The sequence below is a fragment of the Pseudomonas sp. Fl4BN1 genome (assembly GCF_009908285.1).
Classification (GTDB): domain Bacteria; phylum Pseudomonadota; class Gammaproteobacteria; order Pseudomonadales; family Pseudomonadaceae; genus Aquipseudomonas.
The window spans coordinates 1-98,719 of record NZ_JAAARM010000025.1; the positions used below are offsets into that span (position 1 = coordinate 1).

Genomic DNA, 98,719 nt, shown 5'->3' on the forward strand with positions numbered 1-98,719 from the left:
CACCCAACCCATTTCCCCGCATAAACCCTGCAGCCCGTTGCAGCCCGGGATGAGACCATTGGCACCGACCGATTATTTTTTTCACCGGGCAAAACTTACCCTGCACCCGCCGGGTCTACAGCACCGAAATTTGTGTGTTTTATCTCCAGAGGCTCTAAAAGATGGCAGCAGTACTTGTCGGACAATTCCATGCAAGAGATGCCGAGGGACGGGTGTACTCAGTACACGAATTCCAGGAATCCATGCCCTCGGAGGACAGCGCGACCGGCTCGGAGCCGGTGACCACTTACCGTCTGGCCATTGGCGACCGGGTCAAGAAGCTCGATGACAACCAGTTTTTGCTGGTGCAGTCGGATATAACCATCGTCCGTGAACCCGAGACTTATGTGACCGAGTGATCCTGATACACCCTGTGGTCTGTTTTCACGCCCGCTTCGTTGAAGTGTCGCCCAAGCCGATCGCCGTAACGGCGACAGGCATCGGGTGGCGCTTGAGAGATCATGCCGGGCAACGTTGTGCGCCCGCTGCGATCGAGTGCAACGGTCGCGGTGATCTCACGCTTGCTAAAGCGCCTTCGCAGCCCTGCGGCAGCCGCTACAGATTCCCGGCCTGCACTTGAGGTAGGATCGATGCTTGACTCTTCAACGGCTGGAGATGGACTTCAAGCATGCGTTTACGTCATATCGAGGTGATTCAGGCGCTTCTGCAAACCGCTCACCTGGGAACCGCCGCCGAGTTGCTGCAACTCTCGGTGGCCGAGGTCGAAGCCGTGCTGCGCGATGCTGAAAGCCAGTTGGGATTCATGCTGTTTGCCAGTGTCCGCGGGCGCTTGCAAGCCACTCGCGAAGCCCGTGAGTTGCAACCGGCGATCACCCGAGTGTATGACGCCTTCGACCCCCTGCAACGCCTGGCCGACAGCCTGAGGTTTCACCAGGCGCCACCCTTGCGCATTGTCGGCACTGCGCCTCTGGTCCAGCAACTGCTGCCCCAATGCATTGCCGCCCTGCGTCGGCGTTTCACCGACACCCCCTGCAGCCTCCTCAGCCAAAGCACCCGGGATATGGTCAACAGCCTGCTGCTGCGTGACTGCGATCTGGGCCTGAGCCTGCATGACCCTGAACACCCGGACATCCACTGTCAGCCGCTGGCCCAGGGCAAGCTGTTCCTGCTGGCGCCCCATGGCTGGCTGCAGGCGAAGCAGAAATACGTGGCCCTGCAAGATTTGGCCGGCCAGGCCATGGTCGGCCTGGAAGGCCAAGATCCGCTGAGCGTGATCCTCGCCAGCAAGTTGCAGAATCTGCGCCCCAGCCCAGTGATCCAGACCCGGGTGCAGACCTATCAGATGATGCGCAGCCTGGTGGAGGCCGGTGAAGGGCTGGCCGTCGTCGATCCCTTTACCGCTGTCGGTGCGCGTATCGCAGGGCTCGATGTCTGCCCATTGTCACCGCCCATTGGCGTCACCCTGTATGCCCTGCGACGCAGCGGCGGCGACACCTCGCCCCTGCTCAACACCCTGCTGGAGTTGCTGACCGAACAGGCCGAGGCGCTGCTGGCCGGTTAAAGCGTGGCTTGCTGGGGCTCCTCGGCAAACAGCCGGTACCAGAAGATCGCCACCTCGCCGGTCTGCGGGTCGATGCCGCGATAACGCAGGTGATCCACGCCTCCCACCACATAGCCGCAGCGCTCGTACAGGCGACAGGCCCCCAGATTGTTGTTCTGGGTCTCGAGCATCACGCCCGGCAACTGCTTCTTGCGGCTCCAGAACTGCGCCACCTCAAGCAACGCCTTGGCCACCCCATGGCGCCGCGCCGGCACATGCACCGCCAGTTCGTCGACGTGCCCGTAACCGTTCCAGTTGGTGCTGACCACCAGATGACCCACCGGCTGGTCATCGAGATAGGCCATGAAAATCTCGCTGCCCGGAGCGTTGCGATAGCTGCCGAACTCCTCCGGATCAATGCCATAGCATTTGCGATACGGCACGATCTTGCGCAACGGCCAGTCAGCCACCGCCAGGCCACGCTCGGCCTCGGCATAGGCGCTGACCTCGAAACTGAAATCACTGCCCCATACATAGGCGGCAAACCCCTCGTCAGCGACGCGGATCGCCAGGCCCGGATGCTTTGGATTCACCGCGGGTTGCAGGGCTGGAAAACTCCTCACGCTTTCACACAATCGACGGTGTACTGCCGCCCATCGCCCTGATCGTCATGTTGCAGCCCGTGCACATCGGCGACGAACCCCGGGAAGCTGCGGTCAAATGCCCGGGCAAACGCCAGGTAGTCGATGATCGAGCGAGTCGACTCGGTAAAGCGCTCGCCGGGCATGATCAGCGGAATGCCCGGCGGATACGGCACCAGCATCACCGCGGCAATACGACCCTGCAATTGATCGATGGACACCGCCTCCACCTCGCCACGCACCAGGTGGTCGTAGGCGTCGGCAGGCTTCATCGCCACCTCCGGCAACACCGTGTACATGCGCTTGAGGTGCTTGGCCGTGGCGTTGCTGCGGTAGCAGGCGTGCAACTGGTCGCACAGGTCCTGCAGGCCCATGCCCTGATACCGCACTGGGGCCTGGCCAGCCACGCTGGGCAGGCAGTTGGCGAGGCTGGCATTGGCGTCGTAGTTGCGCTTGAACTCCAGCAATTCGGTGAGCAGCGTGCTCCACTTGCCCTTGGTAATGCCCATGGAGAACAGCACCAGGAACGAATACAGCCCGGTCTTCTCCACCACCAGCCCGCGTTCCCAGAGGAACTTGCTGACCACCGCCGCAGGAGTCCCGTGCTCGCTCAGGGCCCCGCCTGCGGTAAGTCCCGGCATCACCAGGGTGACCTTGATCGGGTCAAGCAATACGTAGTCGTCGGTGACACCGGCAAAGCCGTGCCACTCGCCTTCGGGCTCCAGCAGCCAGTCGCCGGTGCGTACCTGATCGATGCCTTCGACCCGCTCCGGCTGCCAGATCGAGAACCACCAGTCATCCGCCGCAATGTTCTGCCGCAGATTGGCCAGGGCGCGTCGGAAGCTCAGGGCCTCATCGAACATCTCCTGCAACAGCGAGCGCCCCGCCGGCCCTTCCATCATCGCCGAGGCCACATCCAGGGAGGCAATGATGCTGTACTGCGGCGACGTCGAGATATGCATCATGAAGGCTTCGTTGAAGCGATCCCGGTCCAGCTGCCGGGCGCCGCCGTCCTGGACATGGATCATCGACGCCTGGCTGAAGGCCGCCAACAGCTTGTGAGTGGAATGGGTGGTGAACACCAGGGGGCTATCGGCCGAACGCGAAGTGCCCATGCCGTAGCGCCCGGCGAAAAACTCGTGAAAGGCCGCATAGGCATACCAGGCCTCGTCGAAGTGCAGCACCTCGACGCTGTTGCCCAGGCTTTGCTTGATCAGCTCGGCGTTGTAGCACAAGCCGTCGTAGGTCGAGTTGGTGACCACCGCCAACTTGACCTTGGGCGCCCGGCCACGGGTCAGAGGGTTGGCGTCGATCTTGGCCTGGATCGACTCCGGGCTGAACTCGCTCAGGGGAATCGGCCCGATGATCCCCAACTCGTTGCGCTCAGGACACAGGTACAGGGGAACCGCCCCGGTCATGATGATCGAGTGCAGCACCGACTTGTGGCAGTTGCGGTCCACCAGCACCAGGTCATCGCGGCCAACCATCGAGTGCCAGACGATCTTGTTGGCGGTGGAAGTGCCATTGATCACGAAGAAGGTGTGATCGGCGCCAAAGTTGCGCGCTGCCCGGGCCTCGGCCTCGGCCAGGGGGCCGGTGTGATCCAGCAGCGAGCCCAGCTCTGGAACCGACACCGACAGGTCCGAACGCAAGGTGTTTTCGCCGAAGAACTGATGAAATGCCTGCCCCACCGGGCTCTTGCGATACGCCACGCCACCGCCGTGCCCCGGGGTGTGCCAGGAATAGTTGGAGTCGGCAGTGTGCTGCACCAGCGCCTTGAAGAACGGCGGCAGCAGGCCATCGAGGTAATTGCGCGCGGCCCGGGCCACTTGCCGGGCCAGGAATGGCACCGTGTCTTCGAACAGGTAGAGAATGCCCCGCAACTGGTTGAGCTCGCTCATGGCATCGGCGGGGGCGTTTTCCAGGGTCATCTGCTCCCCCAGGGCGAAGATCGGCAACAGTGGCGCACGCACTCGGGCCAGGCGGATCAGCTCCACCATGTTCTGCAGCAGATGGGTATTTTCCCCGGCGCCTTCAGCGGCGATCAGCATGCAGGCCAGGCCGTGATGAGTGGAGGCTACCAACCGTCCTTCGGCGTAGTTCACCGCGGAAAAGATGCTGAATCCGTCCTTCTCCAGCTCCTGGACGATGCCCCGTACCCGATCCCCAGCGACCGTATCGGCCTTGATGTCGCGATGCACGATCAGGATCGGAAACTGCAGGTCTTTATACATGGGGCTGGACGTCCTGAGGCAGCGGGTTGGCCCCGCCAATCAACTCAGGGTAGAAGCTCCGAGCGCTTCGTGTCACCCCGGGCAAGGAGAGGGTGTAAGAAAACGTCGCTCAGGGACAATTGGCGGCTACAGAAGCCGCACATGGTTTACTGCTGGGCTTCAAGCAACTGGGTCCACAACGCCGGGGCGCCGGCAGACTTGGCGATGATCTCCAAGCGAGCCTGGTGCTCGGCCAGCTCCGCTGCGCTGGCCTGGATGATCCGGCCATGTGGGCGATCGGCAGACAAGCGGCGGATCTCCGAAGCCCGGCCCATGCCATCGCCGTCCGAGGCATTGCCCGCCAGGGACAGGCTGGTCTGCCCGCCGGTCATGGTCAGGTAGACGTCGGCCAGGATCTCGGAGTCGAGCAAGGCGCCGTGCAGTTCACGGCCGGAGTTGTCGACGCCGTAGCGTTTGCACAGGGCATCCAGGCTGTTGCGCTGCCCCGGATGGCGCTCACGGGCCATCATCAGGGTGTCGAGGATGCTGCAGTGCTGGGTGATGTCGGCCCGCTCGTGCTGGCCCATCAAGGCGAATTCGTTGTTGATGAAGCCAACGTCGAACGCCGCGTTGTGGATGATCAGCTGCGCGCCCTGGATAAAGTCGAAGAACTCGTCGGCGACTTCGGCGAAACGCGGCTTGCCCACCAGGAATTCGTTGGTGATGCCGTGGACGCCGATGGCGCCCTCATCGCTCTCGCGATCCGGTTGCAGGTAAACGTGAAAGTGCCGCCCGGTCAGGCGCCGACCGAGCAACTCGACGCAGCCGATTTCAATGATCCGGTGACCGTCGGTCACCGGCATACCGGTGGTTTCGGTATCGAGTACAACAGATCTGGTGGCCATCAGTGGTCAGCTCTCAACGGTGGAAGTGTTTCAAAGCGCGGGATTTTAGCACGCTCTGGCGGCATGACGCGCATGGCCGATTCGACCGGCAACAACCTGCGCAGTTTTTAACAATCCTTCGCAAAGCTCATGCAGTTCCTCCCACAGCAAAGCGCTAGGGTGCCCGACGATATTTTCCACGGACCCTGCCCAACCATGCCCCCCAGCAAAACCCGACTGGCCTGTGTGCTCTGTGCCTGCCTGTTCGCCGAGTTCGCCCAGGCCAGCGCCCTGGTGATCAGCACCGACATCAGCATGAGCCTGACCCTGAGTTCAACCCAAGGCAGCTCCAAAGCCAGCAGTTCATTCAAGGACGACAAACTCGTGCTCGCCGCCAGGACCGATGCCGCGGCCTTTGTCGCCAGCGCCGGCGAGATCCGCAGCGCCCGGCTGGAAGCCGCCCTGCAGCACATTCGCCAGGGGCTCGGCGCCGTGCCCCATACCGACCTGCAACTGGCCAGCGCCATGCTCGCGCTCTGAGCCTGCCGCCTCCTGACAGCCAACGGGGCTAATTCGTCTCGCACACCCGGCGTTTCTTTATATGAGCCAGGCCATTGCGCTACCGTACGGCCTCACTCAGGCGCACGGGCGATACCCGGCCTTGCCCTCATGCCCAGGAACCGTCCGCCCATGTTCGTGACTCGACAGATGCTCCCTCTGTTACTGGCCCTGGCCGGCATCAGTGGCTGTTCTTCCCCTCCAACCACCGACAGCAACACCGGACAACGGCCGCTGATCGTCGCCCATCGTGGCGGCGCCGCGGACTTTCCCGAGAACACCCTGCTGGCCATCGACAACGCCTTGCGCAATGGCGCCGACATGCTTTGGCTGACGGTGCAACTAAGCCGCGATGGCGTGCCGGTGCTGTACCGACCCCCGGACCTGAGCGCCAATACCCAGGCCCGCGGCGCGGTCAACGAACACACCCTGGCGCAGTTGCAGGCGCTGAACGCCGGCTGGAACTTCCGGCAGACAGCGGCCAATGGCCAGGTGACATATCCCTACCGCGACCAGCCAGTGAGCCTGCCATCATTGCGTCAGGCGCTGGCGGCGATCCCCGACTCGGTACCGGTGATTCTCGACATGAAGGCCTTGCCGGCCGCTCCCCAGGCCCTGGCCGTCGCCCGGTTGCTGGAGCAGTTGCAGGCCTGGGACCGGGTGCTGATCTATTCCACCGATGCCAGCTACCAGCAGGCTTTCGCGGCCTATCCCCAGGCCCGGCTGTTCGAATCCAGGGACAGCACCCGGGATCGCCTGGCCAGCGTAGCCCTCGCCCACAGCTGCAGCGCGCCGCCCGCTCCAGGCACTTGGGTGGCCTTCGAGTACCGGCGCTCGGTGCAGTTGGTCGAGAGCTTCACCCTGGGCGAAGCCCGCTCCCGGGTCGATGCCCGGCTGTGGACGCCCGTCGCGGTGGATTGCTTTCAATCGAAGGGCCAGGTGCGCATGCTGGCGATCGGCATCAATACCGTCGAGGACTATCAGGCGGCCGCCTGCCTGAAGATCGATGCCGTGCTGGTGGATTCGCCCCGGGCGATGGGGGACATGAAGCAGCGGCTCGAACGGCCGCTGCCTTGCCACTGACTGCCCGCTCAGGGCATCAGGGCTGCTTGTAGCCGCGGACCTCGTCGACGCCGCGGTTGGCCAGCTGGTCGGCCCGCTCGTTGCCGTGATGGCCGGTGTGGCCGCGCACCCATTTCCAGGTGACGTTGTGGCGGTTGACCTGCTCATCCAGTTGCTGCCACAGATCGGCGTTCTTCACCGGCTCCTTGGCGGCGGTCTTCCAGCCGCGCTTCTTCCAGTTGGCCATCCACTCGTTGATGCCCTTCATCACATACTGCGAGTCGGTGACCAGCAACACATCGCACTCACGCTTGAGTTCTTCCAGGCCGCGAATCGCTGCCATCAGCTCCATGCGATTGTTGGTGGTGTTGGCCTCGCCACCCCAGAGTTCTTTCTCGATCCCCTTGCACACCAGCAATGCGCCCCAGCCACCCGGGCCGGGATTACCCTTGCAGGCGCCGTCGGTAAAGATTTCCACGCTATCGCTCATTCACGCCTTCCATCAAAAAATTGCCATGACCCAGCCGAACGGAATCGGCAAGGCCCAAGGCCGAGAGGCTCGGCCGGGTTTATATAAAGAGGGTTTCGACAGGTCATCAGGGTTCGCTGTTACGCCGATTGACCTTGGCCATGGGCAGCGGCACCAGCTTGCCCATCGGTTCGCGCCGCACCTGGCGGACCGGACGCAGGCCCACGGCAATCTTGCGCGCCACCAGCAGATAGAAGCCGCCACCGGACAGTTGCCAGCGTCCAGCCCGGCGCTCCCAGCCCGCCAGTCGCGCCTGCCATGCTGGCGACGCAAGCGGCGGACGATAGCACCCGAAGCGGCGTTTCTCCAGCGCAAAGCCCAGCAGGTTGAGCCAGTCGCCGACCCGCGACGGGGCAATGCAGCGAGCCTGGCGCAAAGCATCATGGGCGAAGACATGGCGCAAGCCCCAGGTGCTCCAGGGGTTGATCCCGATAATCAACAAGTGGCCACCAGGACGCACGCTGCTGGCCGCCTCTCGCAACAGGCCGTGAGGCGACAGGCAGAAGTCCAGGCCGTGCTGCAGCACCACCACGTCGGCAGCGTGCTCGCTCAAGGGCCAGGCCTGTTCCTCGCAGACAATCTCGACCCCGGGCAACGGCGCACCCAGCCGTACATTGCGCTGCACCTGGGGCGCCGACGGCGGGGTTTGCGCCGAAGGCCCGTAGTGCACCAGGTAGCCACCGAAGAAGCGCCCAAGCTCTTCTTCAAGCATGCGCCGCTCTTCATCCAGCAGGAGTTGCCCAATGGGGCCGGACAACCAGTCCCGGGCAGCACTGATCAGGGCCAGCCAGTCGGGATCTGCCTGAGCGAAGGCTTTATCGGTCATTGCATTCTCCAACACGCCAAGAAGCTCTAAGATGCGCCATTGTTTTCCGCTTGGCGAATTCGACGATGATACAGATCAGTGCCCTGCCCGCCTTCACCGATAACTACATCTGGTTGTTACAGGATCACCGCAGCCAACGCTGCGCAGTGGTCGACCCGGGGGATGCGGCACCGGTGCTGACCTGGCTGGAACAGCACCCGGGCTGGGTGCTCAGCGACATTCTGATCACCCACCATCACCACGATCACGTCGGCGGCGTCGAACGCCTGAAGCAACACAGCGGTGCCACGGTGTACGGCCCGGCACGGGAAAAGATCCCCGGCCGCGACGTGGCCCTGGACGACAACGACCGCGCCAGCATCCTCGGCTGGGACTTCGAGGTGTTCGCCGTGCCCGGCCATACCCTGGGGCATATCGCCTATTACCACCACGGGCTGCTGTTCTGCGGCGACACGCTGTTCGCCGCCGGTTGTGGGCGCCTGTTCGAAGGCACGGCGCAACAGATGCATCAGTCCCTCGGCCGCCTCGCCGCGCTGCCGGACGACACCCTGATCTATTGCACCCACGAATACACCCTGAGCAACCTGCGCTTCGCCCAGGCGGTCGAGCCGAGCAATCCGGACATCGCCCAGCGCCTGGAGAAGGTCACCCAGATGCGTGAGCACGGGCAGATGAGCCTGCCGTCGACCCTGGCCCTGGAGAAGCTGACCAACCCTTTTTTACGCACCGGCGAAACATCTGTTAAACAAAAAGCGGACGAACGGACCGGCCAGGATAACCCGTCGCAGAGTGCGGTTTTTGCGGCCCTGAGAGCCTGGAAAGATAAGTTCTAAGCAGGCTATCGATTGGTACAGAAATTCTGAATGGTTGACCGCACCCCGGGTGCTTCCTAGAATCGCCCGACATTTTTGCCCGGAACTTACTTCCAGCCAATGTCGTCATCTATTCGTTATTCCATCAGTTCGGACGCATTGACGCGCTTGGCCCAGGCCATCGCGGTAGCTGTGTCAGCGACTCTTGCGGGCTGCCAAAGCACCGGCCATGCCCCGCAGAGCGACGCGACACACACCCAGAATTTCAACGCCCGCATCAAGCAAAAACCCATCTGGCTGAGCAAAGAACCCAGCCCGCAAGTTTCCCAGGACGTCTGGGAACGCATGCGCCAGGGGTTCCAACTGCAAGACGGCCTGGGCGTCAACCCGCGTATTGAACAACAACGCCTGTGGTTCGCCAGCAACCCTTCCTTCCTGGAAAACGCCGGCGAGCGCGGCAGCTTGTATATCCACTACATCGTCGAGCGCCTCGAAGAGCGCAACATGCCGCTGGAACTGGCCTTGCTGCCAGTGATCGAAAGCGCCTACAACCCGATGGCCTATTCCCGGGCCGATGCAGCGGGCCTGTGGCAATTCGTCCCGGCCACCGGCCGCTACTTCAACCTGCGCCAGACCCGTTTCTACGATGGCCGCCGCGACATCACCGCCTCGACCACCGCGGCCATGGACTACCTGAGCCGCCTGCACGATATGTTCAACGGCGACTGGCTACTGGCACTCGCGGCCTACAACGCCGGCGAAGGCACCGTGAGCCGGGCCATCGAGCGCAACGAGAAGCTCGGCCTGCCCACCGACTACTGGAACCTGCCGCTGCCGGCAGAAACCCAGGCTTACGTGCCCAAGCTGCTGGCCTTGTCCCAGGTGGTACTGACCCCGGAAGCCTACGGCGTCAATCTCAACCCGATTGCCAACGAACCCTACTTCCAGGTGGTGGAAATCAACCAGCGCATGGACCTGTCCAAGGTCGCGGCGGTGGCCAACATTGACGAGGACGAGCTGTTCCAGCTCAACCCGGCGTTCAAGCAGCGCACCACCATCGATGGCCCGCAACACCTCTTGGTACCCACCTCCAAGGCACAGCTGCTGACCACCAGCCTGTCCACGATGAAACCTGAAGAGCTGATCAGCAAGCGCTCCCTCAAGCCGGTGTTCGACCGCGATGACGGACGTGACTCGCTGCGGCCCAAGCGTCTGTATCGGGTCAAGAACGGCGACAATCTGACGCTGATCGCCAAGGCCAACAAGGTCGACGTCCAGGACCTGCAACGCTGGAACAAGCTCAGCGGCAAGAATCTCAAGGTCGGCCAGACCCTGGTCATGCAGGACACCCGCAAGGTCGCCAGCAAGAAAACCAGCGTGGCCAGCAGCGGGAAAAAGAAGTCGACCCAGTACAAGGTCAAGCAAGGCGACTCGCTGTATATGGTGGCCAAGCGTTTCAACGTTGAAATGCAGCACCTCAAGCGCTGGAACCCGCGTGCCGCCCAAGCCCTCAAACCAGGCCAGATGCTCACCGTCTACCTGTCGCATTAAGGTCTTGAGCCTGTAGCCGCTGGCTGGCCGGCGAACCACGAAGCACCCAGGCGGCTGCACCGCTGGTTCGCTGGCAAGCCGGCTCCTGCAAGACCTTTCCAAGCCTTTACCGCCCCCCTCAAGGGAATTGCGCAACGCCTGCGCAAGCGAGCTTTTTCCTGCGGATACAAGCTGTTACTGTACGGAGCACAAAGCCCAAGTCGCCTGGATCGGATCTCTGACTCGATGCGTCCCCTCCTTCTGCTCTTCATCAGTCTGGCCTTGAGCTTTCCTGCAAGCGCAACGATCACTGAAAGTCATGGTTATGCGCAGTTTGGCACGCTCAAGTACCCGACAAAATTCACCCACTTCGACTGGGTCAATCCCGTGGCGCCCAAGGGCGGCACCTTGCGGGTCATGGCCTTTGGCACCTTCGACACCCTCAACCCCTACACCTTCAAGGGCACCAGCCCGATCACCACGCCGAACTTCCTGCAGTACGGGGTCAACGAGCTGAATGAGCCGTTGATGGTCGGCACCGGCCTCTACGCGCCTTCTGGCGACGAACCCACTTCCAGCTACGGCTTGATCGCCCGCTCCGTGGAATACAGCGAGGACCGCAGTTGGGTGGTGTTCAACCTGCGCCCCGAAGCACGCTTCCACGACGGCAAACCGATCACGGCCTACGACGTGGCGTTTTCCTACCGCCTGCTGCTCAAGGAGGGCCATCCGCAATACCGCACCAACCTGCAAGAAGTGCAGCGGGTGGACATCCTCGGCCCGCAACGCATCCGCTTCGTATTCAAGCGCGCCGGCAACCCCCTGCTGATCCTGCGCCTGGGCGAACTGCCTGTGCTGCCCCAGCACTACTGGAAAGACCGCGACTTCAAGGCCACCACCTTCACCCCGCCCCTGGGCAGCGGCCCCTATCGCATCAGCCAGGTGCAGCCCGGGCGCCAACTGCTTTTCGAACGAGTGAAGGACTACTGGGGCAAGGATTTACCGGTCAACCGCGGCTTCAACAATTTCGATCGGGTCGAGGTGGAATTCTACCGCGACAGCGACGTCGCCTTCGAAGCCTTCAAGGCCGGTGAGTTCGACATCTACATCGAGCACCAGGCGAAAAACTGGGCCAACGGCTACAACTTCCCGGCGGTCAATCGTGGCGATGTGATCAAGGCCCAGGTCGCGCACCAGATTCCGACCCAGACCCAGGGCCTGTTCATGAACACCCGGCGCAGCACCTTCGCCGACATGCGGGTGCGCGAAGCGCTGGGCATGATGTTCGACTTCGAGTGGACCAACCGCACCCTGTTCAGCGGCGCCTACCAGCGTGCCCTGAGCTACTACCCCAATAGCGAGTTCTCCGCCACCGGAGTGCCGGTGGGCCACGAATGGCTCCTGCTCTCGCCCTATCGCGAGCAACTGCCGGCCGCCCTCTTCAGCCAGGCCTTCAGCCTGTCCCGCACGGACGGCCGCGGCATCCCCAGGGAGACCCTGCGCCGGGCCCTGGGCCTGCTCGCCGAGGCTGGCTGGAAGCTCAACGGCCAGCGCCTGCAGAACAGCGCCGGACAACCCCTGCGCTTCGAGTTGATGCTGGTCAACCCCAACCTGGAACGGATTCTCCAACCCTATGTGGAGAACCTGGCCAGCATCGGCATCGATGCCCGCCTGCGCACCGTGGACCGGGCGCAGTACAAGCAACGCCTGGATCAGTTCGACTACGACATGATCCTCATGACCCTCAACCAGACCCTGAGCCCGGGACTGGAGCAATGGCAGTACTTCCACTCCAGCCAGGTCGGGGTCAAGGGCAGCAAGAACTACGCTGGCATCAATCACCCGGTGGTCGATCACCTGCTGGAGCAACTGCTGGCGGCCCAGAGTCGCGACGAGCAGCTGGCTGCCGGTCGGGCCCTGGACCGGGTGCTGCTGTGGCAGCACTACATGATTCCTAACTGGTACCTCAATTATCACCGCCTGGCCTACCGTAACCGGTTCGCCTTCGTCACCACGCCGCCCTACAACCTGGGGCTCAATGCCTGGTGGCTGAAGTCTTTGGAGAACACCCAATGATGCCTTTGCGTGCCCTGTTCCTGCGCACCAGCGGCTTGTTGTTCGGCGTCATCGCCTGCTGTGCCCAGGCTGCGCCACAACATGCCCTGACCCTCTACGGCGAGGCGCCGAAGTACCCGGAGAACTTCCAGAACTTCGGCTTCGTCAACCCGGATGCGCCCAAGGGCGGGACCTTCCGCATGGCCGGTTTTGGCAGTTTCGACAGCCTCAACCCGTTCATCAGCAAGGGCGTGCCCGAGCTCAATATCGGCCTGATCTACGACACCCTGATGGCCCAGAGCCTGGATGAGCCGTTCACCGAATACGGACTGGTGGCGGGCAAGATCGAGAAGGCCGCGGACAATAGCTGGGTGCGCTTCTACCTGCGGCCCGAGGCCCGCTTCAACGACGGCCAGCCGCTGCGAGCCGAGGATGTGGTGTTCAGCTTCCAGACCCTGATGAGCGCCGGCTCGCCGCTGTACCGCGGTTACTACGCCGACGTCGACCAGGTGATTGCCGAAGACCCGCTGCGGGTGCTGTTCAAGTTCAAGCACAACAACAACCGCGAGTTGCCGCTGATCCTCGGCCAGTTGACCATCCTGCCCAAGCACTGGTGGGAACACCGGGACTTTGCCAAGAGCAACCTGGAAGTGCCCCTGGGCAGCGGCCCCTACCGGGTGAGCGAGGTCAAGGCCGGGCGCTCGATCCGCTACGAGCGGGTCAAGGACTACTGGGCCAAGGACCTGCCGGTCAATCGCGGCTTCTACAACTTCGACACCATTACCAGCGACTACTACCGCGATAACACGGTGGCCCTGGAAGCCCTCAAGGCCGGCCAGTTCGACTACTGGCTGGAAATGAGTGCGAAGAACTGGGCCAACGCCTACAACACCCCCGCCGTGGCCCAGGGCCGACTGATCAAGGAACAGATCGCCAACGGCAACCCCACCGGCATGCAGGGTTTTGTCTTCAACACCCGGCGCCCGATGTTCCAGGATGTGCGGGTGCGCCATGCCCTGAGCCTGCTGCTGGACTTCGAGTGGAGCAACAAGCAGCTGTTCAACGGGGCCTACACCCGTACCCGCAGCTACTTCGAGAATTCGGAAATGGCCGCCACCGGCCTGCCAGGGCCTGAGGAGCTGGCCATCCTCGAACCGCTGCGAGAGAAGATTCCCCAACAGGTGTTCAACGAGGCATTCTCCCCCTCGGTGTGCGACGGCAGCGGCATGATCCGCGCCCAGCAGCGGCGCGCCTACCAGTTGCTGCAGGAAGCCGGCTGGCACATCGTCGACGACAAGATGGTGGACGCCCAGGGCAAACCGCTAGTGATCGAGTTCCTCCTGGCCCAGACCGAGTTCGAACGCGTGCTGCTGCCGTTCAAGCGCAACCTCAGCGACCTGGGGATCGATCTGGTGATCCGTCGGGTCGACGTGTCCCAATACATCACCCGGGTGCGCTCGCGGGACTTCGACATGATCGTCGGCAGCTTCCCGCAATCCAACTCCCCGGGTAACGAGCAACGAGAGTTCTGGATGTCCTCCAGCGCCGACAAGCCCGGTAGCCGCAACTACATCGGCCTCAAGGACCCGGCCATCGACAGCCTGGTGGAAAGCCTGATCAACGCCGACTCGCGCACGAGCCTGGTAGCCCACGCCCGCGCCCTGGACCGAGTCCTGCAATGGGGCTACTACGTGATCCCCAACTGGCACATCAAGACCTGGCGCGTAGCCTACTGGGACCATATCGGCCACCCGCAAGTCGCGCCCAAATACGACATCGGCATCAACACCTGGTGGATCAAGCCCGGCGCCAAGCCGGCCGTGGATCCGGCTGCGGACAACCAGGCGGCCCCGGCCGAAACGGTGTATTGAGATGCTGGCCTATATCGTTCGCCGCCTGCTGCTGATCATCCCCACCCTGCTGGGCATCCTGCTGATCAACTTCGTGATCATCCAGGCCGCCCCCGGTGGCCCGGTGGAACAGATGATCGCCAAGCTCGAGGGTTTCGAAGGCGCCACCAGCCGCATCGCCGGCGGTGGCGCCGAAGTCTCGGTGGCCGGCTCCAGCTACCGCGGCGCCCAGGGCCTGGACCCGGCCCTGATCAAGGAAATCGAGCACATGTACGGCTTCGACAAGTCGGCGCCGGAACGCCTGTGGATCATGATCAAGAACTACGCCACCCTGGATTTCGGCAACAGTTTCTTCCGTGACGCCAAGGTGGTGGACCTGATCAAGGAAAAATTCCCGGTGTCGATCTCCCTGGGGTTGTGGAGCACCCTGATCATGTACCTGGTGTCGATCCCCCTGGGGATCGCCAAGGCCACCCGCCATGGCAGCCACTTCGACGTCTGGACCAGCTCGGCGATCATTGTCGGTTACGCGATCCCGGCCTTCCTGTTCGCCATCCTGCTGATCGTGGTGTTCGCCGGCGGCAGCTACTTCAACTGGTTCCCCTTGCGCGGCCTGACCTCCAACGACTTCGACCAGCTGAGCTGGGGCCGCAAGATCCTCGATTACTTCTGGCACCTGGCACTGCCGGTCACCGCCCTGGTGATCGGCCACTTCGCCACCATGACCCTGCTGACCAAGAACAGCTTCCTCGACGAGATCAACAAGCAATACGTGGTCACCGCCAAGGCCAAGGGCCTGACCCAGCGCCGGGTGCTCTACGGCCATGTGTTCCGCAACGCCATGCTGCTGGTGATCGCCGGTTTCCCCTCGGCCTTCATCGGTATCTTCTTCACCGGCTCCCTGCTGGTGGAAGTGATCTTCTCCCTCGACGGCCTGGGCCTGATGAGCTTCGAAGCGGCGATCAACCGCGACTACCCGGTGGTGTTCGGCACGCTGTTCATCTTCACCCTGCTGGGGCTGGTGGTGAAGCTGATCGGCGACCTGACCTACACCCTGGTGGACCCACGCATCGACTTCGACAGCCGGGAGCATTGAGATGAACCTGTCCCCCCTCAATCGCCGGCGCTTCGAGCGCTTCAAGGCCAACAAGCGCGGCTGGTGGTCGCTGTGGCTGTTCCTGGTGCTGTTCATCCTGAGCCTGGGCGCCGAGCTGATCGCCAACGACAAGCCGCTGGTGGTGCACTACGAAGGCGGCTGGTACTTCCCGGCGCTCAAGCGCTATCCGGAAACCACCTTCGGCGGCGAGTTCCCCCTGGAAGCCAACTACAAGAGCCCCTACATCCGCGAGTTGCTGGCGCAGAAGGACGCCTGGGTGCTCTGGGCGCCGATTCCCTTCAGCTACCAGAGCATCAACTACGACCTGCGCGTACCAGCGCCGGCACCACCCTCGGCGGACAATCTGCTGGGCACCGACGACCAGGGCCGCGATGTCCTGGCGCGGGTGATCTACGGCTTTCGCGTGTCGGTGCTGTTCGCCCTGACCCTGACCATCCTCAGTTCCATCATCGGCGTCATCGCCGGGGCCCTGCAGGGCTTCTACGGCGGCTGGGTGGACCTGGTGGGCCAGCGTTTCCTGGAGATCTGGTCCGGGCTGCCGGTGCTCTACCTGCTGATCATCCTCGCCAGCTTCGTCCAGCCAAACTTCTGGTGGCTGCTGGGGATCATGCTGCTGTTCTCCTGGATGAGCCTGGTGGACGTGGTGCGCGCCGAGTTCCTGCGTGGGCGCAACCTGGAGTACGTGCGTGCGGCCAGGGCCCTGGGCATGCAGAACGGCGCCATCATGTTTCGCCACATCCTGCCCAACGCCATGGTCTCCACCATGACCTTCATGCCCTTCATCCTCACTGGCGCCATTGGCACCCTGACCGCCCTGGACTTCCTCGGTTTCGGCCTGCCCCCGGGCGCGCCGTCCCTGGGAGAACTGGTGGCCCAGGGCAAATCCAACCTGCAGGCGCCGTGGCTGGGCATGAGCGCGTTTGCCGTGCTGGCGCTGATGCTCAGCCTGCTGGTGTTCATCGGCGAGTCCGCCCGTGATGCCTTCGACCCGAGGAAATGACATGACCCAGGACAACCTGATCGAAGTCCGCGACCTGGCGGTCGAGTTCGTGGCCGGCGAGCACCGCCAGCGGGTGGTGGAAGGCATCAGCTTCGACATCAAACGCGGTGAAACCCTGGCCCTGGTGGGTGAAAGCGGCTCCGGCAAATCGGTGACCGCGCACTCGATCCTGCGCCTGTTGCCCTACCCCCTGGCCCAACATCCGTCCGGCGTCATCAACTACTCCGGACATGACCTGCTGACCCTGAGCGAGAAGAGCCTGCGGCATATTCGCGGCAACCGCATCGCGATGATCTTCCAGGAACCCATGACCTCGCTGAACCCACTGCACTCGATCGAGAAGCAGATCAACGAAGTTCTGGGCATCCACAAGGGTTTGAGCGGCAAGGTCGCCACCCAACGCACCCTGGAACTGCTGGAGCTGGTGGGCATTCCCGAGCCGCACAAGCGCCTCAAGGCCCTGCCCCACGAGCTGTCCGGCGGCCAGCGGCAACGGGTGATGATCGCCATGGCCCTGGCCAACGAGCCAGAGCTGCTGATCGCCGACGAGCCGACCACGGCCCTGGACGTCACCGTGCAGTTGAAGATCCTCGAGCTGCTCAAGGAGCTGCAGGCACGCCTGGGCATGGCGCTGCTGCTGATCAGCCACGACCTGAATCTGGTGCGGCGCATTGCCCACCGGGTCTGCGTCATGCAGAAGGGTTGCATCGTCGAACAGGCGGCCTGTGAAGATCTGTTCCGTGCGCCGCAGCATCCCTATACCCGGGAACTGCTGGCGGCGGAGCCCAGCGGCCTGCCCGCGACCAATGAAATCGGCCCGCCGCTGCTGGAAGTGGACAACCTCAAGGTCTGGTTCCCGATCAAGAAAGGCCTGCTGCGCAGCACCGTGGATCACGTCAAGGCCGTGGACGGCATCCACTTCAGCCTGCCCCAGGGCCAGACCCTGGGCATCGTCGGTGAAAGCGGCTCGGGCAAGTCGACCCTGGGCCTGGCGATCCTGCGGCTGATTGCCAGCCAGGGCGGGATTCGTTTCGAGGGCCAGCAACTGGACGCCCTGTCCCAGCAACAGGTGCGGCCGCTGCGGCGGGAAATGCAGGTGGTATTCCAGGACCCCTATGGCAGCCTCAGCCCGCGCATGAGCGTGAGCCAGATCGTGGGCGAAGGCTTGCGCATCCACAAGATAGGCAGCGAACAGGAGCAGGAACACGCGATCATCGAAGCACTCAAGGAAGTGGGACTGGACCCGGAAACCCGGCACCGCTATCCCCATGAGTTTTCCGGTGGCCAACGCCAGCGCATCGCCATCGCCCGAGCCCTGGTGCTCAAGCCGCGGCTGATCCTGCTGGACGAGCCGACCTCGGCCCTGGATCGCACCGTACAACGCCAGGTGGTGGAACTGCTGCGCAGGCTGCAGAGCAAATACAACCTGACCTACTTGTTCATCAGCCATGACCTGGCGGTGGTCAAGGCCCTGAGCCACCAGTTGATGGTGATCAAGCACGGCCAGGTGGTGGAACAGGGTGACGCGCGCAGTATCTTTGCCGTCCCACAACATCCCTACACACGGCAATTGCTGGAAGCCGCCTTCCTGGCTCCGGCAAGCGCCGAATAATCTGCAACAGGAGTAGCAACCTATGGGTTTTCTCGCTGGGAAGCGTGTGCTGATCGTCGGTGTCGCCAGCAAGCTGTCGATCGCCTCCGGCATTGCCGCCGCCATGCACCGTGAAGGCGCCGAGCTGGCCTTCACTTATCAGAACGACAAACTCAAGGGCCGGGTCGAAGAGTTCGCCACAGGCTGGGGCTCAAGCCCCGAACTGTGCTTCCCTTGCGATGTGGCCAGCGACGAGCAGATCGCCCAGGTCTTCACTGAACTCGGAAAACAATGGGACGGCCTGGACTGCATCGTCCACTCCGTGGGTTTTGCTCCCGGCGACCAGCTCGAAGGCGACTTCACCGACGCCACCACCCGTGAGGGCTTTCGCATTGCCCACGACATCAGCGCCTACAGCTTCGTGGCCCTGGCCAAGGCCGCTCGCGAGCTGATGAAGGGCCGCAACGGCAGCCTGCTGACCCTGTCCTATCTGGGCGCCGAGCGCACCATGCCCAACTACAACGTGATGGGCATGGCCAAGGCCTCCCTGGAAGCCGGCGTACGCTACCTGGCGGGCTCCCTGGGCCCTGAAGGCACCCGGGTCAACGCCGTCTCCGCCGGGCCGATCCGCACCCTGGCCGCCTCGGGAATCAAGAACTTCCGCAAGATGCTGGCAGCCAACGAAGCGCAAACCCCGCTGCGGCGCAACGTCACCATCGAAGAGGTCGGCAACGCCGGCGCCTTCCTCTGCTCGGACCTGGCATCCGGCATCAGCGGCGAGATCATGTACGTTGACGGCGGCTTCAACACCACCGCCATGGGCAACCTCGAAGAGTAACCCTCGCTGGCTGGCCTTGGGCAGTGCTGGCACCGCCCAAGGCCTTGCGGGAGCAAAACCCCGGCCCGGTGCAAGGATGAAGTGCCGCGGCTTTTTTGAGCGCGATGCCCACCGCGTGACGTTCAACCAATCAGGACTTAGCGATGCCTGAAGCAAAGGATTGCCAACCCGCGACCAGCAAGTTCGCTGCCGTGGTACTGCTGATGACCATGGTCATGCTGGGTGTATTCCCGATTGACGTCCTGCTGCCCTCCTTCCCTTCCTTGTCTCGGCACTTCGGCACCACAACGTCGGACATCGCCTTGTCCGTCAGTCTGTTTGCCGTCGGCATTTCCCTCTCGCAATTGCTGATTGGCCCCTTGTCCGATGCTCTCGGCCGCAAGAGCCTGCTGCTGGCCGGCATGCTGGTCTCGACAATCGGCGCATTGGGCTGCGCCTGGGCCACGGACTACTCTTGTTTCCTGCTGTTTAGGCTGGTCCAGGCGCTGGGTTGTGGCTGTTTCGTGCTGTCCCAGGCGCTGGTCCAGGACCTGTTCATCGGCAAGCAGCGCGAGCGCCTGCGAATCCTCATGGTGACGGCCAGTGGGGTGTGCATTTCCGTCTCACCGCTGGCCGGCACACTGTTGCAGGAGTGGCTGGACTGGCCAGGCAGCTTCTATCTGTTCAGTGCCATTGCCGCGCTGGCGTTCTTCAGGGCCCTGGTATCGCTGGACAACCCACCCGTCCCTCTCACCTCGCAGCGCATCCAGATCTTCAAGGCCTACCGACAGCTCTGCAGTCACTTCAGCTTCATGGCCTACTGGCTCATTTGCGCCATCGTGTTTGCCTGCCACTTCTCCTTTATCGTGGTCTCGCCGCTGATATTCATCGAGCAGCTGCAGATGAGCAGCTATGAGTTTTCACTGATGCTGCTGCTCTATGGTGCGGCCTATGTCCTGGGCGGCACCCTCGCGGGGGTGCTGAACAAACGCCTGCAATCCACCACGCAGATCGTCACCGGGCTGTACCTGATTCTCTTCGCCGGGCTGAGCATGGCGTTGCTGTCGAGCCAGTACGGCCTGACCCCGGCAACAGTGCTGGTACCCATGATCATCTGCACCGCAGGCACCACCATCGCGCGCCCGGCGGCCACCTCCAGGGCCATGGAGGTGTTTGCCGACTACGCCGGCACATCGGCCTCGGTGGGCAATACCCTGATCTTTATCAGCGGCGGGCTGATCAGCGCCCTGGTCAACCTCAGCCCTTATGACCTGCAGTTGACCCTGGCCATCAGCTTTGTGCTCCTGAGCAGTGTTGGCTTGCTGATCAACGCAGGCATCAACCGTCGCGCCAAGGTGCCCAGCCTGGCATGAAGCCTGGGCCAGGCCCTGGGCAAGCGACTGTCACATTAGTCGGCAAAGGACTCGCGCCCCAAGCCTAGTGGGCTTTCTTCAGTGCCTGCTTGTGCAGGTACATGGCCTTGTCGGCATCGGCCAGCAGTTCTTCGATACCGGCGTGGCGCTCCGGGTCGTATTCGATCTGCCCCACGCTGAAGCGAATGTCATAGCCACGCTTGAGGGTGGCATTACGCTCATCGAGAATTTCCCCGAGGCGGCTCACGATCCCCGAAGTCTCGAGATGATCGGCGGCAGTCAGCAGCGCCACGAATTCGTCCCCGCCCAGGCGTCCGATCACGTCGCTCTCGCGAAAGGCGATGCGCAGCACGTCGGCAAAGGTCTTGAGTGCCGCATCGCCTTCGGCATGACCGTAGGTGTCGTTGATCTGCTTGAAATCGTTGAGGTCGAAAAACAGCAGGGTCGCCGGTTTCTCCAGCCGCTTGCACACGCCCAGGGCATGCCGGGCCAGGGCCTCGAACCCACGGCGATTGGACAGCAGGGTCAGCTCATCCATGCTGGCCATCTGCACTGCCGCCAGCTCCTGCTCAGCCATGCGGGCCAGGTCCCGCAACAGCGCACGGTCCTCATCATCCAGGTCCCGGGGCTTGAGATCGATCAGGCACAAGGTACCGAGCTTGCTGCCATTGGGCACGGTCAGCGGGCAACCGGCGTAGAAGCGAATCCCCGGTTCACCCACCACCAGCGGGTTGTCATGGAAACGCTCATCCAGCTCGGCGTCGCAGACGGTGAGGATCTGGTCGCCGAGAATCGCGTGGCCGCAGAAGGAAATGTCCCGTGGTGTTTCGCTGGCCTCCAGGCCCGCGCAGGACTTGAACCATTGACGCTCGGCATCCACCAGGCTGACCAGGGCGATGGGTACGTTGAACAGACGCTTGGCCAGCCGGGTCAGGCGGTCGAAGCGCTCCTCAGGCGAGGTATCGAGGACGTTCAGCTCCCGCAGGGTCTGAATCCTCAGGGCCTCATTATTGGGTTTGCTTGGATACAACATCGCTGACTCCATTCGCGGTTGAGAACGCAAGCTTAGTCCAATTTGACCGCTCCCCCCGCAGGTAACGATGTGGTCCGGAGGCCAGCAGACGACTGAAAATTTCAGACCCGCGCCGTCAACAGGATGCGAGCGTAGCCGCCAACGAATACCGCGAATGCCAACGCGCCCAGCAGTGCCGAAAGCCCCAACCCCAGGCTACTGAACGGCACCAGCAGGACCCGACACAAAGCCCCCAGGAACAGCAGCGCAAAACCACCCGCCATGCTCCGCGACACCTGCAGCGGCCGGCCACTGTGACCGAGGCTGACCCGAGCCACCATGCCCAGCACCAACCCGCTCAAGCCGCCCACTGCCAGGGCATGGGTCACCAGGCTCTGCGGCAGCGGCCAGCCCAGGTGCCAGAGCGCCATGCCCAGGGTCGCCAGCGCCAGCCACAGGTACGCCAGGTACAACGACCAGAGCAACGGCAAGCGCCACAGCCCCGGCTGGTGCCAACGCCACAAGCGCCAGCAATGCAGGGCCGCCAGCAAGGCAAACAAAGGCATCAGCCAGGGCCGTGGCGCGTCACCGCCGCCGACGGCCATGGACAACGCCGCCAGCAAGCTGCCGATCAACAGCACTCGGGTTGGCCAGGGCGACGCCGCAGGGGTCGGCGGCAGATTGAGGCCGCGCTGGATGAAAAACGGAATCACCCGCCCGCCGATCACCGTCATCAGGGTCGCCACCAGCCACAGCGCCCCCAACTCTCCACGCCGCTGCCAGATCTCGTGCTGCCCCAACAGCCCCCACATCACCAGCGCCTGAAACACCGCGAGCAATCCCAGCACCAGCACCATGGGGTAGTTTTCACGTTTGCCGGCACGCCACAACTCATGCCCCACCACTGCGGCCAGCAACGGCACGAACGCCAGTTGCAGCACCACAAACAGCGCCGGCGGCATCGGCAGCCACCAGGCCAGCCGTGCCAGCAGCCAAACCAGCCACAACAGAATCAACGGCGTACGGCTGAGGCCCGGGCGCCCGGTCCAGTTGGCCACTGCGGTCAGCAGGAAACCGGCAATGATCGCCACGGCGAAACCGAACAGCATCTCGTGCCGGTGCCATGCCAGCATTCCGGCAACCGGTTCCCAGCGGGTCCAACCGTGCAGCCACAGGCCCCAGCCCGCCAGGGCAATGCAGGCGAACCCGGCGCCAGCGAGGAAAAACGGCCGGAAGCCCAGGCTCCACAGCGGTTGCGCGGCCCATTGCCGCCAACGTTCAGACACAGTCACAAGCAGACTCCCCCAGGACATTGAGCCAAACGCGGCACAGGCAGCGGCCAATTGCAGTAGCGAATCATCGTGAGGGCTCCTTGGCCAGTCAGTGACCCAGTAGAGCAATCACTTTTCATGCCAGGACAATGCCCCCGGAAAACCGGGCACTCGCACAGAAATGAGTCATTACGACTACAAACAGGAAAAGTCATAATGACTCGCAAAAGAGTCAATAGGACTTCAAACGATGAAATTCGGGGTACGCAGCCTGACGGACCTGGCAACCTGCGGCCCCGCCAGGCCCGATTCAGTCTTCGTTGGCGGCCATGGCGTTACGTGCCCGCTGACTGACAAAACCGGGAATCTGCTCCCCCGGCAAGGATTTGCTGAAATACCAGCCCTGGATGATCAGCTCCGAAGTGGACTGCAGAAATTCCAGCTGTTCGCGGGTTTCCACGCCTTCCACGACCACCTTGAGCTTGAGGGTCTCGCAAAAACGCAGCAGGCCATTCAACACCTGGGCGCCCTTGGGTTCGCGTTGCGCCAGGACAAAACTGCGATCGATCTTGATCCCGTCCACCGGGAACTGATGCAGGTAGCTCAAGGCAGAGAAACCGGTACCGAAATCATCGATGTAGACCCGGGCGCCGAGGGCATGCAGCTTGCCGATCCACTGCTGGGTCAGCAACGCGTCGCCGACCAGGGCGTCCTCGGTGATCTCCACCGAGACTTGGCCCCGGGCTCGGGCGAGAATCTCCAGCAGCCGCTGGCCATGCTCCGCCGAGGCCAGGGTGGCGCTGGAGATATTGATGGTGATCGGCAACTCAAAGCCGATCCTGCTCCAGGCCAGGTACTGGCGCACCGCCTGGGAGGCCACCCAGAAATCCACCTCGGGCATCATCCTGGCCTGCCCCAGCCATTGCAGCAGCTCCCAGGGCGACTGCACCTTGCCCTCACGGTCCCTGGCACGGATCAATGCCTCGCAGCCAGTGCACAACCCAATGCCCTTGGCCACCTGGGGCTGGTATTCCAGGTGAAAGTCGTACTCGCTCAATTGCTGGATGCGCGCCAGCTGCAAGGATTGCTGGGCCGCCTGTTTGTAGGAGGCCACCACCGGGTCCAGTTCGAACAACCGGCCGCGCTCCTCCAAGCCGCGGAAGGTGGTGTCGAAGGTCTTCAGGTAGACCTGGTCGGAGCGTTCGCCCTGGCGCTGGATGCTGCGCACATAGGGCATGTAGATCAGCGCACCGATCCCCAGCAGCACCAGTTGCAGGACCACCGCGCCCCAGTCGCCCTGGGTGCTGAGGTAGGCATTGAGCAGTACCGGCGCAGTGAAGGGCACGCTGACCAGCGCCGGGCTTACCCAGCCCAGTTGCACCACCGTCAGCGCCAGGCAGACATTGACCATCGGCACCAGCAGGAATGGCACCAGCAGGCGCGGGTTGAGGATGATCGGCAGCCCGAACAGCAGCAGTTCATTGACGTTGAACAGCGACAACCCCAGGCTCGCCAGGGCCAGCAGACGCATGGAACGACTCTTGGAAAAACCGAGGATCGCCAGCACCAGTGCCAGGGAGCCGCCGGAACCGCCAATAAACGCGAAACAGCCCAGCAGGCCACTGTTGAGGGCAAACCGCAGCGGTTGCCCGGCAGCCTGGTCCGCGGCATTCAGCGCCACCGCCTGATCCATCACATCCATCAACGGTTGCATCGCGTAGGTGCCGTGAATGCCGAAGAACCACAGGAGCGAGTTGGTGGAGGTGAGGAGTATCGCGTTCAGATAGGGATTTTCCAGGCGACTGATTTCCATCGGCCGCTGGATGTAGGCGAAGTCATGGATCTGCAGCAGCAATTGCAGCATGCACACCAGCACCACGGACGTCAGGAGCCCCGGCAACACCATGTTGATGGTGCCCTTGAGGTTGTGCCCGACCAAGCCCTCGTCCACCAGCCGAGTCCAGCGCCGACGGTGCAGCCAGGCCATGGCCGGGACATTGATCAGGGGCGAGGCAATGGCAATGAACAGGACGAAGGTCGCCGAGGCCAACGGGTAATCGCGCATCAGGTAGATGGCGATCACCACATGGGACAGGCAGAGAAAGGCCACCGGCAACTGCGGTAGCCGGTGCTGGACCGCCAGCATGTAGCCGATCGAAGCCGCCACCAGCAAGGGAATGATCGAACTGATCCGGGTATGCAGGCCGGTCAGCAGCTCCACCAGGGTACTGGGGGCGCCCAGGGCCTGGGCACATTGGGCAAAGATCAGGAACACCGCCGAGACCAGCAGGCAAGGCAATAGCCAGAGCAGGCCCTCGCGAATCGAGCGCAATGACTCGGCGCCCGCCAGGAGCGCCAGGCGATGGGTGAAAAACAGCTTGTACCCCAGTTGCCGCATCAGCCTTACCCCTCTGCCACTGCACGCCGATATCTCGCAGACGGTCCCTATCGAATCATGGCAATGGCGTTGCCGCGTCCGGCCATGGCGATGGGATGCAAGCGAAGATACCACTGAAGAAACCCCTGCCAGCAAGCACTGAATACAGTACGCCCCGGTGTTTTATCGTCCCGGGCACTGCAGAGCTGAACGACGTTGCCGAGCGACAGGCTGCTGGCAGCACCCGGCGCAGGCTTGAATCAATATGATTTGCAGGGTCCGCGGACTTCTTGCGTTAACCGCGCCCAGTTCCCATTCACACCCAGGCTCGCCACCCCGCTCCACGGCTCGCTCTACCCATTGAGAACCGACACCATGCAACGCCTCCAGACCCGTTCCTCCGGCACAAACCATCTACCGCGAGCCTTCGACGGTAACAGCTAATACACTCACGTCAGCCCCGCAACGATGGAAACCCAAGGATGAAACCCGCACTGCCCACCGACCAGGCGCCCCGGTTCTGGCGTGACCCGGCCTTGCCGTTCATTGAGGCCCGCTCCATCGCCGACGGGCGCCAGGTCTGCTACAGCCGTCACGCCCATGACCAGTTCTCCATTGGCTGCATCACTGCCGGCCACAGCACCTACCTGAGCGGACAATCGCAGTGGCGGGTCGACGCCGGCACCGTGGTGCTGATGAACCCCGGCGTGGTGCATGCCTGCAACCCCATCGACGACCAGCCCTGGGCCTATCGCATGCTCTATGTCGACACGCCCTGGCTGACCCGTTTGCAGCACGAACTGGGCTTCAGCCCAGAGCAGGAGTTTCGCCCCTTCGACACCACCCACAGCCACGACCCACAGCTGTTCGCCGAACTCGAGCAGCTGTACCAGGTCCTGGTGGACGAACAGGCCGAGATCCTGCACAAACACAGCTGCACGGTGGCGTTCTTCAGTGACCTGCAACAGCGCCTGAACCCCGCGCAGCCCGTGCCGCGGATCAGCAATGACAAACTTCAGCGGGCGGCTCTGTACATCCGCCAGCACTGCACTGCGCCGCTAACGCTGGAGGATATCTGCCAGGCCGCGCAACTCTCGGCGTCGTACCTGATCCGTGCCTTCAAGCAGCAGTTCGGCATGCCGCCCCACGCGTACCTGGTCAATCAACGGGTGCAGTTTGCCCAGGCCCGCCTGCGCAACGGCGCGCCGATCGCCGAGGTGGCGCTGGAGGCCGGCTTCGCCGATCAGGCGCATTTCCAGCGGGCCTTCAAACAACACCTGGCAGCCACGCCAGGGCAATACCGGCGGCAGCCGCGAACGGCAAGCCTCAAGGCAGCAAGCGACAGCTGAAACCTGCCGTTCAAATGAGCAGATAGGCCGCACTGGCAACCAGCAACAGCGCCATGCTGCGGTTGAACAGACGCATGCCTGGCGGGTTGCTCAGGCAGTGCCGCAGAAAACCGCCAGCATAGGCCCAGCTGGCAATCGACAAGTAGCAGATGACGAAGTACACCCCGGCGAACAACCACACCCGATGCACCTCACCGTCACCCGCGAAGGCCCCCATACCGGCCACGCAGGCCAACCAGGCCTTGGGGTTGAGCCATTGCATCAGCGCGCCAGACCAGGCCGACGGCGCCCGCGCCTCGTCATCGGCATCCAAGCGGCCATCGTCACTGGCCAGCTTCCAGGCCATGAACAGCAGGAAGGCCACGCCGAACAGCCCAATGCCCCGGCTCAGGAACGGCCACTGCCGCAACAGTTCATGCAGCCCCAACCCGGTCAGGACCAGCAGCAGGGTGAAACCCAGGGTCGCCCCGCCGACATGTCGCAAGCTGGCCTTGAAACCAAACCGCGCACCGCTGCCCAGGGCCACGATGTTCACCGGTCCCGGGGTAATCGACGCTGCCAGGGCAAAGGCCGCCATGGAAAACACTACGCTCATCATTTGCCTCTCCTGTCTGGGTGGGATCAACCGCAGGACAGGTTAGGCAAGCGTGGGTGGTGCGTATTGCAGAAAACTACCCTCGGCTCGGGCAGAGCCCCGGGTGCTGCAAGTGACTCAGATCGCAATGCTGCTGGCACGCCCTTGCCACTCTCTTGGCGATCTCGCAATGGATGCCGGGGAGCCCGGCCAAGTCTCGAATCGATGCACTTGAGACGAGCTCAACGCCACACACTAGTTCATCGAACATGGGCTGCCGATTCAACTTCGAGCTTTTAAAGAGTTCTGCGAAGCTCAACACATTAATGCAATCAACTGATTTCAGTTAAAACGCAATAACAGTCATTCCAGATGATTCTACACAACCCACCCTGCACGATTACTGACAACTTAAATTGCACACCGCACAGGCGACTTCGACGGGACTGAAAAAGATCAATCAGCTATTGAACAAAAGATGCTTATTGCCATTGGCGATCAACTATTAAACCGCGTGACCAGTGCATTAAGTTCCAGTGCGGTGGACTCAAGATCGCCACCAACCGTAGATGTGTGCACGGCGATTTCCGCGTTCTGATCCGAGACCCGGGCAATGTTGGTGATCTGCTCGGAGATCTCCTCGGCCACATGGGCTTGCTGCTCCGAAGCGGCAGCCATTTGCTGGCTCATCTGGTGAATGCGCTCCACCGCCGAGTTGATGCCCTCCAGGGCTTGCTGGGTGCTGATGACCTGAGCCACCCCGGAACGCGCCTCGACACTGCCCTGGCGCGCCACCGCCACCGCCTGGCTGGCCACTTCCTGCAGGGCGAGGATGATCCGCTGGATGCTCATGGTGGACTCCTGGGTCTTGGAGGCCAGCGCCCGCACTTCATCGGCCACCACCGCAAAACCACGACCCTGCTCGCCGGCGCGGGCGGCCTCGATCGCCGCATTGAGGGCCAGCAGGTTGGTCTGCTCGGCGATCGAGCGGATCATGTTCGCCGCCTGCTGGATCGACTGGGTTTCCTCGGCCAGGCCCTCCACCGACTGGCTGACCGCGTCCACGGTGGCAGCCAGCTTTTCGATCACCGCGCGGGTTTTCCGGGCTTCATCGGAGCCCACCTGGGTCAGGTTGTTGACCTGGTCAGCGGCCGAAGCGGTGTCATGAATATGCACCGAGACCTGGGAAATCGACGCGGCCATCTGGTTCATCGCGGTGGCCGCCATGTCTGCTTCGTCCCGTTGCCGGCCCAGCGCCGACTCCGCCTGGGCGGACAGTTTCTTGCTGGTGGAAGCCAGGCCGGCCGCCTGGTTGGCGTAATCTCCCAGGCGGCTGAGGGCGGTACGGATTTTCGCCGACTCGCTGATCAGGATCATCTGCAACTGCGCCACCGGGCCGTGTTCATCGGTATAGGTGCGGGCAATCAACTCACTGTCAAAACTGCCCAGGGACACCGAACTGATCCGCCTCAGCATCTGCCGTGCGCGATAGACGGCGTAACCCTGCAACGCCGCAACACTTGGAATCACGGCCCCCAGCGCGGCCCAGGGGCCACCCAGCCAATAGCCAACGAGGGTGGCGACCAGGGCCAGCAGCGGCGGCAGGACCCAGCTCCTGGCGGTGGCCAGCCGGCGGCCCCAGGGCAACGCCGGGTTATTGCCGCGCAGGCGCTGATACAGCTCGCCGGCCCGCTCCACCTGTTCACGCTCGGGCTTGACCCGCACCGACTCATAACCGGCGATCACGCCCTGGCTGAATATCGGCGTGACATAAGCGTTGACCCAGTAGTGATCGCCGTTGTTGCAGCGGTTTTTGACAATGCCCATCCAGCTCTTGCCATCCTTGAGGTAGGACCACATGTGGGCGAACACCGCTTCGGGCATGTCCGGATGGCGCACCGTGTTGTGTGGGCTGCCAATCAGCTCTTCACGACTGAAGCCACTGACCGCGACGAACTCATCGTTGCAGTAAGTAATCTTGCCGCGAATGTCGGTCGCGGAGATAAGCCGTTGCTCAATAGGAAACACCCGCTCACGCTGAGTCACCGGGAGATTGTTTTTCATCGGAAAAACCTCGCAGGAAAGTAATGAATTGCCAGTCATTATCAAATAGCAACTTGCGCATCCTGCGATTACCCGAAGACTGCTTCTGCGCACCTACAGAACTTTCCTGGAACTTGCGAGCCCAGACAAACAAGCACTCAGCGTCCAGCCGAATCGAGTCTAGATACGACAATTAATACGGGCATCGAATATTCATTGGTGTTTCGGACCTCAGTGACTCTAGATCAAACTTTAATGACCTGGATCAATACTTAGCCTGATAACCAAAGACAGACCCGGTAGTGATTGAGAAATATTCTTTCTGCCGCCTGGCCTCATCCGGCGCGCCAGCGATGGAAAAGCACCGCGTCATCACCTACCTTCTCTGGGTCGCGCAGGCCGCCTGGCGGCCAATCCGGCATCACCCCAGCAGCGGGTGAAACACCCCCATCCTGCCCCAACGCCTTTGCCAAAGAGCCTTGCCCATGCCTGCTCCCAGCACCCAAACCGCCCGCCTGCTGTTGCGCGCACCGACCCTGGCCGACCTGCCACAAGTCTGCGCCATCCATGGCGATCCGCAGACCAACCGTTTCAACCCTCATGGCCCGGCCAGCGACGCTGCCAGCGCCGACAAGCTGCACACCTGGATCGACCACTGGCAGCGCCACGGCTTCGGCTACTGGGCGATTACCTTGCTGGCCCAGCCGCAACAAATCATTGGTTTCGGCGGCATCATGCAGGCCTATTTCGGCCATGAGCCGGGGCTGAACCTGTACCTGCGCTTCAGCCCCGCTGCCTGGGGCCAAGGCTACGCCGGCGAAATGGCCCAGGCCGCCCTGCGACTGGCCTTCGAAGACTTGCATGCACCACGGATCACCGGCCTGGTGCGCCCCGACAACCTGCCGTCAAGACGCGTCCTGGAACGCCTGGGGCTGACCCTCGACGGCCAATTGGATGATTTTCCGGGCCTGCCCCCCAGCCTGTTGTACCGCCTGAGCGCCGACGATCATGCCGCGGCGCTGGCCTTGGCCGGCGTTGCCCAGGACGCCCGCGGATGAAGCACCTCGAACTGCGCCCGGCGGCTCGCGACGACTGGCCCTGCCTGGACAACCTCATGCAGTTCTATCTCTATGAGCTCAGCCAGTGGCTGGCGCTGAAGCTCGGAGCCCAGGGGCTGTACCCGATCCAGGCCTTGGACGACTACTGGCGCGACCCCGCTACCCGGCCCTGGCTGATCCTGGTGGATGGCGAACTGGCCGGTTTTGCCGTCGTCGACCATCAGCAATGCGACAGCCCGACGCGCTGCAACCTGGGCTACCTGTTCATTGCCCGACGCTTTCGCCGCCAGGGCTTCGGCCGGCGGGTGGCGCAGCAACTTCTCGCCAGCACAAGCGGCCCATGGCAGTTGACCCACTTCGACGCCAACCTGCCTGCAGGCGCGTTCTGGCGCGCCCTGCTCGCCGACGTCAGTCCGACGTCCATCGTCGCCCAGGGCCTTCCCGCAACCCGATATCGCTGGCCCGAGGCGTAAAATCCGGCGGCGGCCAAGCCATCCATCATCTGCCCCCCAGCCCCCCTTGATTCTCATTAGCCGTCACCGCCATGCTGCGGCAGTTTTTCTTCCGCCGAGGCTCTGACTGTGTTGAATTCTGCCAACCTCCCTGCTGAACCCAATCACGACGTGTACAAGACCCTGCTCGAATCGACCAAGGCCATTCCCTGGCGCATCGACTGGAAGACCATGACCTTCAGCTACATCGGTCCGCAGATTGAACACCTGCTGGGCTGGACCCCGGACAGTTGGGCCAGCGTCGACGACTGGGTGAGCCGCATGCACCCGGACGATCGCGAGTACGTGGTGGAGTTCTGCGTCTCGCAGTCCCGGGCCGGGGTCGACCACGAAGCCGACTACCGGGCGCTGACCAAAGACGGCGACTACGTATGGATTCGCGATGTGGTGCACGTGGTGCGCAAGGACGGCGAGGTCGAGGCGCTGGTCGGCTTCATGTTCGACATCAGTGAGCGCAAGCAGACCGAAGAGCACCTGGTGCGCCTGCAGAAGCAACTGGAAGAGTATTCATTCCAGGACGGCCTGACCGCGATTGCCAACCGGCGGATGTTCGACACCATGCTCGAACGCGAATGGAACAGCGCCCAGCGTAGCCAACTGCCCCTGAGCCTGATCATTCTCGATATCGACTATTTCAAGCAGTACAACGACCACTACGGCCACCTCCAGGGCGATGAAGCCTTGCGCCTGGTGGCCCAGACCCTGTCCCTGGCCGCCAACCGCCCCCGGGACTTCATTGCCCGCATTGGCGGCGAAGAGTTTGTCTGGCTGCTGCCGGAGACCGACGCGCTGTCGGCCCGGCTGGTGGCCAACAAATGCCTGCAGTTGATTCGCCAGCAACAAATCGACCACCAACATTCGACGGTGTCCCGCTGGCTGACCCTGAGCCTTGGGGTCGGCACCACCCTGGCCCTTGAGGGCGCCAAGGCCCTGGAGTTTGTCGAGCAGGTCGACAAGCTGCTGTACCGGGCCAAGCACAACGGCAGGATGCGCGCCGAATTCGCGGTGTTCGAGGATTGACAAACATCACGCTGGCTCTTAAAACTGAGCGCCTGATTTCAGAGCTTGTCTTGACCATGCCCCACACCCTTGACTTCGACTTTCGCGCCCTTGGCTTGTCTGCCAAGGCCGAGGCGTGGGTGGCTTGCAGCTCTAAATCGAAGAAACAGTCGCTCATGTGACCGGGGCGCTGTGTCCCGTCAGATGAGCTGACAGGACCTCAGGCGCTACGGACACCCTCCCTTTGCTGATTGCCCTTCTACTCTTCTGACGTGACCCGACGGTCAACCATCAGGAGAACACGCATGTCATCGTTTCAAGGTATCTGGGTCCCCATCGTCACCCCCTTCGCCGACGGCGCCATCGACTTTGCCGCCCTGCGGCGTCTGAGCAGCCACCTGCTGGACAGTGGCGTGGCCGGGCTGGTGGTCTGCGGTACCACCGGTGAAGCCGCCGCCCTGGACAAGGACGAGCAACTGGCAGTACTCGATGCGGTACTGGAAACAGCACCTGCCGGGCGGGTGATCATGGGGCTGGCGGGCAACCACCTGAAGTCATTGCTGAGCCTGCAGCAGCAGATTCTCAAACGCCCGGTGGCGGCCCTGCTGGTGCCTGCGCCCTACTACATCCGGCCTTCGCAGGCAGCCCTGGAAAGCTTCTTCCACAGCGTCGCCGATGCCTCCAGCGTGCCCATCATCGTCTACGACATTCCCTACCGCACCGGGGTCACCCTGCAGCAAAGCACCTTGCTCAACATCGTCCGCCATCCACAGATCAAGGCGGTCAAGGATTGCGGCGGCAACCTGGAGAACACCCTGGCGCTGCTGGCCAGTGGCGACGTGGAAGTACTCTGTGGCGAGGATCTGCAGCTGTTCAGCGCCTTATGCCTGGGGGCTTGCGGAGCCATTGCGGCCTCGGCGCATATTCGCCCTGAGCGGTTCGTGCAACTGCTGCAACAGGTTCAGGCACAACAACTGCACGCGGCCAGGGCGACCTTCCTGCAACTGGTGCCGATGATCCAGGCCCTGTTCGCCGAGCCCAATCCGGCACCGGTGAAAGCGTTGCTGGCCCATCAAGGGCTGATCGAGCCGCAGTTGCGGGCACCGATGCAGGATTGCGGCCAAGCAACCGCCGAGCGCCTGCAGAACCTGCTCGCCAGCCTGTAGACCCTGCTACTGGCGGCGATCGGGCGTGGTCCGGTTTGCCGCCAGCCAACGCCTGCAGTTGCCCTGCGGCAGCAGTCGATTGGCCGGCGAAGACGCCCTCAGCGAATCGGCGGTACGCGAATCTGGCCCGCACGGCACTGGTCCTTCACACCTTTGCCGCAGGCACCGAAGTCCAGGTCCTTGGTCAGGCACACCCGTACTTCGGAAAGCTCGGGGCCGCTGCAGAGAATGGCAATGCCATTTTCGGCAATCCCCGGATTGCTCTGGCGAAACTGCTGGGCAATCGCCGAGGCCTCGAAGTAGCGCACCTGCGTCGATGGCTGCAGCGCCTCGGGAATCTGTACCTTGGCCAGGGACTTGTCCGCCGCATCCAGGTAGCCCATGCCGCCCAGGCCGCTGCAGGTGCCATGCTTGGTCCATTCGTGGTTGAGCAGCTTTTCCGTGGGGAACAGGGTCAGGCCCTTGGCGCGTTCTTCCCGGCTCAGCGGCGTCAGTGGCGGGCACGACTCCGGCCAGCCGCCCTTGGCGTACTGCGGCCACAGGCCGTGCAGGACAAAACCGTAGCCCTTGCCCGTGCACTGCTGGTTCTCCGGGTGCATCAGGCAGAAGGTCGGCGACCAGGACAGGGTCAGTAGGTAATAGTCGAAGGTTCCCGCTACCGAGTCGCGCTGTTGCTTGGGCTGGCGCGCGTCGCTGATGCCCACCATCCCCAGGGTCAGCACCAGGGCCGCCATCAGGGCAAAAAACTGTTTCATCGTGAATTCTCCTTGGGGAATCGAAGCGTCCTGGCCCCGCCATCGGGGTGGAGCGGATTGAACATAGCCTCACCTTCTTGGCAGCGGAGCGTTGCAGGAACATGACAAGGGCGCCATGGCGTCCCCGGAAAACCGGCCAGGTGCCGGGGGGGCGACAAAATACCAGCGAACCGCCTAGAGCGCAGGGTTATCGCTACGCCGATACAGGCCAACCCCCACCGCCAACAGCGCCAGCAGGCCGGCGCAACTGCGATTGATCCAGCCCATGACCCGGGCGGAAAACGTCGCCATGGCGCGCCGCCCACCGACGGCGTAGAGGCTCATCATTACGCAGTCCACCAGGGCACTGACCAGCGCGAGGATCAGGTACTGCTCTGCCACAGGCTGTTGCGGACGCACGAACTGCGGCACGAAGGCCGAGAAAAACAACAAGCCTTTGGGATTCGACAACCCCACCAGCAACGCCCGGCGAAAGGCCGAGCGCCCGGAGCTGCCCGAGGCAGCGTTGAGCGAGCGTGCCAGGGCCTGGGTCGGGGCACGCCACAGGCACCAGGCGAGGTACAGCAGATACACCGCGCCGCAGCTCTTGACCACCACGAACAGCGGCTCCGAGGCCTGCAGCAACGCCCCCAGTCCACACCCCACGGCGCCGATCAGCAGCAGGTCGGACAACGCCGCCCCGGCAATCCCCCAGCCCGCCACTCGCAGGCCGTGGCTCGCGCCGTTGTTCAAGGCCAGCAGCATCGACGGCCCCGGGGTGATCATGACCGCACTCACCGTGACGATGTAGAGAAAAAGGGTTGCCAGATCCATCGCATTGCTCCCGGAAAATCCATCGCGGCCTGGCCCAGGTCGGGCGCTGTGATCTCCGCGCGTCACCACGACCACCCGGCAGAAGGCAAAAGATGACGTTCAACGCGTCACAGATCAAGCGTTGCGATCAACCACCGGGAATCCCGGGGCTAGCCCCACCGACCTCGGGCACCCGGACAAAGATGCTGTACTTGGCGCCCTCCATGGCTTCGAAAGCGATGAGTTTCTGCACCAGGGGTTCATTGAGTACCTTGCCGGCATTGAGCAGCAACATGCCGTTGTCGGCATTCAGATTGCGCGACAGGACCATCCCGTCCTGCAGTTCCCGGGTCCCCAGTACCTTGACCGTCGGGTCGTCGACGCTGACATCGCTGAGATAGGCCGCGCAGCTCCGGACAAAGTCTTCCACCAGCTCAGGGTCATACAACCGGCCGGCGTATTTGCGAATGAACAGCAAAGCCTCGTCGCTGTTCATCCGCCGCTCCAGGATCAACCCGCACTGCAGCTCGATGAAGTCCACCGCCAGCTTGAGCAACCTTGCCCCCCAGGGAATGGCCTCGCCCTTGAGGTGGTCGGGAAAACCACTGCCGTCCCAGCGTTCCTGGTGATGGAGGATCAGGCGCGCGGCGTCCTGCATGGGCTCCAGGGACATCAGCAGCGACTCGCTCTGCTTCGGATAGGCGCGGTAGCGATCACGCTCCAGGTGATGCAACAAGTCCGCCGGGGAGTTGAGCATGGCATCGCTCCAGCTCAGCTTGCCGATGTTGTACAACGCCGCGGCCATGGCCAGGTCGCGGCTGGAGGCTTCGTCCAGGCCATGGCTGATGCAACAGACACGCACCAGGTCGATGACCTTGCGGTTGGTCTGTTTGTCCGTCGGCAGCCGCAGGTTGGCCAGCAGTGAAAACACCTCGGTGGCCGTTACATAACTGTGTTTGAGCTCGTCGTAGGCCAGGTCCAGCATATCTGCGGTCTGCTGCAACTCTGCGGTGCGCGAAGTCACGCGCTGCTCCAGGCCGACATTGCTCGCCTTGAGCTGGCGATTCTGCTCCAGGACCAGCTGCTGCAAGCGCTTGAGCTCACGCTCCGCCTGCTGGTGCTCCAGCACCTGGCGCAGGATCAGCAGCAGCTCCTCGTCATTCCAGGGCTTGCTCAGGTACTGGTGGATCTGCCCTTCGTTGACCGCCTTGACGATGGTCTCCAGGTCGGCATACCCGGTGAGCAGAATCCGCCGGGTGGTCGGGTAGCCCTCACGCACGCGGGCGAGCAAGGTGGCGCCATCCATGCTGGGCATGCGTGCATCACTCATGACCAGGTCCACGGGACGCTCGGCGAGAATCTCCAGGGCCCTGGCGCCGCTATTGGCCAGCAGCACCTCATAGGGCTGGCTGCGCAACAGGCGCTTCAGGCTGCTGAGAATCGACTCTTCGTCATCCACCAGCAACAGGCTGGCGCGTGGGCCGGACTCGGGCAGTGGCGAATCTTCCATGCAGCTTCTCCCTGGGCGACACAGCGTTTCCTCGACGGATCTCACAGGCCGCTCGGCAACTGCGGGATTTCCCAGACAATCCTAGATGGATTTTTTATTTTCACCCGGCCACCTGCACTGAAAAAAAACGCCTCTGGGGAGCTCTAGCAATGACTATGCTGACAGCGTTGAACGCAAGCTCAGAGCACTAGGGAAGGTCTATGGACGCTGGCTGCGACGCACAGAAAAGATCGCAAGAGGCCTCTGGCTCGCTGTCTGAGCGGGTCAACCGACGGGTGCTGATCGTCGACGACAGCCCCTCGATCCATGACGACTTCCAAAAGATTCTCGCGCCCCGCCAGGACTTGGCCCTGGGTCTCGCCGAACAGCAGCTGTTCGGCAGTGCCCCGCCCCAGGCCGCCCAAACCTTTAGCCTGGACTCGGCGTTTCAGGGCCGCGAAGCCCTGGCCAAGGTCGAATCGGCCCTGGCCCATGGCCTGCCCTACGCCATGGCATTCATCGACCTGCGCATGCCTCCCGGCTGGGACGGCCTGGAAACCATCGAACGCCTGTGGCAGGCCGACCCGGACCTGCAGATCGCCCTGTGCACCGCCTACTCCGACTATTCCTGGGAGGACATGGCCGAGCGCCTGGTGTTTGGCGACCAGTTGCTGATCCTGAAAAAGCCTTTCGACAGCCTGGAAATCCGCCAGATGGCCAACGCCCTGACCTGGAAATGGCAGATGGCCCAGGACGCCCGGCAGAAGCTCAACGAGCTGCAGCAGACCATCGAGGATCGAGTCGCTGAGCTGCTCAAGGTCTCCCACCTGTTGCACTACGACCTGTTGACCGGGCTGCCGTCGAGCACCCTGCTGGGCGACCGCCTGGACCAGGCCATGGCCCAGGCCCGACGCCATGACAAGCAAGTGGCGGTGATGTTCATCGGCCTGGACCGCTTCAAGCGGATCAACAATGCCCTGGGTTACCCGGCGGGCGATGAGCTGCTCAAGGCAATTGCCCAGCGCCTGCAGCACAGCATGCGTGAATCCGACTCGGTGTTCCGCTACGGCTCCGACGAGTTCGTGGTGCTGGTGCATGACCTGCACCCACCGCCCCAGATACGGGTCGTCGCGCAAAAACTCCTGGTGAAGCTGGGCCAGCCCCATGACATCGCCGGGCACGACCTGCGGGTCACCGCCAGCCTGGGCATCAGCCTGTACCCCGAGGATGGCCAGGATGCTCTGTCGCTGATCAAGAAGGCCGAGATGGCCATGCGCAACAGCAAGGACCAGGCGCCGGGCAGCTACGGTTTCTTCACCGAAGACATGAGCCACCAGGCCCGGGAACAGCAACACCTGGAATCGGGCATTCGCCAGGCCCTGGAACGCCAGGAGTTTTGCCTGCACTACCAGCCGAAAATCCACCTGGCCTCGGGCCAGGTGGTGGGCGCCGAAGCGTTGATTCGCTGGCACAACCCGCAGCAGGGTTGGATCAGCCCCGCGCAGTTCATTCCCGTGGCCGAAGACAGCGGCCTGATCACCGCCATCAGCCAGTGGGTGCTGGGTGAGGCCACTCGCCAGTCCCGGGCCTGGCAAGACGCCGGCCTGACACCCATTCGCCTGTCGGTGAATCTCTCGGCCAGCGACTTCAGACAGCCACAATTGCTCCAGCAACTGCAGGCAACGCTCCGTGACAGCGCCCTGGACCCCGCCTTACTGGAGCTGGAAATCACCGAAGGCGTGCTGATGCAGAACGTCGAAGCCACCCTCGCCATCTTGCAGGCCATCAAGACCCTGGGAGTACGCCTGGCCATCGACGATTTTGGCACCGGTTATTCAAGCCTGAGCTATCTGCGCAAGTTTCCCGTGGACGTACTGAAGATCGACCAGTCCTTTGTCCAGGGAGTGAGCCATGACCACAAGGACGCGGCGCTGGTCAGCGCCATCATCAACCTGGGTCGCAGCCTGCACCTGAGTATCATCGCCGAAGGGGTGGAAACCCCGGAACAACTGACATTCCTGCAGCATCAGGGCTGTGAGGAAGGCCAGGGTTACTACTTCAGCAAGGCCCTGCCCGCCGAGGAATTCGCCCGGCTGCTCAGTGCACAGACCGCCTCCCCGTCCGGTGCACGGCCATGAGCGCCACCCGTGAGTATCGCAAGCACCTGCTGCGCGCACTGAACTGCCTGCTGCTCAGTACCTTGCTGGGTACTGGCCTGCACGCCCACGGTGAGGCACTGGATGAACCGCTCAAGCCCTTGCCCGCGCCGCCCACCCTCGATCCCAAAAAGGTCGAGCTGGGCCGGCGGCTGTTCAATGAGCCGCGCTTGTCGTTGAACAGCAGCCTGTCCTGCGCCAGTTGTCATCAACTGGACAAGGGCGGCGCCGATGGCCGCGCAACTTCGCCGGGGTTCCTCGGGCAGCCGACCCGGGTCAATGCGCCCAGTGTGTTCAACGCCGCGCTGAACTTTCGCCAGTTCTGGGACGGCCGCGCCGAAACGCTTGAGGCGCAGATCGATAGCGTGGTGCAGAGCCCCATCGAGATGGGCAACAACTGGCCCAACCTGCTCCGCACCCTGAGTGACGACACCACCTACCGCCAGTCCTTCGGCGAGCTGTACCCGGATGGCGTCACTACAACCAATGTGCAGAACGCCCTGGCCTCCTACGAAAAGACCCTGCTGAGCAGCAATTCGCGGTTCGACCAATACCTGCAAGGCAACACCGAGGTCCTCAGCCTGGATGAAAAACACGGCTACCAGCGGTTCAAGGACTACGGCTGCATCGCCTGCCACCAGGGGGTCAACATCGGCGGCAACATGTTCCAGAAGTTCGGAGTGATGGGCGATTACTTCACGGCCCGGGGCAACCCCACCGAGGCCGACCTCGGGCGTTTCCTGATCACTGGCGACGAGCAGGACCGCAATGTCTTCAAGGTCCCCAGCCTGCGCAACGTTGCGCTCACCGCCCCGTACTTCCACGACGGCTCGGCGCAGACCCTGGAGCAGGCAGTGGAGGTGATGTTCAAGTATCAACTGGGACGTCTGCCCAACCCCCTGGATACCAGCCTGATCGTCAAGTTTCTCAAGACCCTCACGGGCGAACAGCAGGACCCACGCCTATGAAGCTGCCGCGCCGCTTGCCCGCAACGCTGCTGACCCTGGGCCTGGTGATGGCGCTGGCGTTTGTGTATTTGAAGACGATGATCGGCCAGACCTCGAACTACGCCCTGTCACGGGACCTGATCGGCCACATCAAGCAACTCAACGCCCAGTGGGAAACCGAGGTGCTCAAGGCACGTATCGCCATCACCCACAACTACGATCCGCTGGTGATCCCGGTGCAGCAGATCAATGAGCTCTGGAGCCGCTTCGATCGGGCCTCGAAACAGGACCACAGCGATCCGGCGGCCTGGCAGGCGAGCCATCAGGCATTCCTCGAGGCGCTGCAGGAAAAGGCCGGGCTGGTGGAGCGCTTCAAGTCCCACAACTCCATACTGCGCAACTCCCTGGCGTTCCTGCCCACCGCCGAAGACGACATCCAACTGCGGTTGGCCAGCCTCGACGATGAACAGCGACTGGCGCAGCAGAACATCGCCATCGATACCTACGACCTGCTGCTCAGCAGCCTGGAGTTCGCCCAGGTTTCCACCGACGACAAGGCCGCGGACATCCTGCTGGGGCTGAACAAGCTCGCGATCAACAAGGAGCGTCTGCCCGAACCGCTGCACCAGCCGGTGGAGATTCTCAGCAACCATGTCTCGGTGATTCTGCGCGAACAGCCGGTGGTCAATGACCTGCTGGAGCGGATCACCTCGATCCCGATCGCCGGGCGCCTGGACGCCATCACCCAGTTGCTCAACCAGGACCAGCTCCAGACCGACCTGCAAGACCAGAAGGCGCACCAGTACCTGCTGCTGTTCTCGGTGTTGCTGGTGCTGCTGATCCTCTACCTGGTGGTCAGGCTGGTGCGCAGTTATGCGGTCATCCAGCGAGTCAACACCGCCCTGCAAAGCGCCAATGAACACCTGGAGCAGCGGGTTGAGGAGCGCACCCGGGAACTCAAGGAGGTGCAGAGCGAACTGCTGGACGCGGCGCGTCAGGCCGGGATGGCGGAAATCGCCACCAACGTGCTGCACAACGTTGGCAACGTGCTCAACAGCGTCAACATTTCCAGCGAGCTGCTGAGCCGCACACTGCGTACCAGCAAAGCCCTGGGCCTGGGCAAGGCGATGCAACTGGTCAACCAGCACGGCAGCGACCTGGGGCGTTTCTTCAGCGAGGACGAAAAGGGCAAGCTGCTTCCCGGTTACTTCAACCAGCTGGTGCAGGCCATCGCCAGCGAGCAGCAAGGCATGAGCGAAGAGCTGGCCCAACTGAGCCGCAGCGTCGACCACATCAAGGAGATCGTCGCCACCCAGCAGTCCTATGCCGGGGCGTCGCGCCTGGTCGAACCGCTGAAGGTCGCCGAGTTGATCGACGATGCCCTGCGGATGAATTCCGGGGCCCTGACCCGGCATCAAGTCACCGTGGTCCGGGACTACGCCGCAGTGCCTGCAGTCATGGGCGACAAGCACCGCATGCTGCTGATCCTGATCAACCTGATCAGCAACGCCAAATACGCCATGTCCGGGCTCGATGATCACCCACGGACCCTGACCCTGAGCGCCCGGGTAGTGGACGGCGAGACCCTACGCATCAGCGTCAAGGACGAAGGCGAAGGCATTGCCGCAGAAAACCTGACGCGAATCTTTGCCCACGGTTTCACCACCCGCAAGGACGGGCACGGCTTCGGCCTGCACAGTTGCGCCCTGGCCGCCATGGAAATGGACGGACAGCTGAGCGTGCACAGTGACGGACCGGGCCTGGGCGCCACCTTTACCCTGGACATTCCGCTGATCAGCGCCGAGGGCCAATGATGGAAGAGCTGAGCAACCGCCGCATTCTGTTGATCGACGACACCCCGTCGATTCACGAGGACTTCCGCAAAATCCTCACCCCGCCGCCCCAGGATGACAGCACCCTGGACGACCTCGAGGCGCAGCTGTTCGGCGCCTCGACCAAGCCCCAGCAGCCGGCCTTCGAACTGGACTCGGCCTACGGTGGCGAGGAAGGCTTGGGCCTGGTCTGCCAGGCCCTGGAACAGCAGCGACCCTATGCCCTGGCCTTCGTCGACATGCGCATGCCCCTGGGCTGGGACGGGGCCCAGACCATCGAGCGGCTATGGCAAGCGGACCCGCGTCTGCAGGTAGTGGTTTGCACCGCCTATTCCGACTACTCCTGGGAGGATCTGCTGGAACGCCTGCAGGGCCACAACCGGCTGTTGATCCTGAAAAAACCCTTCGACAACATCGAAGTCCAGCAGATGGCCAGCACCCTCACCAGCAAGTGGGAAATGACTGCCCGCGCGCTGTTGCAGATGCATCACCTGGAGCAGTTGGTGGAACAGCGCACCGAAGACCTGAAACAGACCGGGGCAGCCCTGCAGCAGGAGATCGACGAACGCAAACAACTGGAAAACCAGCTGGTGCAATCCGAGAAGCTGGCCTCCCTGGGCCAGCTGGCAGCCGGGGTCGCCCACGAAATCAACAACCCCATCGGCTTTGTCTCCTCCAACCTCGGCAGCCTGGCCGGCTACCTGCAACAGCTCAACCAGATGCTCAGCGCCTATCGCCAGGCCGAAGAGGCGATCGCCGCACCGGAGCTGCGCAAGCGCTTGCAAAGCCTGCGGGAAAGCATCGACCTGGACTTTCTCCAGGAAGACATTCCGCTGCTGATCAAAGAGTCCAAGGACGGCATCGGCCGGGTCGAACAGATCGTCAAGGACCTGAAGAACTTCTCCCGGGTCGACAGCGACCAGCAGTGGCAAATGGCCAACCTGCAACAGGGCATCGACTCGACCCTGAACATCGTCGCCAACGAACTCAAGTACAAGGCCGACCTGATCAAGGACTACCACACGTTGCCGGACATCGAGTGCCTGCCCTCGCAGCTCAACCAGGTGGTCATGAACCTGGTGGTCAACGCCGCCCAGGCCATCGGCCCGGAACGCGGCACCATCACCCTCAGCAACGGCGCAGACGCAGACCGGGTCTGGCTGGAAGTGAGCGACAGCGGTTGCGGCATCGATGAGCAGCACCTGGCGAAGATCTTCGACCCCTTCTTCACCACCAAACCCGTGGGCCAGGGCACTGGCCTGGGGCTGTCGTTGTCCTATGGAATAGTCAAGAAACACGGGGGGCAGATCAGCGTGCGCAGCCAGCTCGGCGTCGGCAGCACCTTTCGCGTGGAGCTGCCGATCCGCCAGGAGGCCCGTGACGCGGCAGCGTCCGATGCCTGAACCCTGCGCCCGGGCAAACGCCGGCAACAATACCTCGCCCTCCCACAGGTGCCAGCCATGAACCGCCCCAGCGACCCGCTCAAGCAAGGCAAGCAAGCCCGCAAGCACTGTCCCCGCAGTTCCCATGCGGCTCCCGGGCAGGTCAAGCGCGACCCCTTGCCGCTGATCGAAGCCTCGAGCCAGGGGCGGGTCCAGTCCCTGGTGGCGTTGCGCTACGGACGCATGCTGGTGTCGCCCTTCACCTTCTACCGCGGCAACGCCCTGCTCCAGGCCCACGACCTGGCGACTACACCAGACATGGGCCTGCGCTCGACCATCTGCGGCGATTGCCACTTGATGAACTTCGGCGGCTTCGCCACCCCGGAACGCAACCTGTTGTTTAGCGTCAACGATTTCGACGAGGTTCACCCGGGGCCCTGGGAATGGGACCTGAAGCGCCTGGTGGCGAGTTTCCTGATCGCCGCCCGGCACCTTCGCCACGGCGCCCGAGTCGAGGAACGGGTCTGCCGCGAACTGGTGGGCGCCTACCAGCGCAGCATGGCCACCTGCGCCGGACAGAACGCCCTGGACATCTGGTACGACGCCCTGACCCAGGACGACCTGCTGCAACAGGCGCAGGCCAACGGCAATGTCCTCGGGCATCTGCAACGGGCCATAGACAAGGCAGCGCGACGCACCCACGCCGGCCTGTTGCCGAAGATCAGCGAACGCGACAGCCGCGGACAGTTGCGGATTCGTGACGACTTGCCGGAGATTTTCCACCTGCACAAAGAGACATCGTTGCTTGATAACGATGACGACTGGATGCGCCTGGAAGACTGGCGGCCACTGTACGACACCTTCATGCGCGACTATCGCGGCACCCTGCAGGCCGACCGGCGTGACCTGCTGGCCCGATTCAGCGCCCGTGACCTGGTGTTCAAGGTGGTGGGCGTGGGCAGCGTCGGCACCCGCTGCCTGGTCGCGCTGCTCACCGATAACCAGCAGCAGCCGCTGTTCCTGCAGTTCAAGGAGGCCCGACGCTCGGTGCTCGCCGACTACGTGAATACTCGCTCACGGCCGCGCCACAACGGCCAGCGAGTGGTGGAAGGGCAACGCCTGATGCAGTCCGCCAGCGACCTGTTCCTGGGCTGGACCACCGGCCCCAATGGTCGCCACTTCTATGTGCGCCAACTGCGGGACATGAAGGTCTCGGCGGAACTGGAAACCTTCGATGAAGAAACCTTTGCTGCCTATGCCCGGGTCTGTGGCCGGGCGTTGGCCCGGGCCCATGCCAAGGCTTCGGGCAAAGCGGCGCTGATCAGCGGCTATATCGGCAGCAGCGAGACCCTGGCCGAAGCCCTGTGGCACTACGCCCAGGCCTATGCCACGCAAAACGAACGGGACTTCGAGCGCTTCCAGCAGGCCTGCCGCAAGGGCCGCCTGCAGGCCCGCTCGGAGGCGGACTTCGCCGCCGATCACCTGCCCTGAACGCACCTCGCTCAGGTGCTCGAACCTGCGGCCTGGGCCGCCTCGGCGCAGAGTGCCAATAACCCTGCAGTCTCCAGCGGCGGCCCCAGGTGGCTGCCTTGGACCTCGTCGCACTGGATGGCATGCAGCAGCTTGAGCTGCTCCGTTGTTTCCACACCTTCGGCAACCACCCGCAACGACAGGGCGTGCGCCAGGTCGACGATCGCCTGGACAATCGAACGCCCGGTGTCATTGCCGTGCATCCTGGCCACCAGGCTGTGGTCAATCTTCAAGCCATCCAGAGGAAAACTCTGCAGGAACTGCAACGCCGAGTAGCCGGTACCGAAGTCATCCATCAACAGACGCACACCCAAAGCCTTGAGCCCCTGCATGCTGGTCAGCACCTGACGACTGTCGTCGAACAGCATCTTGTCGGTCACTTCCAGTTCCAGCCGTGAGGGCTCCAGCCCGCTCCGAATCAGCGCACCGTTGATTCGGGCCACCAGTTGCCCGCGCTGAAACTCGCTGGACGACAGCTTTACCGCCAGCAGCAGGTGCCCGGGCCAGCTGCGGGCGGCGCGGCAGGCCGCGTGCAGCACCCAGTCGCTCAACGGCAGGATCAGGCCGCTGTCCTCGGCGATCGGTACAAACACCTCCGGCTCCAGTAGCCCGCGTTGCGGATGCTGCCAGCGCACCAGCGCCTCGGCGCCCACCAGGCGTCGGTCGGCCAGCCGGTAACGAGGCTGGAACTGCAGGATCAGTTGATCCTGTTCAATCGCATGGCGCAGGTCGCGCTCCAGGCTGCGCCGCTCGATGATCCGCACCTTCATGTCAGCGGCATAGAAACGCCAGGTGCTGCGTCCTGCCGCCTTGGCCTCGTAGAGGGCAATGTCAGCGAAGCGCAGCAACTCCTCGGCTTGGCGGGCGTCGGCCGGGGCCCGGGCAATGCCGATGCTGGCACTGATGAAGACTTCATGCCCGCCAATGTAGAACGGCGCTTCGATCCGCTCGATCAAGCGCCGGCACAGGCCTTCGATCTCGGCCTCGGTCACTTGCCCCGGCACCACCAGGACAAACTCGTCGCCGCCGACCCTGGCCACCAGGTCTTCACTGCGCAGGCACTGGCTCAGGCGCTGGGAGACCTCATGCAGCACCTGGTCGCCGGCCGCATGCCCCAACAGGTCATTCACCGGCTTGAAGCGATCGAGGTCGATGCTGAGCATCAACAAGGGCTCCTGCAAGAGCGGCAAGGCCTGGAGCTTGCCTTCGAGAAACTCCTGCATGCGCGTGCGGTTGGCCAGCCCGGTCAGGGCATCGTGCTGGGACAAGTACTCGATCCGCCGCCGGGCCGCGACTTCCTCGGTGATGTCGCTGGCGGTGCCACGGTAACCACCAGCAGCCATGGCCCGCACCGAAAGACGGCAGATCCGCGGCTGCCGCTCACCATCCAGGTAAGTGCACTGCAAGACCGCCTGCGGGTGCCGGTCCGGGAGCGCCAGCCAGCTTTGCAGCGAATCCTGATCGGTGCTCAGCAGCTCGTCCATCGCCAGTCCCAGGGTTGCCTCCCGAGCCAGCCCCGTGACCACCTCGAAGCGCTCGGAGAGATAGGTGAAACGCAGTTGCGGATCGACTTCCCAGATCCAGTCGGAGGCAGCTTCGGCGACGTCGCGAAAACGCTCCTCGCTGGCCGCCAGGGCCCAGCGACTGACGCGCAAGGCCTGCACTTGCTGATCCATCAGCCGCGCCGCAGCAGCGGCTCGGCGCAACAGGAACCCAGCCATCAGCCCTACTAGCAGGCCCGCCAACAGCAACAGCGGCATCACCAGCAGCAACAACCGGTGCCCCGGACGCGCGGGTTGCCACTGCAGGGTTCCGGCGCCTTCGGGCAAGGCCAGGGTGGGCAGCCCGTCCGCCGCTCCGGCAGCGGCCAGTTGCAGTTGCTCGATGCCCATTCCCTGCCCCAGGGCTAGCAACCGCGTCGGATCCAAGCGAGCCACAAAGATCAGCACCGATTGCGGTCCGGCATCGCCCCGCACCTGCGGATCGTTGCCCGGGCTCAGCACATCGGCCACCACCAGCGCCGGAACGCCGGCGATCGACAGGTAGCGGCTGCTGGCGTTGCCGCCGGCCGCCGCCAGACGCGCGTGATCCACCAGAGGTTGCAGGGCTTCCCCCAGCCAGTCCCGGGCATCCATCGACACCAGGCGTCCGGCCACCAGCGCGTAGACGGTCCGCCCCTGCGGGTCGATCACAAACACCCCGTCGAAGCCCAGGTCCTGGTACAGGGTCGGGCCGAAGTTCTGACGGGTGAAAGCCCACTCCAGATCGACGCTCAGGTGCAAGTGCTGGTAGGCATCACCCCACAGCGCGTAGTCCTTGAGGGTGGTGCGGGCATTGCTGTCGAAGGCCTGCAGTGCCTTGTCGAGATCCAGGCGGCTGTGCTGCTCGGCGGCGAGGTTCTGATCGAGGGCGATGTACACCAGCAACACCGCGGTGAACAGAAACAGCGCCAGCAACAGCCCCAAGCATCCCAGCAAGGTGGTCCGGGTCAGCGCCTGATTGGAGGGGCTGCTTCCTGGTGACGGATCAAGACCGAGGTTTTCCATAGGGCTCCATGCGCCATAGCGACAAAGCGACCGGCGTGACTCACGCCGACATATGGTCTTTGACGAAGCTCCCGCTTGCCTATTGAAGATAGACAGTATTTTTCCGCCAGGCTCGAAGAAAAGCCCGGGGCCGGGGTGGCACTGGAGAGACGTTGGAGCAGGCCGGGACTGCCGGCGGCGAATGAGGCCGCCAACAGTCCGCTCAGCAGCGCGGGTTGATCAGGCGCGGAGCGCGACCGGAGTCAGCACAGGCAGTTGCTCCACCTGATGATAGATACCCAGGCCCAGCCCCTGGGCGATGCGCACCATGGCATCGGAGCCTGCCGAGGCCCCACCGATGCGCAGCACCGCGTCACAGCGCTCCAGCAGGCGTTCGGCATAGGCGTGAAACTGCGCGTTGTACACCGCGTCACCCACGGCCCGGGAGCCCGCCAGGCGGGTCATCGGCAACGCCACCCACTCCCCCAGCACCGGGAAATGCCCGGCCGCCAGGACCTGCGCGGCACACTGCTCCATGGCTTCGACATTGCGTGCCAGCAACGCCGGATCGTCATCCGTACCGGAACGATAAGGCCCGGCCACCAGCACCATCAGGCTGCGAGGCTTGAGCACATGCAGCTGCAGGTATTGCAGGAGCATGATGGTCTTGCCATCGGCGATCTCCCCGCTCTTGATCATGCCCAGGGCCTGGTCGATGTCCAGTTCCAGGACCTCGATGTCCTCGCCCTCATGCTCCAGGCCGCCGCCGTCGCTGATGCGGTCCCCGGCCTGGTAGCGGCCAATGAAGAAATGCACCCGCTCGGTCACCGAGCCCGGGCTCATGAAGGCGTCGAAGACCTTCTGCACCTCCCCTACCCGATAACCTGTCTCCTCCTCCGCCTCCTGGCGAATGCGGACTTCCGGACTGGCGTTGTCCAGCAGGCCGGCGGCGGTTTCGATCAGGTAGCCGCTGTGGCCATTGACGAAGGCCGGCATGCGGAACTGCCGGGTCAGCAGTACCGTGCGCAGCTCGAGGTTGTACAACAGGATCGTCGCGCCATTGCCCCGGTCGTAGACCTCACGGGCCTGGGCCTGCCAGCTACCGTCGCGACGACGCAACTCGAAGCTGTACTTCTTCAGCACATACCAGTTGTCAGACAGGGTTTGTTCGCCAGTGATACGGACCGACTCGTGGCTCATGGGTGCTCCTGGGGCTGAGGCTGTTCTTCGCGCAACGCGGCCAACTGCTTGAGCAACTGGCCGCGATAGTCTTCGCTCAAGACCAGGCCGCCAGCGCTCTGGCGTATCTGCCCGGCGCCCAGCCGATCGCGGAACCAGTCCTCGATGAAGCGCGGCGCGTAGCCGCCGGTACCGAAGCCGTTGCCGAAGGCAATCATGTGCTGGTAGGCCAGCAGGTACTGTGATTTATCCGCCACCGGGTGGCGATTCTGATACAGCCAGAACTGCAGATCGTACAACAGCTGCGACAACGGGTCGGCGTGCAGGGCGAAGTAGCGCTTGTCCTCGACAATCCGCAAGGCAATCTCGCGGATCAGTGCAGCGATGTCAGGGACCTGCTGGAAGTGCTCGATCAGCTCGCCCAGCAACGGCGAAAACCCAGCGTTGACGACCTTGTCCAGGTCGTCGAGGTAATCCTGCTCCGCGTTGTCATACACCTCCCACGACACCAAGCCGCGGACAAACGCCTCGAAACTCGAGGCCAGGAAAGTCACCTCATAGTCGCTCTCCTGGTCCACATGCACCACCTGCGGCTCACCCTCGGGGCCGCATTCGCGGTAGTCCAGGGCAATCATGTCGTGCCCGGCGGACGGGCAATCGCAGATGTACACCCCAAGGTCCGGATAGCCCCATTCCTCGATCATGAAACGACTGCCGAGCCCACCCCCCAGGGAGTAGTGCGAGTCGCTGCCAATGCACAGGAAACTGTCGATCGCACAATGGTCTTGCGCCCAGGAAGTGCCCTGGTCCACCGGGAAGCAGGTCAGCCGCGGACGGCCGCCGTTGTAGCGGCGCATGAAGGCCACATAGGACGCCGGCAAGCGGTAGCCCAACTGCTGTTGCAGTTCGGCGATCAGTTGATCGCTGGGCGGCGGCTGGTTGATCTTTCTGCTGGAGCCCTGGTCCCAGAATGCATCCAGGTCAATATCGTGGGGAAAGTCGCTCATCCAAAGCATCCATTGCAGTTGAAAAAAAGGCCTCAGCCTAAGGCGGCACAGGCTACCTCAATCGCCCCTCACAGCCACCAGCGCAGAAGGAAAAAGAAACCCATGCTCAGCAACATGCTGACCAGGGTATTGCGCGTGTAGATCACCAGCGCAATCGCCACCAGGGAGCTCAACAGGTAGGGATTGTCCCACCCCAGGTTCAACTGATGCTCGGGCATGAACACGATGGGCCCGCAGATTGCCGTGAGCATTCCCGGCACCGCGAAACCGAGGAACTGCCGCGCATTGCTGCTCAGGCGCAGTGGCAGGCGCGGCTCGAGAAAGACATAGCGATTGAGAAACACCAACAGGCCCATGCCGAAGATAACTGCCCAGACCATCATGTGCGCCCCCGATACAACTTGTTGCAGACAAAGCCCGCAGTCATGCCCGCCAGGCCGGCCAATACCAGGGCCGAGCCCCAGTGCCAATAACTGAACAGCACCGAACAGAACAGCGACACCGCGACACAGACCACCGTCGGCACATTGCGTACCAGCGGCGTAATCAGGGCGATGAAGGTGGCGGCAATGGAGAAGTCCAACCCCAGGTGCTCCAACCCTGGAATGCTCTTGCCCAGGACGATGCCCAGCAGGGTGAAGAGGTTCCACGCCACATAGAAGGTCAGGCCCACGCCTAGGGCGTACCAGCGGTTGAACTGCTGCTGGTCATGGGCACTGGTCAGGGCAAACAGCTCATCGGTGAGCAGAAAGCCCAGGCCCACCCGCCAGCGGCCGGGCAACGGCGAAATCACCGAGCGCAGGCTCATGCCGTAGAGCAAGTGCTGGGAGGTCAGCAGCAAGGTGGTCAGCAGGATCGAGAAGACCCCCGCCCCGCCCTTGAGCATGCCGATGGCCACCAGTTGCGCGGCACCGGCGAAGACAATGCTCGACAGCCCCTGGCCTTGCAGCGGGGTGAGATTGGCCTCAATGGCCATGGAGCCTGCCAGCAGCCCCCAGGGCGCGGTGGCCAGGGACAACGGCACGATGGCAATGGCGCCACGAACAAAGGCGGCACGGGGTAAGAGAACGCTGGACATAGAACCCTGCACACAAATAACGGACGCTGACTGTGCCATCTGCCGGCGCCCCTGGCTTGAACGATCTTGCGCAATTGCCCGCGCCTGCAGGAATCGCTCGCGTAGGCGCTGGCTTGTGTAGGAGCTGGCTCGCCAGCGAAGGCGGCTCCAAGACCAGCACAAGACGTGCAGCCCCCTTCGCCGGCAAGCCGGCTCCTACAGGGAATATGTGGGCGCAAACGACAGCGCCCCTCACGAGGAGGGGCGCTGGCTGATGCTACACGCAGCTTACAGCTGGATCAGGTTGCTGATCTTCACGTCCGGATCGACGTCGGCTTCGTAGTCGACGCCCGGGATCTCGAAACCGAACAAGCGCAGGAACTCTTGCTTGTAACCGACGAAATCGGTCATTTCGTAGAGGTTCTCGCTGGTGACCTGGTCCCACAGGGCTTTCACCCGGTCCTGGACCTGCGGTTCCAGCTCTTTGTAGTCGGCGCGCAGGCGGCCTTCCTGGTCGATCACTGGCGTCTCGGCGTACAGGCTGTTCTTGTACAAGCCGTAGACCTGTTCGATGCAACCTTCGTGGCTGCCCTGCTCTTTCATCACCTTGAACAGCAGCGACAGGTACAGCGGCATGATCGGGATTGCCGAGCTGGCCTGGGTCACCACGGCCTTGAGTACCGACACCCTAGCGTCGCCACCCAGGTCGGCCAGTTGCTGGCGCATGCCGATGACTTTGTGGTCCAGGTCTTTCTTGGCTTCGCCAATCGAACCGTTCCAGTAGATGTCGTGGGTCAGCTTCTCGCCCAGGTAGGTAAAGGCGGTGGTTTTCGCGCCTTCAGCCAGAACCCCGGCTTCGTGCAGCGCGTCGATCCACATCTGCCAGTCTTCGCCGCCCATCACCGCCACGGTGCCGTCGATCTCTTCCTGGGTCGCCGGCTGCAGGGTGGTTTCCTTGACGATTTCCTTGTCGGTGTCGACACCGCGCAGGGTCACGGACTTGCCCAGGGGCTTGAGGGTCGAGCTCAGCACTTCACCGGTCTTGGGGTGGGTGCGGCGCGGGGCGGCCAGGCTGTAGACCACCAGGTCGATCTTGCCCAGGTCGCGCTTGATGGTCTCGATGGTCTCGGCCTTGACCGCGTCGGAGAAGGCGTCGCCATTGATGCTCTTGGCGTACAGGCCTTTTTCTTCGGCGAACTTGTGGAACGCCGCGGTGTTGTACCAGCCGGCGGTGCCCAGCTTGCCGTCAGCGCTGCCGCGCTCGAAGAACACCCCGAGGGTGTTGGCGCCGCAACCGAAGGCGGCGGTGATGCGTGCCGCCAGGCCGTAGCCGGTGGATGCGCCGAGGACCAGTACGTTCTTCGGCCCTGCGTCGATGGCGCCCTGCTGGGTGACGTAATCGATCTGCTGCTTGACGTTGGCTTCGCAACCCACCGGGTGGGTCGTCACACAGATAAAGCCGCGAACGCGGGGTTTGATGACCATACAAATTCTCCCAATTTCAATGTGCCAGGCGCCGATAACGGCGGCGGCAGTGTCACTTGCTAAGTCGTAGACGCTCGCCATGGCTTCGCGTCACCAACCCGACGAATTTGCCCGGCAAGGCTCGCGTCTGCCAGCGCCCGAAGTGTCGCCCCTGGCGCAAAAGTCGGCGTCGCGCATTGCCAGGGGCGAGACTCTAGCAGTTGCACCCGCGCTGTTGCGCGTCAGTACAGCGAAATTTTGGTGATTTCGCCCGTGCCATTGGCCGCGCCGAGAATTCAAGATCAAGCCTCAAGGCATCATGTCCAGCGCCAGGCGCTTGCCCTTGGTGCGTTCCTCGTACCAGTTCTGCACCGCATCCGGCAGGCTTTCCTTCCACTCCGGGACCGTGGTGTAGTAGCGCACCCGCACCTCATCCGCCGGCCCCACCGGCTTCAGCAGCGCCACCCACAGCTGCCCCTGGGCACCGCGGACTACCACCGCTGCATTGGTGGTGGCCAGCCCTCGTAGCCACATTTCGGTGACCTCGGCGCCCGGCAGCTCGGCAGAGCTTTGCGCCATGAACACCGAGCCGCTGTCGAGCAAGGTCTGGTAGTCCTCCTTAAGCAGTTGCCGGGCTTGCCGGTCTTCCTCTTCGCTGTGGACCAGGGCCAGGGTCAGCAGCGAGTACTCCGACTTCAGTGGCTGCCTGGAAGCGACGTAGGTGCCGTCGTAACGGACCCCGCTGCCGGCGCCACAGGCGAAGGATTCGCCATCCTGCATGACCTCCAGCAGGCCGTTGCGCGCACTGAAGCGCAGGCTGCAACCTTCGACCGCGTACATTGCCTCGCCCCCCTTGATTCGCGCCTTGCCCTGCAGCACACCGGAGTTGGCGCCGCCCATGGCGGATAGATCGAAGGCCAGGCGATCCGCCCCCACGTGCCGGATCACCAGTTCACCGGCATAAAACGGACTGTTGGACACCCGCTGCCAAGTGCCCTGCCAATTGAACGGCACATTCATGTAGCGCAGCTCGGTCAAACGGCTCAGGTAGGTGCCCCGCAGACAGGCCAGCTCGGCCGCGCACTGGTCGCGCCGCTTGAGCCACTGCCGCTGATCGAAGCGCAGCGCCTTGGGGTCTGTCGCCTTGGCCAGGGTCGTCGCCCAGGCTGCACCCAGGCGGCTGTCCAAACCGGCGGTGTAAGAGTCGGCACAGATCGCCTTCTCACTGGTGCTGGCGGCTTTTTTGCAGTCGAAACTGCTGGCCTGGAGCCCCTGGGAACAGGCCAGGGCAACGAACAACAGCCCGCAGGCCGGCCATGAGCGGATGAGGGGTAAAAACATGGGTCGATTCCATTCTGAAAAGGCCGCGCAAGAATACCCGCAGGCCTTTCTCGGTTCACAGCATTGATGAAAAAAACTGCCTGCAACAGCAGGCCCTTTCTCTCGTCTGGTGATACCGGTAATTTTTCCGCGACGGCTCTGGCACTGCCGTACTAAGCTCTGCTCCTTTGTATTTTCAAGGTGCGCGATGAACTGGGTTCTGGGTGGAATGTTGGCCCTGTTGAGCCTCGCGGCCAACGCGGCGGAACTGCGCATGTTGACCGATAACCATCCGCCGCTGCACTTCCAGCAGGGTGAGCGAATGGTGGGTTTCGGCGTCGATGTGGTCGAGGCGTTGGCACAACGCAGCGGCGATCAGATCCGGGTGCAGCAACGACCAATGTTGCGCGCCCTGCGCGATGCCAGCGAAGCCGCCGACACGGCGGTGTTTACCATACTGCGCACCGCCGAGCGCGAGTCCAGTTATCAGTGGGTAGGCCCGCTGATGCAGACCGAGACCGCGCTCTACGCCCGCAGCAGCGACAGTGCAACGGTGACTGATGTGCGCCAGACCCGGGGGCAGATCGCCGTGCCGCGCAAATGGCTGGTCTACAGCTACCTCAAGCAACAGGGGCTGGACAACCTGTGGGGCGTCGACAGCCCGGAAATCATGATGCGCCTGCTGCAGGTCGGCCGCGTGCAATACGTGGTGGCCGACACCATGAGCGTGGGCACCTTCGCCGCCGAACAGGGCCTGCACGTCGACCAGTTGCGTTACCAGATACCGCTGATGCACCAGGATGCCTATATCGCCTTCTCGCCCAAGGTCGACGCTGCCCGGGTGGCCCGCTGGCAACAGGCCCTGGATGCAATGAAACGCGATGGCAGCCTGCTGCAAATCAAGCAGCGCTGGCATATCGACCAGGCCAAGATCCACCCCATACAGGAGTAACCCCGATGGATGCCAAGACGCTGGTGGCCAGTTGGATTGCGGAAAAACAGCATTACCTGAACAGCCTGCAGGAGTCCCCCTCCTCCAGCGCCGCTGCTCGCCTGCACGCCCTGGCGCTGCCTGCCGACCAGCAGGCCCAGGTCGTAGAGTTACTCGACTGCGCCTTGACCGACCAGCTCTACACTTTGTTGCTGGGCCTGGATGGCGCGGCGAGCATCGGCGGCCAGCAACATGACTTTGCTCTCTATAACGAAGCAGGCCAGGCGCTCACTGGCAGCGGTGAGCTGGAGGCCGAGGCCTACGCGCAATTGCATGAGCGGCAAACCTGAGCGTCCCCCCTGTGCTGGGCCTGCTCACAGACCGCGCGGGCAGCTAAACCGGTGTTGCTTGCAGTGCCGCATCCAGGGCCACTTCCACGTCCGCCGGCGCAAGCGGATGCGAACCGAGCCACAGGCTGAAATCCGCCGCCTTGATGCGCAAGGTCAAGGCGCCCTGATCGCCCGGGTAGCGCCGCAACGACAGGTCCAATGCGTCGGCCGACTCGTGGCTCGACAGCAGGTCCCACAGGCTACCGTGCAGATCCAGCAGCACCCTGCCGCTGCCGCACTCCACCAGCCTGGGGCTAGCGATCCAATGGCTCATGCGCATTTCTCGCCAGGCAGTATTGAGGGTGAGACGGCCCTGGAAAAACCCTTCGTCGTCGCTCATCGCGGATAGAACCTTTACTCAATGTGGATCTGCGGATGGCCAGGGTAACCCCCTGGGCCAACCAGCAGCTATCGAACCTGCGCCCCAAAGGCATTCCAGTCTCCTCTACACTGCACGGATTCGCTACTATATGCCGCTCTTTTCCCTCATCTGCAGCCCTGCTTCGGAGCTTCAATGCCTACTCCCAAGGACCTTGCCAGCGACAGCGGCGCGCCGATGATTCCCGAGCAGCGCCGCGAGCAGATCCTGCGCCAGTTGCGCAAGCATCAGGTGCTCAGCGTGCATCAGTTGATGGAGATGTTCGACTGCTCGCACATGACCGTGCGCCGCGATATCGCCCTGTTGGAACAGGAAGGCCGGGCCTATTCGGTCACAGGCGGCGTGCGCATCGTCAGCCAGTTGCACAGCGAGCCCAGCCATCAGTCCAAGGCGGTGGTGGAACTGCCGCAGAAGCAGGCCATGGCCAAGCTCGCGGCGAGCCTGCTGCATGCGGACATGACGGTGTACCTGGATGCCGGCACCAGCACCCTGGAGATCGTGCCCTACATCAAGGCGCTCTCGGGAATGACCGTGGTGACCAACGATTTCGGCGTGGCCCAGGCCTTGATGGATGCGCCCCAGGTGACGGTGATCCATACCGGCGGGCAGTTGGACCACTCCAACCACTCCTGTGTCGGCGGGCTGGCGGTGGCCACCCTGCGCCAGGTGGTGACCGACGTGGCCTTTATCTCCACCAGCTCCTGGGACCTGCGCCGGGGCATCACCACGCCGTCGGCGTTGAAGGTCGAAGTCAAGCAGGTGGCGATGCAGTCGGCGACCCAGGTGGTGCTGGTGGCCAGCAGCTCCAAGTACGGCACCTTCAGCATGTACAAGATCGCTGAACTGGAGCAGTTCGACATCATCATCAGCGACGCGGCCCTCGCCCCCGCAGCGGCGGACGGGATCCGCAAGCACGGGGTGGAATTGCTCCTGCCAGCACAGCCCTGAGTCAGCACTGGCCCCCACCCTCGCCCCCCAGAGTGCGCCGCATGAGCCCTTAGCGGGGCTGTTCGGTTTCGGCCATGAACTGCCCCAGCTCACGAGCGTAGAACCGGGCCATGCCGGTGGTGCCATGGCCACGGGTTTCGGCACTGGCGGGAATCAGCAGCAGGCGGGCATTTTTCACCTGTTTCAGCGCCGCTTGCAGGGTTCCAGTTTCCGGTGGGTTGCGCTCATCGTCCGCGGCATTGATCACCAGCACCGGCGCCTGGATCTTGCTCAACCCTGGCGCGGCGTTGTAGTCCGCCGAAGACTGCCACTGGTAGATGAAGTCATTGGCATCGGCGCTCTGACTGGCCTTGAGGCGCTCCTCCACCAGTTGATCGGCCTGGGCCCGGGTCGGTGCCAGGGCCTGATAGGCCAGGGTGCCGCCACTGGTGCCGGTGGCGAACAGCGCGTTGGCCAGGCGCAGGGACGGCGGCTGTTGCCGGTAGTTGCCCTGGTCCCAGGCCGGGTCCTGCTTGATCGACTCAACCAGCAGGCGGCGCATCATCCAGTTGCGCGAGGACATCTCCCCGGGCTGGGAGGCCATCGGCACCAGGGCGTCCATCATCTGCGGCCATTTCTGGCCCCAGAGCCAGGTCTGCATGCCACCCATGGAATTGCCGATGATCAGCCGCAAGTGCTTGACCCCCAGGCCTTCGGTCACCAGCCGATACTGGGCCTGGACCATGTCGTCGTAGTTGTACTGGGGAAACCGCGCGCGCAAGCCGTCCGAGGGCTTGCTCGACTGGCCGACGCCGATGCCGTCGGTGGCAATGATGTAGTACTTGCTCGCGTCCAGGGCTTGCCCCGGGCCAAACAACTCACCGCCAAAATCTTTGCTCAGCAAGTCGCTGGCCGGCCGATAGGTGCCGTGCAGGTAGAGGACCGCCGGGTTCTTCGGGTCCCCCAGGGTGATGTAGTGCAGTTTCAGGTTGGCCAGCTGTTCACCGTTGTGGAAGGTGAACTGCGGGGCGATCCAAGCGCCTTGGATGGCCGTCGGCAGGCTGGCCGCCGTGGCCAGGGAAACACCGCCCAGGGACAAAATCAGGCCGAGCGCGGCCCGGCAGACAAAACGCTGCATGGGGAAACTCCTGTGCTTGTTGTTATCGCAGAGGCCCCTTGGCGCGCCGTGCGCCAGGGGGCAGCGAGCGCCTAGCGCGCCTGCCAGTCCCGCAGCCATTGCAGGCCGGCGGAGGTGTCGCCACGAGGGCGGTATTCGCAGCCGACCCAGCCGTCATAGCCGAGCTCGTCCAGCAGCTGGAACAGGTAGGGATAATTCAGCTCGCCGAGGTCCGGCTCGTGACGATCCGGCACCCCGGCGATCTGGACATGACCGATCCCGGCCAGGTCGCGGCGCAGTTTCACCGCCAGGTCGCCTTCGACGATCTGGCAGTGATAGCAGTCGAACTGCACCTTGAGGTTGGCCGCGCCGACTTCCTTGCAGATGGCCTGGGCCTGGTCCTGGCGATTGAGGAAGAATCCCGGCATGTCCCGGGTGTTGATCGGCTCCAGCAGTACGGTGATACCCGCCTTGGCCGCCTGGGCCGTGGCATGGGCCAGGTTCTCCAGGTACACCCCGTGATGGCGGGCACGGTCGCTTTCCGAGGGCAGCAGGCCGGCCATCACGTGAATCCGCGAGTTGCCCAGCACTGCGGCGTATTCCAGGGCCTTGTCGAACCCCTGGCGGAACTCCTGCTCGCGTCCGGGCAGGGAGACGATGCCCCGCTCCCCCGCCGCCCAGTCACCAGGTGGCGCGTTGAACAGCGCCTGCTGCAGGCCGTGATCATCCAGGCGCTGCTTCAGTTCCTGAGGGCTGTAGTCGTAGGGAAACAGGTACTCCACCGCAGTGAAACCGTCGGCCGCGGCAGCAGCGAAACGATCGAGAAAGGCATGTTCCGGGTAGAGCATGCTGAGGTTGGCAGCAAAACGAGGCATGTTAACTCCTAAGGACCAAGGGTCAGACAAATGGCCAGATCAGCAGGGTAATACAGAACCCCAAGGTGCCAAGCAAAGTGGTGATGACGGTCCAGGTGCGCAGGCCATCCGCCACATTGAGCCCGGCCAGCTTGGTGAAAATCCAGTACCCGGCATCGTTGATATGCGACATGGCCAGCCCGCCACCGCCCATGGCCAGGCACAGCAGGGCCATGTGGTTGGGGCTCAGGTTCAGGGTGGCGATCAGCGGGGCGATGATCCCCGCCGTGGTTACCAGGGCCACAGTGGTGGAGCCCTGCACCGCACGCAGCAACAGGGTCAGCAAAAAGCCCAGGGCCAGCACCGGCAGGCCGGTGGTGCGCAGCATGTCGGACACCACGGCACCGATCCCGGTGTCCACCAGCACCTTGCCGAACACCCCGCCGGCCCCGGCGATCAGGATCACCATGGCCACCCCGGGCAACGCCGAGCCGATCACCTCGGACACCTGGCTGCGGCTCCAGCCCCGACGTGTGCCCAGCAGCCAGGCACAGAGCAAGGTGTCCAGCAGCAGTGCCACCAGCGGCGCGCCGAGCACCGTCAGCACCCCGCGCAAGGTGGACTCCAGTGGTAGCAGGGAGGTGGCCAGGGTGCCCAGCAGGATCAGCACAATGGGCAGCAGGATCAGGCTGACGATCAGGCCGAAACCCGGTGGCGGCGCCGGCGGCAGTTTCGCCACGAGGCTGCCGGTGGACTCTTCCAGGCCCATGTGGGCGACGGCGGCAACGGCTTGCGCGCTGGGCAGTTCGGTCCCTTTGTTCCAGGCTGCCAGATCCTCATTGGTGACGTGCGGGCCATAGACTTCGGCACGGATATCGTCAGTCATCGGGTAGTCGCGCCGCGTCATGCGGGCCGCCACGCGATAGCCGACGTAACACAGGAATGCGGTGAGCGGCAGGCCGAACATCAGCACTCGCCCCAGGTCCGCCCCCAACTGACTGGACGCTGCCACGGCCCCCGGATGGGGCGGCAGGAAGGCGTGCACCGTGAGCAGCGCGGCGCACATCGGCAAGGCGAACACCAGCAGCGGCTTGCGCGCACTGCGGGCCACGCCGTAGGCCAGGGGCATGAGGATGATGACCCCAACCTCGAAGAACACCGGTACGCCGATGATGAAGCCGGCGACGGTCAGGGCCAGGGGCGTGCGGCGGTTGCCGAAGCGCTCGATCAGGGTCTTGGCCAAAGCCTCGGCACCGCCGGAGAGCTCGATGATGCGGCCGATCATCGCCCCCAGGGCGATGATGATGGCGATGTGGCCAAGGGTCTTGCCCATGCCGCCTTCGATGGTGGCCACCAGGTCAGCCGGTTTCACCCCGGCCACCAGGGCCACCAGGATGCTCACCAGCATCAGGGCGACAAAGGGCTGGAACTTGTACTTGAGCACCAGGAACAGCAACAGGGCGATGCCGGCCCCGGCAGTGACCATCAACATCAGCGGGCTCATGGCGCCACCCCTCCACAACGGTGAAGGGGGGAATGGCAGGGAGTACTGGAACCCGTAAAACGCGTGCAATCATTCATCTCGGGAAGTCCTGTTGTTATTGTTTTCCAGCAGCAAGCCGCTCCCCACGAGCGGCCATTGGCAGCTCCCGAGGGCAGGCTTGGGTGAAGCGTTGTCAGGGACCGGGCGCTACCAGGCAGCGCCGAACGTATCTCGCAGTTCGTCCAGGGCACGTTGTTCCAGGGGGGCCGGACGCGGCTGGCTCAGCAGCCACAGGCGTGCCGTTTCCTCCAGCTCTTCCAGGGCGTAGCTGGCCTTGGACACGCTGCTCTCCCAGATCACCGGCCCCAGGCGTTCGAGCATCACCCCGCGCACCTGGTTGGCCAGTTGCGCGACCTGCTCGGCGACCTTGGGCGAACCCGGGCGCTGGTAGCCGATCAGCGGGATGTGCCCGACCTTCATCACCTGGTACGGAGTCAGCGGGGGCAGGATGTCGTCATTGCTCCAGACCCCAGCCAGGGTCAGTGCCACCAGATGAGTGGAATGGGTATGCACCACCCCGCCCACCTGCGGATTGCGGTCATACACCTGGCGATGCAGGGCCAGAGTCTTGGACGGCTTGTCGCCGCTGACCCACTCCCCGGCCAGATTGACCTTGGCGATGGTCGCCGGGTCCAGGCGCCCGAGGCAGACGTCGGTGGGAGTGATCAGCCAGCCATCGTCGAGCCGGGCGCTGATATTGCCGGCACTGCCCACGGTGTAGCCGCGTTGATAGAGGCTGCGGCCGACGTCACAGATTTCCTCGCGCAGTGCATTTTCCTTGCTCATGACTGACCTCCGGCCAGTTGGCCCAATGCCTTGCTGAAGAACTCGCGGCCGCCAAAGTTGCCGGACTTCAACGCCAGGGCCAGGGGCTCGCCGCCACTGCTGACCGTCGCCGGAACCCCTGGGTCGATTTGCGCACCGATCTGCAACAACTGCACCCCCAGGGCCTTGACCACCGCACCGGAAGTTTCGCCGCCAGCCACCACAAAGCGCCGCACACCGCTGTCGCGCAGGCCCTGGGCGATCTCGCCCAAGGCCGTCTCCACCAGGGCACCGGCACGCTCGACACCGAGCTGGCGCTGTACCGCCTTGACCTCTTCCGCGGTGCTGGTGGCGTAGATCAGTACCGTGTCCTGCTGGTTACGGGCAAACGCCAGGGCTTGATCCACCACCGGCTCACCGGCGGCCAAAGCCAGAGGGTCGATGCGCCAGGCCGGGCGCTCGGCCTCCAGCCAGGCATCGACCTGGGCGTTGGTGGCCAATGAGGCGCTACCGGCCAGCACCACTTCGCCACCCGGCACTGCTGGCAGGCTCGCGGCATCCAGGTCACGCAGCTTGCCGGCGCGACGAAAGTTCTCCGGCAGGCCCAGGGCCAGTCCGGAACCGCCGGTCAGCAGCGGCAGGTCGGCGCAGGCCGCGCCGAGGGTATAGAGGTCGGCGTCAGACAGCGCATCGGCAATCGCCATACCGATCCCCTGCCCGCGCAGTTCGGCGATCTTCGTCCGCACCGCGTCCACCCCCTGGGCAATCACGTCGTAGCGCAACAGGCCCACTGGCAGCCTGGTCTGCGCCTGCAGCACCCGCAGCAGGTTGGCGTCGGTCATGGGCGTCAGCGGGTGATGCTGCATGCCCGACTCATTGAGCAACTGGTCCTGGACAAACAGGTGGCCACGGAAAATCGTCCGGCCGTTCTCCGGAAACGCCGGGCACGCCAGGGTAAAGTCGCTGCCCAGGGCCTTGAGCAGTGCTTCGCTGACCTGGCCGATGTTGCCCGCCGCAGTGGAATCGAAGGTCGAGCAGTATTTGAAGAAGATCTGTTCGCAACCCTGCTCGCGCAGCCACTGCAGTGCCGCCAGGGATTCGCCAATCGCCTCGGCAACCGGCGTGGTCCGCGACTTGAGGGCGATCACCACGGCGTCGGCGTCCAGGCCGGCCGCCACTTCGGCGCTGGGAATACCGATGCTCTGCACCGTGCGCATGCCGCCGCGCACCAGCATGTTGGCAAGATCTGTGGCGCCGGTGAAATCATCGGCGATGCAGCCCAGCAAGGGCCGCGAGTTGGCAGTAGTCATCGCAAGTTCCTCAAACGGCATCAGGCTTGGCCACAGGCAACTCGATGCCTGGGAAGATCTTGATCACCGCCGAATCGTCCTCGCGACCGAAACCGGCACTGGAAGCCTGCATGAACATCTGGTGCGCGGTGGCCGACAGCGGCAGGGGGAATTTGCTGGCCCGGGCGGTATCCAGTACCAGACCCAGGTCCTTGACGAAGATGTCCACGGCGGACAGCGGCGTGTAATCCGCTTTGAGGATATGCGGCACGCGGTTCTCGAACATCCAGGAGTTGCCTGCGCTGTGGGTGATCACCTCGTACAGGGCGTCGGCGTCCACGCCTTCACGCAAACCCAGGGCCATGGCTTCGGCGGACGCGGCAATGTGCACCCCGGCCAGCAGTTGATTGATGATCTTGACCTTGGAGCCCAGGCCATGGGCGTCCCCCAGGCGATAGACCTTGCCGGCCATGCCATTGAGGATGGTCTCGGCCTTGGCATAAGCGGCCACCGGGCCCGAGGTCATCATGGTCATCTCGCCGGCCGCAGCCTTGGCCGCGCCACCGGAAATCGGCGCATCCAGGTACAGCAAGCCCAACTCGCCCAGGCGCTGACCCAACTCCACGGCGTAGGTCGGCGCCACGGTGGCGCAACCAATCACCAGGCTACCGGGGCGCAGCGCCGACACGGCCCCGCCCTCGCCGAACAACACACTTTCAGTCTGCTCGGCGTTGACCACCACGGTGATGATCACCTCGCATTCGGCAGCCAGTTGCACGGCCGAGGCACAAGCCACCCCGCCTTCGCTGGCGAACTGCTCGGTGACCGCGCTACGAACGTCGCAAGCATGCACCTTGAAGCCACTGCGCAGCAGCGACCGGGCGATGCCCAGGCCCATGGCGCCAAGACCGATGACACCGACATTGTTGTTATTCATGGGGGACTCCAGTGATAGATCCCGGCTCACCCAGGCCCGACAGGCCGTGGGCTGAAACCGGACAGGACAGGAAAACCCGGACCACAGGCCCGGCAAAGGAAAACGGACTGACGACAGCAGGCACTGCGCCGGGCAGCGAAGCCTCAAGGCGGATGGCACCTGGAGCGGGCGTAGTGGGTGGCAAGAGCGAATCGATCATCGTGGCCATCCTGCTGCTGTTGTTATCAGGTTGAGCGTGGACTGTGAAAGATCATCCACCAATGATCAGATTATGTGAAGCTGTTTTTCAATCTAACATTTATTAACATCAAGGCCGCAGCGAATCCCACCCTCCGCTTCTGGTAAATCAGCGCAATAACCGATTCTGAGCTAGACATCAATTTGATATCGCGAAGTGGTTTATCCCCCGCCTTGCAAGGACTTTGGCCTCGACTAGCGTCTAGCTCTCACCCGCCGCCGGTCCGGCTACGGTCTTGCAAGTGACAGAACAAGGAGCGTTAACATGGCCAGACTCGCGCAGTTCTCACCTCCCGCCCACATCCAGGACTTCAGCGACAATCGCGCCCAACAAGAGCGCATGAACGCCGCCTGGAGCGACAACATCAATCGCTGGGCCAATGCAGCCATGGTGGGTGACATATGGAGCCGGACCAACAACGGACCGCGCCCGGCCTTCTACAACCCGCTGCTGACCGACACCCCGGACACCAGCGCCAACGCCGCTATCACCTGGAACGCCTTCCCCGGCCGCCTGCAGGCACTGTTCCCGACTCAAGCCCAGTCCTGGCAGCAATGGGCCGACCAGGGCGTACCCCTGCCCGTCACCACCAACTTGTGCAGCGGTAGCAGCGTCCCCCCTGCGCCCTATTCACCCACCGGTCCACGGGGCTGGCAGGACGAATACTGCGAATGGAGCGTGACCCGCAACAGCGCCGGCAAGATCACCAGCGTGATGTTCACCTGTGAAAACCCGGAATACTGGATGACCCTGTGGCAGGTTGACCCAGGCAAAGTGCTGCAGATCTACCAGCAAACCATCCACCCTGCGGTGCAACTCTCGGACCTCTGCCTGAGGGACGCTCTGGGCCAGGTGCTGCTGGACCCGTTGACGGGCGCCCCGTGCTACAACCCGCTGAACAAGTGGAACTGCGGCACCCGCAGCCTGCCGGACAGCGGCGGCGCCATGCACCTGACCAGTTCCCCCAACACTTTGGGTGCGGAGTACGACCTGGCCGCTTCGGCCACCCTGCCTCGGGAGGACAATCACGAGCCGGTCACCTCGGCCTCGCGCCTGGTGTGCTTTGCTCGCTACGGCCGGATCGGCCGTCACAGCGATCCGACCATCGGCCAGAACGTCAATCAGTTTGTCAACTACACACCAAGCCTGCCCCTCCCGCAGGCCACCCTGACTGACCCTCCGGGCCTGTACATGCAGACGCCGAACTTCAGCGGTTACCAGAGCCCTGACAACACCCCGGCAGAAAACTTCTGGACCGTGGTCCGCGGCGACCTGAAAGATCCGAAGGTGCCTGGCGACATCGACCGCATCCTGCATGCAACCTTCAGCGTGCCTCCCGAGAAGAACTACACCGTCGGCGATATCAAGATCAACGACCAGCCGATCGACTTCGGCTCACAGATCGCCGCGACCATCACCATGGCGCTGATGGCCACGGTGTTCCCCAACAGCGGGGTCACTCAGACCGCGGTGGGCCGGAGCCTGGACAAAGAGCTCCCGAACCCGGCAGTCAGCGCGCTGCAGCCACTCTCGGTGTTCAACGCCTACCGGGCTCAGGAGCAGGCCTGCAACGAAGATACGATGTCGATTCCAGTCCTGGCACTGGCCCTCCAACCGGGCCAGCAGGTCAGCAACATTGCCCTGCTGCTTGACGGCACGGTTCCTGACGGCGCGGTATTCACGGTGCCGGAGGGCGGGGTCAGCATTCGTATCGATGGCACCCAGCAGCAGCCCACGGGGGTGTACTTGGTCACGCTCAGCGTCGAGGCCGATGCAGCCATCGGCGACCGCACCATCCTGGCGAGCGTCCCGAGCCTGCCGGCGACACAGCAGGCAGCCATCGGGCTGTTGACGGTGGGCGGTCCGACACTGGCGACGCGCCAGAGCGCTCCGGTCAAGGCGCCTATACGTCGCGGTCGCGACTGAGCAAGGCTCTGCCGCGTGGTGCTGTCCGCCTTGGGCGGCGTGCAGCACAGCGCGGCACCGTCAGTGACGCCAAGGAGGAATCATGCGCACTCTTTTCGCCCTTGCACTTTGCCTGCTGCTGGGCCCGCTCGCGGCCCAGGCGGGCAGCGCCAATCCCTGTGGCAGTCCGTTCAACCCGGTGCCGGTGATCCAGCCCGTACAGGCCAGCCCGCAACTGGCCGCCCAGGATCCGGCCATCGACTGCTTCATGTGGCAGACCATGGTGTACCTGAACTGGCCGGCACAGCCGGGGCAGCGCGGTGTCCCCAACCCACAGGCCAAGCTCGGCGATCCGGGGCCGACGGTCTGGCAGACCTACAAGGACTACAACGAAGTCTATCTGCCCGGCGGCCAGCAACCGGCGCCCTGGAACGATAACTTCCTGACCATGCAACGCCTGGAACTGCGCGGAATGGCAGCGCCACGGCCCTCGATCCGGCTGCTCAACAGCACCAGCAAGGTGTTTGGCGCCGCCAACAGCCACGATGGGCCCATGCTGGATGAAATCGAGCAGGCTCAAGGCGGTGTGCTCTATGACCAGAACAACCAGCCGGTGTACTACGAGATGCTGGTGAACGAGGTCAACTTTCAATACATCTACACCAACCAGCTCTACAACTCGGCGCAACAGAACCGCTATGCACAAGCCAAGGGCATCGTCCTGCCCAGCGGTTCGATTGAACTCAAGGCGGCCTGGAAAGTACTGACTCCCGAGGAAGCCTCCCCGCCCCTGCGGTTTCTCACCGCCCGGGCCCTGCTGCCCGGCAGCCAGGTACCCGTGACCATGGGCCTGGTGGGCCTGCACGTGTTCCAGATGCCCTCCAGCGACTTCAACCAGGGGTTCTGGGCAACCTTCTCCCAAGTGGACAACGCCCCCACCCTGAACGGCAGCGGGCAGCCCCATTACTCCTTCAACAACCCCCAGTGCCGCCAATGTGCGGTCAACGACAAGACCAGCAAGCCCACTCAGGTGGTGCAGGTCTTCGCCAACAACCCCGATGCGCAAACGGTCAATGCCTTCATGCAGGACCTGATCCAGCAACAAGCCCCCAACTCGGCCCTGCAGTACTACCAACTGATCGACGTGCAGTGGCCCAACTCGCCCAAGGCCATCGGCCAGCCCGGCGCCGAGACGCCCGCGCCCAACGGCACCCCCAACACCTCGACCTTGATCAACCCGGTACTGGAAACTTTTCTGCAGAAAAACGCTGAAAGTTGCCTAGGCTGTCATGTCTATGCGGGCGTCGCGGCATCGGCCGGCAGCTCGAAAAAGCACTATCAAGCGAGCTTCAGTTTCCTTTTCCGTCACGCCCAGGCCCCTTCCCTGCAAAGCAACCTGAAAAGCCTGGCGCAGCAAGTGGAAGAAGCCTCGGCGAAGCTTCAGCAAGGAGGGGCTGAGACGCGGCAATGACTGATCTGGATCAGCACGATCCGCAAGCGCTGCGCCGATGCTGAAGTGGCGTGGCATGGGCACCCGAGAGACTGACTGGCGGTAGTGCCCTTCATCGCAACCCCGTTGACGCCCCCCATGACGAGGGGCTCAATGGCCTGTCTGGTTATGCTTGGATAAGGATGATTCAACATGGCAAAGATCGAAGTTTTATCAGGTGATTTCCTGCAAGGCGCCGGTGAATACCGGCACGGTACCTTCAGGCTCAAGACAGTGCTCAACTCTTCCGGTGTCGAAGTCAAGGCATCGGCGTTCAAGTCGCTGGAGATTGCCAGCGAAAGCCCCATCACCAACAAGGATGCCTTTGGCTATGGTGTTGCCGGCGCCATGCTGCTGGGTCCGGTGGGTGCAATCGCCGGCTATCTGATGGCCGGGACGGAAAACGAAGTGACCTTCATCGGCACCTTCAAGGATGGCCGGCAATTGATGGCGGCCACTGACAGCGCGACTTACAAGGATATATCCCAGCACTTGCTGAATTGATAATCCGCCAAGTTTTATATATCGGCGCCCATGACACCCCCAATGCCATGGGCACTTTTTATTTATATCCCATATATATTCCAACCCTTGAGCCCGCGAACTCTTTGCGCCTAGCTGAACCTCAGCTGAAAGTGCCGCACTGATTAGTCATTCAAAGGCAATTTAACCTTGACTCCTGGGACCCTCCTGAGTAAATTGCGCGGGCCGGCAAATACGGCCTTTTTTTCAACTCACTAAAGAAGCCAATGGACACAGTATCTAGACGCTGTCTGGTCACTGCCGCTGCGCAGAGCCAGGCACTTAACCCTGAAAATGACGGGACTCGACTCCGCGGTCGGGTAAGCTGCGCTAGGGCTTGACGCTCCAACGTAACTTGCCTCCCCGGCGCCAGTCCGGTCGCGAGGCACAAGTTATGCACTTCACTTCCTCTGTAATGCCCGGTGTACGCGCGTTTGCCGCGACCATGCGGGTCAAGCTGTGCCGTGAGCCCAAGGCTTTGGCGCGCTCGCCGTTCTCCTCTTCGTCCCCTTCTGCCGCGACCGCCCTGCGGGCCAATTGGCGCGTCTGCCCGATGACCGGCCAGCTGCAACAGCGCTGGAGCTTCGATGACAGCCAGGACCCACAGAGTCGGGGCGCTGCCCTGCTCTTGCAGCAGGCCGGACTGATCTTCGGCCTGTACCTCGGGGCGCGCTCCTACCCATAAATCAACGGTCCTTCACCGTTGTTTGCAAACGACTTTCTTATACGGAAAGTCGACGGCGGCTTATTGTCTTCAAGTTAATGAAACTTGCCGGAGAAAGTTATGGAAGAGGCCAGTAGTAGGTTCGCTGCTTATTCAATTTCATTGTTTGAGCAGCGAACGTTAAAACCTGAAAAACGCCAAGATCCGAATCGATCGCCAACCTGTGGCTCGACATACTTTCGCTCGCCTTTAATTAGTTGAGTGGTCGCTGTGTCGTGCCGTACTCAGGCGGCAGGAGCACAGACTATGACTGTAAAAAACGCAACTCCTCGGAACACCAGCGCCACCAGCGACAACAACAAGCTGTCGATGCGTGCCGCTCGCGAAGCCCAGAACGGCCTGGCCGTGACCCTGGCCAACGTCAACTCCAGCACCGCCGGCCTCACCGAACTCGACGCCGAAGGCCGCCTGCAACGGGATGGCCACAACGAAGTCGCCCACGACCGTCCGCCCCACGCCCTGGTGCAATTGCTGCACGCCTTCAACAACCCCTTCATCTATGTGCTGATGACCCTGACCGGTATCAGTTTCTTCACCGACTTCTGGCTGCCGCTGCAGGCCGGCGAAGAAACCGATCTCACTGGGGTGATCATCGTCACCGTGATGGTACTGGCCAGTGGCCTGATGCGCTTCTGGCAGGAGCACCGCTCGGCCAAGGCCGCCGAGGCCCTCAAGGCCATGGTGCGCACCACCGCGGCGGTATTGCGTCGCGAACAGATGGGCATGCAGGCCCGGGTCCGCGAAGTGCCAATGCGCGATCTGGTGGTGGGCGACATCATCCAGCTGTCCGCCGGTGACATGATCCCCGCAGACATCCGCCTGATCGAATCCCGCGACCTGTTCATCAGCCAGGCGGTGCTCACCGGTGAAGCTCTGCCGGTGGAGAAGTACGACACCCTGGGCGCGGTACAGGAAAAATCCGCCAAGGCCCAGGCGGCCGATCAGCAGGACCTGCTGGACCTGCCGAACATCTGCTTCATGGGCACCAACGTGGTCAGCGGCACCGCCACGGCCGTAGTGGTGGCCACAGGCGGGCGCACCTACTTCGGCTCCCTGGCCCGCTCCATCGTCGGCTCCCGTACGCAGACCGCCTTCGACCGCGGGGTCAACAGCGTCAGCTGGCTGCTGATCCGCTTCATGCTGGTGATGGTGCCCATCGTCCTGCTGATCAACGGTTTCACCAAGGGCGACTGGGCCGAGGCCTTCATGTTCGCCCTGGCGGTGGCCGTCGGCCTGACCCCTGAAATGCTGCCGATGATCGTCAGCGCCAACCTGGCCAAGGGCGCCGCGGCCATGGCCAAGCGCAAAGTGGTGGTCAAGCGCCTCAACGCGATCCAGAACTTCGGCGCCATGGACGTGCTCTGCACCGACAAGACCGGCACCCTGACCCAGGACCGGATCATCCTCGAACACCACGTCGACATCAGCGGCAGCCGCTGCGATGAAGTGCTGCAACTGGCCTGGCTCAACAGCTACCACCAGAGCGGCATGAAGAACCTGATGGACCGTGCGGTGGTCAGCTTCGCCGAGGAAAACCAGCACTTCACCCCGCCCGCCGCCTGGCGCAAGGTCGATGAACTGCCGTTCGACTTCGTTCGTCGACGCCTGTCGGTGATCCTCGCCGATGCCCGCGGCCATCACCTGCTGGTGTGCAAGGGCGCGGTGGAAGAGATGCTGGAAACCGCCACCTGGGTTCGCCACGACGGGGTCGCCGTCGAGCTTAACGCCGAGCGCCGCGCAGCCTTGCTGCAACTCGCCGAAGACTACAACCGCGACGGCTTCCGCGTGCTGCTGGTGGGCACCCGCGATATCGCCCGGGACCAGATCCAGAGCCAGTACGGTGCCCGTGACGAGCGTGAGCTGGTCATCGAAGGCTTGCTGACCTTCCTCGATCCACCCAAGGAAACCGCTGGCCCAGCCATTGCCGCCCTGCGCGACAACGGCGTGACGGTAAAAGTGCTGACCGGCGACAACCCTATCGTCACCGCGAAGATCTGCCGCGAAGTCGGCCTGGAAGCTGGCGAGCCACTGCTCGGCCGGGACATCGAGCACATGGATGACCAGGTGCTCGGGCGCCTGGTGGAAGAACGCACCGTGTTCGCCAAGCTCACCCCGCTGCAGAAATCCCGGGTGCTCAAGGCCTTGCAGGCTAACGGCCACACCGTCGGTTTCCTCGGCGACGGGATCAACGACGCCCCCGCCCTGCGCGATGCCGACGTTGGCATCTCGGTGGACAGCGGCACCGACATCGCCAAGGAGTCGGCGGACATCATCCTCTTGGAAAAGAGCCTGATGGTGCTGGAAGAAGGCGTGATCAAAGGCCGCGAGACCTTCGGCAACATCATGAAGTACCTGAACATGACCGCCAGTTCCAACTTCGGCAACGTGTTCTCGGTGCTGGTGGCCAGTGCCTTCATTCCCTTCCTGCCGATGCTGGCGATCCACTTGCTGCTGCAGAACCTGATGTACGACTTCTCCCAGCTGGCGCTGCCGTGGGACAAGATGGACAAGGAATACCTGGCCAAGCCACGCAAGTGGGACGCCAAGAACATCGGGCGCTTCATGCTGTGGATCGGGCCGACCTCGTCGATCTTCGACATCACCACCTTCGCCCTGATGTGGTACGTGTTCGCCGCCAACAGCGTGGAAATGGCGGCCCTGTTCCAGTCCGGCTGGTTCATCGAAGGCCTGCTCTCGCAGACCCTGGTGGTGCACATGCTGCGGACCCGCAAGATCCCGTTCATCCAGAGCACCGCAGCCTTGCCGGTGATGCTGGCGACCGGGCTGGTGATGGCGCTGGGGATCTACGTGCCCTTCTCGCCTCTGGGCAGCATGGTCGGCCTGGTGCCGCTGCCGTGGGAATACTTCCCATGGCTGGTAGGCACCCTGCTCGCCTACTGCGTGGTCGCCCAGACCATGAAGACCCTGTACATCCGCCGCTTCAAGCAGTGGTTCTAAGGGCCTGAGCCCTGGCGCATCCGCCCCGAGCGGCTGCGCCAGACACTCGATACACGATGCCACCGTCGGCGCGACCCGTGCCTCGCCGACGGCGACGCTGTTCGCCTGCAAGGAGCATCGCCATGTACTTCAAGCCTTTTTCGTCGTTGCAGCGCGCCCTGCGCGCAGTACTGGTCATCGGCCTCAGCACCTGCGCCCGCCTGCTCACCCGCATGAGCATCCGGCTTTATGTGCGAGGCCTGCTAAGCGCAGTTGAAGTTCGTTTCCTGCTGGAATTCAGCGCCGTCATCACCCGCACGTCTCTGCGGCTGGCGATTGCCTGAACCGGTAACAGTCCCGGGAGAATACTCATGTCGGGCACCACTCTTCTGATCAACCTCGCCGGCGCCATCGCGCTCTTGCTGTGGGGCTCGCAGATGATCTCCGGATCACTCCTGCGGGGCTTCGGCAGCCCGCTGCGGCACTGGCTCGGCCAACACCTGAACAACCGCTGGCTGGCGCTGCTGTGTGGCGTCGGCATTACCGGCGTGCTGCAAAGCAGTACCGCCGTGAGCCTGATGGCCAGCTCCTTTACTGCCGCCGGCACCCTGGGCCTGGCCCCGGCCCTGGCGGTCATGCTCGGCGCCAACATCGGCTCGACCCTGGTGGTCCAACTGCTCAGTCTCGACCTGTCACTGGTGACCCCGGTGGTACTGCTGGCGGGCTTCCTGAGCTTTCGCCTGCAGGGCGACTCGCGCTTTGAAAGCATCGGCTGCGCGCTGATCGGCCTGGGGCTGATGCTGCTGGCCCTGGGAATGCTCGGCGCAACCCTGGGGGCGGTGGAAAGCACCCCAGTGTTCCAGCTAGTGATGAGCAGCCTCGACGGCGACCTGCTGCTGGCGATGCTGGTGGCGGTACTTCTGACCTGGATGTGCCACTCCAGTGTCGCGGTGGTGCTGCTGATCGCGTCACTGGCCGGCACCGGCCTGCTGTCGCCGGCCACCAGCATGGCTCTGGTGCTGGGCGTCAACCTCGGCGGCACCTTGCCGTCACTGCTCAGTGCCAGCGGCAACGTCGCCCGGCGCCTGCCCTTGGGCAACCTGCTGGTGCGCCTGCTGGGGGTGGTTGTGCTACTGCCCTGGATCGGCACCCTGGCGCAGTTGCCGGCCGTCGAACAGCTGCCGCCTGCATTGCTGGTGGTGTACCTGCACAGCACCTTCAGCCTGGTGCTGGCCCTGCTGTTCATCGGTTTCACCGAGCCATTGGGCAAACTGCTGACCCGGCTGCTGCCGGCGCCTGCTCCGGTGACCGATCCGGGCATGCCGCTGTACCTGGATGAAGCCGGGCTCGAAGTGGCCAATATCGGCCTGTCGAATGCTGCCCGGGAAGCCCTGCGCATGGCCGACATGCTCTCGGGCATGCTCGACCGGGTACTGCAGCTGTTTCGTACCTCCAGCCTGGACAATGCCGATCAGCTGCGGCAGATCGATCAGTCCCTGGATCTGCTCAGCGCGGCGATCCGCGCCTACCTGGCGGACATCGGCAAGGAAGGCATCAGCGACCAGGACGCCGACCGCTCCCAGGAGATCCTGCTGCTGGTGATCAACCTGGAACACGCCGGCGACATCCTCTCCACCAGCCTCGCGCAACTGGCGGTACGCCGCCTGCGTCGTGGCGAACCGTTCTCCGAGTTCGAGCTGGGCACCCTGTACCCGCTGCACCAGGAACTGCTGGACAGCCTGAGCCTGGCCATCACCGTGTTCCTGCGCGAGGACCTACCCACCGCGCACCAGTTGCTGGCACGCAAGGAAACCGTCCGGCGCCTGGAAGCCGCGGCCGGTCGCGAGCACTTTCGCAAACTGCGCGAAGACCGCAGCGCCTGGGCCGAATCCGGCGACATCTTCCAGCGTCTGCTGCGGGACTACCGACGGGTGCACCACCACATCGCCGCACTGGCCTACCCGGCCCTGGAGCGCGCCGGTGAGCGCGACATCGAGCACACCGACCTCCATGAGCCGTTGCCCGAAGCGCTGCCCGGCGAGCCTGGGGTTGCCGAGTCCAAGGAGAACAGCCGATGCGCGTCCTGATCTGTGCCGGCCGCTACTACGCCGACAGCCGCCTGTGCCGCCAGGTCCTGGAGGCCTTCCAGCGCCTGCACGAAGTCCGGGTGGTGATTCATGGCGGCAGCCAGTTCCTCGGTGCGCACATCGAGGACTGGGCCCGGGAAACCGGGGCCGACATCGTCCGTTACCCGCCCAACTGGCAACTGCACGGCAAACACGCCGAGCGCCTGCGCAACAGCTTCATGCTGGCTGACAGCCGCCCGGACATCGTCCTCGCCCTGCCCGGCGGAGAGGACACCGAAGAGTTGCTGGCCCAGGCCCGTGACCGTGGTGTCCAGACCCTGTCGGTGGACGAGCAGTAGACCCACCCCCATGCAGCACCCACCCGCGCCGGCCCATAACCCACCGAGCCGGCGCCCCACACAGAACGAGATCCGCCATGTCCAAGCACACGCCACATCGCTCCTCACGTTCCACCTCCTGGGGCCACTCCCTGCCTGCTGCGAAAAGCCGCATGCTCAAACGCAACCTGCTGTTCCTCGCCCTCACCGCCGGTGCTACCGCGACCCTGGCGCTGTGCTCCAAGGCCCAGGCCGCCGGCGGCGCCTACGTGGTGGATGACGGTGCGATCAATGCCCCTGGAGAATGCAATGTCGATGTCTGGTACCAGAGCACCCGGCACCAGCGTTCGAATCACAACAGCGTGATTGCTCCGGCCTGTACCTTCAGCCAGTTGCCCTGGGTCCAGCTGGGGGCCGCCGTACAGCGCCAGCAGGCCGATGGCCAGGGCGAAACGCAACTCAGCCCGCAGATCAAACTCGCCTTGCTGGACCGCGAAGACCTCGGCCTGCAACTGGCCCTGGCCGGCTCCGCGCACTGGGCGCTGAACCGCAACCACAGTTTTGACGGCGGCGACCTGAGCCTGCCCCTGACCTTCAGTCCCAGCCAGAGCCTGCGGCTGAACGTCAATGCCGGCTGGGCCCATGCCTACGACGACGGTGAACAGAACCACCGCTGGACCTGGGGCACGGGCGTCGAATATGACCTGGCACAGAGCCTGACCCTGATTGCCGAACGCTACGGCCAGCGGGGTGGCGAACAGGCCTGGCAGGCCGGCCCCCGTCTTCACGTAGGCCAGCACCTGGACCTGGACCTGATTGTCGGCCAGCATCTGACCGAGGCACGTGATCGCTGGCTGACCACCGGCGTCACCTTGAGATTCTAAGGCGCTACCCCCAGCTGATTTTTTGTAGGAGCTGGCTTGCCGACGCAGGCACCGGCGAGCGCAGTACCAGGCTTGAGGCGCCTTTCGCCGGCAAGCCAGCTCCTATAGACATCAGCGTGGGGCTTGCTGATGAAAGCACTTCCAAGACCCGCCAGACTCATCCGTGCAGCTCAAGCAGGCCGTGGATACAACGCCTCATCGAACTGTTCCAGGCGCGGGAACACCAGCGGTTGATCATCCGCCAGGTGCTGCAGGCGCCGCTGATAACTGCGCAAGAATTCCTCCCGGGCCTCCTGGCTGATATAGGGCACATGCCAGGCCACGAACGGCTCCAGCACCTCACACCCGACATACGCCAGCGTCCCCCGCAGCAACGGCCGCAGCAGGTCCTCCAGCGGCCCATGAATCGCCCCTTCACCGAACATGTGTTCACGCCCGCCGAGGGTCAGGGTCACCAGGGCCTTTTTACCCGCCAGGCCGCCCTGGTCATAGAAGCGCTTGCCGCCGTAACACACCCCGGACACCAGCACCCGGTCGATCCAGCCCTTGAGCATGGCGGGCACCGAGAACCAGAACACCGGGAAATTCAGGATCAGCAGGTCGGCCCACAACAGCTTGTCCAGCTCGCCCTGGATGTCCGCGGCGATGCTGCCGTTCTTCACCCCCAGGCGTTGCTCCAGGGCATACACCAGGTAGTCAGGGTTATCCCGGGCAGCAAAGTCCTCGGCGCTGGCCACCGGGTTCCAGTTCATCGCGTACAAGTCACTGACCTGTACCTGATGCCCCTGGGCTTCGAGGGTGGTAACGGCCTGGTCGCGCAAGGCGGCAGTGAAGGATTGCGGCTCGGGGTGGGCGTGGACGATCAACACGTTCATGAACATTCCTCAAACAGATTGCAAGGGGCAAGGTGCGCCGCGACGGGCCAGCAACTGGTCGAGCCAGTCGGGGTCCATTTGCGGCTCGGACGAAAACAGTAATCCGGTGTAGTCCTGGTAAGGCGGGGTGAAGATCCGGCTGCGGCTGCCCTGGTCGACCACGCGACCGCGCTGCATCACCAGCACCTGATCGGCAATGGCGCGTACGGTAGCCACGTCGTGGGTGATGAACAGATAAGCCACCCCCAGTTGCCGCTGGATACGGTCCAGGAGCTTGAGCACGCCCTCGGCCACCAGTTGGTCGAGAGCTGACGTCACCTCATCGCAGATGATCAGTTGCGGCTCAGCAGCCAGGGCCCGGGCGATGCAGATGCGCTGCTTCTGCCCACCGGACAGCTCGCGGGGCTGACGCTCCATGTACGTCGCCGGGTCCAGTTCCATCATCTCCAGCAATTCGCCGACCCTGGCGCGCAGCGCCGCGCCCTTGAGCCCGAGGTAGAAGCTCAGCGGCCGACCGAGGATATCGACGATGCGCTGGCGCGGATTGAGCGCGGTGTCGGGGATCTGGTAGATCATCTGGATCCGCCGCAATTGCTCCTTGCTGCGCTGCCGGTAGTCCAGGGGCAAGGCCTGACCGTCGTACAGCAACTGCCCGGAACCGGGCGGCAACAAGCCGCTGATGACCCGCGCGGTGGTGCTTTTGCCACTGCCGGATTCGCCGATCACGGCCAAGGTCTGGCCAGCATGCAGGCTCAGTGAAACGTCCTCCAGCACCGGTTGCCGCCCATAGGCCGCGCAGACGTTGCGCAACTCCAGCAGCGGGCGTGCCCGGGCCGGTTCCGGCTTGGCTTCGGTGCGGAAGCTGCGCACCGCCCACAACGACTGGGTGTAGGCCTGCTGCGGGTCGCTGAGCATGCGCCGGGTCGGCGCCTGCTCCACCAACTGGCCGTGGCGCAGGACCATGATCCGATCGGCCATCTGGGCCACCACTGCCAGGTCATGGCTGATGTACAGCGCGGCGCTGCCATAGATCTTGACCGCGTCGCGGATCGCCGCCAGCACTTCGATCTGGGTGGTGACGTCGAGGGCGGTGGTGGGCTCATCGAAGATGATCAGGTCCGGATGGCAGGCCATGGCCATGGCGGTCATCACCCGTTGCAACTGCCCACCGGACACCTGGTGCGGATAACGCTGGCCGATCTGCTCCGGGTCCGGCAGGCGCAGCACCCGGTACAGTTCCACCGCCTCGGCTTCGGCCTGGGCCCGGCTGATACCACCGTTGATCACCGCGCTTTCCACATGCTGGTCGATCAACCGATGAGCCGGGTTGAACGACGCCGCCGCGCTTTGTGCGACATAGGCGATGCGCAAGCCCCGCAGCCGGCGCAAGGCCTCCGGCGTGGCCTGCAGCAGTTCGATGCCATCAAAGCGCACCGAGCCACCGCTGAAGCGACAGCCATCGCGCACATACCCCATGGCAGCCAGGCCCAGGGTCGACTTGCCGGCCCCCGACTCGCCGATCAGCCCAAGCACTTCGCCGCGCTGCAAGCTCAGGTCGAGGCCCTTGATCAGTGGATGCCAGGCGTCCTGGTAATGGCCTTCGATGCGCAGGTCGCGGATCTCCAGCAATGGTGTTGCCTGAGTCTCGAGCATGTTCAGCACTCCTTGAGTCCGCTGGACTGATGCAGTACCCAGTCGACGACGAAATTCACACTGACGGTGATCAGCGCCACTGCCAGGGCCGGCAGCAACGGACTAAAGTCGCCGAACGTGATCAGCACCGCGTTGTCGCGCACCATGCTGCCCCAGTCGGCGGTGGGCGGCTGGATGCCCAGGCCGAGGAACGACAAGGCACTGATGAACAGAAAGACAAAACAGAAGCGCAGGCCGAACTCGGCGATCAGCGGCGCCGCGGCATTGGGCAGCACCTCGCGCGTCACCAGCCACCACAGCCCTTCCCCACGCAGGCGCGCGGCCTCGACAAAGTCCAGGACCACGATGTTCATCGCCACCGCCCGGGCCAGGCGAAATACCCGGGTGGCATCCAGCAGCGCAATCACCAGCACCAGGGAGGTGGCGTTGGTGCCCACCACACTGAGAATCAACAGGGCGAAAATCAGCTGCGGGATAGCCATCAGGATGTCCACCAACCGCGACAGGCCCTGGTCGATCCAGCCACCGCGCAACGCCGCAACCAGGCCACCGAGGCCGCCCAGTACAAAGGCCAGCAGCGTGGTCAGGAACGCGATGCCCAAGGTGTTGCGGGCACCATAGACCAGGCGGCTGAACAGGTCGCGCCCGAGGTTGTCGGTGCCCAGCAGGAACTGGCTGCTCCAGGGCGCAAAACCCTCGCCCACCACCTGGGTTTCACCGTAAGGCGCCAGCACCGGTGCGAACAGCGCGACCAGGATGTACAGCAGGATCACCAACAGGCCGAAGCGCGCACTCAATGGCGCCCGCAGCAAGGACTTGAACAGACTCATGGACTACCCCTTGGGATGCATCAGGCGCGGGTTGCTGGCAATCGACAGCACATCGGCACTGGTGTTGAGCAGGATGTAAGTGGCGGCAAAGATCAGGCTGCAGGCCTGGACCACCGGGATGTCGCGCTTGGCCACCGAGTCCACCAGCAGTTGGCCGAGCCCGGGGTAGACGAACACCACTTCGACCACCACCACGCCCACCACCAGGTAAGCCAGGTTCAGCGCCACCACGTTGACGATGGGCGCCAGGGCATTGGGCAAGGCATGGCGCAGGATGATCCGCGACGGACGCAGGCCCTTGAGCCGGGCCATCTCGATGTAGGGGCTGGCCAGCAGGTTGATCAGCGCGGCGCGGGTCATGCGCATCATCTGCGCAATCACCACCAGGCTCAGGGTTGCCACCGGCAGCACCGAGCGCTCCAGCACCGTGCCCAGGGACGCCTCCGGCGGCAGGTTGGACAGGCTCGGCAGCCAGCCGAGCTTGACCGAGAACACCAGGATCAGGATGTAGGCGACAAAGAACTCCGGAAACGATACCGCGCTCAGGGCTGCGGTATTCAACAGCCGATCGAAACGGCTGTTGCGGTACAGCGCCGCCAGCATGCCCAGCCCCAAGGCAATGGGCACCGAGACCAGGGCCGCCAGCGCCGCCAGGCTGAAGGTGTTGCCCAGGCGCGCCGCCACCAGTTCGGCGATGGGCCGCTGGTTGGCCAGGGACAGCCCCAGGTCACCGTGCAGCAGTTGCCAGAGCCAGTGGCCGAAGCGCACCAGCGGCGCCTGGTCCAGCCCCAGTTGCGTGCGAAAGGCGGCCACGGTTTGCGGGGTCGCCGACTGGCCAAGCATGGCTTGGGCGATGTCCCCGGGCAGCAGACTGACCGCGAGAAAAATGATCACGGATACCGCAAACAGCGAAAACAGGCCCAGGGCCAACCGCTGCAGCAGCAGATTGCGCAGACTCTTCACCGACTCACTCCTTCAATGCAGATGGTGTGGCGGGCAGCCCCGCCACCGCGAACCCGGTCAGCCCGGCCCTCAGGCCTGCCACCAGCGCTCGATCAAGCGCAAGCCGTCGAGTTCGCCGTAGGGCGCGGTGACGCCGCCATGGGTCACCCGCTTCGAACGGGCCGCCACCGAGCTGGCAAACAGCGGCACGATGGCGCCACCGTCATCGCGACACAGGCCCTGCATTTCGTTGTACATCTCGCGCCGCAGCGGATCGTTCATCTCGCCCCGGGCCGCATTGAGCAGCTGGTTGAAGCGTGGGTTGTCCCAGTGGGTTTCATTCCACGCCGCGCCCTTGGCGTAGCCGATGCTGAACATGCGGTCGGCGGTCAGGCTGCTGTACCAGAAGGAGGTGGTGAAGGGTTGTTTCATCCACACGTTGGAGAAGAAGCCGTCGGCCGGCTCGCGCACCACGTCGATGTCGATCCCGGCCTGGCGCGCCTGTTCCTTGAACAGCACCGAAGCGTCCACCGCGCCACTGTAGGCCGCGTCCGACGCCTGCAGGCGCACCTTGAGCGATTCGACCCCGGCCTGGCGCAGGTGGAAACGCGCCTTGTCCGGATCGTAGCTGCGTTGCTCCAGAGCGCTATTGATAAAGCGACTGCCGGGCTGGATCGGGTGGTCATTGCCCACCAGGCCGTAGCCATGCAGCACCGAGGCCAGCAGCGCATTGCGGTCGATGGCGTACTTCAGCGCCAGGCGAATGTCGTTGTTCTGGAACGGCTGGCTGTCGCAGAGCATCGCAAAGGTGTAGTGCTGGGCGCCCTTGGTTTCCTCGATCACCAGGTTCGGGTTGCGCTTGAGCAGGCCCACGGTCTTCAGGTCGACCTTGTTGATCACGTCCACCTGCCCGGTGACCAGGGCGTTGATCCGGGCTGTGCCGTCACTGATGGCCAGCAGCTCGGCCGAGGCAAAATGCGCACGTCCGGCTTTCCAGTAGTCCGCACTGCGCTCCAGTTGCATGCGCACCCCGGGGTCGAATGAGGTCAGGCGGTAACCACCGGTGCCGACACCGGAGCTCCAGTCGGCGAGGCCATCCTTGGCAGGCATGATCACCAGGTGATAGTCGGCCACTACATAGGCGAAATCGGCGTTGCCCGAATGCAGTTCGAACACCACGCTGTCGCTGCCCTCGGCGCGCACCTTGGCAACGTCGCCGAGCACGGTCTTGGCGGCTGAGGTCGACTGCTCGCCAAGGTGGTGCTGGATCGAGACCACCACATCCTCGGCGGTCAGCGACTTGCCGTTATGGAAGGTCACCCCGGGGCGCAGCTTGAAGGTCCAGATCCGTGCATCGGGACTCGACTCCCAGTGCTCCGCCAGCTCGGGAATCGCCGTACCGTCCACGGCGATCTCGCTCAGGGTGTTGTACACCGCCGAGAAGCCGACAAAGGTGAAGGTGTCGCTCCAGGAACCGGGGTCCAGGGAATCGGTGGTGCTGCCTCCCGCCAAGCCCATGCGCAGCACGCCACCGGCCTTGGGGATGGGCTCGGCGGCCAGGGCGCCCAGTGGCAAGCCCAGGCTGAAGGCCCCTGCCACCGCTGCCGCGGTTGCACTGTATTTGAGGAAGTCCCGACGCGGGAGTAAGACATCGTGCATCGCTTGAGGAATCTTGTTGTTGTTATCGCTCATGGCATTGCCCCTGATGAAAAGCAGAGAAAATGTTGCGGCTGGGTGCAGTTGTTTTTATTTGCAATTGTCACCGTAACAAATACATTAAGCCTCGTACAACCGAAAAATTGCAGCCCCTGAACAGGCAGATCCAGGGCTGTCATACTCCACTTTTCAAAGGGACTTACAGACACTCATGAGCCAGTCGACCCGCCTGATCACCGCGTCCTACATCCTCTCCTTCGTCGCCGCCAATGCGCCGCAGAAACTGCGCACCGAGACCATCGCCAAGTGGGTCAAGACTCACCCGACCCGGGTACGCAACCTGGTGTCGCAGATGGTCAAGGCCAACATCCTGACCTCTTGGCGCGGCCCCAAGGGCGGCCTGACCCTGGCCCGCCCGGCCTCGCAGATCACCCTGCGGGATGTCTATGACGCGGTACAGGAAAGCTCGCTGATCGCCGAGAAAATCGACAACCCGTTTTCCGGCATGGAAGACCACTGCAAGGTGTTCGAGGTCTTCACCCGCCTCTTCAGCCTGCTGGAGAGCAACATGCGCCTGGACCTGGCCAGCATCACCGCCGACCAGTTGTTCGTAGCCTTCGACCCGCCCCTGGAAAGTGCCCAGGAGCGATAGGCACCTTCCTCTGTCACTGCTGCCACAGGCGGCAACAGCTCCACGGACCGCCAGTGTCGCTGGAGCGGCGCAAGCTGGCGTCCGCCCAGGCTTGCGCGGTGACGACTACCCCAGCAAGTCACCGGCACAGCGGGCAATTCGCTGGCAGGCTTCGCGCAGTGCCAGGGGTTCCAGCACCAGGCCCAGGCGGATATGCCCGGCGGCACTGGGGCCAAAGGCCTCTCCGGCCAACACCGAAACCCCATGGTGCTCCAGCAGGTGTTCAGCGAAGGCCTGGGCACTGAGCCCGGTGGCACGAATATCCACCATCACGAACATCCCGCCATCGGGTTTCAACGGCTTCGCCCCCGGACAATCGGCCAGGCAGTCGCACACCAGATCCCGGCGCTGGCGGTAGGCAGCGGCCATTTCCCGCAGCTGTGGCAACGGTTGCTCCAGGGCGACGATGGCGGCGTCCTGAATGAATTCCGGCGAACCGTAGAGCATGCACAACGCCAGGTTTTCCAGGTGCGCTGCCAGGGCCATTGGCGCCACCACCCAGCCCAGGCGCCAGCCGGTCATGGCGTGGGACTTGGACAGGCTATTCAGGGTTGCGGTGCGCTCGGCCATGCCCGGCAAGCTGGCCGGGCTGACATGTTCACCCTCGTAGAGCAGCTCGCTGTAGACCTCATCGCAGATCAGCCACAGGTCATGCTCGATGCACAGCGCCGCCAGGGCCTCCCACGTGGCCCGGGGGATGCTCGCGCCGGTGGGATTGTGCGGACTGTTGAGCACCAGCGCCCGGGTCTTGCCGGTGATACGCGCGGCCACCGCTTCGGGCTGCACCCGAAAGCCATCTTCGGCGCGCACCGGCAGCGGCACCACCTGGGCATTGCAAGCACCGAACACCGCTTCATAGGTGACGTACATCGGCTCGGCCACGATCACCTCGTCACCCGGGTCCAACAGGCACTGGGCAACGCTGTACAAGGCGCACTGGGCCCCGGCCAGCACCACCACCTGCTCGCCACTCACGACTTGGCCGCTGCGCTGTTGATGACGCCGGGCGATGGCCTCGCGCAAGGCCCGTTTGCCGCGCACGTCGGCATAGTGGGTGTGGCCGGCCCGCAGGCTGTCGATGGCGGCCTGGACCACCGGCTGCGGGGTGTCGAAATCCGGATCGCCCACCGACAGCAACCAGACCTCTTCACCCCGTTCACGCTTGGCCAGGGCGCGGTAATGAATGTCCCAGGCAGCGGCGCCATCACCGGCAATACGTTGGGTCAGCTGAGAAAAGCGCATGGTGAGACTCCTGGCAAAAGGTTGAAACGCATCAGCGCGCGCATGCGTGCTTGAGTTCGATCAGGCTCACGCCGTTACGGGCAAAACCGCTGCGCAGCGCCTGTTGCAACTCATCCAGGCTGGATGGCTGGCTGACCGGGCAGCCGAAGGCCTGGGCCAGGGCGATAAAATCCGGGTTGCGCGGCAGCACGCCGATAGGCTCGATATTCAGCTCGAGCATGTCGTCGCGAATCTGCCCCAGGGCATCGTTGTTCCACAGCAGGACCACCAGCGGGCTGTCCAGCTCCTCCACCGCCGTGGCCAGCTCCTGCACCGTGTAGAGAAAGCCGCCATCGCCCACCAGCACCAGCCCGGGACGCTGGGGCGCGCCGAGCTTGGCACCGATGGCCGCCGGCAGTCCGTAGCCGAGGGTGCCGTAGCCGGTGGGGTGCAGCCAGCTGCGGGGCGCACCGCTCGGGTACAGGTAATTGCCGCTGTAAGCCAGCTGGGTCATATCGCTGCTGATGAAGCCGTGTTCCGGCAACTCCGCCGCCACCCGCTGCAGGATCTGCTGATGGATCTGCTGCAAGGGCCCCTGCCCACCCTGCACCGTCCTGCGCAGTTCGGCTACCGCATGAATCGCCGCCGCGGCCTCCCTCGGTTGAGACGGCAAGGCTTGCAGCAAGGCATCAAGGGTCGCTCGGGCGTCGCCCTGCAAGGCCACCGCGCAAGGGTAGAAGTCATTGAACTTGCGCGGGTCGATGTCCAGGCGCAGCAGCTCGCCGTTGAGCGGCAGGCGCTCGCGCCAATAGTCGGTGTCGGCCATCTCGGTGCCCACCGCCAGCACCACATCGGCCTGGCTGATCAGTTGCCAGCCGGGCTCTACACACAGGGTTGCCCCGGCATTCAAGGGGACTTCATCCGGCAGCAGGCCCTTGCCGGCGACGCTGCTGAAGAACACCGCACCCAGGCGGGTGCTCAGGGCCCGCAACTGCTGCGCTGCGTGCAAGGCGCCACCGCCGGCGATGATCATCGGTCGTTTGGCTGCCTGCAGCTTGCTCACCGCCTGCTGGATATCCGTCGCCGCCGCCGGACCACGGGCTGGGCGCCGCAGCACCTGCGTCGTCCAGTCCCAGGCCACTGGCGCCGCCAGGACATCCAGCGGCACCGAGATATGCACCGGCCGCGGGCGCTCGCTGTCGAACACCGCAAAGGCCCGGGCGACCAGCTCGGGCAGGTCCTCCGGGCTCAGGGCCAGGGCCGAGAACGCAGTGATTGGCGCGGTGATCGCGCGCTGGTCCTGGGTCTCGTGCAGCGAGCCCCACCCCTTGCCCAGGCTGGCGCTGTGGTTGACGCTGGAAATCACCAGCAGCGGGATCGAGTCGGCATAGGCCTGGCCGATGGGCGTGGCGACATTGGTCACTCCCGGGCCGCTGATGACGAAGCACACCCCGGGCTTGCCGCTGACCCGGGCATAACCGTCGGCCATGAACCCGGCGCCCTGTTCATGCCGGGTCAACACATGGCGGATGCCGCTGCCGGGCAGACCGCGGTACAGCTCCAAGGTGTGCACCCCGGGAATGCCGAATACGGTGTCGACGCCGTAGCCGGCCAGCAGGCGCACCAGGGCCTGGCCACCGGTCAAGGTTTGATCATGCATGTCGTTCTCCTTCAGCCCGGCCGAGGCGAATCAACGCATCGACCGCGACGGTGCCGCTGGCACCGACCAACAATGGGTTCACATCCAGTTCCAGCAGTTGCCCGACATTTTCGCAGGCGTAATCCGCTACCGCGCCGATGGCCGCCACCAGGGCTTGTATATCCGCCGACGGACGCCCGCGAAAACCTTGCAGCAAGGGGGCGCTGCGCAGGCTGAGCAACGCCTGGCGAATTGCCCCCTCGGTGGTTGGCAATAGCAGGCTGCGACTGTCCTTGAGCAACTCCACCAGCACCCCGCCCGCACCGATCACCAGCGCCAGGCCGAAATCGTTTTCGCGCTTGATACCGACAATCAGCTCCGCCAGCGGCGCTGCCGCCATGGGTTCCAGCAGCACCTGCTCGAAAGCCAGCGTGGGGGCGTGCTCGGCGATCCGCGCCCGCATCAGGCGCAGGGCCGCGCTCAAGGCTGGCGGGTCCTGGAGATTCAGGGCCACGGCCCCGGCCTCGGTCTTGTGCGGCAGTTGTGCACTGACCGCCTTGAGCACCAACGGGTAGCCCACGCTGGCCGCCGCGCTCAAAGCCTCTGCGGGCGTGCTCAACACCCCGTCCGGGGTGTTCAGGCCGAAGCCGCGCAAGGCCTGCTTGGACTGCCACTCGTCGAGCCATTGCCCCGCCTCCAGCGGCCGTGGACACAGCGGCACCAGGGCCGACTCGCCCAGGGCCAGCAGCGTTTGACGCTGCGCCTGATACGCGCAGATCCGGCCCCAGGCCGCCAGCCCGTCCTCGACCCCTTGCAACGCCGGAATCCCGTGGGCGTGCAGGCGTTCACGGGCGCTGGCGGGCAGCAGCTCGGGAAACGCCGAAGTGACAAAACCGCGCTTGCCGTGCCGTTGCAGCGCTGCGCAGAACAGCTCCAGCAACAGGTCGCACTCCTTGCGCTCGCCGGTAAATGGCGCCGGGTAATCCAGCACCAGCATCGCTGCATCGGCATCGCTGCGCAGGGCCGTGTCGAGCATGCGTTGCAGGGCCTGGGCATCACCCCAGATGGCAGTGGTGAAATCCAGCGGGTTGACCAGGTTGGCGTACCCCGGCAACACCTCGGCCAACTCGGCACATTGTCCGCCGTCGAGCTTGGGCAGGCTCAGGCGGTTGCCTTCGGCGTAGTCGGCGATCAACCCGGCATCGCCACCGGAACAGGCCAGGGCGATCAGTCGCGGGCCGCTTGGCAACTGCCCGCATGAAGCGGCTTTCAAGGTCTCGACGAAACTTACCGGGCCACTCACCCGGATCACTCCCAGGCGCTGGAACAGCGCGTCGTACAAGGCATCGGAACCGGACAGCGAACTGGTGTGACTCAAGGCCAGCTCGGCGCCGATCTGCGACACCCCGGTTTTCAGAGCGATGATCGGAATGCCCTTTTCCAGGGCCTTGTGCGCCGCCCGGGCAAACCCCGGCACGTTCTTCAGGCCCTCCAGGTGCAGGCCGATCGCCGTCACTCGTGGCTCATCCAGCAGCACGTCCATCAGTTCGGCGATGCCCAACTGCGCCTGATTGCCCACCGAAGCCATGTAGGCCACCGGCAGCGATCGATCGCTCATGGACAGGTTGTAGGCAAAGTTGCCGCTCTGGGTCAGCACCGCCACGCCGCGCGCCACCGACTGCCCGCCATGGGCCACCGGCCACAGCGCGGCGCCGTGCAGATAGTCCAGCAGGCCGTAGCAGTTGGGACCCAGCAAGGCCATGTCACCCGCGGCCTTGAGCAGCTGTTGTTGCAGGGCCTGGCCCTCGGCGCCGGTCTCGGCGAAACCCGAGGCGTAGCAGATCGCCCCGCCCGCCCCCTTGGCCGCCAACTCGGCAACACAGGTCAGTGTCAGCTCGCGATTGGTGGCGACGAACACTGCATCCGGGGCGCAGGGCAACTGCTCGATACTGGCCACGCACGGTACGCCATCGAGCTCCGGGTACTGCGGGTTGACCAGCCACATCGGCCCCGCAAAACCGCCCTCGGCACAGCGCTTGAGGGCCCGGGCCATGCTGCGGCCACCGACAAAAGCCAGGTGCCGGGGGGCGAGCAGACGCTTGAGGTTGTCACGAAGATTCTGGGACATCACACAGGTTCTCCAGGCGGCTCAGCGCATCAACGGGCGCAGCAGTTCACGGGAAATGATGTGCCGCTGGATCTCCGAAGTGCCTTCCCAGATCCGCTCGATCCGCGCGTTGCGCCAGATGCGTTCCACCGGCCCCTCATCCATCAGGCCCATGCCGCCGTAGATCTGCACCGCCTCGTCGGCCACCTTGCCCAACACCTCGCTGGCGAACAGCTTGGCCATGCCGGCCTCGCCATCGGTCATGCTGCCCTGGTCCATCTTCCACGCTGTGTGCAAGGTCATCAGCTCGGCGGCGCGGATCTGCGTGGCCATGTCCGCCAACTTGAACGACACCCCCTGGTAGCTGCCGATGGCCTGGCCGAACTGCTTGCGGTCCGCTGCCCATTGCAGGGATGCATCCAGGGCGCGTTGCGCCTGGCCCACGCAGTTGGCCGCGACCATCACCCGCCCGGCGGTGAGCCAGGCGTTGGCCACTTCCCAGCCCTTGCCCACCTCCCCCAGCACCTTGGACGCCGGCACCCGGCAGTCGTCAAAGAACATCTCGAAGGTGTGGTAGCCGCGGTTGCTCACACACTTGGGCCCGCGGCGAATGGTCAGGCCCGGGGTGTTGCGGTCCACCAGGAACGAGGTCACCTCGTTACGCTGGCGGCCGTTGTGCTCATAGGTGCCGGTGACCGCAAAGACGATGGCGAAGTCCGCATGCCCGGCGTGGCTGATGAAGTGCTTGCTGCCGTTGAGCACGAAGTCGCTGCCATTGCGCACCGCGCGGGTCTTGATCGCGTTGGCATCGGAGCCGGCACCGGGTTCGGTGAGGGCAAAGCAGTCAGTCTTCTTGCCCTGCACGCAGGGCAACAGGTAGTCGCCGATCTGCGAGCCGGTGCAGGCCATGAGGATCTTCGACGGCCGGGCAACGAACACGTGCAAGGCCCAGGAACACTTGGCCAGCTCACGTTCGATCAACGCCTGGGACAGGTAGTCGAGGCCACCGCCACCGACCTCCTCGGGCATGTTGAAGGCATAGAAGCCGGCGGCGATGGCCTTGCTGCGGATTTCCCCAGCGAGGTCGGCACTGACCTCATCGGCACGATCCACCGCCTCCTCGTGGGGCAGCAACTCCTTGCTGACGAAACTGCGAACCGCGTCCACCAGCATTTCTTGTTCTTGGCTGAGTTGGAAATTCATGGCGCTACCTGTGAGTGAATGACGGTGCAAAAAACGGCTGATCTGGTACGACTCCCTGCCCACAACCCCTTCCCGTAGGAGGCCGCTTGCTGGCGAAGAGGCCCTTGAATGAGGCGCTGTTCTTGAGCGCGCCTTCGCCGGCAAGCCGGCTCCTACAAAATGGGCGCATGGCCCAAGGGCCCTTTCGCCGGCAAGCGGAACGCCGCCCGGCCGCTCCTACAGTCCGGTGAATTTTGGCGGGCGTTTTTCGGTGGCGGCGCGCAGGGCTTCGGCCCCGTCGGCGCTGCGCCCGCACAGCAGGCCTGCGGCCAGTTCCGCGGCCAGCTGCTGCGCCAGGCTGCGGTCGGCGCCCTGGCGTATCAGCTTCTTGGTCTGGGCAAAGGCGAAGGTCGGGCCCGTGGCCAGGCGCGCAGCCAGTTCGCTGACATTGCCGATCAACTGCTCATCGGCGCACACCTCGCCGACCAAACCGGCGGCCAGGGCCCGTTCGGCGCCCCACAACTCATCGAGAAACAGCAGGCGCTTGGCCTGTTCGCTGCCGATCAAGCGCGGCAAGTGCCAGCTGGCACCGGCATCCGGCGAGTAGGCCATGCTGGTGTAGCCGGCCTTGAAGCGCGCCGACTGCGCCGCCACCCGCAGGTCGCAGCACAGGGTCAGGTCCATGCCGGCGCCCACCGCGGTGCCGTTGATGGCGGCGATGGTGGGTTTTTCCAGGCTGTGCAGGCGGGTCATCAGAGCGTGGGCGGTTTCGGTCCAACCGTAGCTTTCCAGGGCCCCGCGGGCGTCGGCCGCGGCCCATTCCGCCAGGTCGGCCCCGGCGCAGAAACTGCGGCCAGTGCCGGTCAGCACCAGCACCCGCACCGCCGGATCGCTGTTGCAGCGTTCCAGCAGAGCGTACAGCTCCTTGAGGGTGGGAATGTCCAGAGCATTGCGCTGCTCCGGGCGATTGAGAGTGATCCAGGCTACGCCGGCTTCGACCCGGCTGAGCAGCGACGATGAAGGAGTCATGTGCGTCCTCGAATTATTCTGGTTGGCGTGAGGGGGTGACTTGAGGGCCATACTAAACGAGTGTTCAACAAGGCGGCAATTGCTTGCCTGAGTACCTGGGCGCAGCCGAAAAACCAACCTATCTCATTGTTTTTGTTTGGAAAAAAATAGCGCCACGGGGATTGCGGCGAAGTTGCTGTTACAACTTCGAACAACCCTCGACAAAGCCATACGGCGGTGAGCCTTGGCGAGGGAGCCTGCTTCTGTTCGTGTATTGCCTGGCGGCCGGCCTGATTCCTGTGTGGTACGCGCGCCCTGTCGGAACTGGCTTGCCAGCGAAGGCGCCCGCCCAGGCGATGCAAGGCTTACGGGCCCCTTCGCCGGCAAGCCGGCTCCTACAGGGAACTTCACGGTGTATCTGACTGCTGTAGGAGCTGGCTTGCCAGCGAAGGCGTCCGCCCAGGCGATGCAAGGCTTAAGGGCCTCTTCGCCGGCAAGCCGGCTCCTACGGGGAACTTCACGGTGTATCTAACTGCTGTAGGAGCTGGCTTGCCAGCGAAGGCGTCCGCCCAGGCGATGCAGGGCTTAAGGGCCTCTTCGCCGGCAAGCCGGCTTCTACAGGGAACTTCACGGTGTATCTGACTGCTGTAGGAGCTGGCTTGCCAGCGAAGGCGTCGGCCCAGGCGATGCAAGGCTTAAGGGCCTCTTCGCCGGCAAGCCGGCTCCTACACGGAACTGCAGGGTGTACCTGACGGCTGTAGGAGCTGGCTTGCCAGCGAAGGCGTCGGCCCAGGCGATGCAAGGCTTAAGGGCCTCTTCGCCGGCAAGCCGGCTCCTACAGGGAACTGCACGGTCTGTCTGACTGCTGTAGGAGCTGGCTTGCCAGCGAAGGCGTCGGCCCAGGCGATGCAGGGCTTAAGGGCCTCTTCGCCGGCAAGCCGGCTCCTACGGGGAACTGCAGGGTGTATCTGACTGCTGTAGGAGCTGGCTTGCCAGCGAAGGCGTCCGCCCAGGCGATGCAAGGCTTAAGGGCCTCTTCGCCAGCAAGCCGGCTCCTACAGGGAACTTCACGGTGTATCTGACTGCTGTAGGAGCTGGCTTGCCAGCGAAGGCGTCGGCCCAGGCGATGCAAGGCTTAAGGGCCTCTTCGCCGGCAAGCCGGCTCCTACAGGGCTGCGGCGGGTTGCAGTTGGCGCTTGCGCTGCATCAGGTAGTAGGCGCCATAGCACAGGGCGATGAAGCCGGAACCCCAGTACAGGGACGGGCGCTGAGTTTCGTCGAGGGCCAGGAACACGAACAACGAGCTGCACAGGACGATGCACAGCAGCGGCACCAGGGGGAACCAGGGCGCGCGGTATTTGAGCTGGTGCAGTTGTCCGCCTTCGCGCAGGAATTGGCGGCGGAAGCGGTACTGGGCCAGGGCGATGACGATCCAGGTCACGGTGCCGGCCATGCCGCTCACCGCCATCAGCACCATGAACAGGGTATCGGCGGCGACCACACTGGTCAGCAGCGAGACCAGGGCAAAGCACAGAGTGATGGCCAGGGCTCGCAGTGGTACGCCCTGTTTGCTCAGGGGCGACAGGGCCTTGGGCGCCATGCCGGATTTGGACATGGCCCAGAGGATGCGCGTGGAGGCATACAGCCCGGAGTTGCCCACCGAGAGGATCGCCGTGAGGATCACGAAGTTCATCAGGTCCGCCGCATAGGGAATGCCGACCATGTCGAACACCTGGACAAACGGGCTTTCCACCAGCCCGGCCTGCTGCCACGGAATGATCGCCGCCAGCACCATCACCGCCAGCACGTAGAAAATCAGCACCCGGAACACCACGTTGCGTACCGCTCGGGGGATGCTTTTTTCCGGCTGGTCGGTCTCTCCCGCCGCCACCCCCATGATCTCGCAGCCCTGGAAGGCATAGACCACGGTCATCATCACCGCGAACACCGCCGACAGGCCGTTGGGAAACAGTGAATCACCGGTCAAGTTGCTGAACATCGGCGCCGGGGCGCCTCCGGGCAGGTCGATCACGCCGAAAATCACCAGCACGCCAACGATGATGAAGCCCAGGATCGCCGCCACCTTGATCCCGGCGAACCAGTACTCGGCCTCGCCAAAGGCGCGCGTGGCCATGGCGTTGATACCGAACAGCAGGGCCACGAAAAATGCCGACCAGTACCAGATCGGCACTCCGGGGAACCAGCGCTGCATGAGCATGCCGGCTGCCGTGAACTCCAGGCCCACGGTGGTGGCCCAGCTCATCCAGTAGACCCAGCCGATCATGAAGCCGGTGGCCGGGCCGATGTATTTCGTCGCGTGGGCCTGGAACGAACCCGATACCGGCATCTGTACCGACAGCTCGCCGAGGCAGACCATCACCAGGTACATCAGGAACCCGGCCACCAGGTAGGAGAGGATTGCGCCCCAGGGTCCGCCCTGGTTGATGGTGACCCCGGAGCCCATGAACAGCCCGGTGCCGATCACACCGCCCAGGGACAACATGAAGATGTGCCGGCTCTTCAAGGACCGGGTCAGTTGAATGCCTTTACGTTCGGTCGTGGTGGTCATGTGGGCACCTCAGCAGTCGGTGAGGCGCAAGGCGCGGGTCGATGGGGTAACGCGGGCGGGAAAAGCAGCTTGCAGGCAGTTCATTATTATTATCTCCAATAAGCTTCGAAGACCGCGACGGGCGCGGCTCCAGGGATTATTGGAAAGCCATGTAAGTTCGGGTTGAAGCAAAAGATCGAAGATGTAAAAAGTCGTAAGGATTTTGTACGTCAGGCGTTCAGCAATTGCGCCAACAGCGCCCGAGACTGTTGCCAGAAGGGTTGCAGACGCTGCGCCAGGGGCGCCAGCAAGGTCCGGTCAGCTGCCAGGGCCGCGTTTTCCAACTCCCGCAGGGCCCGTGCCAGGCCGCAAAAACCCAGGGAATCGGTGCTGCCGGCCAGACGATGGGACAAGTGCAGGACTTCCGTGCAGTCCTCGGCCGCCAGGGCCTCGGCCAACAGCGGTTGTTGTTGGTCCAGGGCATCTGCCAGGACCCTGAGCAGACCCTGCAACTTCTGCTCGCCCAACAAGCTGCGGTGGGTGTCCAGCAACGACTGGTCGATGAGCCCTTGCGACCCAGCGATGGATTGCGCCAGTGGCTGCCCGCCAAGTACCTCGCGCAGGCCGTCCAATTGCAACGGCTTGCCCAAGATGCCCTGCATCCCGGCCTGCAGATAACTGCGCACCAGGGACGGCTGCACGCTGGCGGTCAGGGCAAAGATCCGCGCCTGGCGATTAGGCCCGGGATGGCGACGAATCTCCTGGCACAGTTCGATCCCGCTGATGCCGGGCAGGTGCACATCCAACAGCAACAGGTCGAACGCCTGTTGCTGAATCAAGGCCAGGGCGGTTTCGCCATCTTCCGCCAGCCAGACCTGATGGCCGTCGCGCTCCAGCAGGCCGCAAGCCACCTCGCGGTTCAGCGCCACGTCTTCCACTACCAGGACCTTCAGCCCTCGGATCGGCCCGACGATCGGCGCCGCCGGCAGCGGCGCACGGCCGATGCCCAGGGACAACTCGAACCAGAAACAACTGCCCTGCCCCAGCTCGCTGTCGACGCCGATGGCACCATCCAGTTGCTGCACCAGGTGCTTGCAGATGGCCAGGCCCAGGCCGGTGCCGCCGTAACGCCGGGTCACTTCGTCACTGGCCTGGACGAAACGCTCGAAGATCTTTTCCCGCATGGACGCGGCAATGCCGATGCCGTTGTCGCGCACGCAGCAGCGCAGATGCTGCACATCCACCTCAGCGCGCAGCACTCGGACCTCGACCTGCACCCAGCCGCCTTCGGTAAAACGAATGGCATTGGCCAGCAGGTTGCTCAGGACCTGGCGCAGGTACTGCTCGGCGCCTTGCTGGCGGGGCGCCAGCTGCGGGTCGATCTGCAGTTCAAGACGCGTGCCGTGGTTCTCGGCACGGGGTCCAAGCAGGGTGCTGACTTCCTCGAGCAACTGGCGCAGGGAAAAATCCCGGACTTCCGGGCGGCTCGCGCCCTCCTCCAGGCGCGCGAAGGACAGCACCTCGTTGAGAATCGCCAGCAAGCCTTCCCCCGCCTGGTGCAAGGCCTGCAAGCGCTGCCGGTCCTGGGTGTCCAGAGGGGCTGTGCGCAGCAGTTCGGCCATGCCCAGAATACCGTTCAGGGGGGTCCGCAACTCATGACTCATGGTGGCCAGAAAGCGCGACTTGGCGAGGTTGGCAGCTTCGGCGTCGTTCTTGGCCTGCATCAGACTGGCAGTGCGCCGCTGGACCATCTTCTGCAGCTCGTCGCGCTTGTCCTGCAAGGCCAGGCGGTCGACTTCCCGACGCTGGATATCGTCGAGGATCGAGCGCCGCATCTCATCCAGGGCCCGGGACACGGTGTCGATCTCATCGCCTCCCGGTCGCTGGCGCTTGTCCAGGCGCAAGGGCTCGTGCCAGTCGCCGCCCGCCACCCGCAGGGCAAAGTCGGCCATCACCTGCAGGTGCCGGGTCACCAGCCGATAGAACAGCCCGGACAACGCCACCGCCAGCCCGCAGAGAAACACGCTCATCCACAGCAAGCTGACCAGCCCGGTGGCGTACAGGCGCCGGTACACCGCCCCCAGGTCGGTACTGACCTGCAACTCTCCCAGCTGCCGCAAGGGCCCGGAGGGTGGTTGATAGCTCAGTGGGAAACGCTCTACCCGCAACGGCCCGATCAGCTCGGCACGGCCCTGCTGCAAGTCGAAATCGGCGCTGAGCAAATGCACCTGTGCCACATCGGAAAAATCCACCAGCCCCTGCAGTTGCACGGTCAACTGCTCCTGGTTGAGGTCCCACAGGTTGCGCTCCAGGCTGCCCAGGTAGCCGGCACGGATCAGCTCCATGCGGCTGTCGATGTCGCGCATTTCCCGACGGTACTCGAAATACAGTTGCACCGCGCTGGCGAGCACGGTGAAGCACAGGCTGAACAGCAAGATGAACAGCAGCAGGCGCCGCAACAGACCACCGGGGCGGGCGCGGATCATGGTCTGTCGGCCTGTTGCGCTTTGAGCATGGCGCGATAGCCGGCCTGGCTTTCCTCCAGCCAGCGCTGGATCGCCCCGCTGTCCACCTGACGCTGCAACTGCACGTCGATCTCGGCCATGCGCGCGGCCAGGGGCGATTGCCGTGACACCGCCAGGCGCAGGTAATCGACGCTGACCGCCTGGGGCAAGGCGACGATGTCCTCAGCACCCGGCAGTTGCTCGATGAACAGTTGCCCGGTACGGCGCTCATAGGGAATGAAGTCGATGCGCTGACGGATCAGCTTGCCGAAGTTCTGCTGGCTGCTGGACACCCACTCGATGTTGCCGTGCTGCACCACCTGACGGTCGAAATCCTGGCCATAGCTTTCGCCGAACAGCAAGCCGCCGCGATAGGCTCGCAGGTCCTGCAACTGCCGGAAGTGCGGCGGATTGCGCCGATTGACGAACAGCGCGACTTCTTCACGCAACACCGGCACCCGGGAAAACAGCAGATCTTGCTGACGCTGGCCCGTGCTGTAGGCCAGCACCACATCGACCCGGCCTTCGGCGGCGTCCAGCAGGCAGCGCTTCCAGTTACCCAGCACCACCACTTGCACCTGATAACCCAGGTCCTCCAGCACCTGGCGCACCAGGCTCGGCGCCAGGCCGCGCACCTGCAGGCCGTCGCTCCAGGAGATCGGCGGGTACACCGGGTAGTCGCAGTAACGCAGCAGCGGCTGCGCCGACAGCGAGCCGGCGAGCAAGATCAAGCACAGCCCCCAGGCGTGCCGCAACAATTCAGGCGGCCACGCTGGCGGTGAACAGGTAACCGGCGCCGTGGATGGTGATGATCAGCTCCGGCTCGGCCGGATCATCGTGCAGCTTGCGCCGCAGCCGGCCCACCAAGACGTCGATGGAGCGGTCGCTGGGTACCCATTCGCGGTTGCGGATCTGGTCCATCAACTGGTCGCGACTCAGGGTGTGACCGCTGTTGCGCAGGAACACGCTGAGCAACTGGTACTCACCGTGGGTCAGCAGGGTTTCGCCGCCACGGCGGTCGATCAAGCGGCGGCGATCGGTGTCCAGCGCCCAGTCGGCGAACTGCTTGACCGGGCTCGGGCTGGTGGCCATGGGTTGCAACTGCCGCGCATGACGGACCCGCCGCACCAGGTTCTTGGCCCGGGACACCAGCTCGCGGGGGTTGAGGGGTTTGATCACATAGTCATCGGCGCCGCATTCCAGGCCGACGATGCGGTCGATGTCGTCGTTGCGCCCGGTGATCAGGATGATCCCCACTTCCGAGCGCACCCGCAGTTCACGGGTCAGGGTCAAGCCGTCCTTGCCCGGCAGGCGGATGTCCAGCATCAGCAGGTCGACGGTGTGCTGGCCGAGAAAGGTTTCCGCCTGCTCCGCCGTAGCGGCGCAGTGCACCTCGTACCCTTCCTGGGAGAGATAAGCGTGGAGCAGTTCGCGAATCAGCGGATCGTCATCGACGATCAATACCCGAGGAGTCATCGCCAGTTGTCCTGATGGTTTCTTATTAGAGTTATAGGTCTTGCGTGTTGCAGACTAGCCATTACTGAACAACCGATCAACAGCCCTCTGTCCGGGCCGTGAAGCCCTTGCCTTCACTGGCCTGCAGCCCCTCGACCCAGGCCTCGCAGATCTGCACACCTTGCTGTGGGCTGAACGTCCCGGGGTTGAGCCCGGACTCCAGCCACAAGCCATCGAGCAACGCGCTGAGGCTGATGGCCGCGAGATCGGCGTCGAAGCCTTCCCAGCCACGTTCCCGCGCCAGACTGGTCAGCATGCTCCCCAGCTCATTGCGGTACTCGGCGTAAGAATGTTCGTGAGCCTGGTTGATCGCTTCGGCAGTCTTCACCGCGCCCCAGAATGCCAGCCAGGCATCCAGCAGTTTGGGGTCCAGCAACTCGGCGCAAAACGACGCCCGAAAGAACGCCGACAGCCGCTCGCGGGGAGTCGGAGCGGCCTGGTCCAGGGCCTCACGTAGCAGCGCCATGACCCGCCCGGTGATGGCGCGGTAGGCCTCGGCCACCAGTTCATCCTTGCCGGAATAGTGATGGCTGATCAGCCCGACCGAGACCCCTGCCTCAGCGGAAATCTTGCGGATCGAAGCGCCCTGGAAACCGTGGCGCTTGAGGCAGACCAGCGTCGCCTCGATTAGCTCGGCCTTGCGCAGCCCGGGTTCCAGACGAGAAAAGCGCGCTTCCTGGCTCATGGGGCAAACTCCTGGGGCAATGACGAAAGAGCAAACTGAACGACTGTACAATAAGCTTGCCAGCCCATCCAGCCCGCGGCTCATTGCTACAGGCGTGTAGTCAGGCGCGGTAGTCGGGGGCGATCCGCTCCAGCAGCCGCAGCAATGCAGCCCATGCCAGTTGCATGGCATCCGGATCGTTCAGCTCGCCTTCCTGCAACGGCCGACCGGGGTCATTGAACTGACGTTCGGTGTGGGCGCACACCTCTGCCGGGGGCAACACTACTTCCCCCGCTGCCTGGGCGGCCAGCTGGATCTCGCAGGCCTTTTCCAGGTAATACATACGCAAGAAAGCCTGGCTCACGGTTTCGCCCACGGTGAGCAAGCCATGGTTGCGCAGCATCAGCACCGACTTGTCGCCCAGGTCTGCGACCAACCGTTGCTGCTCGCCAAGGTCCAGGGCCACGCCTTCATAGTCGTGGTAGGCCACGCGACCATAGAACTCCATGGAAATCTGGTTCACCGGCAGCAGCCCGCACTTGAGCGCCGCTACCGCACAACCGGCCTTGGTGTGGGTGTGCAGGACGCATTGGGCGTCCTCACGGGCACCGTGAATGGCGCTGTGGATCACGAAGCCTGCCGGATTCACCGGGTATGGCGATGGTTCTACGGCACGTCCGTCGAGGTCGATCTTCACCAGGTTGGACGCACTGATCTCGTCGAACATCAGCCCGTAAGGGTTGATCAGGAAGTGGTGCTCGGGGCCAGGGAGGCGCACCGAGATATGGGTGAAGATCAAGTCGCTCATACGAAAGTGCGCGATCAGTCGGTAACAGGCGGCCAGCTCTTCTCGCAGGCGCTGTTCGGTGGCGCTGCGTTCAGGCGTGGCACGAGTACTGTGGGTCGGGCTGGAGGCGATATTATTCATTGTTGGGGTCCTCAGGGCTGTTGGGCTGGCAAACAATAGGGCTGCACGTCCAGCGACGTCCAGCCCGTTCGGGCTACTTGCTGGCCCAGGCGTTGAAACGCTCCTCCAGCTCCTCGCCATGGTCGACCCAGAACTCGACGTTCATCGCCAGGGCGCCCGCCAGGTTCTGCGCCGAGGTCGGCACCCATTGCGCCAGGGCCGAATCAAGCTGCGCTGCGGCCAAGGTGTTGGTAGGCCCATAAGGGATCTGCTGCACATACTTGACCTGAGCCTCGGGGCTATTGGCAAAAGCGATGAAGCGCTTGGCCTGGTCCACGTGTTTCGAGCCCTTGATGATCGCCCAGTAATCCATGCCGTACAGGCTGCCGGGCCAGACCAGCGCCAGCGGCGCGCCGCCTTGCGCAGCTGCGGCGATCCGGCCGCTGTAGGTCGAAGTCATCACCACGTCGCCAGCAGCCAGCCATTGCGCCGGTTGTGCCCCGGCTTCCCACCATTGGATGTATGGCTTGAGCTCGCCGAGCTTGGCGAAGGCCCGGTCCACGCCCTCCGGAGTGGCCAGGACCTTATACACATCCTCGACCTTGACCCCGTCGGCCAGCAGCGCGAATTCCAGGTTGTACACCGCGCGCTTGCGCAATCCGCGCTTGCCAGGGAATTGCTTGACGTCCCAGAAGTCGGCCCAGGACGCGGGCGCCTTGGCCAGCTTGTTGCGGTCATAGGCGATCGCCACGCTCCACACCAGCGCCGCTGAGCCACAGGCCTGGGCGGCGTCGGGAATCAATTCCGCAGCACGCCCCAGGACCTTCCAGTCAAGGCGCTCGTACATGCCTTCGTCGCAACCGCGCATCAGGTCCGGGCCCTCGATCTGCACCACGTCCCAGTCGACGTTGCCGGTGTCGACCATGACCTTGATCCGCGCCATCTCGCCGTTGTATTCGCTCTGGATCAGTTTGCTGCCGTCGGCCTTGCTGAAGGGTTGGAAGAGCGCCACATCCTGGGCTTTTTGTCCGGCTCCGCCGTATGCCACGACAACCATGTCGGGGGCTGCCTGGGCACTGTCCAGGCCCAACATCAGGCTTAGCGCCAGGCTCAGTGTCAGGGAAGAAAAACCGTGCGTAAGGGAGAGCGCTTTCATCTGTAATTCCTCGTGCCGGTGCCAGACCGGCGCGCACCGGCATGACCCTTTTTTATTGTTGTGAGGTGTGTCCCGAAGCGGGCGCAAATCGAAGCTACTGCATCGGCAAGTAAAAAAACAAGTTGATTTTTTACTACAGGTAAATTTTTATAGAGACATAATAACAACGCCGAGGCCCTGCGCCCTGCCCTCGGCCTGCCTGGAGTAACCGCAGCATGTCGACCGCCGCTCCTGCTTTCCCGCACCTCTTCGAGCCGTTGCAGATTCGTGGCAAACGCCTGAAGAACCGCATCATGTCCAGTGGGCATGACACCTCGATGCCCACCGACAATCTGGTCAACGAACAGTTGATTGCTTACCACCGGGCGCGGGCCGAAGGCGGTGTCGGCCTGATTGTGCTGCAGGTGGCAGGGGTCCACGACAGTGCGCGCTACACCAGCCATGTACTGATGGCCACCGACGATGCCTGCATCGACGGCTATCGTCGCCTGGCCGAGACCTGCCACGCCTATGGCACTGTGGTGCTGTCGCAGATTTTCCACCCGGGGCGGGAAATCATGGAGTCGAGCGACGGCCTGCTGGCAGTGGCCTATGCGCCCTCTGCGGTACCCAACGAACGCTTCCGGGTAATGCCCCGAGCCCTGGACCAGGCCATGATCGACGAGATCATCCAGGGCTATGCCGATGCCGCAAGACGCCTGCACCAGGCTGGGCTAGACGGCGTGGAACTGGTGGCCAGCCATGGCTACCTGCCGGCGCAGTTCATCAATCCTCGGGTCAACCGGCGCACGGATGGCTACAACGGCGAACTGCAACAGCGCCTGCGCTTCATCCAGGAAATCCTCGACGCCATGCGTGCCAGCACCGACGAGGCGTTCATCATCGGCCTGCGCATCAGCGCCGATGAGCGCGACCCCGAAGGCCTGACCGAAGACGAATCCCTGGCCGCGGTGCAGATGCTGCAAGGGCAACTGGACTACGTGCACATCGTCGCCGGTTCCTCGGCGTCCTTGAGCGGCGCAGTGCATATCGTACCGCCGATGGCGGTGGAAGCGGCGTATCTGTCCCGGGAGGCAGGGACCTTCAAGGCCGGGCTATCGATCCCGCTGTTTGTCACCGGGCGCATCAATCAGCCCCAGGAAGCCGAGGCGATCATCGCCAGGGGACAGGCCGACGTCTGCGGCATGACCCGTGCACTGATCTGCGACCCTGAGATGCCCAACAAAAGCGACAGCGGCCACGTCGAGGATGTTCGCGCCTGTATCGCCTGCAACCAGGCGTGCATCGGCCACTTCCACAAGGGCTTGCCAATCTCCTGTATCCAGCACCCGGAAACCGGCCGCGAACTGCAATATGGCCAACCTAAAGCGATAGCCCGGCGCAAACGCATCCTGGTGGTGGGCGGCGGCCCGGCGGGGATGAAAGCCGCAGCGGTGGCGGCGCAACGGGGCCACGCGGTGACCCTCTATGAAGCCGGCTCGCAACTCGGCGGCCAGGTGTTGCTGGCGCAGCTATTGCCCCGACGCAGCGAGTTCGGCGGCGCCAGCACCAACCTGCAGCGGGAGATGCAGCTGGCCGGGGTCGAGGTGCAACGCAATACCCGGGTCGACCGTGCCTTGGTGGAGCGAGAACAGCCCGATCTGGTGATTATCGCCACTGGCGCCCAGCCCTATTGGCCGGCTTTCGAGCGTGGTGGCGAACTTCAGGTGGTGGACGCCTGGCAGGTACTGCGAGACGAAGTGCAACTAGGGCGCTCGGTGGTGGTAGCCGACTGGCGCTGCGACTGGATCGGACCGGGTATAGCCGAACGTCTGGTGCGTGCCGGGCATCAAGTGCAACTGGCGGTCAACGGCACCCACTGCGGCGAAAGCCTGCCGCTGTATGTGCGTGACCAGATGGCCGGCGAACTGCACAAGCTGGCGATCCCGATCATTCCCTATGCCCGCCTCTACGGCTGCGATGACAGCACTGTGTACCTGCAACACACCGCAAGCGGCGAGCCGATGCTGCTGGAAAACGTCGACAGCCTGGTGCTGTGCCAGGGCCATCAATCTGTCGACGAGCTTGGCGCACAGTTGCAGGGACTGGTGGAGTTTCGCCGCATCGGCGACTGCCTCGCGCCACGCACTGTAGAAGAGGCAATCTATGAAGGTTTGAAAGTCGCCTGGGAGCTTTGAGGCTGCTTTATACTTCAGGCCTTTTTCCAGGATGGGTGCTCGGACGTACCCATTCCCATGGTTCGGAGCCTGCCATGAACAACAGCAGCAAGACACTGTCTGCGAACCTCGCGGCCAGCCCGGAACCGGACACCGACAGCGAGATCGCCGTGTCCGCTGCCGGCGGCCCGCAGTTCCTCGGCACGCGAATTCGGGGCCTGCGCAAACGCCGGGGCCTGACCCTGACCGGGCTGGCGCAGATGAGCGAATTGACCGCGGGCTACATCAGCCAGTTGGAACGCAACCTGGCCTATCCGTCGATTCCCGCGCTGTTCAATATCGCCCGCAGCCTGGGAGTGACCATCCAGTGGTTTTTCGCCAGCGAAACCCAAACAGCCCCTGAAGACCAGGGTTACGTGGTGCGCAAAAAGCAGCGCCTGCAGGTCAACTACGAAAACGGCATCATCGACCAGTTGCTGACCCCGCAGCCCACTCGCCAACTGGAGTTCCTGCACTCGCGATTTCCTCCGGGTACCTATAGCAAGGAGAGCTACAGCCACGAGGGCGAGGAAGCCGGTTACGTGCTTTCGGGCACTTTTGAACTGTGGGTTGGCGAGCGCCATTTCCAACTCAGCGAAGGCGACAGCTTCAGCTTCTCCAGCCAGGAACCGCACAAGTATGGCAACCCCGGCGAGGAAGATGCGCTGGTGCTTTGGGTCATAACCCCGCCGACTTTCTGAGCCCTCGCCGCCGTCCCGTAGCGCCTCGCCACAACCAGCAATGCCAGCGATATCGGCTTACACGCCGACTCTGCCTTCAAGGCCATGAACTCGTCGCCCCCTGAGAACTGTTCAGCTGCTGGTTGGTGACGCCAAGCCAGGAGCACTGCCAGATGAGGCACGTGTACAACTCAGGCAAGCCTTGGCTCGCATCGCACTACCAGATCAAGACCATGAATCATCTGTAACGTCGGCGCGCAGCCCTGGCTGCTGTCACAAGATGCTGGCAGCCGGGCCGACCAAACAAGGACAGAGAGC

At 63.7% G+C, this 98,719-nt stretch carries 82 protein-coding genes and 1 pseudogene; 38 read left to right on the forward strand and 45 right to left on the reverse strand.

Annotation, left to right across the window (positions count from 1 at the left end):
* Window positions 1-161: 161 nt before the first annotated feature.
* Both GV818_RS23715 and GV818_RS23720 read left to right on the forward strand, forming a co-directional pair.
* On the forward strand, window positions 162-398 hold the full coding sequence (locus tag GV818_RS23715) for a hypothetical protein (RefSeq protein ID WP_161756282.1): 237 nt from the start codon (window positions 162-164) through the stop codon (window positions 396-398).
* Between the two features lie 269 nt (window positions 399-667).
* Window positions 668-1,561: a LysR family transcriptional regulator gene (locus GV818_RS23720; RefSeq protein WP_161777692.1), complete on the forward strand. Its 894-nt coding sequence runs from the start codon at window positions 668-670 to the stop codon at window positions 1,559-1,561.
* Here the strand turns inward: GV818_RS23720 and GV818_RS23725 are convergent.
* From GV818_RS23725 to dnaQ, 3 genes are all read right to left on the reverse strand, one after another.
* Complete coding sequence (locus GV818_RS23725; RefSeq protein ID WP_161777731.1) at window positions 1,558-2,145, reverse strand: GNAT family N-acetyltransferase; 588 nt, start codon at window positions 2,143-2,145, stop codon at window positions 1,558-1,560. The genes GV818_RS23720 and GV818_RS23725 overlap by 4 nt on opposite strands.
* A gap of 14 nt (window positions 2,146-2,159) precedes the next feature.
* Complete coding sequence (locus GV818_RS23730; protein ID WP_161777693.1) at window positions 2,160-4,415, reverse strand: Orn/Lys/Arg decarboxylase N-terminal domain-containing protein; 2,256 nt, start codon at window positions 4,413-4,415, stop codon at window positions 2,160-2,162.
* A 146-nt stretch (window positions 4,416-4,561) separates the two neighbouring features.
* The gene (dnaQ, locus tag GV818_RS23735; RefSeq protein WP_161756279.1) at window positions 4,562-5,299 is read right to left on the reverse strand and encodes a DNA polymerase III subunit epsilon; all 738 of its coding nucleotides are present in this window, start codon (window positions 5,297-5,299) and stop codon (window positions 4,562-4,564) included.
* A gap of 195 nt (window positions 5,300-5,494) precedes the next feature.
* Between dnaQ and GV818_RS23740 the strand changes: the two genes are divergently transcribed.
* Window positions 5,495-5,818 (forward strand): DUF2388 domain-containing protein, encoded by a 324-nt coding sequence (locus tag GV818_RS23740; RefSeq protein WP_161756278.1) that lies wholly within the window; start codon window positions 5,495-5,497, stop codon window positions 5,816-5,818.
* 150 nt (window positions 5,819-5,968) lie between these two features.
* Entirely contained in the window at window positions 5,969-6,919 is a 951-nt protein-coding gene (locus tag GV818_RS23745; protein ID WP_161777694.1) for a glycerophosphodiester phosphodiesterase family protein, read from the forward strand.
* 16 nt (window positions 6,920-6,935) lie between these two features.
* Here the strand turns inward: GV818_RS23745 and rnhA are convergent, their stop codons facing one another.
* Entirely contained in the window at window positions 6,936-7,388 is a 453-nt protein-coding gene (gene rnhA / locus GV818_RS23750) for a ribonuclease HI (protein WP_161756276.1), read from the reverse strand.
* A 106-nt stretch (window positions 7,389-7,494) separates the two neighbouring features.
* The gene (locus tag GV818_RS23755) at window positions 7,495-8,253 is read right to left on the reverse strand and encodes a methyltransferase domain-containing protein (RefSeq protein WP_161756275.1); all 759 of its coding nucleotides are present in this window, start codon (window positions 8,251-8,253) and stop codon (window positions 7,495-7,497) included.
* 65 nt (window positions 8,254-8,318) lie between these two features.
* Here GV818_RS23755 and gloB point away from each other — a divergent pair, with 65 nt between their 5' ends.
* From gloB to GV818_RS23800, 9 genes are all read left to right on the forward strand, one after another.
* Window positions 8,319-9,086 (forward strand): hydroxyacylglutathione hydrolase, encoded by a 768-nt coding sequence (gene gloB, locus GV818_RS23760; protein ID WP_161777695.1) that lies wholly within the window; start codon window positions 8,319-8,321, stop codon window positions 9,084-9,086.
* Between the two features lie 99 nt (window positions 9,087-9,185).
* Window positions 9,186-10,616 carry a transglycosylase SLT domain-containing protein gene (locus GV818_RS23765; protein ID WP_161756273.1) on the forward strand — a complete coding sequence of 477 codons (1,431 nt, stop codon included), beginning with the start codon at window positions 9,186-9,188 and terminating at the stop codon, window positions 10,614-10,616.
* Between the two features lie 225 nt (window positions 10,617-10,841).
* Complete coding sequence (locus GV818_RS23770) at window positions 10,842-12,671, forward strand: extracellular solute-binding protein (RefSeq protein WP_161777696.1); 1,830 nt, start codon at window positions 10,842-10,844, stop codon at window positions 12,669-12,671.
* A complete protein-coding gene (locus GV818_RS23775) occupies window positions 12,668-14,521 on the forward strand; it encodes an extracellular solute-binding protein (protein ID WP_161777697.1) in 1,854 nt (617 codons plus the stop codon). The genes GV818_RS23770 and GV818_RS23775 overlap by 4 nt, the downstream gene beginning before the upstream one ends.
* A 1-nt stretch (window position 14,522) precedes the next feature.
* Window positions 14,523-15,596 carry a microcin C ABC transporter permease YejB gene (locus GV818_RS23780; protein ID WP_161756270.1) on the forward strand — a complete coding sequence of 358 codons (1,074 nt, stop codon included), beginning with the start codon at window positions 14,523-14,525 and terminating at the stop codon, window positions 15,594-15,596.
* A 1-nt stretch (window position 15,597) separates the two neighbouring features.
* Window positions 15,598-16,617, forward strand: coding sequence for an ABC transporter permease (locus GV818_RS23785; protein ID WP_161756269.1), 1,020 nt, complete (start codon window positions 15,598-15,600; stop codon window positions 16,615-16,617).
* A gap of 1 nt (window position 16,618) precedes the next feature.
* Entirely contained in the window at window positions 16,619-18,229 is a 1,611-nt protein-coding gene (locus GV818_RS23790) for an ABC transporter ATP-binding protein (protein WP_161777698.1), read from the forward strand.
* Window positions 18,230-18,251: 22 nt separating this feature from the next.
* Window positions 18,252-19,046: an enoyl-ACP reductase FabI gene (gene fabI, locus GV818_RS23795; protein WP_161777699.1), complete on the forward strand. Its 795-nt coding sequence runs from the start codon at window positions 18,252-18,254 to the stop codon at window positions 19,044-19,046.
* Between the two features lie 143 nt (window positions 19,047-19,189).
* Window positions 19,190-20,398, forward strand: coding sequence for an MFS transporter (locus GV818_RS23800; protein ID WP_161777700.1), 1,209 nt, complete (start codon window positions 19,190-19,192; stop codon window positions 20,396-20,398).
* Between the two features lie 64 nt (window positions 20,399-20,462).
* On the opposite strand, the gene GV818_RS23805 is transcribed toward GV818_RS23800, so the two are convergent.
* The 3 genes from GV818_RS23805 to GV818_RS23815 all read right to left on the reverse strand — a co-directional run bounded on the left by GV818_RS23805 (window position 20,463) and on the right by GV818_RS23815 (window position 25,079).
* The gene (locus tag GV818_RS23805) at window positions 20,463-21,431 is read right to left on the reverse strand and encodes a GGDEF domain-containing protein (protein ID WP_161756265.1); all 969 of its coding nucleotides are present in this window, start codon (window positions 21,429-21,431) and stop codon (window positions 20,463-20,465) included.
* Between the two features lie 101 nt (window positions 21,432-21,532).
* Window positions 21,533-22,723 carry an NnrS family protein gene (locus GV818_RS23810; RefSeq protein ID WP_178125089.1) on the reverse strand — a complete coding sequence of 397 codons (1,191 nt, stop codon included), beginning with the start codon at window positions 22,721-22,723 and terminating at the stop codon, window positions 21,533-21,535.
* A gap of 268 nt (window positions 22,724-22,991) precedes the next feature.
* A complete protein-coding gene (locus GV818_RS23815; RefSeq protein ID WP_161777702.1) occupies window positions 22,992-25,079 on the reverse strand; it encodes a PTS sugar transporter subunit IIC/EAL domain-containing protein in 2,088 nt (695 codons plus the stop codon).
* Window positions 25,080-25,540: 461 nt separating this feature from the next.
* On the opposite strand from GV818_RS23815, the gene GV818_RS23820 reads away from it, so the two are divergent.
* Window positions 25,541-26,407 (forward strand): AraC family transcriptional regulator, encoded by an 867-nt coding sequence (locus tag GV818_RS23820; RefSeq protein ID WP_161777703.1) that lies wholly within the window; start codon window positions 25,541-25,543, stop codon window positions 26,405-26,407.
* Window positions 26,408-26,417: 10 nt separating this feature from the next.
* Here GV818_RS23820 and GV818_RS23825 read toward each other — a convergent pair whose 3' ends face one another.
* The 3 genes and pseudogenes from GV818_RS23825 to GV818_RS35335 form a co-directional block, all read right to left on the reverse strand.
* A complete protein-coding gene (locus GV818_RS23825) occupies window positions 26,418-27,002 on the reverse strand; it encodes a LysE family translocator (RefSeq protein ID WP_161777704.1) in 585 nt (194 codons plus the stop codon).
* A 477-nt stretch (window positions 27,003-27,479) separates the two neighbouring features.
* Entirely contained in the window at window positions 27,480-28,457 is a 978-nt protein-coding gene (locus GV818_RS35330) for a methyl-accepting chemotaxis protein (protein ID WP_434738396.1), read from the reverse strand.
* A gap of 273 nt (window positions 28,458-28,730) precedes the next feature.
* Window positions 28,731-29,084 (reverse strand): annotated as a pseudogene (locus GV818_RS35335) (PAS domain-containing protein); the annotation flags it as partial.
* Window positions 29,085-29,509: 425 nt separating this feature from the next.
* On the opposite strand from GV818_RS35335, the gene GV818_RS23835 reads away from it, so the two are divergent.
* The 4 genes from GV818_RS23835 (at window position 29,510) to dapA (ending at window position 32,759) form a co-directional block, all read left to right on the forward strand.
* Window positions 29,510-30,082, forward strand: coding sequence for a GNAT family N-acetyltransferase (locus GV818_RS23835; RefSeq protein ID WP_161777706.1), 573 nt, complete (start codon window positions 29,510-29,512; stop codon window positions 30,080-30,082).
* Window positions 30,079-30,555 (forward strand): GNAT family N-acetyltransferase, encoded by a 477-nt coding sequence (locus tag GV818_RS23840; protein WP_161777707.1) that lies wholly within the window; start codon window positions 30,079-30,081, stop codon window positions 30,553-30,555. The genes GV818_RS23835 and GV818_RS23840 overlap by 4 nt, the downstream gene beginning before the upstream one ends.
* Before the next feature lie 108 nt (window positions 30,556-30,663).
* Entirely contained in the window at window positions 30,664-31,614 is a 951-nt protein-coding gene (locus GV818_RS23845; RefSeq protein ID WP_368668891.1) for a sensor domain-containing diguanylate cyclase, read from the forward strand.
* A gap of 284 nt (window positions 31,615-31,898) precedes the next feature.
* Complete coding sequence (gene dapA, locus GV818_RS23850; protein WP_161777708.1) at window positions 31,899-32,759, forward strand: 4-hydroxy-tetrahydrodipicolinate synthase; 861 nt, start codon at window positions 31,899-31,901, stop codon at window positions 32,757-32,759.
* Window positions 32,760-32,857: 98 nt separating this feature from the next.
* Here the strand turns inward: dapA and GV818_RS23855 are convergent, their stop codons facing one another.
* The 3 genes from GV818_RS23855 to GV818_RS23865 form a co-directional block, all read right to left on the reverse strand.
* Entirely contained in the window at window positions 32,858-33,514 is a 657-nt protein-coding gene (locus GV818_RS23855; protein WP_161756256.1) for a ribonuclease T2 family protein, read from the reverse strand.
* Between the two features lie 174 nt (window positions 33,515-33,688).
* A complete protein-coding gene (locus GV818_RS23860; RefSeq protein ID WP_161756255.1) occupies window positions 33,689-34,327 on the reverse strand; it encodes a LysE family translocator in 639 nt (212 codons plus the stop codon).
* A 127-nt stretch (window positions 34,328-34,454) separates the two neighbouring features.
* On the reverse strand, window positions 34,455-35,816 hold the full coding sequence (locus tag GV818_RS23865; protein ID WP_161756254.1) for an HD domain-containing phosphohydrolase: 1,362 nt from the start codon (window positions 35,814-35,816) through the stop codon (window positions 34,455-34,457).
* A 200-nt stretch (window positions 35,817-36,016) separates the two neighbouring features.
* Between GV818_RS23865 and GV818_RS23870 the strand changes: the two genes are divergently transcribed.
* The 5 genes from GV818_RS23870 to GV818_RS23890 are packed head-to-tail and all read left to right on the forward strand — an operon-like array spanning window position 36,017 to window position 43,603.
* Window positions 36,017-37,933, forward strand: coding sequence for a putative bifunctional diguanylate cyclase/phosphodiesterase (locus tag GV818_RS23870; RefSeq protein WP_161777709.1), 1,917 nt, complete (start codon window positions 36,017-36,019; stop codon window positions 37,931-37,933).
* Window positions 37,930-38,919: a cytochrome-c peroxidase gene (locus GV818_RS23875; protein WP_161777710.1), complete on the forward strand. Its 990-nt coding sequence runs from the start codon at window positions 37,930-37,932 to the stop codon at window positions 38,917-38,919. Before GV818_RS23870 ends, GV818_RS23875 begins: the two co-directional genes overlap by 4 nt.
* The gene (locus GV818_RS23880; protein WP_161756251.1) at window positions 38,916-40,712 is read left to right on the forward strand and encodes a DAHL domain-containing protein; all 1,797 of its coding nucleotides are present in this window, start codon (window positions 38,916-38,918) and stop codon (window positions 40,710-40,712) included. Before GV818_RS23875 ends, GV818_RS23880 begins: the two co-directional genes overlap by 4 nt.
* Window positions 40,712-42,133 (forward strand): ATP-binding protein, encoded by a 1,422-nt coding sequence (locus GV818_RS23885; RefSeq protein ID WP_161777732.1) that lies wholly within the window; start codon window positions 40,712-40,714, stop codon window positions 42,131-42,133. The genes GV818_RS23880 and GV818_RS23885 overlap by 1 nt, the downstream gene beginning before the upstream one ends.
* A gap of 57 nt (window positions 42,134-42,190) precedes the next feature.
* Entirely contained in the window at window positions 42,191-43,603 is a 1,413-nt protein-coding gene (locus GV818_RS23890) for a DUF2252 domain-containing protein (protein ID WP_161756250.1), read from the forward strand.
* 11 nt (window positions 43,604-43,614) lie between these two features.
* On the opposite strand, the gene GV818_RS23895 is transcribed toward GV818_RS23890, so the two are convergent.
* The 7 genes from GV818_RS23895 to GV818_RS23925 all read right to left on the reverse strand — a co-directional run bounded on the left by GV818_RS23895 (window position 43,615) and on the right by GV818_RS23925 (window position 52,215).
* Entirely contained in the window at window positions 43,615-46,188 is a 2,574-nt protein-coding gene (locus tag GV818_RS23895; RefSeq protein WP_161777711.1) for a bifunctional diguanylate cyclase/phosphodiesterase, read from the reverse strand.
* Between the two features lie 219 nt (window positions 46,189-46,407).
* Entirely contained in the window at window positions 46,408-47,367 is a 960-nt protein-coding gene (gene nudK, locus GV818_RS23900) for a GDP-mannose pyrophosphatase NudK (RefSeq protein ID WP_161777712.1), read from the reverse strand.
* Entirely contained in the window at window positions 47,364-48,353 is a 990-nt protein-coding gene (locus GV818_RS23905; protein ID WP_161777713.1) for an SMI1/KNR4 family protein, read from the reverse strand. Before GV818_RS23905 ends, nudK begins: the two co-directional genes overlap by 4 nt.
* A 68-nt stretch (window positions 48,354-48,421) precedes the next feature.
* On the reverse strand, window positions 48,422-48,733 hold the full coding sequence (locus tag GV818_RS23910; protein ID WP_178125091.1) for an AzlD domain-containing protein: 312 nt from the start codon (window positions 48,731-48,733) through the stop codon (window positions 48,422-48,424).
* Window positions 48,733-49,431, reverse strand: a complete 699-nt coding sequence (locus GV818_RS23915; RefSeq protein WP_161756245.1) for an AzlC family ABC transporter permease — start codon at window positions 49,429-49,431, stop codon at window positions 48,733-48,735. Before GV818_RS23915 ends, GV818_RS23910 begins: the two co-directional genes overlap by 1 nt.
* Before the next feature lie 267 nt (window positions 49,432-49,698).
* A complete protein-coding gene (gene fabV, locus GV818_RS23920; protein ID WP_161756244.1) occupies window positions 49,699-50,895 on the reverse strand; it encodes an enoyl-ACP reductase FabV in 1,197 nt (398 codons plus the stop codon).
* A gap of 288 nt (window positions 50,896-51,183) precedes the next feature.
* Window positions 51,184-52,215 (reverse strand): lysozyme inhibitor LprI family protein, encoded by a 1,032-nt coding sequence (locus GV818_RS23925; protein ID WP_161777714.1) that lies wholly within the window; start codon window positions 52,213-52,215, stop codon window positions 51,184-51,186.
* A gap of 187 nt (window positions 52,216-52,402) precedes the next feature.
* Here GV818_RS23925 and GV818_RS23930 point away from each other — a divergent pair, with 187 nt between their 5' ends.
* Window positions 52,403-53,146 carry a substrate-binding periplasmic protein gene (locus GV818_RS23930; RefSeq protein WP_161756242.1) on the forward strand — a complete coding sequence of 248 codons (744 nt, stop codon included), beginning with the start codon at window positions 52,403-52,405 and terminating at the stop codon, window positions 53,144-53,146.
* Between the two features lie 5 nt (window positions 53,147-53,151).
* Window positions 53,152-53,475, forward strand: coding sequence for a hypothetical protein (locus GV818_RS23935; RefSeq protein ID WP_161756241.1), 324 nt, complete (start codon window positions 53,152-53,154; stop codon window positions 53,473-53,475).
* A gap of 43 nt (window positions 53,476-53,518) precedes the next feature.
* Here GV818_RS23935 and GV818_RS23940 read toward each other — a convergent pair whose 3' ends face one another.
* On the reverse strand, window positions 53,519-53,854 hold the full coding sequence (locus tag GV818_RS23940) for a hypothetical protein (RefSeq protein ID WP_161756240.1): 336 nt from the start codon (window positions 53,852-53,854) through the stop codon (window positions 53,519-53,521).
* 174 nt (window positions 53,855-54,028) lie between these two features.
* Between GV818_RS23940 and GV818_RS23945 the strand changes: the two genes are divergently transcribed.
* The gene (locus GV818_RS23945) at window positions 54,029-54,841 is read left to right on the forward strand and encodes a DeoR/GlpR family DNA-binding transcription regulator (protein ID WP_161777715.1); all 813 of its coding nucleotides are present in this window, start codon (window positions 54,029-54,031) and stop codon (window positions 54,839-54,841) included.
* Between the two features lie 49 nt (window positions 54,842-54,890).
* Here GV818_RS23945 and GV818_RS23950 read toward each other — a convergent pair whose 3' ends face one another.
* The 6 genes from GV818_RS23950 to ltnD all read right to left on the reverse strand — a co-directional run bounded on the left by GV818_RS23950 (window position 54,891) and on the right by ltnD (window position 61,355).
* Window positions 54,891-55,958: an alpha/beta fold hydrolase gene (locus GV818_RS23950; protein ID WP_161777716.1), complete on the reverse strand. Its 1,068-nt coding sequence runs from the start codon at window positions 55,956-55,958 to the stop codon at window positions 54,891-54,893.
* Window positions 55,959-56,029: 71 nt separating this feature from the next.
* Complete coding sequence (gene otnI, locus GV818_RS23955) at window positions 56,030-56,812, reverse strand: 2-oxo-tetronate isomerase (protein ID WP_161756237.1); 783 nt, start codon at window positions 56,810-56,812, stop codon at window positions 56,030-56,032.
* A 22-nt stretch (window positions 56,813-56,834) separates the two neighbouring features.
* Window positions 56,835-58,295, reverse strand: a complete 1,461-nt coding sequence (locus tag GV818_RS23960; protein ID WP_161756236.1) for an SLC13 family permease — start codon at window positions 58,293-58,295, stop codon at window positions 56,835-56,837.
* 186 nt (window positions 58,296-58,481) lie between these two features.
* Window positions 58,482-59,120 carry an aldolase gene (locus GV818_RS23965; RefSeq protein ID WP_161756235.1) on the reverse strand — a complete coding sequence of 213 codons (639 nt, stop codon included), beginning with the start codon at window positions 59,118-59,120 and terminating at the stop codon, window positions 58,482-58,484.
* Complete coding sequence (otnK, locus tag GV818_RS23970) at window positions 59,117-60,409, reverse strand: 3-oxo-tetronate kinase (RefSeq protein ID WP_161777717.1); 1,293 nt, start codon at window positions 60,407-60,409, stop codon at window positions 59,117-59,119. Before otnK ends, GV818_RS23965 begins: the two co-directional genes overlap by 4 nt.
* A 10-nt stretch (window positions 60,410-60,419) precedes the next feature.
* On the reverse strand, window positions 60,420-61,355 hold the full coding sequence (gene ltnD / locus GV818_RS23975; RefSeq protein WP_372242120.1) for an L-threonate dehydrogenase: 936 nt from the start codon (window positions 61,353-61,355) through the stop codon (window positions 60,420-60,422).
* A gap of 472 nt (window positions 61,356-61,827) precedes the next feature.
* Between ltnD and GV818_RS23980 the strand changes: the two genes are divergently transcribed.
* The 9 genes from GV818_RS23980 to GV818_RS24020 all read left to right on the forward strand — a co-directional run bounded on the left by GV818_RS23980 (window position 61,828) and on the right by GV818_RS24020 (window position 72,428).
* On the forward strand, window positions 61,828-63,489 hold the full coding sequence (locus GV818_RS23980) for a hypothetical protein (protein ID WP_161777719.1): 1,662 nt from the start codon (window positions 61,828-61,830) through the stop codon (window positions 63,487-63,489).
* An 82-nt stretch (window positions 63,490-63,571) separates the two neighbouring features.
* On the forward strand, window positions 63,572-64,939 hold the full coding sequence (locus GV818_RS23985) for a hypothetical protein (protein WP_161756231.1): 1,368 nt from the start codon (window positions 63,572-63,574) through the stop codon (window positions 64,937-64,939).
* A gap of 171 nt (window positions 64,940-65,110) precedes the next feature.
* Window positions 65,111-65,461, forward strand: a complete 351-nt coding sequence (locus GV818_RS23990; protein WP_161756230.1) for a hypothetical protein — start codon at window positions 65,111-65,113, stop codon at window positions 65,459-65,461.
* Window positions 65,462-65,873: 412 nt separating this feature from the next.
* Window positions 65,874-66,164 (forward strand): hypothetical protein, encoded by a 291-nt coding sequence (locus tag GV818_RS23995; RefSeq protein WP_161756229.1) that lies wholly within the window; start codon window positions 65,874-65,876, stop codon window positions 66,162-66,164.
* 285 nt (window positions 66,165-66,449) lie between these two features.
* Complete coding sequence (gene mgtA / locus GV818_RS24000; RefSeq protein ID WP_161756228.1) at window positions 66,450-69,161, forward strand: magnesium-translocating P-type ATPase; 2,712 nt, start codon at window positions 66,450-66,452, stop codon at window positions 69,159-69,161.
* 122 nt (window positions 69,162-69,283) lie between these two features.
* The gene (locus tag GV818_RS24005; protein WP_161756227.1) at window positions 69,284-69,484 is read left to right on the forward strand and encodes a hypothetical protein; all 201 of its coding nucleotides are present in this window, start codon (window positions 69,284-69,286) and stop codon (window positions 69,482-69,484) included.
* Between the two features lie 27 nt (window positions 69,485-69,511).
* Window positions 69,512-71,227, forward strand: coding sequence for a Na/Pi cotransporter family protein (locus GV818_RS24010; protein ID WP_161777720.1), 1,716 nt, complete (start codon window positions 69,512-69,514; stop codon window positions 71,225-71,227).
* On the forward strand, window positions 71,215-71,565 hold the full coding sequence (locus GV818_RS24015; RefSeq protein ID WP_161756225.1) for a DUF2493 domain-containing protein: 351 nt from the start codon (window positions 71,215-71,217) through the stop codon (window positions 71,563-71,565). The genes GV818_RS24010 and GV818_RS24015 overlap by 13 nt, the downstream gene beginning before the upstream one ends.
* Window positions 71,566-71,642: 77 nt before the next feature.
* Window positions 71,643-72,428 carry a hypothetical protein gene (locus GV818_RS24020; RefSeq protein WP_161756224.1) on the forward strand — a complete coding sequence of 262 codons (786 nt, stop codon included), beginning with the start codon at window positions 71,643-71,645 and terminating at the stop codon, window positions 72,426-72,428.
* Window positions 72,429-72,598: 170 nt separating this feature from the next.
* Here the strand turns inward: GV818_RS24020 and GV818_RS24025 are convergent, their stop codons facing one another.
* The 5 genes from GV818_RS24025 to GV818_RS24045 form a co-directional block, all read right to left on the reverse strand.
* On the reverse strand, window positions 72,599-73,303 hold the full coding sequence (locus tag GV818_RS24025) for an NAD(P)H-dependent oxidoreductase (RefSeq protein WP_161777721.1): 705 nt from the start codon (window positions 73,301-73,303) through the stop codon (window positions 72,599-72,601).
* A gap of 9 nt (window positions 73,304-73,312) precedes the next feature.
* Window positions 73,313-74,956: an ABC transporter ATP-binding protein gene (locus GV818_RS24030; RefSeq protein ID WP_161777722.1), complete on the reverse strand. Its 1,644-nt coding sequence runs from the start codon at window positions 74,954-74,956 to the stop codon at window positions 73,313-73,315.
* Between the two features lie 2 nt (window positions 74,957-74,958).
* Window positions 74,959-75,786 carry an ABC transporter permease gene (locus GV818_RS24035; protein WP_161756221.1) on the reverse strand — a complete coding sequence of 276 codons (828 nt, stop codon included), beginning with the start codon at window positions 75,784-75,786 and terminating at the stop codon, window positions 74,959-74,961.
* A 3-nt stretch (window positions 75,787-75,789) separates the two neighbouring features.
* Window positions 75,790-76,749, reverse strand: a complete 960-nt coding sequence (locus tag GV818_RS24040; RefSeq protein WP_161756220.1) for an ABC transporter permease — start codon at window positions 76,747-76,749, stop codon at window positions 75,790-75,792.
* Between the two features lie 69 nt (window positions 76,750-76,818).
* Window positions 76,819-78,420 carry an ABC transporter substrate-binding protein gene (locus tag GV818_RS24045; protein ID WP_161777723.1) on the reverse strand — a complete coding sequence of 534 codons (1,602 nt, stop codon included), beginning with the start codon at window positions 78,418-78,420 and terminating at the stop codon, window positions 76,819-76,821.
* Window positions 78,421-78,595: 175 nt separating this feature from the next.
* Here GV818_RS24045 and GV818_RS24050 point away from each other — a divergent pair, with 175 nt between their 5' ends.
* Window positions 78,596-79,036: an Rrf2 family transcriptional regulator gene (locus tag GV818_RS24050; RefSeq protein WP_161756218.1), complete on the forward strand. Its 441-nt coding sequence runs from the start codon at window positions 78,596-78,598 to the stop codon at window positions 79,034-79,036.
* Between the two features lie 105 nt (window positions 79,037-79,141).
* On the opposite strand, the gene GV818_RS24055 is transcribed toward GV818_RS24050, so the two are convergent.
* The 12 genes from GV818_RS24055 to GV818_RS24110 form a co-directional block, all read right to left on the reverse strand.
* Entirely contained in the window at window positions 79,142-80,317 is a 1,176-nt protein-coding gene (locus GV818_RS24055) for a pyridoxal phosphate-dependent aminotransferase (protein WP_161756217.1), read from the reverse strand.
* Window positions 80,318-80,348: 31 nt separating this feature from the next.
* Window positions 80,349-81,956: a 5-guanidino-2-oxopentanoate decarboxylase gene (locus GV818_RS24060; protein ID WP_161756216.1), complete on the reverse strand. Its 1,608-nt coding sequence runs from the start codon at window positions 81,954-81,956 to the stop codon at window positions 80,349-80,351.
* A complete protein-coding gene (locus tag GV818_RS24065; RefSeq protein WP_161777724.1) occupies window positions 81,949-84,063 on the reverse strand; it encodes an acetate--CoA ligase family protein in 2,115 nt (704 codons plus the stop codon). Before GV818_RS24065 ends, GV818_RS24060 begins: the two co-directional genes overlap by 8 nt.
* A gap of 21 nt (window positions 84,064-84,084) precedes the next feature.
* The gene (locus GV818_RS24070; protein WP_161756214.1) at window positions 84,085-85,245 is read right to left on the reverse strand and encodes an acyl-CoA dehydrogenase family protein; all 1,161 of its coding nucleotides are present in this window, start codon (window positions 85,243-85,245) and stop codon (window positions 84,085-84,087) included.
* Between the two features lie 216 nt (window positions 85,246-85,461).
* Window positions 85,462-86,253: an enoyl-CoA hydratase/isomerase family protein gene (locus GV818_RS24075; RefSeq protein WP_161777725.1), complete on the reverse strand. Its 792-nt coding sequence runs from the start codon at window positions 86,251-86,253 to the stop codon at window positions 85,462-85,464.
* Between the two features lie 1,144 nt (window positions 86,254-87,397).
* Window positions 87,398-88,801, reverse strand: coding sequence for an amino acid permease (locus GV818_RS24080; protein WP_161756212.1), 1,404 nt, complete (start codon window positions 88,799-88,801; stop codon window positions 87,398-87,400).
* Window positions 88,802-89,010: 209 nt separating this feature from the next.
* Window positions 89,011-91,266, reverse strand: coding sequence for an ATP-binding protein (locus GV818_RS24085; protein ID WP_161777726.1), 2,256 nt, complete (start codon window positions 91,264-91,266; stop codon window positions 89,011-89,013).
* Window positions 91,263-92,012 (reverse strand): substrate-binding periplasmic protein, encoded by a 750-nt coding sequence (locus GV818_RS24090; RefSeq protein WP_372242121.1) that lies wholly within the window; start codon window positions 92,010-92,012, stop codon window positions 91,263-91,265. The genes GV818_RS24085 and GV818_RS24090 overlap by 4 nt, the downstream gene beginning before the upstream one ends.
* A gap of 31 nt (window positions 92,013-92,043) precedes the next feature.
* Complete coding sequence (locus GV818_RS24095) at window positions 92,044-92,766, reverse strand: response regulator (protein WP_178125093.1); 723 nt, start codon at window positions 92,764-92,766, stop codon at window positions 92,044-92,046.
* A gap of 70 nt (window positions 92,767-92,836) precedes the next feature.
* Window positions 92,837-93,484, reverse strand: a complete 648-nt coding sequence (locus GV818_RS24100; protein ID WP_161777729.1) for a TetR family transcriptional regulator C-terminal domain-containing protein — start codon at window positions 93,482-93,484, stop codon at window positions 92,837-92,839.
* A gap of 100 nt (window positions 93,485-93,584) precedes the next feature.
* Complete coding sequence (locus tag GV818_RS24105) at window positions 93,585-94,391, reverse strand: class II aldolase/adducin family protein (protein ID WP_161756207.1); 807 nt, start codon at window positions 94,389-94,391, stop codon at window positions 93,585-93,587.
* A gap of 73 nt (window positions 94,392-94,464) precedes the next feature.
* Complete coding sequence (locus GV818_RS24110; RefSeq protein WP_161756206.1) at window positions 94,465-95,526, reverse strand: ABC transporter substrate-binding protein; 1,062 nt, start codon at window positions 95,524-95,526, stop codon at window positions 94,465-94,467.
* Window positions 95,527-95,741: 215 nt separating this feature from the next.
* Between GV818_RS24110 and GV818_RS24115 the strand changes: the two genes are divergently transcribed.
* Window positions 95,742-97,703: an FAD-dependent oxidoreductase gene (locus GV818_RS24115; protein WP_161777730.1), complete on the forward strand. Its 1,962-nt coding sequence runs from the start codon at window positions 95,742-95,744 to the stop codon at window positions 97,701-97,703.
* A gap of 74 nt (window positions 97,704-97,777) precedes the next feature.
* Window positions 97,778-98,422, forward strand: coding sequence for a cupin domain-containing protein (locus tag GV818_RS24120; protein WP_161756204.1), 645 nt, complete (start codon window positions 97,778-97,780; stop codon window positions 98,420-98,422).
* The last annotated feature ends 297 nt before the right edge of the window (window positions 98,423-98,719 follow it).

Excerpts from the sequence above, each read along its gene's own strand:
- GV818_RS23980 (WP_161777719.1), top strand. The coding sequence starts at position 61,828 with ATGGCCAGACTCGCGCAGTTCTCACCTCCCGCCCACATCCAGGACTTC.
- GV818_RS23770 (WP_161777696.1), top strand. The coding sequence starts at position 10,842 with ATGCGTCCCCTCCTTCTGCTCTTCATCAGTCTGGCCTTGAGCTTTCCT.
- fabI (WP_161777699.1), top strand. The coding sequence starts at position 18,252 with ATGGGTTTTCTCGCTGGGAAGCGTGTGCTGATCGTCGGTGTCGCCAGC.
- GV818_RS24070 (WP_161756214.1), bottom strand. The coding sequence starts at position 85,245 with ATGAATTTCCAACTCAGCCAAGAACAAGAAATGCTGGTGGACGCGGTT.
- GV818_RS24050 (WP_161756218.1), top strand. The coding sequence starts at position 78,596 with ATGAGCCAGTCGACCCGCCTGATCACCGCGTCCTACATCCTCTCCTTC.
- GV818_RS23915 (WP_161756245.1), bottom strand. The coding sequence starts at position 49,431 with ATGTCCAGCGTTCTCTTACCCCGTGCCGCCTTTGTTCGTGGCGCCATT.
- GV818_RS23865 (WP_161756254.1), bottom strand. The coding sequence starts at position 35,816 with ATGGAAGATTCGCCACTGCCCGAGTCCGGCCCACGCGCCAGCCTGTTG.
- rnhA (WP_161756276.1), bottom strand. The coding sequence starts at position 7,388 with ATGAGCGATAGCGTGGAAATCTTTACCGACGGCGCCTGCAAGGGTAAT.
- GV818_RS23880 (WP_161756251.1), top strand. The coding sequence starts at position 38,916 with ATGAAGCTGCCGCGCCGCTTGCCCGCAACGCTGCTGACCCTGGGCCTG.
- GV818_RS23855 (WP_161756256.1), bottom strand. The coding sequence starts at position 33,514 with ATGAAACAGTTTTTTGCCCTGATGGCGGCCCTGGTGCTGACCCTGGGG.
- GV818_RS23765 (WP_161756273.1), top strand. The coding sequence starts at position 9,186 with ATGTCGTCATCTATTCGTTATTCCATCAGTTCGGACGCATTGACGCGC.
- GV818_RS24115 (WP_161777730.1), top strand. The coding sequence starts at position 95,742 with ATGTCGACCGCCGCTCCTGCTTTCCCGCACCTCTTCGAGCCGTTGCAG.
- GV818_RS23895 (WP_161777711.1), bottom strand. The coding sequence starts at position 46,188 with ATGGAAAACCTCGGTCTTGATCCGTCACCAGGAAGCAGCCCCTCCAAT.
- GV818_RS23985 (WP_161756231.1), top strand. The coding sequence starts at position 63,572 with ATGCGCACTCTTTTCGCCCTTGCACTTTGCCTGCTGCTGGGCCCGCTC.
- GV818_RS23890 (WP_161756250.1), top strand. The coding sequence starts at position 42,191 with ATGAACCGCCCCAGCGACCCGCTCAAGCAAGGCAAGCAAGCCCGCAAG.
- GV818_RS23820 (WP_161777703.1), top strand. The coding sequence starts at position 25,541 with ATGAAACCCGCACTGCCCACCGACCAGGCGCCCCGGTTCTGGCGTGAC.
- GV818_RS24105 (WP_161756207.1), bottom strand. The coding sequence starts at position 94,391 with ATGAATAATATCGCCTCCAGCCCGACCCACAGTACTCGTGCCACGCCT.
- GV818_RS23775 (WP_161777697.1), top strand. The coding sequence starts at position 12,668 with ATGATGCCTTTGCGTGCCCTGTTCCTGCGCACCAGCGGCTTGTTGTTC.
- GV818_RS23910 (WP_178125091.1), bottom strand. The coding sequence starts at position 48,733 with ATGGTCTGGGCAGTTATCTTCGGCATGGGCCTGTTGGTGTTTCTCAAT.
- GV818_RS24010 (WP_161777720.1), top strand. The coding sequence starts at position 69,512 with ATGTCGGGCACCACTCTTCTGATCAACCTCGCCGGCGCCATCGCGCTC.
- GV818_RS23800 (WP_161777700.1), top strand. The coding sequence starts at position 19,190 with ATGCCTGAAGCAAAGGATTGCCAACCCGCGACCAGCAAGTTCGCTGCC.
- otnK (WP_161777717.1), bottom strand. The coding sequence starts at position 60,409 with ATGACTACTGCCAACTCGCGGCCCTTGCTGGGCTGCATCGCCGATGAT.
- otnI (WP_161756237.1), bottom strand. The coding sequence starts at position 56,812 with ATGCCTCGTTTTGCTGCCAACCTCAGCATGCTCTACCCGGAACATGCC.
- GV818_RS24045 (WP_161777723.1), bottom strand. The coding sequence starts at position 78,420 with ATGAGCGATAACAACAACAAGATTCCTCAAGCGATGCACGATGTCTTA.
- GV818_RS23995 (WP_161756229.1), top strand. The coding sequence starts at position 65,874 with ATGCACTTCACTTCCTCTGTAATGCCCGGTGTACGCGCGTTTGCCGCG.
- GV818_RS23740 (WP_161756278.1), top strand. The coding sequence starts at position 5,495 with ATGCCCCCCAGCAAAACCCGACTGGCCTGTGTGCTCTGTGCCTGCCTG.
- GV818_RS23715 (WP_161756282.1), top strand. The coding sequence starts at position 162 with ATGGCAGCAGTACTTGTCGGACAATTCCATGCAAGAGATGCCGAGGGA.
- dnaQ (WP_161756279.1), bottom strand. The coding sequence starts at position 5,299 with ATGGCCACCAGATCTGTTGTACTCGATACCGAAACCACCGGTATGCCG.
- GV818_RS23755 (WP_161756275.1), bottom strand. The coding sequence starts at position 8,253 with ATGACCGATAAAGCCTTCGCTCAGGCAGATCCCGACTGGCTGGCCCTG.
- GV818_RS23990 (WP_161756230.1), top strand. The coding sequence starts at position 65,111 with ATGGCAAAGATCGAAGTTTTATCAGGTGATTTCCTGCAAGGCGCCGGT.
- GV818_RS23950 (WP_161777716.1), bottom strand. The coding sequence starts at position 55,958 with ATGCAGCGTTTTGTCTGCCGGGCCGCGCTCGGCCTGATTTTGTCCCTG.
- GV818_RS23805 (WP_161756265.1), bottom strand. The coding sequence starts at position 21,431 with ATGTTGTATCCAAGCAAACCCAATAATGAGGCCCTGAGGATTCAGACC.
- GV818_RS24020 (WP_161756224.1), top strand. The coding sequence starts at position 71,643 with ATGTCCAAGCACACGCCACATCGCTCCTCACGTTCCACCTCCTGGGGC.
- GV818_RS23935 (WP_161756241.1), top strand. The coding sequence starts at position 53,152 with ATGGATGCCAAGACGCTGGTGGCCAGTTGGATTGCGGAAAAACAGCAT.
- GV818_RS23790 (WP_161777698.1), top strand. The coding sequence starts at position 16,619 with ATGACCCAGGACAACCTGATCGAAGTCCGCGACCTGGCGGTCGAGTTC.
- GV818_RS24110 (WP_161756206.1), bottom strand. The coding sequence starts at position 95,526 with ATGAAAGCGCTCTCCCTTACGCACGGTTTTTCTTCCCTGACACTGAGC.
- GV818_RS24100 (WP_161777729.1), bottom strand. The coding sequence starts at position 93,484 with ATGAGCCAGGAAGCGCGCTTTTCTCGTCTGGAACCCGGGCTGCGCAAG.
- GV818_RS24035 (WP_161756221.1), bottom strand. The coding sequence starts at position 75,786 with ATGAGTCTGTTCAAGTCCTTGCTGCGGGCGCCATTGAGTGCGCGCTTC.
- GV818_RS23780 (WP_161756270.1), top strand. The coding sequence starts at position 14,523 with ATGCTGGCCTATATCGTTCGCCGCCTGCTGCTGATCATCCCCACCCTG.
- GV818_RS24025 (WP_161777721.1), bottom strand. The coding sequence starts at position 73,303 with ATGAACGTGTTGATCGTCCACGCCCACCCCGAGCCGCAATCCTTCACT.
- dapA (WP_161777708.1), top strand. The coding sequence starts at position 31,899 with ATGTCATCGTTTCAAGGTATCTGGGTCCCCATCGTCACCCCCTTCGCC.
- nudK (WP_161777712.1), bottom strand. The coding sequence starts at position 47,367 with ATGAGCCACGAGTCGGTCCGTATCACTGGCGAACAAACCCTGTCTGAC.
- GV818_RS23965 (WP_161756235.1), bottom strand. The coding sequence starts at position 59,120 with ATGAGCAAGGAAAATGCACTGCGCGAGGAAATCTGTGACGTCGGCCGC.
- GV818_RS24030 (WP_161777722.1), bottom strand. The coding sequence starts at position 74,956 with ATGCTCGAGACTCAGGCAACACCATTGCTGGAGATCCGCGACCTGCGC.
- GV818_RS23815 (WP_161777702.1), bottom strand. The coding sequence starts at position 25,079 with ATGCGGCAACTGGGGTACAAGCTGTTTTTCACCCATCGCCTGGCGCTC.
- GV818_RS23785 (WP_161756269.1), top strand. The coding sequence starts at position 15,598 with ATGAACCTGTCCCCCCTCAATCGCCGGCGCTTCGAGCGCTTCAAGGCC.
- GV818_RS24015 (WP_161756225.1), top strand. The coding sequence starts at position 71,215 with ATGCGCGTCCTGATCTGTGCCGGCCGCTACTACGCCGACAGCCGCCTG.
- GV818_RS24005 (WP_161756227.1), top strand. The coding sequence starts at position 69,284 with ATGTACTTCAAGCCTTTTTCGTCGTTGCAGCGCGCCCTGCGCGCAGTA.
- GV818_RS23875 (WP_161777710.1), top strand. The coding sequence starts at position 37,930 with ATGAGCGCCACCCGTGAGTATCGCAAGCACCTGCTGCGCGCACTGAAC.
- GV818_RS23835 (WP_161777706.1), top strand. The coding sequence starts at position 29,510 with ATGCCTGCTCCCAGCACCCAAACCGCCCGCCTGCTGTTGCGCGCACCG.
- GV818_RS23905 (WP_161777713.1), bottom strand. The coding sequence starts at position 48,353 with ATGAGCGACTTTCCCCACGATATTGACCTGGATGCATTCTGGGACCAG.
- GV818_RS24080 (WP_161756212.1), bottom strand. The coding sequence starts at position 88,801 with ATGACCACCACGACCGAACGTAAAGGCATTCAACTGACCCGGTCCTTG.
- GV818_RS23860 (WP_161756255.1), bottom strand. The coding sequence starts at position 34,327 with ATGGATCTGGCAACCCTTTTTCTCTACATCGTCACGGTGAGTGCGGTC.
- GV818_RS24055 (WP_161756217.1), bottom strand. The coding sequence starts at position 80,317 with ATGCGCTTTTCTCAGCTGACCCAACGTATTGCCGGTGATGGCGCCGCT.
- GV818_RS23940 (WP_161756240.1), bottom strand. The coding sequence starts at position 53,854 with ATGAGCGACGACGAAGGGTTTTTCCAGGGCCGTCTCACCCTCAATACT.
- GV818_RS23870 (WP_161777709.1), top strand. The coding sequence starts at position 36,017 with ATGGACGCTGGCTGCGACGCACAGAAAAGATCGCAAGAGGCCTCTGGC.
- fabV (WP_161756244.1), bottom strand. The coding sequence starts at position 50,895 with ATGGTCATCAAACCCCGCGTTCGCGGCTTTATCTGTGTGACGACCCAC.
- GV818_RS23930 (WP_161756242.1), top strand. The coding sequence starts at position 52,403 with ATGAACTGGGTTCTGGGTGGAATGTTGGCCCTGTTGAGCCTCGCGGCC.
- GV818_RS35330 (WP_434738396.1), bottom strand. The coding sequence starts at position 28,457 with ATGCTGAGGCGGATCAGTTCGGTGTCCCTGGGCAGTTTTGACAGTGAG.
- GV818_RS24075 (WP_161777725.1), bottom strand. The coding sequence starts at position 86,253 with ATGACTCCTTCATCGTCGCTGCTCAGCCGGGTCGAAGCCGGCGTAGCC.
- GV818_RS23730 (WP_161777693.1), bottom strand. The coding sequence starts at position 4,415 with ATGTATAAAGACCTGCAGTTTCCGATCCTGATCGTGCATCGCGACATC.
- GV818_RS24120 (WP_161756204.1), top strand. The coding sequence starts at position 97,778 with ATGAACAACAGCAGCAAGACACTGTCTGCGAACCTCGCGGCCAGCCCG.
- GV818_RS24085 (WP_161777726.1), bottom strand. The coding sequence starts at position 91,266 with ATGATCCGCGCCCGCCCCGGTGGTCTGTTGCGGCGCCTGCTGCTGTTC.
- GV818_RS23840 (WP_161777707.1), top strand. The coding sequence starts at position 30,079 with ATGAAGCACCTCGAACTGCGCCCGGCGGCTCGCGACGACTGGCCCTGC.
- GV818_RS23745 (WP_161777694.1), top strand. The coding sequence starts at position 5,969 with ATGTTCGTGACTCGACAGATGCTCCCTCTGTTACTGGCCCTGGCCGGC.
- GV818_RS23925 (WP_161777714.1), bottom strand. The coding sequence starts at position 52,215 with ATGTTTTTACCCCTCATCCGCTCATGGCCGGCCTGCGGGCTGTTGTTC.
- GV818_RS24060 (WP_161756216.1), bottom strand. The coding sequence starts at position 81,956 with ATGCATGATCAAACCTTGACCGGTGGCCAGGCCCTGGTGCGCCTGCTG.
- mgtA (WP_161756228.1), top strand. The coding sequence starts at position 66,450 with ATGACTGTAAAAAACGCAACTCCTCGGAACACCAGCGCCACCAGCGAC.
- GV818_RS23960 (WP_161756236.1), bottom strand. The coding sequence starts at position 58,295 with ATGAGCCCGCTGATGTTGATGGTCACTGCCGGGGCCGGCATCGCCCTG.
- GV818_RS23945 (WP_161777715.1), top strand. The coding sequence starts at position 54,029 with ATGCCTACTCCCAAGGACCTTGCCAGCGACAGCGGCGCGCCGATGATT.
- GV818_RS23720 (WP_161777692.1), top strand. The coding sequence starts at position 668 with ATGCGTTTACGTCATATCGAGGTGATTCAGGCGCTTCTGCAAACCGCT.
- GV818_RS23885 (WP_161777732.1), top strand. The coding sequence starts at position 40,712 with ATGGAAGAGCTGAGCAACCGCCGCATTCTGTTGATCGACGACACCCCG.
- gloB (WP_161777695.1), top strand. The coding sequence starts at position 8,319 with ATGATACAGATCAGTGCCCTGCCCGCCTTCACCGATAACTACATCTGG.
- GV818_RS23825 (WP_161777704.1), bottom strand. The coding sequence starts at position 27,002 with ATGAGCGTAGTGTTTTCCATGGCGGCCTTTGCCCTGGCAGCGTCGATT.
- GV818_RS24065 (WP_161777724.1), bottom strand. The coding sequence starts at position 84,063 with ATGTCCCAGAATCTTCGTGACAACCTCAAGCGTCTGCTCGCCCCCCGG.
- GV818_RS23810 (WP_178125089.1), bottom strand. The coding sequence starts at position 22,723 with ATGTCCTGGGGGAGTCTGCTTGTGACTGTGTCTGAACGTTGGCGGCAA.